General features: G+C 70.5%; 110 protein-coding genes, 1 tRNA gene and 2 pseudogenes (1 of these 113 only partly in view). 75 read left to right on the top strand and 38 right to left on the bottom strand.

Annotated features, from left to right (window positions below; translation table 11 throughout):
• From SM418_RS22050 to SM418_RS22035, 4 genes are all read left to right on the top strand, one after another.
• Positions 1-266, top strand: the 3' portion of a protein-coding gene (locus SM418_RS22050; protein ID WP_371943095.1) for an arsenate reductase ArsC. 154 nt of this gene lie to the left of the window's left edge; 266 of the gene's 420 nt are visible here — the last part of the coding sequence; its start codon lies beyond the left edge, outside the window; its stop codon occupies positions 264-266.
• Between the two features lie 60 nt (positions 267-326).
• Positions 327-677, top strand: coding sequence for an ArsR/SmtB family transcription factor (locus SM418_RS22045; protein WP_371943096.1), 351 nt, complete (start codon positions 327-329; stop codon positions 675-677).
• The gene (locus tag SM418_RS22040) at positions 677-1,405 is read left to right on the top strand and encodes a GNAT family N-acetyltransferase (protein WP_371943097.1); all 729 of its coding nucleotides are present in this window, start codon (positions 677-679) and stop codon (positions 1,403-1,405) included. Before SM418_RS22045 ends, SM418_RS22040 begins: the two co-directional genes overlap by 1 nt.
• A gap of 95 nt (positions 1,406-1,500) precedes the next feature.
• A complete protein-coding gene (locus tag SM418_RS22035) occupies positions 1,501-2,052 on the top strand; it encodes a YciI family protein (protein WP_371943098.1) in 552 nt (183 codons plus the stop codon).
• 153 nt (positions 2,053-2,205) lie between these two features.
• Here SM418_RS22035 and SM418_RS22030 read toward each other — a convergent pair whose 3' ends face one another.
• Positions 2,206-3,135 carry a Rieske (2Fe-2S) protein gene (locus SM418_RS22030; RefSeq protein ID WP_371943099.1) on the bottom strand — a complete coding sequence of 310 codons (930 nt, stop codon included), beginning with the start codon at positions 3,133-3,135 and terminating at the stop codon, positions 2,206-2,208.
• Positions 3,136-3,295: 160 nt separating this feature from the next.
• Between SM418_RS22030 and SM418_RS22025 the strand changes: the two genes are divergently transcribed.
• The 4 genes from SM418_RS22025 (at position 3,296) to SM418_RS22010 (ending at position 6,516) form a co-directional block, all read left to right on the top strand.
• Entirely contained in the window at positions 3,296-3,874 is a 579-nt protein-coding gene (locus tag SM418_RS22025) for a PadR family transcriptional regulator (protein WP_371943100.1), read from the top strand.
• Between the two features lie 3 nt (positions 3,875-3,877).
• A complete protein-coding gene (locus tag SM418_RS22020; RefSeq protein ID WP_371943101.1) occupies positions 3,878-4,948 on the top strand; it encodes a hypothetical protein in 1,071 nt (356 codons plus the stop codon).
• Positions 4,923-5,885: a threonine ammonia-lyase gene (locus tag SM418_RS22015; protein ID WP_371943102.1), complete on the top strand. Its 963-nt coding sequence runs from the start codon at positions 4,923-4,925 to the stop codon at positions 5,883-5,885. The genes SM418_RS22020 and SM418_RS22015 overlap by 26 nt, the downstream gene beginning before the upstream one ends.
• A 79-nt stretch (positions 5,886-5,964) precedes the next feature.
• Positions 5,965-6,516 (top strand): hypothetical protein, encoded by a 552-nt coding sequence (locus SM418_RS22010; protein ID WP_371943104.1) that lies wholly within the window; start codon positions 5,965-5,967, stop codon positions 6,514-6,516.
• Here the strand turns inward: SM418_RS22010 and SM418_RS22005 are convergent.
• From SM418_RS22005 to SM418_RS21970, 8 genes are all read right to left on the bottom strand, one after another.
• Positions 6,509-7,057 carry a 2'-5' RNA ligase family protein gene (locus tag SM418_RS22005; RefSeq protein WP_371943105.1) on the bottom strand — a complete coding sequence of 183 codons (549 nt, stop codon included), beginning with the start codon at positions 7,055-7,057 and terminating at the stop codon, positions 6,509-6,511. The two genes, SM418_RS22010 and SM418_RS22005, sit on opposite strands and share 8 nt — an antisense overlap.
• A 736-nt stretch (positions 7,058-7,793) precedes the next feature.
• A complete protein-coding gene (locus SM418_RS22000) occupies positions 7,794-10,100 on the bottom strand; it encodes a thiamine pyrophosphate-binding protein (protein ID WP_371943106.1) in 2,307 nt (768 codons plus the stop codon).
• Between the two features lie 16 nt (positions 10,101-10,116).
• Entirely contained in the window at positions 10,117-11,574 is a 1,458-nt protein-coding gene (locus tag SM418_RS21995) for an aldehyde dehydrogenase family protein (RefSeq protein ID WP_371943107.1), read from the bottom strand.
• Entirely contained in the window at positions 11,567-12,661 is a 1,095-nt protein-coding gene (locus SM418_RS21990; protein WP_371943108.1) for an ABC transporter ATP-binding protein, read from the bottom strand. The genes SM418_RS21995 and SM418_RS21990 overlap by 8 nt, the downstream gene beginning before the upstream one ends.
• Positions 12,662-12,664: 3 nt before the next feature.
• A complete protein-coding gene (locus SM418_RS21985; RefSeq protein WP_371943109.1) occupies positions 12,665-13,549 on the bottom strand; it encodes a carbohydrate ABC transporter permease in 885 nt (294 codons plus the stop codon).
• Positions 13,549-14,418, bottom strand: coding sequence for a carbohydrate ABC transporter permease (locus SM418_RS21980; RefSeq protein WP_371943110.1), 870 nt, complete (start codon positions 14,416-14,418; stop codon positions 13,549-13,551). Before SM418_RS21980 ends, SM418_RS21985 begins: the two co-directional genes overlap by 1 nt.
• A 210-nt stretch (positions 14,419-14,628) precedes the next feature.
• Positions 14,629-15,978 (bottom strand): ABC transporter substrate-binding protein, encoded by a 1,350-nt coding sequence (locus SM418_RS21975; RefSeq protein ID WP_371943111.1) that lies wholly within the window; start codon positions 15,976-15,978, stop codon positions 14,629-14,631.
• Between the two features lie 35 nt (positions 15,979-16,013).
• Positions 16,014-17,588 (bottom strand): N-acyl-D-amino-acid deacylase family protein, encoded by a 1,575-nt coding sequence (locus SM418_RS21970; RefSeq protein WP_371943112.1) that lies wholly within the window; start codon positions 17,586-17,588, stop codon positions 16,014-16,016.
• 107 nt (positions 17,589-17,695) lie between these two features.
• Here SM418_RS21970 and SM418_RS21965 point away from each other — a divergent pair, with 107 nt between their 5' ends.
• The 11 genes from SM418_RS21965 to SM418_RS21915 all read left to right on the top strand — a co-directional run bounded on the left by SM418_RS21965 (position 17,696) and on the right by SM418_RS21915 (position 28,102).
• Positions 17,696-18,442: an IclR family transcriptional regulator gene (locus SM418_RS21965; protein ID WP_371943113.1), complete on the top strand. Its 747-nt coding sequence runs from the start codon at positions 17,696-17,698 to the stop codon at positions 18,440-18,442.
• A complete protein-coding gene (locus tag SM418_RS21960) occupies positions 18,439-19,539 on the top strand; it encodes an alanine racemase (protein WP_371943114.1) in 1,101 nt (366 codons plus the stop codon). The genes SM418_RS21965 and SM418_RS21960 overlap by 4 nt, the downstream gene beginning before the upstream one ends.
• 33 nt (positions 19,540-19,572) lie before the next feature.
• The gene (locus SM418_RS21955; RefSeq protein WP_371943115.1) at positions 19,573-20,502 is read left to right on the top strand and encodes a succinylglutamate desuccinylase/aspartoacylase family protein; all 930 of its coding nucleotides are present in this window, start codon (positions 19,573-19,575) and stop codon (positions 20,500-20,502) included.
• On the top strand, positions 20,492-21,217 hold the full coding sequence (locus SM418_RS21950) for an MBL fold metallo-hydrolase (RefSeq protein ID WP_371943116.1): 726 nt from the start codon (positions 20,492-20,494) through the stop codon (positions 21,215-21,217). The genes SM418_RS21955 and SM418_RS21950 overlap by 11 nt, the downstream gene beginning before the upstream one ends.
• Positions 21,218-21,229: 12 nt before the next feature.
• On the top strand, positions 21,230-21,979 hold the full coding sequence (locus SM418_RS21945; RefSeq protein ID WP_371943117.1) for an SDR family NAD(P)-dependent oxidoreductase: 750 nt from the start codon (positions 21,230-21,232) through the stop codon (positions 21,977-21,979).
• A gap of 9 nt (positions 21,980-21,988) precedes the next feature.
• The gene (locus SM418_RS21940) at positions 21,989-23,023 is read left to right on the top strand and encodes a threonine aldolase family protein (protein ID WP_371943118.1); all 1,035 of its coding nucleotides are present in this window, start codon (positions 21,989-21,991) and stop codon (positions 23,021-23,023) included.
• A gap of 292 nt (positions 23,024-23,315) precedes the next feature.
• Entirely contained in the window at positions 23,316-23,909 is a 594-nt protein-coding gene (locus SM418_RS21935; RefSeq protein WP_371943119.1) for a hypothetical protein, read from the top strand.
• A gap of 96 nt (positions 23,910-24,005) precedes the next feature.
• Positions 24,006-24,458, top strand: coding sequence for a GNAT family N-acetyltransferase (locus SM418_RS21930; protein WP_371943121.1), 453 nt, complete (start codon positions 24,006-24,008; stop codon positions 24,456-24,458).
• A gap of 418 nt (positions 24,459-24,876) precedes the next feature.
• Positions 24,877-25,401 (top strand): hypothetical protein, encoded by a 525-nt coding sequence (locus SM418_RS21925; RefSeq protein ID WP_371943122.1) that lies wholly within the window; start codon positions 24,877-24,879, stop codon positions 25,399-25,401.
• Positions 25,402-25,955: 554 nt separating this feature from the next.
• Positions 25,956-27,380 carry a rifampin monooxygenase gene (gene rox, locus SM418_RS21920; protein WP_371943276.1) on the top strand — a complete coding sequence of 475 codons (1,425 nt, stop codon included), beginning with the start codon at positions 25,956-25,958 and terminating at the stop codon, positions 27,378-27,380.
• A 257-nt stretch (positions 27,381-27,637) separates the two neighbouring features.
• Complete coding sequence (locus SM418_RS21915) at positions 27,638-28,102, top strand: NUDIX hydrolase (RefSeq protein ID WP_371943124.1); 465 nt, start codon at positions 27,638-27,640, stop codon at positions 28,100-28,102.
• A 114-nt stretch (positions 28,103-28,216) separates the two neighbouring features.
• On the opposite strand, the gene SM418_RS21910 is transcribed toward SM418_RS21915, so the two are convergent.
• The 3 genes from SM418_RS21910 to SM418_RS21900 form a co-directional block, all read right to left on the bottom strand.
• Positions 28,217-28,900: a pentapeptide repeat-containing protein gene (locus SM418_RS21910; RefSeq protein ID WP_371943125.1), complete on the bottom strand. Its 684-nt coding sequence runs from the start codon at positions 28,898-28,900 to the stop codon at positions 28,217-28,219.
• 789 nt (positions 28,901-29,689) lie between these two features.
• Entirely contained in the window at positions 29,690-30,319 is a 630-nt protein-coding gene (locus SM418_RS21905; protein ID WP_371943127.1) for a TetR/AcrR family transcriptional regulator, read from the bottom strand.
• Positions 30,320-30,707: 388 nt separating this feature from the next.
• Complete coding sequence (locus SM418_RS21900; RefSeq protein ID WP_371943129.1) at positions 30,708-31,625, bottom strand: NADP-dependent oxidoreductase; 918 nt, start codon at positions 31,623-31,625, stop codon at positions 30,708-30,710.
• A gap of 563 nt (positions 31,626-32,188) precedes the next feature.
• Between SM418_RS21900 and msrB the strand changes: the two genes are divergently transcribed.
• The 4 genes from msrB (at position 32,189) to SM418_RS21880 (ending at position 34,856) form a co-directional block, all read left to right on the top strand.
• The gene (gene msrB, locus SM418_RS21895) at positions 32,189-32,656 is read left to right on the top strand and encodes a peptide-methionine (R)-S-oxide reductase MsrB (protein WP_371943131.1); all 468 of its coding nucleotides are present in this window, start codon (positions 32,189-32,191) and stop codon (positions 32,654-32,656) included.
• A gap of 9 nt (positions 32,657-32,665) precedes the next feature.
• A complete protein-coding gene (msrA, locus tag SM418_RS21890) occupies positions 32,666-33,172 on the top strand; it encodes a peptide-methionine (S)-S-oxide reductase MsrA (RefSeq protein ID WP_371943132.1) in 507 nt (168 codons plus the stop codon).
• 375 nt (positions 33,173-33,547) lie between these two features.
• The gene (locus SM418_RS21885; protein ID WP_371943133.1) at positions 33,548-33,883 is read left to right on the top strand and encodes a hypothetical protein; all 336 of its coding nucleotides are present in this window, start codon (positions 33,548-33,550) and stop codon (positions 33,881-33,883) included.
• A 409-nt stretch (positions 33,884-34,292) separates the two neighbouring features.
• Positions 34,293-34,856 carry a dihydrofolate reductase family protein gene (locus tag SM418_RS21880; RefSeq protein WP_371943134.1) on the top strand — a complete coding sequence of 188 codons (564 nt, stop codon included), beginning with the start codon at positions 34,293-34,295 and terminating at the stop codon, positions 34,854-34,856.
• A gap of 293 nt (positions 34,857-35,149) precedes the next feature.
• Here the strand turns inward: SM418_RS21880 and SM418_RS21875 are convergent, their stop codons facing one another.
• The gene (locus SM418_RS21875) at positions 35,150-36,157 is read right to left on the bottom strand and encodes an RNA polymerase subunit sigma-70 (RefSeq protein ID WP_371943135.1); all 1,008 of its coding nucleotides are present in this window, start codon (positions 36,155-36,157) and stop codon (positions 35,150-35,152) included.
• 801 nt (positions 36,158-36,958) lie between these two features.
• Between SM418_RS21875 and SM418_RS38030 the strand changes: the two are divergent.
• Positions 36,959-37,472: pseudogene (locus tag SM418_RS38030) on the top strand (tyrosine-type recombinase/integrase); the annotation flags it as partial.
• 73 nt (positions 37,473-37,545) lie between these two features.
• Here SM418_RS38030 and SM418_RS21860 read toward each other — a convergent pair.
• Positions 37,546-37,616: transfer RNA gene (locus SM418_RS21860), tRNA-Gly, on the bottom strand.
• 79 nt (positions 37,617-37,695) lie between these two features.
• Here SM418_RS21860 and dcd point away from each other — a divergent pair.
• From dcd to SM418_RS21840, 4 genes and pseudogenes are all read left to right on the top strand, one after another.
• The gene (gene dcd / locus SM418_RS21855) at positions 37,696-38,271 is read left to right on the top strand and encodes a dCTP deaminase (RefSeq protein ID WP_371943139.1); all 576 of its coding nucleotides are present in this window, start codon (positions 37,696-37,698) and stop codon (positions 38,269-38,271) included.
• A 173-nt stretch (positions 38,272-38,444) separates the two neighbouring features.
• Entirely contained in the window at positions 38,445-39,695 is a 1,251-nt protein-coding gene (locus tag SM418_RS21850) for a quaternary amine ABC transporter ATP-binding protein (protein ID WP_371943140.1), read from the top strand.
• Between the two features lie 133 nt (positions 39,696-39,828).
• A pseudogene (locus SM418_RS21845) lies at positions 39,829-40,536 on the top strand (ABC transporter permease); the annotation flags it as partial.
• Between the two features lie 165 nt (positions 40,537-40,701).
• Positions 40,702-41,589 carry a glycine betaine ABC transporter substrate-binding protein gene (locus SM418_RS21840; RefSeq protein ID WP_371943142.1) on the top strand — a complete coding sequence of 296 codons (888 nt, stop codon included), beginning with the start codon at positions 40,702-40,704 and terminating at the stop codon, positions 41,587-41,589.
• A 79-nt stretch (positions 41,590-41,668) separates the two neighbouring features.
• On the opposite strand, the gene SM418_RS21835 is transcribed toward SM418_RS21840, so the two are convergent.
• Complete coding sequence (locus SM418_RS21835) at positions 41,669-42,430, bottom strand: ZIP family metal transporter (RefSeq protein ID WP_371943144.1); 762 nt, start codon at positions 42,428-42,430, stop codon at positions 41,669-41,671.
• Between the two features lie 144 nt (positions 42,431-42,574).
• Positions 42,575-43,336 (bottom strand): hypothetical protein, encoded by a 762-nt coding sequence (locus SM418_RS21830; RefSeq protein WP_371943145.1) that lies wholly within the window; start codon positions 43,334-43,336, stop codon positions 42,575-42,577.
• A 154-nt stretch (positions 43,337-43,490) separates the two neighbouring features.
• Between SM418_RS21830 and SM418_RS21825 the strand changes: the two genes are divergently transcribed.
• On the top strand, positions 43,491-45,293 hold the full coding sequence (locus SM418_RS21825) for a BTAD domain-containing putative transcriptional regulator (protein WP_371943147.1): 1,803 nt from the start codon (positions 43,491-43,493) through the stop codon (positions 45,291-45,293).
• A 115-nt stretch (positions 45,294-45,408) separates the two neighbouring features.
• On the opposite strand, the gene SM418_RS21820 is transcribed toward SM418_RS21825, so the two are convergent.
• Positions 45,409-47,556 (bottom strand): (Fe-S)-binding protein, encoded by a 2,148-nt coding sequence (locus SM418_RS21820; RefSeq protein ID WP_371943149.1) that lies wholly within the window; start codon positions 47,554-47,556, stop codon positions 45,409-45,411.
• A 294-nt stretch (positions 47,557-47,850) separates the two neighbouring features.
• Here SM418_RS21820 and SM418_RS21815 point away from each other — a divergent pair, with 294 nt between their 5' ends.
• A complete protein-coding gene (locus SM418_RS21815) occupies positions 47,851-48,450 on the top strand; it encodes a TIGR03086 family metal-binding protein (RefSeq protein WP_371943150.1) in 600 nt (199 codons plus the stop codon).
• Positions 48,451-48,481: 31 nt separating this feature from the next.
• On the opposite strand, the gene SM418_RS21810 is transcribed toward SM418_RS21815, so the two are convergent.
• Complete coding sequence (locus SM418_RS21810; protein ID WP_371943152.1) at positions 48,482-49,690, bottom strand: acetyl-CoA C-acetyltransferase; 1,209 nt, start codon at positions 49,688-49,690, stop codon at positions 48,482-48,484.
• A 93-nt stretch (positions 49,691-49,783) separates the two neighbouring features.
• Between SM418_RS21810 and SM418_RS21805 the strand changes: the two genes are divergently transcribed.
• Positions 49,784-51,349, top strand: coding sequence for a 3-hydroxyacyl-CoA dehydrogenase (locus SM418_RS21805; protein ID WP_371943154.1), 1,566 nt, complete (start codon positions 49,784-49,786; stop codon positions 51,347-51,349).
• 100 nt (positions 51,350-51,449) lie between these two features.
• On the opposite strand, the gene SM418_RS21800 is transcribed toward SM418_RS21805, so the two are convergent.
• Complete coding sequence (locus SM418_RS21800; protein ID WP_371943156.1) at positions 51,450-52,046, bottom strand: hypothetical protein; 597 nt, start codon at positions 52,044-52,046, stop codon at positions 51,450-51,452.
• 341 nt (positions 52,047-52,387) lie between these two features.
• Here SM418_RS21800 and dnaK point away from each other — a divergent pair, with 341 nt between their 5' ends.
• From dnaK to clpB, 5 genes are all read left to right on the top strand, one after another.
• Positions 52,388-54,247: a molecular chaperone DnaK gene (gene dnaK / locus SM418_RS21795; RefSeq protein ID WP_371943158.1), complete on the top strand. Its 1,860-nt coding sequence runs from the start codon at positions 52,388-52,390 to the stop codon at positions 54,245-54,247.
• A gap of 70 nt (positions 54,248-54,317) precedes the next feature.
• Positions 54,318-54,965, top strand: coding sequence for a nucleotide exchange factor GrpE (gene grpE, locus SM418_RS21790; RefSeq protein WP_371943277.1), 648 nt, complete (start codon positions 54,318-54,320; stop codon positions 54,963-54,965).
• Between the two features lie 86 nt (positions 54,966-55,051).
• Positions 55,052-56,221, top strand: coding sequence for a molecular chaperone DnaJ (gene dnaJ / locus SM418_RS21785; RefSeq protein WP_371943160.1), 1,170 nt, complete (start codon positions 55,052-55,054; stop codon positions 56,219-56,221).
• A gap of 26 nt (positions 56,222-56,247) precedes the next feature.
• Positions 56,248-56,700: a heat shock protein transcriptional repressor HspR gene (locus SM418_RS21780; RefSeq protein WP_371943162.1), complete on the top strand. Its 453-nt coding sequence runs from the start codon at positions 56,248-56,250 to the stop codon at positions 56,698-56,700.
• Positions 56,701-56,809: 109 nt separating this feature from the next.
• Positions 56,810-59,407 carry an ATP-dependent chaperone ClpB gene (gene clpB, locus SM418_RS21775; RefSeq protein WP_371943164.1) on the top strand — a complete coding sequence of 866 codons (2,598 nt, stop codon included), beginning with the start codon at positions 56,810-56,812 and terminating at the stop codon, positions 59,405-59,407.
• A 59-nt stretch (positions 59,408-59,466) separates the two neighbouring features.
• Here clpB and SM418_RS21770 read toward each other — a convergent pair whose 3' ends face one another.
• The 7 genes from SM418_RS21770 to SM418_RS21740 form a co-directional block, all read right to left on the bottom strand.
• Positions 59,467-60,648: a sensor histidine kinase gene (locus SM418_RS21770; protein WP_371943165.1), complete on the bottom strand. Its 1,182-nt coding sequence runs from the start codon at positions 60,646-60,648 to the stop codon at positions 59,467-59,469.
• On the bottom strand, positions 60,645-61,373 hold the full coding sequence (locus tag SM418_RS21765; RefSeq protein WP_371943167.1) for a response regulator transcription factor: 729 nt from the start codon (positions 61,371-61,373) through the stop codon (positions 60,645-60,647). The genes SM418_RS21770 and SM418_RS21765 overlap by 4 nt, the downstream gene beginning before the upstream one ends.
• Before the next feature lie 4 nt (positions 61,374-61,377).
• Positions 61,378-61,890: a DM13 domain-containing protein gene (locus tag SM418_RS21760; protein ID WP_371943168.1), complete on the bottom strand. Its 513-nt coding sequence runs from the start codon at positions 61,888-61,890 to the stop codon at positions 61,378-61,380.
• Positions 61,891-62,128: 238 nt separating this feature from the next.
• On the bottom strand, positions 62,129-62,500 hold the full coding sequence (locus SM418_RS21755) for a hypothetical protein (protein WP_371943169.1): 372 nt from the start codon (positions 62,498-62,500) through the stop codon (positions 62,129-62,131).
• 25 nt (positions 62,501-62,525) lie between these two features.
• The gene (locus SM418_RS21750) at positions 62,526-62,942 is read right to left on the bottom strand and encodes a roadblock/LC7 domain-containing protein (protein ID WP_371943170.1); all 417 of its coding nucleotides are present in this window, start codon (positions 62,940-62,942) and stop codon (positions 62,526-62,528) included.
• A gap of 50 nt (positions 62,943-62,992) precedes the next feature.
• On the bottom strand, positions 62,993-63,643 hold the full coding sequence (locus tag SM418_RS21745; protein ID WP_371943171.1) for a hypothetical protein: 651 nt from the start codon (positions 63,641-63,643) through the stop codon (positions 62,993-62,995).
• Position 63,644: 1 nt separating this feature from the next.
• Complete coding sequence (locus SM418_RS21740; RefSeq protein WP_371943172.1) at positions 63,645-64,022, bottom strand: hypothetical protein; 378 nt, start codon at positions 64,020-64,022, stop codon at positions 63,645-63,647.
• Positions 64,023-64,337: 315 nt separating this feature from the next.
• Between SM418_RS21740 and SM418_RS21735 the strand changes: the two genes are divergently transcribed.
• From SM418_RS21735 to SM418_RS21720, 4 genes are all read left to right on the top strand, one after another.
• Positions 64,338-65,318, top strand: coding sequence for an NAD-dependent epimerase/dehydratase family protein (locus tag SM418_RS21735; RefSeq protein ID WP_371943174.1), 981 nt, complete (start codon positions 64,338-64,340; stop codon positions 65,316-65,318).
• Positions 65,319-65,362: 44 nt separating this feature from the next.
• Positions 65,363-66,985, top strand: coding sequence for an alkaline phosphatase D family protein (locus tag SM418_RS21730; protein ID WP_443098388.1), 1,623 nt, complete (start codon positions 65,363-65,365; stop codon positions 66,983-66,985).
• Positions 66,986-67,366: 381 nt separating this feature from the next.
• Positions 67,367-68,722: an NYN domain-containing protein gene (locus SM418_RS21725; RefSeq protein ID WP_371943177.1), complete on the top strand. Its 1,356-nt coding sequence runs from the start codon at positions 67,367-67,369 to the stop codon at positions 68,720-68,722.
• An 80-nt stretch (positions 68,723-68,802) separates the two neighbouring features.
• A complete protein-coding gene (locus SM418_RS21720; protein WP_371943178.1) occupies positions 68,803-69,450 on the top strand; it encodes a tetratricopeptide repeat protein in 648 nt (215 codons plus the stop codon).
• 16 nt (positions 69,451-69,466) lie between these two features.
• Here the strand turns inward: SM418_RS21720 and SM418_RS21715 are convergent, their stop codons facing one another.
• Positions 69,467-69,991, bottom strand: a complete 525-nt coding sequence (locus SM418_RS21715) for a lipase family protein (protein WP_371943179.1) — start codon at positions 69,989-69,991, stop codon at positions 69,467-69,469.
• A 71-nt stretch (positions 69,992-70,062) separates the two neighbouring features.
• Between SM418_RS21715 and pyrE the strand changes: the two genes are divergently transcribed.
• Complete coding sequence (pyrE, locus tag SM418_RS21710; RefSeq protein WP_371943180.1) at positions 70,063-70,599, top strand: orotate phosphoribosyltransferase; 537 nt, start codon at positions 70,063-70,065, stop codon at positions 70,597-70,599.
• A gap of 4 nt (positions 70,600-70,603) precedes the next feature.
• Here the strand turns inward: pyrE and SM418_RS21705 are convergent, their stop codons facing one another.
• Both SM418_RS21705 and SM418_RS21700 read right to left on the bottom strand, forming a co-directional pair.
• Positions 70,604-71,005, bottom strand: a complete 402-nt coding sequence (locus SM418_RS21705; RefSeq protein ID WP_371943278.1) for a RodZ domain-containing protein — start codon at positions 71,003-71,005, stop codon at positions 70,604-70,606.
• Positions 71,006-71,077: 72 nt separating this feature from the next.
• The gene (locus SM418_RS21700; RefSeq protein ID WP_371943181.1) at positions 71,078-71,803 is read right to left on the bottom strand and encodes a DedA family protein; all 726 of its coding nucleotides are present in this window, start codon (positions 71,801-71,803) and stop codon (positions 71,078-71,080) included.
• Between the two features lie 171 nt (positions 71,804-71,974).
• Between SM418_RS21700 and fbaA the strand changes: the two genes are divergently transcribed.
• The 5 genes from fbaA to SM418_RS21675 all read left to right on the top strand — a co-directional run bounded on the left by fbaA (position 71,975) and on the right by SM418_RS21675 (position 75,716).
• On the top strand, positions 71,975-72,997 hold the full coding sequence (gene fbaA / locus SM418_RS21695) for a class II fructose-bisphosphate aldolase (protein ID WP_371943182.1): 1,023 nt from the start codon (positions 71,975-71,977) through the stop codon (positions 72,995-72,997).
• A gap of 70 nt (positions 72,998-73,067) precedes the next feature.
• Positions 73,068-73,517 carry a winged helix-turn-helix transcriptional regulator gene (locus tag SM418_RS21690; protein WP_371943183.1) on the top strand — a complete coding sequence of 150 codons (450 nt, stop codon included), beginning with the start codon at positions 73,068-73,070 and terminating at the stop codon, positions 73,515-73,517.
• Between the two features lie 46 nt (positions 73,518-73,563).
• Positions 73,564-74,094 (top strand): GNAT family N-acetyltransferase, encoded by a 531-nt coding sequence (locus SM418_RS21685; protein ID WP_371943184.1) that lies wholly within the window; start codon positions 73,564-73,566, stop codon positions 74,092-74,094.
• A 234-nt stretch (positions 74,095-74,328) separates the two neighbouring features.
• Positions 74,329-75,171, top strand: a complete 843-nt coding sequence (locus tag SM418_RS21680; RefSeq protein WP_371943185.1) for a hypothetical protein — start codon at positions 74,329-74,331, stop codon at positions 75,169-75,171.
• Positions 75,172-75,293: 122 nt separating this feature from the next.
• The gene (locus SM418_RS21675) at positions 75,294-75,716 is read left to right on the top strand and encodes a DUF3151 domain-containing protein (RefSeq protein WP_371943186.1); all 423 of its coding nucleotides are present in this window, start codon (positions 75,294-75,296) and stop codon (positions 75,714-75,716) included.
• Here the strand turns inward: SM418_RS21675 and SM418_RS21670 are convergent.
• Positions 75,703-77,124, bottom strand: coding sequence for an FAD/NAD(P)-binding protein (locus SM418_RS21670; protein WP_371943187.1), 1,422 nt, complete (start codon positions 77,122-77,124; stop codon positions 75,703-75,705). The two genes, SM418_RS21675 and SM418_RS21670, sit on opposite strands and share 14 nt — an antisense overlap.
• A gap of 120 nt (positions 77,125-77,244) precedes the next feature.
• On the opposite strand from SM418_RS21670, the gene SM418_RS21665 reads away from it, so the two are divergent.
• From SM418_RS21665 to SM418_RS21655, 3 genes are all read left to right on the top strand, one after another.
• Positions 77,245-78,342: a helix-turn-helix transcriptional regulator gene (locus SM418_RS21665; RefSeq protein WP_371943188.1), complete on the top strand. Its 1,098-nt coding sequence runs from the start codon at positions 77,245-77,247 to the stop codon at positions 78,340-78,342.
• Between the two features lie 118 nt (positions 78,343-78,460).
• Positions 78,461-79,744 (top strand): adenylosuccinate synthase, encoded by a 1,284-nt coding sequence (locus SM418_RS21660; protein WP_371943189.1) that lies wholly within the window; start codon positions 78,461-78,463, stop codon positions 79,742-79,744.
• Positions 79,745-79,788: 44 nt separating this feature from the next.
• Positions 79,789-80,610 carry a glycerophosphodiester phosphodiesterase family protein gene (locus SM418_RS21655; RefSeq protein ID WP_371943190.1) on the top strand — a complete coding sequence of 274 codons (822 nt, stop codon included), beginning with the start codon at positions 79,789-79,791 and terminating at the stop codon, positions 80,608-80,610.
• 15 nt (positions 80,611-80,625) lie between these two features.
• Here the strand turns inward: SM418_RS21655 and SM418_RS21650 are convergent, their stop codons facing one another.
• Positions 80,626-81,711, bottom strand: coding sequence for a magnesium and cobalt transport protein CorA (locus SM418_RS21650; protein WP_371943191.1), 1,086 nt, complete (start codon positions 81,709-81,711; stop codon positions 80,626-80,628).
• A 370-nt stretch (positions 81,712-82,081) separates the two neighbouring features.
• Between SM418_RS21650 and purD the strand changes: the two genes are divergently transcribed.
• The 9 genes from purD to SM418_RS21605 all read left to right on the top strand — a co-directional run bounded on the left by purD (position 82,082) and on the right by SM418_RS21605 (position 92,597).
• Positions 82,082-83,341, top strand: coding sequence for a phosphoribosylamine--glycine ligase (gene purD / locus SM418_RS21645; RefSeq protein ID WP_371943192.1), 1,260 nt, complete (start codon positions 82,082-82,084; stop codon positions 83,339-83,341).
• A 15-nt stretch (positions 83,342-83,356) separates the two neighbouring features.
• Positions 83,357-84,667, top strand: coding sequence for an adenylosuccinate lyase (gene purB / locus SM418_RS21640; protein ID WP_371943193.1), 1,311 nt, complete (start codon positions 83,357-83,359; stop codon positions 84,665-84,667).
• Positions 84,668-84,682: 15 nt separating this feature from the next.
• A complete protein-coding gene (locus tag SM418_RS21635) occupies positions 84,683-85,465 on the top strand; it encodes an MOSC domain-containing protein (protein WP_371943194.1) in 783 nt (260 codons plus the stop codon).
• A 325-nt stretch (positions 85,466-85,790) separates the two neighbouring features.
• Entirely contained in the window at positions 85,791-87,077 is a 1,287-nt protein-coding gene (gene murA, locus SM418_RS21630) for a UDP-N-acetylglucosamine 1-carboxyvinyltransferase (RefSeq protein ID WP_371943279.1), read from the top strand.
• 777 nt (positions 87,078-87,854) lie between these two features.
• Entirely contained in the window at positions 87,855-89,117 is a 1,263-nt protein-coding gene (locus tag SM418_RS21625) for a transcriptional regulator (protein ID WP_371943280.1), read from the top strand.
• Positions 89,118-89,298: 181 nt separating this feature from the next.
• Positions 89,299-89,856, top strand: coding sequence for a toxin-antitoxin system HicB family antitoxin (locus SM418_RS21620; RefSeq protein WP_371943195.1), 558 nt, complete (start codon positions 89,299-89,301; stop codon positions 89,854-89,856).
• A gap of 88 nt (positions 89,857-89,944) precedes the next feature.
• Positions 89,945-90,790: a DUF4097 family beta strand repeat-containing protein gene (locus tag SM418_RS21615; protein ID WP_371943196.1), complete on the top strand. Its 846-nt coding sequence runs from the start codon at positions 89,945-89,947 to the stop codon at positions 90,788-90,790.
• 41 nt (positions 90,791-90,831) lie between these two features.
• Positions 90,832-91,797 carry an ATP-binding cassette domain-containing protein gene (locus SM418_RS21610; protein ID WP_371943197.1) on the top strand — a complete coding sequence of 322 codons (966 nt, stop codon included), beginning with the start codon at positions 90,832-90,834 and terminating at the stop codon, positions 91,795-91,797.
• Positions 91,794-92,597, top strand: coding sequence for an ABC transporter permease (locus SM418_RS21605; protein WP_371943198.1), 804 nt, complete (start codon positions 91,794-91,796; stop codon positions 92,595-92,597). Before SM418_RS21610 ends, SM418_RS21605 begins: the two co-directional genes overlap by 4 nt.
• Before the next feature lie 380 nt (positions 92,598-92,977).
• Here the strand turns inward: SM418_RS21605 and SM418_RS21600 are convergent, their stop codons facing one another.
• Entirely contained in the window at positions 92,978-93,277 is a 300-nt protein-coding gene (locus tag SM418_RS21600) for a hypothetical protein (RefSeq protein ID WP_371943199.1), read from the bottom strand.
• Positions 93,278-94,096: 819 nt separating this feature from the next.
• Positions 94,097-95,059, bottom strand: a complete 963-nt coding sequence (locus tag SM418_RS21595; RefSeq protein ID WP_371943200.1) for a helix-turn-helix domain-containing protein — start codon at positions 95,057-95,059, stop codon at positions 94,097-94,099.
• A gap of 120 nt (positions 95,060-95,179) precedes the next feature.
• On the opposite strand from SM418_RS21595, the gene SM418_RS21590 reads away from it, so the two are divergent.
• From SM418_RS21590 to SM418_RS21560, 7 genes are all read left to right on the top strand, one after another.
• Positions 95,180-95,515: a hypothetical protein gene (locus tag SM418_RS21590; protein ID WP_371943201.1), complete on the top strand. Its 336-nt coding sequence runs from the start codon at positions 95,180-95,182 to the stop codon at positions 95,513-95,515.
• Positions 95,515-96,417: an SAM-dependent methyltransferase gene (locus SM418_RS21585; RefSeq protein ID WP_371943202.1), complete on the top strand. Its 903-nt coding sequence runs from the start codon at positions 95,515-95,517 to the stop codon at positions 96,415-96,417. Before SM418_RS21590 ends, SM418_RS21585 begins: the two co-directional genes overlap by 1 nt.
• On the top strand, positions 96,417-97,280 hold the full coding sequence (locus tag SM418_RS21580; protein ID WP_371943203.1) for an exonuclease/endonuclease/phosphatase family protein: 864 nt from the start codon (positions 96,417-96,419) through the stop codon (positions 97,278-97,280). Before SM418_RS21585 ends, SM418_RS21580 begins: the two co-directional genes overlap by 1 nt.
• Before the next feature lie 165 nt (positions 97,281-97,445).
• On the top strand, positions 97,446-97,814 hold the full coding sequence (locus SM418_RS21575; RefSeq protein WP_371943204.1) for a hypothetical protein: 369 nt from the start codon (positions 97,446-97,448) through the stop codon (positions 97,812-97,814).
• Positions 97,815-97,973: 159 nt separating this feature from the next.
• Positions 97,974-99,011, top strand: coding sequence for an endonuclease/exonuclease/phosphatase family protein (locus SM418_RS21570; RefSeq protein WP_371966107.1), 1,038 nt, complete (start codon positions 97,974-97,976; stop codon positions 99,009-99,011).
• 211 nt (positions 99,012-99,222) lie between these two features.
• Positions 99,223-100,545 (top strand): histidine--tRNA ligase, encoded by a 1,323-nt coding sequence (gene hisS, locus SM418_RS21565; protein ID WP_371943206.1) that lies wholly within the window; start codon positions 99,223-99,225, stop codon positions 100,543-100,545.
• Between the two features lie 26 nt (positions 100,546-100,571).
• Positions 100,572-101,183: a hypothetical protein gene (locus tag SM418_RS21560; RefSeq protein WP_371943207.1), complete on the top strand. Its 612-nt coding sequence runs from the start codon at positions 100,572-100,574 to the stop codon at positions 101,181-101,183.
• Positions 101,184-101,444: 261 nt separating this feature from the next.
• On the opposite strand, the gene SM418_RS21555 is transcribed toward SM418_RS21560, so the two are convergent.
• Positions 101,445-102,278, bottom strand: a complete 834-nt coding sequence (locus SM418_RS21555) for a UTRA domain-containing protein (protein WP_371943208.1) — start codon at positions 102,276-102,278, stop codon at positions 101,445-101,447.
• 243 nt (positions 102,279-102,521) lie between these two features.
• Here SM418_RS21555 and SM418_RS21550 point away from each other — a divergent pair, with 243 nt between their 5' ends.
• The 10 genes from SM418_RS21550 to SM418_RS21505 all read left to right on the top strand — a co-directional run bounded on the left by SM418_RS21550 (position 102,522) and on the right by SM418_RS21505 (position 109,986).
• Positions 102,522-102,917 carry a hypothetical protein gene (locus SM418_RS21550; RefSeq protein WP_371943209.1) on the top strand — a complete coding sequence of 132 codons (396 nt, stop codon included), beginning with the start codon at positions 102,522-102,524 and terminating at the stop codon, positions 102,915-102,917.
• Positions 102,918-102,928: 11 nt separating this feature from the next.
• Positions 102,929-103,675 carry a hypothetical protein gene (locus SM418_RS21545; RefSeq protein ID WP_371966106.1) on the top strand — a complete coding sequence of 249 codons (747 nt, stop codon included), beginning with the start codon at positions 102,929-102,931 and terminating at the stop codon, positions 103,673-103,675.
• Positions 103,676-103,755: 80 nt separating this feature from the next.
• On the top strand, positions 103,756-105,051 hold the full coding sequence (locus SM418_RS21540; protein WP_371943212.1) for an FtsK/SpoIIIE domain-containing protein: 1,296 nt from the start codon (positions 103,756-103,758) through the stop codon (positions 105,049-105,051).
• A 96-nt stretch (positions 105,052-105,147) separates the two neighbouring features.
• Positions 105,148-105,477 (top strand): hypothetical protein, encoded by a 330-nt coding sequence (locus SM418_RS21535; protein ID WP_371943213.1) that lies wholly within the window; start codon positions 105,148-105,150, stop codon positions 105,475-105,477.
• A 140-nt stretch (positions 105,478-105,617) separates the two neighbouring features.
• Positions 105,618-107,060 carry a replication initiator gene (locus tag SM418_RS21530; RefSeq protein WP_371943214.1) on the top strand — a complete coding sequence of 481 codons (1,443 nt, stop codon included), beginning with the start codon at positions 105,618-105,620 and terminating at the stop codon, positions 107,058-107,060.
• A complete protein-coding gene (locus SM418_RS21525) occupies positions 107,050-107,268 on the top strand; it encodes a hypothetical protein (RefSeq protein ID WP_371943215.1) in 219 nt (72 codons plus the stop codon). Before SM418_RS21530 ends, SM418_RS21525 begins: the two co-directional genes overlap by 11 nt.
• Positions 107,265-107,708, top strand: coding sequence for a DUF4282 domain-containing protein (locus SM418_RS21520; protein WP_371943216.1), 444 nt, complete (start codon positions 107,265-107,267; stop codon positions 107,706-107,708). The genes SM418_RS21525 and SM418_RS21520 overlap by 4 nt, the downstream gene beginning before the upstream one ends.
• Positions 107,701-107,982: a hypothetical protein gene (locus SM418_RS21515; RefSeq protein WP_371943218.1), complete on the top strand. Its 282-nt coding sequence runs from the start codon at positions 107,701-107,703 to the stop codon at positions 107,980-107,982. Before SM418_RS21520 ends, SM418_RS21515 begins: the two co-directional genes overlap by 8 nt.
• 355 nt (positions 107,983-108,337) lie before the next feature.
• A complete protein-coding gene (locus tag SM418_RS21510; protein ID WP_371966105.1) occupies positions 108,338-108,538 on the top strand; it encodes a helix-turn-helix transcriptional regulator in 201 nt (66 codons plus the stop codon).
• Positions 108,535-109,986, top strand: coding sequence for a tyrosine-type recombinase/integrase (locus SM418_RS21505; protein ID WP_371943219.1), 1,452 nt, complete (start codon positions 108,535-108,537; stop codon positions 109,984-109,986). Before SM418_RS21510 ends, SM418_RS21505 begins: the two co-directional genes overlap by 4 nt.
• 96 nt (positions 109,987-110,082) lie before the next feature.
• Here the strand turns inward: SM418_RS21505 and hisC are convergent, their stop codons facing one another.
• From hisC to SM418_RS21485, 4 genes are all read right to left on the bottom strand, one after another.
• The gene (gene hisC / locus SM418_RS21500; protein ID WP_371943220.1) at positions 110,083-111,162 is read right to left on the bottom strand and encodes a histidinol-phosphate transaminase; all 1,080 of its coding nucleotides are present in this window, start codon (positions 111,160-111,162) and stop codon (positions 110,083-110,085) included.
• A 126-nt stretch (positions 111,163-111,288) separates the two neighbouring features.
• The gene (locus tag SM418_RS21495; protein ID WP_371943221.1) at positions 111,289-111,561 is read right to left on the bottom strand and encodes a DUF6401 family natural product biosynthesis protein; all 273 of its coding nucleotides are present in this window, start codon (positions 111,559-111,561) and stop codon (positions 111,289-111,291) included.
• A 50-nt stretch (positions 111,562-111,611) separates the two neighbouring features.
• A complete protein-coding gene (locus tag SM418_RS21490; RefSeq protein WP_371943222.1) occupies positions 111,612-112,286 on the bottom strand; it encodes an NUDIX hydrolase in 675 nt (224 codons plus the stop codon).
• Positions 112,287-112,367: 81 nt separating this feature from the next.
• Positions 112,368-113,720 (bottom strand): flotillin family protein, encoded by a 1,353-nt coding sequence (locus tag SM418_RS21485; protein ID WP_371943223.1) that lies wholly within the window; start codon positions 113,718-113,720, stop codon positions 112,368-112,370.
• Positions 113,721-113,996: the final 276 nt, after the last annotated feature.

Here is a 113,996-nt window from a genome sequence, read left to right as displayed (position 1 = left end):
CCGTCGCCGAGGCGATGCACGAACTCGGCCTCGACCTGTCCAGGGAGTTCCCCAAGCCGCTCACCGGCGAGGCGGTCCTGGCCGCCGACGTGGTCGTCACCATGGGATGCGGCGACACCTGCCCCGTCTTCCCCGGCAAGCGCTACCTCGATTGGCGGCTCCCGGATCCCGCCGGCCGGCCCGTGGAGGACGTCCGGCCCATTCGCGACGAGATCGACACCCGGGTCCGAGCCCTGCTCGCCGAGCTCCTGGACGCCGACTCCTGAAGGCTCACCTTGCCTCCGGGTCTTCTCAACGACCCATTCATCGTCTATCGTCGATTAACGATGAATAGGAAGGAAGGGCCGCTCGACCGGCCCACGGCGGCCGAGTACGCGGCCTGGTTCAAGGCGCTGGCCGACCCGACAAGGATCCAGATCGTGTCGCTGCTGGCGCGGCAGGGACGTCCGATGAGCGTCGGCGAGATCGTCGAGGCCGTCCAGGTCGGGCAGTCGACGGTGTCGGCGCACCTGAAGGTGCTGGCCGACGTGCGGTTCGTGCTCGCCGACCGGCACGGCACCTCCCGCTACCACCGGATCAACACCGCGTGCGTGGAGTGCTTCCCCACCGCCGCCGACATCGTCATGGGACGTCCGGCACCGGCCGCGCCGGCCTGCCCGTCCGAAGGAGGCACCTGATGGACGACCCCGACGGCGACCCCGGCGCCGAGGCCCCCGGCGGACGCCTCGGGGTCAGCGACATCATCGCCGGGCCGGAGCCCGGCCCGAGCTCTGCCACCACCGCCGAGCAGTACCGCCGCGACCTGCTCGCCGCCGGGTTCACCACCGCCACCGTCACCGCCGGTCACCAGGCCGCGCCCGGCCCGCGTTCGGCGATCGTTCAGGCCGGCAAGCCCGCATCCCCACCCGGCACCCTCGTCCGCCCCATGCGCGCCGGAGACGCGACCGACGTCCTTGCGATCTACCAGGCCGGGCTCGACACCGGCAACGCCAGCTTCGAGACCTCCGCCCCGAGTTGGGAGAAGTTCGACCGGGTGAAGCTGCCCGGCCACCGGCACGTCGCGGCCGACGCCACGACGGGGACGGTGCTGGGGTGGATCGCCGCCACCGCCGTCTCCGAACGGTGCGTGTACGCCGGCGTCGTCGAGCACAGCCTCTACGTCCACCCCGACCAGCACGGCCGCGGCATCGCCAGGGCCCTGCTGCGCGCCTTCGTCGACTCCACCGAGACCGCCGGTATCTGGACCATCCAGGCCGGTGTCTTCCCAGAGAACACCGCCAGCCTCCGCCTGCACGCCGGGGCGGGCTTCCGCGTCGTCGGCACCCGCGAAAAGCTCGGCCGCCACCACGACCGCTGGCGCGACGTCGTGCTGATCGAACGGCGCAGCCCCGCCGTCGGCGCCTGAACTCCGTCGCGGCCTGAGCACCGCCGCCTCGTGAATGAGGGCGAGCAGGAAAGCGGCGCCCTCGCCCGGTCGCCTGCGGCGAAATACTGGTGGCCATGGAATTCTTCGTCCTCCACCGGGATCGGCCCGGGTCCATGGCGCTGCGCATGGAAGTGCTGGAAGAGCACTGGGCCTACATGGACCGGTACGCGGCGGAGATGATCGCCCGCGGTCCGACCCTCGTGGACGACGGTGAGACGGCCAGCGGCAGCGTCCACATCGTCGACCTGCCGGGCCCGGCCGCGGCCCGCGCGTTCGCCTTCGACGAGCCCGGCTACCAGGCCGGCGTGTACCGCGACGTGCTGATACGCCGGTGGCGCAACCTGCTGGGGCGGACGATGTGGGACTTCCCCGGCGGCCGGACGGGCGGCGACCGGTTCCTCGTCCTGGGCTTCGGATCGGGACCGGGCGCCGACCTCGCCGTGCCGTCCGGACGGGAAGACGACCTGATCGCGTACGGTCCGCTGCTGTCGGACGACGGCACCGCATGGCTGGGGACGGCGGCGCTCGTCCGGGCCGGCAGCGGGGATGCCGCACGCACCGTCCTGACCCCGGAGCGGTACGCCGCCCTTGAGGTCCACGACTGGGAGTTCGGCGGCCGACGCTAGGAACCGCACACGGGACGGCGACGCGGGACGGGGCCACGGGATGGCGACGCGGCCATGCCGTCCCGCCGGCCGTGGAGGGCCACCAGATCTGGCGGCCCTCCCATGGACCTCGACTCGAATTCGTGCACCGCCGGGCCAGGTCGGCCCGAGCCGTCAGGAGGCGGGGATGCGCGCGCGGAGGCGGCGGTGCGTCCGGACGGGATGCTCCTCGACCGGGCCGGCCGTGACGCCCGCCGGAGGCACGCGCACCTCGATGCGCCCGCTCTGGACTCGCGTCTCGTAGGAGGGCTGCGGGGTGGTCGCGGGACCGCGCACGACGCCGCCGTCCGTGAACCGGAAGGTGCTGCCGTGCCACGGACAGGTGACGCAGTCGCGCTCGAACGTCCCGTCGGGCAGCGGGCCGCCCATGTGGCTGCACGTGGCGGCCATGGCGTACACCTTCCCGTGCGTCCGGTGGAGGAGGATCTCCACGCCGTCCGCGTCAGCCGTGCGGTGCTCGCCCTCGACCAGCTGGTTCTCGTCCAGCACGGACGTCCACTCGTCCGGGCCTTCCTGCCATGCGTTGCGGTTGACGTTGAGGCCCCGCACGAACGACAGGTGGCCGCCGAGGTAGGCGCTCATGCCCATCACCGCGAACCCGGCGTACCCCAGGGCCTTGCCCGTCCCCCGGTTGCCGCGGGCACGCTCGATGAGGGACGCCACGTACAGGGACAGCGCCGCGGTGTTGGCCGCCGCGTGGACGAGCCCCACGCGCCTCTCCGCGCCGAGCGTGTCCGCCCAGTCGTTGAGCCCGGTGAGAGCGGTGGGCGCGGCCGCGATCACGCCGGTCGTCATCAGCAGGTCGGCCGCCGGCTCGGACTTCCACCCACCGGCGGCGTCCAGCAGCGAGGCCATGCTCCACGCGCCGATCGTCACGTCGGTGAGCGACGGGTGCAGCGGATGCCCCAGCTTCGTTCCACTGAGCAGGTCGCGGACGAAACGTGGCCGTACCGCCCGCTTGACCGCGTTGCTCGCCGGTCTGGCGGCCTTGTCCAGCTCCTCCGCCTTCTCCAGCCGACGCACCATCTTGTGCGGCATGCTCATCCCGGCCTCCCCCAGGCACGACGTCATTAGTCCGCTCCCTATCCCTCCAGCACCCCCCAAAACACTCGGCGCGGGGTCGGGCGCGGCGGTCGTCCGATATCCGGACGAGTGCCGGACTCCGGCCTTGCGATTAGACGTATACGTCTATAAATTTGGCCGGGTGCCCTTGGACGCGTCACGGAACAGCCTGGTGCTGCCGCTGCTCGGGCTCCTGGTCGAGCAGCCGTCGCACGCCTACGAACTCACCTCCCGCCTGCGCGAGCGGTATCGGCACCTGCCGGTCACGCGCAGCACGGTCACGTCCCTGCTCAAAGCGCTGGAAAGATCCGGCCTGGTCGCTTCCCGCCCGCCCGAGCAGGTCGGCAACCGGCCGCCGCGCACGGCCTACGAACTGACCGAAGCGGGCATGGCGGATTTTCGCCGGAAGGTCGAGGAGGGGCTGCGCGGCGGCCAGGTCGCCTCCATGGACTTCATCATGGCCATCGCCTACGCCGGCGTTCTCCCGGCGAACCACGCCGCGTCCATCCTGGACGCCCGCGCCGACCGACTCGACGGGGAACTGCCCTCGCCCGAAAAGGAACGCCCCGAAGGCGTGCTCGAAGCGCACATGCTCGAAGCCGCCTACTGGCGCACCATCGTCACCGCCGAAACGACCTGGGCCAGGGCCCTCGCATCACGAATCCGATCCCACGACATCGACTGGCCGGACGCGCAACCCACCGAGTCGAAGGAGAACTGAGGCGTGAAGTTCGGCATCTATCCCGGCGGCCGTGCGGGCACCGTCTGCTCGAACCCGCCCGACCCCGCCGCGATCGGCGACCTCGTCGACGACCTCGCGGGCGGCCGCGCCTTCGTGATCCGCGAGTACGTCCATTTCTTCGGCGACACGACACCAGCGGACGTCGTCACCTCGCTCGGCGCCGGCGACGAACTCGCCCGGCTCCCCATGCCCGACCAGTGGTACATCGAGGCGGGCCGCGAGCTTGACCTCGTGGTCAGCTACATCCCCCAGGACGCCGACATCCCCGGATGGCTCGCCTTTCTCGACACCGTCATAGACCGCTACGGCCACCTGACGCGCTCGCTGCAGGTGACGCTCGAACCCAACTTCCCCATTCCGCTCATCGACGGAAACGCCCCGGGCGTCCTCCAAGCACTGACCCTGGGCATATCCCACGCCCGCGCCGCACTGGACGGGCGGAACCGGCATGACGTGCGGGTCGGTTTCTCCGTGGCCGAACCAGCGGAATGGCTGGGCGGCGACGGCGAATTCTGGCAGCACCTGTCCACCGTGCCGCGGCGGGATTTCGCCGACCACGTCGACTACGTGGGCCTGGGTCTGTACCCCGACGCCTTCTCGCCCGTCGCCCCGCGAGGCACGCCGGGAGACACCGCGTCCCTCACCGCGCACGCCCTGCACCATTTGCGAGAGCACTCGCTGCCCCGCGCCCACCTCCCACCCGGGACCCCGATCCACATCGCCGAGAACGGCAGCCCGAGCGGGGCAGGACGCACCGAGCAGGCGCAGTGCGACTCACTGTCCGACATGATCGGCACGATTCTCGACCGCAGCGAATCCCTGAACATCACCCAGTACGAAATGTTCAGCCTTCGGGACGCCGACAGCGGATCCACCGAACCCACCGGGACGTTGGGGATCGTCACCGACACCTACAAGCCGAAACCCGCCTTCTCCCTTTACCGCGACATCGTCCGCAACGGTGGCCGGCCGCCCAGCACCGCCGCCGGTTGTCAGGGCGACGCCGGTGTGGATACGTTGGCGCGTCGTGCTGAAGACACGTCTGGACCTTGACCGGATCCGTACGGCTCGCGGCGTGATCGACCCGGTGTTCCTGAACACTCCGCTGTTCCGGTGCGAGGCCCTGGGACGCGCGCTCGGCTGTGCGGTCGACATCAAGCTGGAAACGGCAAATCCGGTCCGCAGCTTCAAGGCGCGAGGTACCGAACTGGTCGCGAGCCGGCTGGCCGACCAGGGCCGGGCGGCCGTGGTATGCGCCAGCGCCGGCAACCTGGGCTCGGCGCTGGCCTGGTCGGGCCGCCGCCGCGGTCTGGACGTGACGGTCGTGGCATCGCGCCGGGCACCGGCCGCCAAACTCGATCGGATCCGTGCCCTGGGTGCGACGCTGGAGCTGGTCGACGGCGACTTCGAGGCGGCCCGGAAACGGGCGGCCGGTATCGCGCAGCAGCGCGGCATCCGGCTGGTCGAAGACAGCCTGGACATCGAGACCTGCGAGGGCGCGGCGACCATCGGCGTCGAACTGGCGCGACGGGCGTCCTCCTTCGACGTCGTCCTGATCGCTCTGGGAGGCGGCGCCATGGCCACCGGCGTCGGCCATGTCCTGAAAGCGCTGGCGCCTGGAGTCGAGGTGATCTGCGTGCAGCCCCAGGGCGCACCCGCGATGACCCGCTCCTGGCATCAGCGCCGGGTCGTCACCACCGACTCCACCGACACCATCGCCGACGGCGTCGCCGGCCGGTTCCCGATCCCCGCCGTGCTGGACGACCTGTTGCTCGTGGCCGATGACGCCGTCCTGGTCCAGGAGGCGTCCATCGTCGCGGGCATGCGGATGCTCCTGGAGCACGCGGGCCTGGTCGTCGAACCCTCGGCGGCCCTCGGCGTCGCCGCCGTCCTGGAAGACCCCGCCCGCTTCGCCGGCCGCCGCGTGGTCACCATCGTCTGCGGCAGCAACGTCAACCTGGACGACTACCACCGCTGGGTCGGGCCTTAACCGGCAGGCCCCCGCCATCTCCCCTAACGATCACATAAAGCCGACCGCCCCGATGGGATCGGCCCCTAGTGTCCGCGGCATGTCGCGCATACGACGGCTGGTATTGACCGGGGCGGCTCTGGTCCCGGCGTTCACGTTGGTGATGGCGAGCCTGTTGGGCTGGCTCGACCGGTTTCAGGGCGGAAAGTCCGGGATGACCGGGCTTTCTCCCAAGGAGGTCCTGGCCAGGCCAGACGACCTACCGGGCCGGGAGTTCCCGGAAGGTCCCGACTGGAACGCGTCGCTGACCGTCATCGCGGTCACGCTGCTGATCGCGGGCCTCGCCGTGTACTTCGGCTCCATCGGGCTGGACGCGCGGCGCGGTTCCGTGGGCGCGTTCGTGCTGGGCTGGGGCGCGACCGCCCTGAGCGCCTCCGCCGCTGAATGGGTGCTTCGCAAAGCCTCCCCTGACGACCCGCAGGTCCAATTCGGGCTCCTCGCGTACAACCCTCTCCGGAATACGTACTCGTTCGTCGGCGCCTCGGCGGTTTACAGCTACGGCCTGCTCTTCGGCTGGCTCACCGGACTCGTCCTGCTCGCCGCCTTCCTCCGTACCCGGCCCGCCGGCCATGGGGACGGGGAGATCACGTAGCTCCGGTGAGATCGAATTCGTGGAATTGCTTCCACCAGTTGGCCACGGAGTCGAAGCGTTCCATGCGCACAGTCTCGACCACGAACGAGGAATCGGTCGGGACCGCGCGGCGGACGGCTGCGTAGACCTCGTCCCGGCGCTCCAGTGCCTGCGCGGTGAGGCGGAGCAAGGTCACGTGCGGGATCCAGCCGGCTACTTCCAATGGATGCAGCTGGGCGCCAGTGTGCCGGGCTACGGTGTCCACCAGCGTGCGGTGCAACCGTCCCCAGCCGGGTGACTCGACTTGCAAGTGCAACACGCGACCATCACCTGGAAACACGGCAGGGCCACCCAGACGAACCTCGAAAGGCGAGGTCGCCGCCGCGATCTCTCGGATGAGGTCAAGGCAACCAGGCTCCGCGGACAGCCCTGCGCCGCCTTTGATCGATAGATGCGGCCAGGACCGCATGGGCCGACTCGCCCACCCCGCGTACTGCGCACGGAACGCCTTGATCCGCTCGCTGTGACTTTCGGCTACAGGCAAAACCAGCGCGTATTCCATGCGACCAGTATCAACACCCAAGCCGTGGAACAAGAGACGAAGTCGCTCGTGGGAAGAAAGGCCGGCTGGCAGGCCAGTCATCTACGGTGGCTTCGCTGATCAGCATGCGGACAGGATGCCCGCACGTGCGGCGACCGCTCAAAGCGGGAGATCCGCCGCCCCGCCAGATCCTGGCGGAGCGACGGATCCCGCTATGCGCTTCTACCTACCGTGACCGTGACCGTGACCGTGGCCCTGGTCGTGGCCGTGGTGGTGGCCGTGGTGATGGCCATGGTGGTGACCGTGGTGGTGGCCGTGACCATGGTGGTGGTGGTGGCAGTGCCTCCCGTACCGGCACGGGTGGGACTGCACTGCCTGAGAGGCGGTCGCCTGCTCCGCGTTCGCCGCGCCGGCGGGACCGAACGCGGCCAGGCCCGCGGCCATGACCAGGCCGGCAGCGGTTACCGCCGCCGTGCGCAGTGGAGTCGGTATTTTCATGCTTCCTCCAGGGATAAGGGCTCCGAGCCCGTGTTCCCCAGCACACATACCCCTACCGTATGCGATCAACTACAGAATGTAAGTAGATCATTTAGGGGACCCTGCCATGGCCGATCGGCCGTCTTTTCAGCTTCCGATCGCGGCCGGTTCAGAGATCACGCGAGGGCCGTCCCCACATCACGACGATTTTCGCTCAGCTGCGGAACTCGTACATTTTCATGACCGAGAAATTCTGCCTGAATCTGGCCGTTTGTCTCGCTCATCCGGAATGGAGGTCCAGGGCGGTCCGGACGATCGAGTCGGTGTCGATGCCGTGGTGGCGGTAGACGTCGTCGATCGAGCCGGACTGTCCGAAGCCGGTGACGCCGAGGGTGGCGCACGGGACGTTGTTGACCCCGGCGAGGAACGCCAGGGTGTGGGGATGGCCGTCCAGCACGGTGACGAGCGGGGTGGCGCGGGCGGCGGGGAACGCCTGATCCAGGATCCAGTTCGGACCGTCGCCGTGGCCCTGGCGGGAGCGGACGGCTTCGAAGAGCAAGCCGGGGCTGGTCACGCACACCACGTCGGTGCCGACCCCGGCCTGCTCCAGCCGGTCGGCGGCGGCGAGCGCCTCGGGGACCAGAGCACCCATCGCCGCCACCGTGACGGCGGGACGGGCGGAGCGGCGCAGCGGGTAGGCGCCCGCGATCACCTGCCGGCGGCGCCGTTCCCTGGCCGCCGGGTCGACCGGCACCGCCGCGAGCGTCTGGTCCACCGGGCGGGTCGACAGGCGCAGGTAGGCCGAGCCGCCGCCCGGACGGCCGAGGCGGGCCATGCTCGCCAGCAGCGTCCACTCGGTGTCGAGGACGAACGCGGGCTCGTAGGCGACACAGCCCGGCTGCTCGACCCCGATCGACGGGGTGATCACGGATTGGTGCGCGCCGCCCTCGGGCGCCAGCGTGACCCCGGACGGGGTGCCGATCAGGATCGACTGGCCGCCGGCGTAGATGCCGAACGACCACGGTTCGAGGGCGCGGCCGACGAACGGGTCGTACATCACGCCGATCGGGAGCAGGGGACGGTTCCAGCGGCTCCACGTGGCGCCGAGTTCGCCCAGCAGCCCGACGAGGTTGGTCTCGGCGATGCCCAGCTCGATGTGCTGGCCCGCCGGCCCCTCCCGCCAGTGCAGGATCGTCTCGCCGTCGTCGGCGAACCAGTTCCGGCGTTCGGCGGTCGACCAGACGCCGACCTTGTTCACCCAGCCGCCGAGGTTGGTGCTGGAACTGACGTCCGGGCTCACGGTGACGATCCGCGCGGCGGCCTCGGGCGCCTCCCGGGTGAGGTCCAGCAGCAGCCGGCCCAGCGCGGCCTGGGTCGTCGCGGTGCCCTTGGGGGTACGGCCGATGTCGTCGGGCAGCCGGGGCGGGAGCTGCGGCGCGGCGGGCGGGCGGCGCAGCCGCTCGCCGGTCTCGGCGCACAGCCGGGCCGCCGCCGATCCCTCCTCGAAACGGGTCCACGGCGCGTCCGGGTCGACGCCCAGCCGGGCCGCGAGCCCGGCGATCTCGTCGGCGGTCAGCAGCGAGGAGTGGTTCTGCGGGTGCCCCTCGCTGGGCAGGCCGCGCCCCTTGACCGTGTACGCGAAGATCACGGTCGGCCTGGTGTCGTCGATCGCGTCGAACGCGTCGGCCAGGCTGCCGAGGTCGTGACCGCCCAGGTTGCGCAGGGCCGCCAGGAGCGTGGCGTCGTCCAGCGTCGCGACCAGCCGGGCGACGCCCTCGCGGCCGCCGGGCAGCCGGTCGCGGAGTTCGCCCGCGTCGCAGCGCAGCAGCCGCTGGTACTCCGGGTTGGGCATCGCGTCGATGCGGGCGCGGAGCTCTTCCCCGCCGGGGCGCTCGAACAGCTCGGTCAGCAGCCGCCCGTACTTCAGCGTCAGCACCTGCCAGCCGGCGGCGGCGAACATGCCCTTCAGCCGGTGCGCGGCCAGGTACGGCACGACCCGGTCCAGGGACTGCCGGTTGAGATCGACGATCCACACGATCTCGCCCAGCTCGGCCACGCCCGGGTCCAGGATCGCCTCCCAGACCGCGCCCTCGTCCAGCTCGGCGTCGCCGACCAGCGAGTACTGCCGGCCGGCGGGCGTCCCGCCGGCCGTCCGGTCCGCGTACCGGCGGGCGACCGCGCCCCAGATCGGCGCGGTGGCCCCGATCCCCACCGACCCGGTGGAGTAGTCGACCGGGTCGGGGTCCTTGGTCCGGCTCGGGTAGCTCTGCAGGCCGCCGAACTCCCGCAGTGACGTCAGGTACCGCTCGTCCAGCTCACCGAGCAGGTAGTTGATCGCGTGCAGCACCGGGGAGGCGTGCGGCTTGACCGAGACACGGTCGTCCGGCCCCAGGTGGCCGAACCACAGCGCCGTCATGATCGACGCCATCGACGCCGACGACGCCTGATGCCCGCCCACCTTCAGCCCGGACGTGTTGGGACGCACCCGGTTGGCGTGGTGCACGATGGCCGTCGCCAGCCACAGCACCCGCCGCTCGACCTCCTCCAGCACCTCGGACCGCGTGGGCGTCGCCACTGGATCGTTCATCGTCGGCTCCTTTGCCTCAGCGCCAGGGCGGGGTCAGGTCGACGGAGATCGACTGGATCTCCGTGACGGCCTCGGCCATATGGCGGCCGCCCAGCCTGCCCTGGCCGCTGTCGGTGCCCGGGGCACCGCCGAACGGCAGGTGCAGCTCCCAGTAGTTGCTGGTGTCGTTGACGGTGACCTGACCGGCGCGGAGCCGGCCGGCCACCGCCAGGGTACGGTCCAGGTCCCGGCCGAACACCGCCGAGCTCAGCCCGTACCGGCCGCGGTTCGCGGTGGCGACGACCGCCTCGGTGTCGCCCGCGACGCGCAGTACCGGCGCCAGCGGGCCGAACGTCTCCTCGGCCATGACCGCGGCGTCCTCCTCCAGCCCGACCAGGACCGTGGGCCGCCAGTACAGGTCCGTGGGCCGGTCCGGCAGCGGGCCGCCGCCGAACGCCGTCCGGCCGCCGCGGGCCAGACCGTCGGCGACGTGCCGGGCCATCGTGTCGGCGACGCCGCGTGTGTGCACCGGCCCCATCGTGGTGCCCGCGTCGAAGGGCGACCCGACCACCTCGTGCCGGGCCTCCTCGACCAGCCGCTCCTCCAGTTCCGCCGCGATCGACGCGGCCGCGATGATCCGCCCCGCGGCCGAGCAGGACTGGCCGGAGTTGGCGAACGCCGCCGAGGCGATCGCCGGCGCCGCCCGGTCGAGGTCGGCGTCAGGGAGCACCACGATGGGCCCGTTGCCGCCCAGTTCCATCACCTGCGCCTTGCCAGCGGCCAGCCGGGCGATCTCGGCGCCCGCCTTCGAGCTGCCGGTGAACCCCACGCCGTTGACGGCGGGATGGGAGACGAGGCGCTGCGCCGGGCCGAGATCGGGGCCGGTGACCAGGTTGACCAGTCCCGGAGGGACGTCGGCGTCCGCGATGCACTCGTACAGCGCGCCCGCCACCGCCGCCGTGGAGGGCGCCGGACGCCACACCACGGCGTTGCCGCAGGCCAGCAGCGGGCCGAGGTACTCCACCGGGATGTTCACCGGGAAGTTGAAGGGGGTCATCACGGCGAACACGCCGCGCGGCTTGCGGGTGGTCAGCACCAGCTTGGCGCCGTCGCGCGCGGGGACGGTCTCGCCGCCGAGGCGTTTGGCCTCCTCGGCGGCGAGCCGGAAGCCGTCGGCGGCCAGCCGGATCTCGGCCTCGGCCTGGGCCACGGGCTTGCCGTGTTCGAGCGAGAGGAGCCGCGCCATCGTCGCCGCCCGCTCCTCGACCAGCGCGGCGATCCGATGGCACCAGTCCGCGCGGGTGAAGGCGCTCTCCTGACGGTGCGCCTCGAACGCCTCCGCCGCGGCGGCCACCGCCGCGTCGACGTCGGACTCGTCCGCCCGCGCGATGACGGCGAACCGTTCACCGGTCGCCGGGCTCACCGCGGCGTAGACCGCGCCCCCGCGGGCGCCGCGGGACCGGCCCCCGATCCGCAGGGTGACCTCGTCAGACACTCCCGACCTCCTTCGCGACCTTCGGAGCCGGCCACGCGAGCGCGTCGCCGGCCTCGCCGTCGAACAGATGGGCCTTCCCGGGACGGATGCGCATCGCGACCGGGGTGTCGGCGTCCAGTTCGATGTCCGGGTCCGCGCGGGAGATGACGTCGCCGGACGGGAACGAGGCGACCACGATGGCCTCCACCCCGAGCCGTTCGATCAGCCGGACCCGTCCGGGCGCTCCCGGACCGGCCGGCTCCAGGGTGACGTCTTCGGGGCGGACGCCGAGCGTCACGTCGTCCCGGGCGGCTCCGGGCCAGCCGATCGGCACCGTCCAGTCCCCGTGCGCGAACGACCCGCCGCCGTCCAGCGAGCCCGGTACGAAGTTCATGCCCGGCGTCCCGACGAAACCGGCGACGAACCGGTTGGCGGGCCGCCGGTAGAGGTCGAGCGGCGGCGCCTCCTGCTGGACGACGCCGCCGTTCATGACGACGACCTGGTCGGCCATGCTCATGGCCTCCCCCTGGTCGTGCGTGACGTACACGAAGGTGCCGCCGAGCTGCCGTTGCAGCTCGCGCAGGCTGATCCGCATGTCGGCGCGGAGCTTGGCGTCGAGGTTGCTGAGCGGCTCGTCCAGCAGGAAGACGTTCGGACGGCGGACGATCGCCCGCGCCAGCGCGACCCGCTGCTGCTGTCCGCCCGACAGCTGCCGCGGCTTGCGGTCGAGGAGCTTGGCGATGTCGAGCATCTCGGCGACCTCGGCGACCCGCTCGGCGATGTCGGCGGCCGGCAGCTTGCGCAGCTTGAGGGCGAAGGAGATGTTCTCCCGCACGCTGCGGTTCGGGTAGAGCGCGTACGACTGGAACACCATCGCGACGTCGCGCTTGTGGGGCGGGACGTCCTGGACCTCCTTGCCGTCGAACAGGATCTCCCCGGAGGACACCTCCTCAAGCCCGGAGATCATGTTCAGGGTGGTGGTCTTGCCGCACCCGCTCGGGCCGAGCAGCACGGTGAAGCTGCCGTCCTCGATGGTCAGGTCGATCGAGTCGACGATCAGCGTGTCACCGAACCGCTTGGTGACCTGCCGGAGTTCGATACTGGACACGCGTCACACCTTTCCGACGCCTGAGGTCAGGCCGCGTACGAGGAACCGCTGCGAGACGAGGGCGAGCAGCATGGTGGGCAGGGCGGCCAGCAGGGTGCCGGCGGCCATGATGCCGAAGGACTGCTCGCGCACGTTGTAGAGACCGGAGATGGCCGGCTGGATGAGCATCGCGTCCGTCCGCGAGTTCAGGACCAGCGCGAACAGGAAGTCGTTCCACGAGACCATGAACGAGAAGAGCCCGACGCTGATGATCCCGGGACGCGCCAGCGGCAGCACCACCCGGGCGAAGACCTGCCAGCGGGTGCAGCCGTCGATCATGGCGGCCCGGTCCACCTCGACCGGGATCCCGTTGAAGTAGGCCCGCATCATCCACACCGAGAACGGGACCGTGAAGCCCAGGTGCGCGATCACGACGCCCACGCGGGTGTCGGTGAGGTTCATCGAGTGGAGCATCACGTAGAAGGGCACGACGAGCGCGAACACCGGGACGAGCTGGCTGCCGAGCATCAGGCCCGGCACCGCCCGGGAACCGGGGAACCGGAACCGCGCGAACGCGTACCCGGCGGTGCTCGCGATCACGATGTTGAGGACGGCGACGCAGACCGCCACCACGGCGCTGTTCTGCATGCCGGGGACGATCAGGTCGCTGGGATTGCTGGGCGGCGCCGAGCTGAACGCCGACTCGAAGATCTTCTGGAAGCTGCCGAAGTCCATGGCGGGGATCCACCGCGGCGGCGTGCGCAGCGAGTCGGCTCGGGACGTCAGCGCCACCAGCAGCAGGAAGTAGAACGGCAGCAGCACCCAGGCCAGCAGCGCCAGGACGACCCCGGCGCGCAGCGCACGCGCCGCCACCCGCCTCGCCAGGCGTCCGCGGTTTCCGGCGGCCATCACGCGGTCCTCTCTTTGCTTCGCTTGCGGGGTCCCCGGATGAAGAACGCGGTCAGCGCCGCGAGGAGCACCATCGCCAGCGTCATCAGGTAGAAGATCGCCGCGCCCTTGCCGAGGTCGAGATCGCGGAACGCGGTGGTGTACCCCCACCAGGACAGCAGCGTGGTCTCGGTGCCCGGCCCGCCGCCGGTGAGGATGTAGATCAGCGCGAACGCCAGGAACGCGTTGATCAGGGCGAGCACGGACACCACGAGCACGGTGTCGCGGATCCAGGGCAGGGTGACGAAGAAGAACCGCCGGACCGGCCCCGCCCCGTCGATGCGCGCCGCCTTGTGCAGGTCCTCGGGGACGGTCTGCAGCGCGCCCAGGATCAGCAGCGTCGCGAACGGCACCAGGCTCCAGACGAACGCGACCGCCATCACCGTGAGGGCCACCTGCCCGGAGGCGAACCAGGCGACGTACTTGTCGATCACTCCGGTCTGCTTGAGCGCCCCGTTCAGCGGACCGAACGTGGAGTTGAAGATCCAGCCGAAGGTCAGCGCCAGCGTGATCTGGGACAGCGACCACGGCAGGATCAGCACGCCCCGCACCACCGACCGGCCGCGGAAGTCCTGGTTCAGGGCCAGCGCGAACACCGTGCCGAGCAGCAGCGTGCCGAGGACGACGGCGGCGGCGAACAGGACGGTCCGGGTCAGCGACGGCAGGAAGATCGGGTCGCCGAGGACGGCGGTGTAGTTGTCGAACCCGACCCAGCGGGCGGGGGCGCGGCTGCCGAGCGTCTGCTCGTGCAGGCTGACCCAGAACGAGTACACGAGCGGGTAGCCGAGCAGGAGCAGCGTGACGACCAGGGCCGGCATGGCCATGGCCATGCCGAACCTCGCCTCACCCCGTCCGTAGCCCGTCCGGCCCGTGCGCCCGGACCGGCCGGAGCGGCCCTTTCGTCCGGCGCGGCCGGTCGCGGCGGTGGGAGGTGGACGCTTGCTGGAACGTTCCGATCGCCGGCGTGGCTCCGCCGGGCGCCGGTCGGACTCGGTCGTCATGTCCGCGGCGGGCTCGCTTCCTTGGGTCGGGGACATCGGCTACTTCTGCGCGCCCGCGAAGTCGTCCAGCTCCTTGAGCCCCTGGTCGGAGGACTTCTTGCCGAGGACGATCTCCTGCAGCACCGCGCACGCCATGTCGGCGAACTTGGGGTACCAGGTCCTGGTGGTGACGGGCCCGAGGGGCACGGCCTTGGCGAGCTGGCCGGTCAGGGCGTCCACGTCGGCCCACTTCGCCCACGACTCGAGCACGGCCGGGTCGGAGTCCACGCTCTTGTAGCCGCTGGAGAGCCCGAGCGCGGTCGCGACCAGGTTCTTCGGCACGTGGTAGGAGCCGTCCTTGCCCGCGCCGCCGAGGTAGTCGATGACCGTGCCCGCGTTCTTCTCGCCCTCGGTCTCGTACGAGAGCATCCAGTACGCGCCGAAGCTGTGGGTCTGACGGGTCTTGCCGGGCATCAGCACGTTCTTGATGTCCTTGGCCGCCGAGCTCTGCTTTGGATCCTTCCAACCGACGACCTGCGCCTGGTAGCGCATCGAGAAGCTGCTCTTGCCGCCGCCGAAGACGTTCGTCACGCCGCCGTAGTCGGTGGTGAACAGGTCCTTCGGGACCAGCCCCTCGGAGTACAGCGTCCGCCAGCGCTCCAGGGTGGCGCGCGCGACGGGGTTCCCGGCGAGGTTCGCCTTCCCGGACGGGTCGAACAGCGAACCGCCGCCCTCGGAGGCCACCTCGGCGGCGAACTGGTGCCACATCAGGAACGCGTACTTGATCCAGTACGGCGAGTACGGCGTCTGGCTGATCCCCTTGGCCTTCAGCTCCCGGGCCTGCTCCAGGAACTCCTCCCAGGTCGCGGGCGCCGAGGCGTCGATCTTCTTCAGGTGGGCGGTGTTCACCACGAACAGCTCGGCGCCCTGGAAGTAGGGCAGCGCGTAGATGTCGCCGTCCGGTCCCTTGAGCGCCTCGGCGACACCCGGGTTCATGTTCGCGACCAGCTTGTCCAGGCCGGGCAGGTCCTTGAGGGAGCGGACCCACTGGTTCTTCGACCACGACTCCAGGTAGCCCTCGTCCGCGAACAGCACGTCGTAGGACGCGTTGCCGCCGGCGAGCTGCTGGTTGGTCACGGTGAGGTAGTCCTGCGCGACGTAGGACGTGCCGAGCTTGAGCGGGGCGTAGTTGGTGTTGAAGTAGTCCACGTACGGCTTGAACAGCGGGCCGACCGCGGCGTCGTGGTGCATCTGGAGGTCGTTCGGCGAGCCGCCGTCGTCGGCGGACCCGCAGGCCGTCAGCAGGCCGGTGCCGCCGAGCCCGGCGACGGCGCCGAGCGCCATCGTTCCGCGGAGGAAGGAACGCCTTGTGACGTGCGGTGTGGCCGGGGACGCGTTGCTGGGTGCCATGGTCTGCTCCGTTCCAATCGGTGCGTAGGGGACGGTCATGCCGCGCGCAGGACCTTGCCTGGGCGCCGACCGGTGGGGCGGAAGTTCTCGATGGCGGGTTCGCCGTTCACGAAGACCCAGCGCATGAGGTCGGGATAGGCGCTCTCCGATGCCGGGGTCGCGCCCGCCTCCGTCCCCTGGCCGCTCTCGTGGGCGGCGGCGCGTCCGGGGTCGGCGACGGCGATGTCGGCGAACGCGCCGGGACGCAGGGTTCCGCGGCCGTCCAGGCGAAGCCGCCGGGCGGGCGCGGTGGCCAGGTGCCGGATCGCCCGGTCCAGCGGCGTCCGCCCGAGGAGCGCGGGGACCAGCACCTCGAAGGTGCTCGCGAGGTTGCGCGGGTGCTCGTGCCGCGCCTGCGCTGCCGTCATCAGCCAGCCGTCGCTGCCGTGCATGGCGGCGGGGTGCGCCGACACGCGGGCGAGGTCGTCCCGCGAGGCGGCCGGGACGGTCATGGTGAGGCTCTCACCCTCGGCCAGGATCAGCTCCAGCAGCACCTCCACGGGTGCGCGGCCGAGCCCGGCGGCGTAGTCCGGCAGGGCCCGGCCGGACGCGTCCGGCCGGGTCCGCGAGCGGCCGATGATGATCTCATCGGGCCGGAACTGGGCCGCGCCGTCCAGGTGGCGCAGCAGGCGCAGCCGTTCGGCGCCCTCCTCCGCCCGCGTGCGCAGCAGCGGCCAGCCACCGTCCAGCGAACCGGGCGGCAGCAGGCTGGAGACCCCGGTGCTGCCGGAGGTGTAGGGGTAGTAGTCGACGGCGACCTCGATGCCGCCCCTGGCGTTGGCCTCGTCGACCATCGCGAGGGTCTGCTCCGTGCGTCCCCAGTTGGCCTTGCCCAGCGCCTTGTGGTGGGAGATCTGCAGGTCGACCCCGGCCTGCTCGGCCGTCGAGATCGCCTCGGCCACGGACGCGACCAGGCCGTCCCGCTCGTCCCGCAGGTGGGTGGCGTAGAAGCGGCCCGACCCGCGCAACGGCGCGATGACCCGCCGCAGTTCGTCGGCGGCGGCGAACCGTCCGGGCGTGTAGACGAGACCGCTGGAGACGCCGAACGCCCCCTGGCCGAGGCCGTCCTCGACGAGGCCCCGCATCGCGGCGACGGCCTCGTCCGACGGGGGACGGGGGTCGGCGCCCGCGACGTGCTCGCGGACGGCGCCGAGGCCGACGAGGGGGGCGACGTTGACCCCCGTCCCGAGCGACTCCAGGTGAGCGGCGTAGGTGTCGAGGTCCGGGAAGCCGGGGTCCAGCCGGGAGTTGAAGAAGGACCCGAAGCCCCTGCTGGTCCTCGGCAGCGGGAACGGGGAGAAACCGCAGTTCCCGGTGACGTCGGTGGTGATGCCCTGGTGCAGGCGCGCCAGGGCGTCCGGGTCGTGCTGGAGCGTGAAGTCGCTGTGCGTGTGCATGTCCACGAAGCCCGGCAGGACCACCAGGCCGGAGGCGTCGATCACCGTCGCGCCGGCCGGCGGCGCGATGCGCGCCGCCAGCGCCGTCACCCGCTCGCCTTCGATGAGCAGGTCGAGCACCGCGTCGGTCCCGGTGCCCGGGTCGACGACGCGACCCCCTCGGATGATCTTCACCACTGTCCTCTGCGTTCCATTCTGTGGTTTGGCATTCCACGTGATGGGATGTTGTGGCAACCTAATCTCGCTGCCAGTCCCCGGTCAAGGCGTCTCTGGAGGCGTTCGTGGTGCAAGTGGTCGATCGCGTCGGTGCTCTGCTCGCCGCGTTCAGTCAGGAAGAACCCGTCCTCGGCCTCGCCGAATGCGCCGAGCGGTCGGGGCTGAGCAAGAGTTCGGCGCACCGCCTGCTGAGCGGGCTCGCCGAGATCGGCATGGTGGAACGCGACCCCGACGGCAACTGGCAGATCGGGGAACTGCCGCTCCGGCTGGCCGCGATCCGGCTCTCGCACCGCAACATGCGGCGGGACGCCATGGCGGCGCTGGCCCCGCTCGGCCGCCGGTTCGACGCCGCGACCGCGTTCTCCGTCCCGAACGGCGCCGAGATGGTCTACGTCGAGCGCACCGACAGCAGCATCCCGTTCGCCCCGAGCGCCCGGCTCGGCGGCACCGCCCCGATCTGGGAGGGCGCGGCGGGGCGGGCCGTGCTCGCCCGGCTCGACGCCGCGCAGCGGCGGGAACTCTGCACGGGCCCCCACTGGTCGGCCCTGTCGGACGAGGTGCGCACCAGGATCGCCGACGACGTCGAGCAGTCCGCGACGCGCGGCTACTCGGTGGACCGCGGCGAGTTCTTCGACGGCATCGCCGGCGTCGCGTCGGCGCTCGGCCGGCAGGGGGAGCCGGTGGCCGCGCTCAGCCTGATCGTCTCCGTCGAGCGGATGTCGCCCGAACTGGAACGCGAGATGGGACGCGCCGTGGTCGAACTGGCCCGCGAGATCACCGGTAAGGCCACCCTGCCGGGGGTGTCCCGGTGACCGGCGGCGACGGCTGGGCCGCGGCCTGCTCCGGGGACGGGCCGCCGACCCCCTTCCTGGCCCTGCGGCATGACCGGCTCATGGCCAACATCGACGAGATGGCCGAGCGCGTCGCGGGCCACGGCGGGCACTCCACGCCCCATCAGAAGACCCACAAGTCCGTGGAGATCGCGCGGGCCCAGGTCGCGGCGGGGGCGACCCGAGCGACCGTGGCGACCGCCGACGAAGCCGCCCTGGCCTTCGACGCCGGCTTCCCGTCCGTGCTCGTCGCCTACCCGCCCGTCCCCGGTGAGCGCGCCCGCGCACTCGCCGAGCTCACCGGGCGGGGGCCCGTCGCCGTCACCTGCTCGCGTCCCGAGCACGTCGCCGCACTCGCGGCGACCGGCGCGGAATTCGACGTCTACTGGGAGATCGACTCCGGGACGCATCGGCTCGGCACCGCGCCCGGCCGGCGCACCGCCGACGCCGTCACGGCCGCGCCGTTCACCGGACGGGTCCGGCTCCGCGCCCTGATGACGTTCGCCGGGCACGCCTACGCCGCCACCGACGCGGCCGGGCTCGCCGACGTCCGCGATCAGCAGGACGACGCGCTGGAGAGCACGGGCGCGGTGCTGGCCGAACGCGGAGTCGAGGCTCCCGTCCACAGCGTCGGCGTCACCCCCCTGGCCCGCGTGGAATCCGGCCGCGCACACGAGTACCGCTACGGCAACTACGTCTTCTACGACGCCACCCAGGTCGCGCTCGGCGGCCCGGACGCGTCCGAGTGCTCGCTCGCCGTGATCAGCACGGTGGTGGACGTCCCGGCGCCGGACCGGCTCGTCCTGGACGCGGGGTCCAAGAGCCTGCCCGCCGAGCGGATGAGCACGCTGACGCCGGGCTTCGGGCTGGTGGACGGCCACCCGGACGTCGTCATCGAGAAGCTCTACGAGGAGCACGGGCTCGCCCGCTCGGCGACGCCGCACGGGCTGGCGCCGGGCGACCGGGTCGCGGTGGTCCCGAACCACGCCTGCACCGCGGTGAACCTGTTCGCCCAGTACTCCGTGCACGACGGGACCTCCTTCGTGGACACCTGGCCCATCCGGGCACGCCGGCGCTGACGCAACGAAGGGAATGCACGCACGATGACAACGGTGAGCGAGCGACTCGCGGCCGGCCCTGACCTGGACCTGGACATCGTCCGGTTCGGTGATGGCGACGGCCCCGCAGTGAGCATCCTGGGCGGGGTGCACGGCGACGAACTGGAGGGCGTCCTCGCCGCGTACCGCATCGCGGACAGGCTCGCCTCGACGCATGTCCGCGGCACGGTCACCGTGCTGCCCCGCGCCAACCCGCCCGCCCTGGCCGCGGGCACCCGGCACGGCGACGGCGACGCGAACCTCGCGCGGCTCTTCCCCGGCGACCCCGGCGGCGGCCTCAGCGACGGCATCGCCCACGCGATCGCCACCGCGCTGATCGAACCGTGCGACCTGCTGATCGACCTGCACTCCGCCGGGCACCGCTACCGGATGCCGCCGATGTGCGGGTTCGGCGCGGGCGGGACGCTCGGCGGCCGCCCGATGCTGGACGCCGCGCGAACGACGCCGTTCCCCTACCTGTGGGCGCACGCGTCGGTCGCTCCGGGCCGGTCCGTCAGCCACGCCGAAGCCCTCGGCAAGCCCTGGGCCTACTTCGAGAGCGGCGGGGGCGGCGCGCTCCGCGAGGCCGACATCGGCCGCTACGAGCAGGGCGTGCTGCGCCTGCTGGAGATCGTGGGCACGCTCGACCCCGTCTCCTTCGCCGGCCCGCCGCCCGGACGGCAGGTCGTCGTGACGGGCGGGGACGGCAACACCGACACCGGCGTCCTGTTCACCACGGCGGGGGTCTTCGTCTCGTCCGTCAAGGCCGGGGACGCGGTGGCGACCGGGCAGGCCATCGGCGCGGTGTACGACGACGGCGGACGCAAGATCGAGACGGTCCGGGCCTCGTCGTCCGGCCGCGTCATGATGCTGCGCCACCACCTGCGAGTCGCACCCGGCGAGGTCGCCGCGATCGTCGCCGGAGAGGACGGCCGTGCGGCTTGACGCGGCCGTCGACCTGGTCGGCGGCGGACGGCTCGGCCCCGGTCTCAGCAACGCCTACGACAGCAACGTCTACCTGCTGCGCGGCGACCGGGGCGCATGGCTGGTCGACACGGGAAGCGGGCTCGACCAGGCGGTTCTGCTCGCGCGCGTGGAGGAGGCGCTCGGCGGGCTGCCGCTGCGCGGTGCCCTGATCACGCACGCGCACGCCGACCACGCGGGCGGCGCCGCCGGGCTCGCCGCGCGCGGAACCATGATCGTCGCCGGTCCCCGGACGGCCGAACTGGTCCGCGACGCCGACCCGGAACGGCTGGGTCTCACCGCCGCGCTGCGGGCCGGTCTCTACCCGCCCGGCTACCGGTTCCCGTCCTGCCACAATGTGCTGACCCCGGCCGAGGCGGGCTTGGACGCGGGCCCCCTCCAAGCCCTGCCGACCCCGGGACACAGCGCCGACCACACGTCCTACCTGTTCACAGCCGGCGGCACGACCTACGCCTGCACCGGCGACCTTCTCTTCAGCCGGGGCCGGATCGTGCTGCCCGGCGCCCAGGACGCCGACGTCCAGGAACTGCGGCGGTCACTGGAACGGCTCCACGCCGCACGTCCCGACGTCCTGCTGCCCGGCCACGGCACGCCCGTCCTGTCGGACGCGACCTGGCACATCGAGCAGGCCCTCGCCGCCTTCGAACTGGGCAGCCTTCCCGCCCCCTTCCACTGAACCGAGGAAAGCATGAACAGAAGCGTCATCGTCACCGGCGGCGGAGGCGGAATCGGATCCGCCATCACCCGCCGGCTCGCGGCCCCCGGCCGGACCGTCGTCGTCTTCGAGGCCGGGCTCGACGCCGTCGAACGGGCCCGCGCCGAACTGGCGCCCACCGCCGAGGTCCTGGCGGTCGACGCCGGCGACCCGGCCGCGATCAGCGTCGCCGTCGCCGAGGTCACCGCCGCGCACGGGCCACCGGAGATCCTGGTGAACTGCGCGGCCGTGACCGGCGTCCCGGCCAAGGCGCCCCTGCTCGACACATCCGATGAACTGCTGGCGCGCATCCTCGCGGTCAACACCGTCGGACCGTTCGTCTGCGCCCGTGAGTCCGCGCGGCACATGGTCGCCGCGGGCGGCGGCACCATCGTCAACATCGGGTCGATCGCCGCTCACCGCGGCCAGCTCGACGCGTCCGCCTACACCGTCAGCAAATCGGCGATGACCGGGCTGACCCGCGCCCTCGCCATGGAGCTCGGCCCGTCCGGCGTCCGGGTCGTCCAGGTCGACCCGGGCGACATCAGCACTCCGGGCAGCGACCGGCTCGTCGAACTCATCGAGACCGACCAGACGCGCTCGGGCGTCTCGGGCCTGCCGCCGCTCGGCCGGCGCGGCCGCCCCGAGGAGATCGCGGAAGTGGTCGCCTTCCTCTGCTCGCCGGGGGCCTCGTTCGTCTCCGGCACCCAGATCGTCGTCGACGGCGGATACCTCGCCGGATAGGGACCTTTCATGATCGACATTCGCTCCGACGTCATGACGCTGCCCACCGAGGGCATGCTGCACGCGATGACCGCCGCCCCGCTCGGCGACGAACAGGAGCGCGAGGACCCCACCGTCCTCGCGCTGGAGGACGACCTGACCGAGTTGCTCGGCCAGGAGGCGGCGGTGTTCGTCCCCTCCGCGACGATGGCCAACCAGATCGCGATGCTGTGCCAGGTGGAGCGCGGCCAAGAGATCGTCGGGGAACGGCACAGCCACATGTTCCGCTACGAGGCGGGCGGCCCCGCCTTCCTCGCCGGCGCGATCGTCACCGGCCTGACCGGGACGAACGGGGTGTTCACCGGGGACCAGGTCCGCGAGATCGCCCAGATCCGGGACTCCGAGCACCGTCCGAGGACCGCGCTCGCCCTCGTGGAGAACACCCACAACGTCTCCGGCGGCCGGACATGGCCGCTCGCCGCCCTGGACGACCTCTACGACACCTGCGACGAACTGGGCCTCGCCGTCCACATCGACGGGGCCCGCCTCTTCAACGCCGCCGTCGCCCTGGACGTGCCGCCCAGGCGGATCACCGGACGGGCCCAGACCGTCGCCATCTGCTTCTCCAAGGGCCTCGGCTGCCCCGCCGGCGCGGCCCTCGTCGGCCGCTCCGACGTGCTGGCCCCGGCCCGGCGCATCCGCCAGATGCTCGGCGGCTCGCTCCGCCAGGCCGGCGTCCTGGCAGGCGCCGCCCGCTACGCCCTCCGGCACAACATCGCACGGCTGGCCGACGACCACTCCAACGCGCGCACTCTCGCCACCCTGCTCGCCGAAGGCGGCCTTCCCGTCGACCCCGCCGAGGTCGACACCAACTTCGTTTTCCTCGAACTGGCGTCGCTCGGGATCGCCCGCGAGGAAGCCCAGGCCCGTCTGCGCTCACACGGCGTGCTGTGGTCCAACGCGCACCACCCCACCGTCCTACGCGCCGTCACCCATCTCGGCCACTCCAGGGCGGACCTCCACACCGCCGCGGCCCGAACCATCCAAGCCCTGACCAGCGACTGAACCGGAACCGAGCAGCCCGTACGCATAGCTCTCCAACCTTGGCCCACTTGGACGACCTGGGCTGGAACGGGCTTGACCGGGTAGCCGCCTCGGGGCGCGGGTCCACGTTCAGTCACCCGAGTCTGAGGGGACACCGTGACGGGCGTGAAATGATCTCTGCACCGCAGGCAACGGCCGCCCCGGAAGGAGACCTGTGACCGGACGCGCCATTGGCAGCCAAGTCCGGGACCCCTTCGGCACGCTTCGCCGGGTCCTTTGGATCGGCGGCGGACAATGGGCCGGCAAATCCACCGTGGCACGGCTGCTGGCCGACCGGTACGGGCTGACCGCCTACAACTACGACTACCACGACGCCCGCGGCCACGACGACCGCCGGATCGCCCGCAGGATCAAACTCGGCCACTCGCCCGACACCCCGGACCTCGACGCCACCTGGGTGAACACCACCCCGCAGGACATGGCCGCCGAAACGCTCGCCGGCTTCCCGGTCCGCTTCGAATGGGCCCTGGACGACCTGTGCGCCCTCGTCTCCGGACGCCCCATCATCGCCGAAGGGTGGGGACTGCGCCCCGAACTGGTCGCTCCGATCAGCGACTCGCCCCGGCAGATGGTCGTCATGGTGCCCACCCAGGAGTTCCGCGACCGGCAACTGCGCGAACTCACCCGAGCCGCCACCGTCCGGCACGGCGTCAGCGACCCCGCCCGCGCCCAACGCAACCGGCTCGAACGAGACCGCCTCGTCGCCGACGACGCCGTCCGCTCCGCCCGGCGCCTCGGAATCCGCGTGATCGAAGTCGACGGAACCCGCGACGCCGCCTCCGTCGCCGACGACGTCGCCGATCACTTCCGCCCCTATCTCCCGTCCCCAGAAGATCGCAAACCCTGACCGGCGCGGGCATTCGGACGGTTGCGAAACCCTTCTGCGCCGCTGCAGCCCCCGCTCGATGACAAGCGCCCGGGAACCGCGAAGTACGCTGCCCGCATGGCGTTGATCCGTTCCACCGCGCCCGCCGATCTTCCCTGCCTCGTCGCATGGGAGTCCGACGAGGACACTGCGGGCTGGCTGGGCGAGACGGGTCACGCCTGGCACGCCCGCGCCCTGGCCGACCCGGACCAGGACCACGTCGTGACTGAACACGATGGCGTCCTCTCGGGATTCGCCGTCCTGGCGGGCCTGCGGACACCCGATCGCGTCATCGAGCTGCGTCGACTGGTGGTGGCCCCCGACCTGCGCGGCAAAGGTCAGGGACGAGCACTCCTCGAGGCCGTCCTCGCGCACGCCTACGACAATCACTTGGCCAAAGAGATCTGGCTCGATGTGAAGGTGCACAACCAACGCGCGCAGAAGCTCTACCTGTCGGCAGGCTTCGTCATAACCCAATCGGACGGAACCGAACCCGATCTGATCGTGATGCTCCACCATCGGACTTCATGACCCGCTGCCACAGCAGCTGACACGCCAAACTACTCCGGACGCCGCCACATGCTTCATCCACCGTTCTTCTCTTCCCGCCATCCGGACATCTGGGCCCCTGCAACGGCCGGGCGGCAAGACCGACACCACTTGCGCCATCACCACTGCGGGCATCGATCCCACACACCCGCCCGGCAACTGGCGGCAGGCAACCGAACCGCTCCAAGCACGGACCCCCATCTCGGCACGCATCTGAGCAAGTGACGGGAATTGGAAGATTGACCGCCGATAACCGCTCCTAATTGCAGCCAATCACACGGCGCCGTGCCGCTGACCTCGCCAAATCTGCATGTTCGACATACGCCGTGACCTTCCCCACCTCCCGTCTGCGTCCCGCGCCCAGCGCTACCGGAGCGGGGGGCCTTGATATGGTCACGCGATGTCATCGTTCAGCGGCTGGGCCGTTATCGATCTGAAGGACGGGCGGGATCCCGAAGAATTCGCGCTCGCCCTCGCGGCTGCCCATCAGTCAGCCATCGACGTCGCCACCGAAGGGGCGAGGGTTTTCGTTTTCGCCGACTTCGGCGTGACGTTGTCGTCGGCGGTGGGAGAGTTGCTGCCCGAGTGGGGTGTGCGGGCCATCGCGGCCTCCGACTTCGACGAACACGGCGTGATCAACGAGGTTCTCGGCCCGGACGGCGCGGCCGTGCACATCGCCTCGATCGACGAGGAGGGCGCCGGTCTCCCGGATGACGACACGGCGGACAGCCGCCGGGCCGCAGCCGCGCTCTTCGGCGTGGAGCCGTCCGTCCTCGACGAGGTGTCGGAGACCTGGAGCGAAGAGGGCGCTCAGCCGTCGGTGTTGGGCGTGCCCTACTTGCGTTGGTGGACGGCCCTTGGAGCCCCTTGGCCACATCCGTTCGAGTCGGCCACGGTCGAGCCCCAGAAGGCACCCAATTCCTAGGCTGTGTCCAGACGCCCAGGCACATTTCCCCGGGTAACGCAGGGGCGACGGTTTGGTGCAACAGCTGTACCGCGTCCGATGAGACAGGCTGGTGGCCACGAACCTCATCGGGGCGGCGCCTTCGGAAATCCCGTCCGCCCGCAGGGCAGCCGGGACAGACCGTCGACCGTGGCCGGGAGCAGCCTCCTGGCCAGGCCGGATTCATCCTGCAACCGCACGCGCCCGTTCCGAGCCGTGGATCCATGACTGGGAAAGGATTGGACGGGGTGATGTTCGGGCTTGTAGCTTGCCGTTGACCGTGACACCGCCCGAGGAGGTGAGACCCATGAACGCTGTAGCGATGTGGGTGCTCCCCCTTCCCGTCACGGCCGGCGATTGACATAGGTGTCGCCGGGAGCGCCTCGACAACAAGGCACTCCCGAAAGGCAGCACCTATGCACTCCTCGCACTTCACCGCCGAGCCGTCGTCGAACGATACGGGCGAGGCAGACCTCACCGTGGGCGGCGTCCCCGAACTCCGGTCACCGGACTCCGGCGCCGGTCGTGCGCCCCTCATGTTCGACGTGATCATTGCCGGATGCGGGCCGACCGGCGCGATGCTGGCCGCCGAACTGCGGCTGCACGATGTGCGGGTACTCCTCCTGGAGAAGGAAACCGAGCCCGTGTCGTTCGTCCGCATAGTCGGTCTGCATATTCGCAGTATCGAGCTGATGGCCATGCGCGGACTGCTGGATCGCATCCTCGAACATGGAAGGAAGCGTCCGGCCGGCGGATTCTTCGCCGCCATCGCCAAACCCGCGCCCGAGGGCCTGGATTCCGCGCACACCTACCTGCTGGGCATCCCGCAGCCGGTCATCGTCCGCCTCCTCGAAGAACATGCGATCGAACTGGGTGCGCAGGTCCGGCGCGGTCGTGCGGTCGCCGGTTTCGAGCAGGACGACGAGGGTGTGACCGTCGAGCTGGCCAACGGCGAACAGCTGCGTGCGCGCTATCTCGTCGGCTGTGACGGCGCGCGCAGTACGGTGCGCAAACTGCTCGGCGTCGGCTTCCCCGGCGAGCCCTCGCGGACCGAGACGCTGATGGGCGAGATGGAAGTGGGCGTCTCGCAGGAGGAGGTCGCCGCCAAGGTGACCGAAATCAGCGAGACCCATAAGCGATTCTGGCTCAGGCCGTTCGGCAAAGGGGTCTACAGCGTCGTCGTCCCCGCCGCGGGAGTCAGCGATCGCGCGGAACCGCCCACCCTCGAGGATTTCAAACACCAGCTGCGCACCATCGCCGGAACCGATTTCGGCGTGCACTCCCCGCGCTGGTTGTCCCGTTTCGGGGATGCCACCCGGTTGGCCGAACGTTATCGGGTCGGGCGGGTGCTGCTGGCCGGCGATGCGGCACACATCCATCCGCCCATCGGCGGACAGGGCCTCAACCTGGGCGTTCAGGACGCATTCAACCTCGGCTGGAAACTGGCCGCACAGGTCCGCGGCCGGGCGCCGGAAACACTGCTGGACACCTACCAGGCCGAACGACGTCCGGTCGCCGGGGACGTACTGGACAACACCCGCGCCCAGATGGGACTGCTGTCCACCGAACCGGGCCCGCAGGCCGTGCGCAGGCTGCTCACCGAACTGATGGACTTCGACGAGGTGAACCGCCGCCTGATCGAAAAGATCACCGCGATCGGCATCCGCTACGACTTCGGCGAAGGCCCCGACCTGCTCGGCCGCCGACTGCGCGACATCGACGTGGCAAAGGGCAACCTCTACGGTCTGCTGCATCGCGGCCGCGGCCTGCTGCTGGACCGCACCGAACGCCTGACCGTCCGCGGCTGGTCAGACCGAGTCGACCACCTCGCGGATCCCACCGCGGCACTCGATGTTCCGTGCGTCCTGCTCCGCCCTGACGGCCACGTCGCCTGGATCGGCGACGATCAGCAGGACCTGGACGACCACCTCTCCCGCTGGTTCGGCAACCCCACCAACTGATTGCCCCTGAGCAACCGTCCGTCTCGGGTCGAGATCACGGCGCGAACCGGTTCGTATGGTCACCCCCGCATATACGTGGCGAGATGGCGAACAGATCTGCGGCGCTGTCCAGGCCCAAGCGACGCATGCCCGGCTCGCAGAGCCGGGCATGCGTCGCCTCGGCACCCGCTTGCAGGCTCCCTTGAAGATGCGAAGGAGGCTTTATCCGGCTCCGGGCGAGCTTCAGCAGTGGAGGTCGACGGGCGCAGAATGCTCGGGTGACTCGACCCAGAATCCGTGTCGCCGCCTACGTGATCAGGCTCCGCACTGTTCCCGAACTCCTCGTCTTCGACCACGTCGGCATGCCTCAAGCAGGCACCCAGATCCCCGCCGGTGGCGTCCACCCCGACGAGGATCCAGAGCAGGCCGTCTTACGCGAGGTCTTCGAAGAGACCGGACTGCGCACCGCTCTCGTGATCCAGCAACTCGTAGTGGTGAACAAGCCCCACCCCGACACCCGCCAGCCGCGCAGGACCACCTATTTCCACCTTCAAGCGCCCGCGGCCACGGCAGATACGTGGAACCACACGGTATCCGGCGATGGAGACGACACCGGCCTGACCTTCGCCTGCCGTTTCCTGCCGCTCCCACTGGAAGAACCCCTAGCGGACGATCAGGACGCCTGGCTGGCCCACATCGACCCTCTGTGGGCTACCGCGAGTGGTAGTCGTAGGCGTCTCTGACTTCCGCCATAGGCTCGCTTACTGAGAGGTCTCCACGTTGCCTCCGTGGGCCACACCGCACTCGGCGTCCATCCACACGCCAGCCGCCGCGTCACGACCTCACAGGCAGTACACCTAATCCTCGATCGTGATGCCCATTGCCGACGCCAGGGCGAACGCCAAGCCTTGCACATCGGCGGTGGGCACGATTGCGCCCTGGAAGCTCTGGATTCCGTTAACTCCGTAGAGATCGCATCCGGAAAGCCGGGCGCCCTTCATGTTGGCGTTGCTGAACTGCGCCCCGGTCAGCTTGCAGCGCTCGAAACGTACGCCACCAAGGTCGGCTCCCTGGAAATTCGCATCGGTGAGGTTGCAGTCTCGGAACACGACGTTACTGAACCGGGCGAACCGGAAGGACGAGAGGTCCGCACGGCAGTTACTGAACAGGACGTCCCGGAGCCCGCAGTCGGTCATAGAGGTGCCGGTCATGCGACTGCCGTCGATCAAAACGTTGAAGATCCGCGAGTCATAGAGCTTCAAGTTGGCCAGGTCACATGACGTGAACTCGACATCCGCAAAGCTGGCGCGACGGATCGTCGTGCCAGAAAACCGCGTCTCCTGGAAGCGGCAACGCTCAAACTCGACGTCTTCAGCGTCCTGTTCCGAAAGATCAAGGGCACCGTACCGCGTAGACAGGTATATCCCATCGTCGGCCAGCTCGGTCTCTGGAAGCCCCGCTTCTGTCAAGAAAGTTGGTAGCTTGGGAGCTACCGGCTCTTTCGGTCGCCTTGGACGTGCCCGAACGTTGTTGCCTGTCACAGGCTCGACCCTACCCTTCAGATGCAGCCTAACGGTCACCCCGACCACGCGTCCGGATCTCTCCGCCAACGTGCCGTGTGCGAGGTGCCGGAACCGAAGAATCGGCCGAACGTCCCGCTGATCGACCGTTCTCCCACACTGACTTGGGTCTCATCACACACCCCGCTTTGAAGCGGAATCATCCCGTCGTCGACAATCCCGCACATGCGCAGTGCGATCACTGGACGTGCTGACGTGGCGTACTGATCACCTCGGTGGGATGTACACGACGTCTTCCTGAGCGGCCTGGAACGTAAGGCCCATAGCCCGAGAACAGTGCTCTGACGTACAAGACAACGTCGCCGCGGACGGACACAAACCCGCCAACGACCCGCTGGCTGCGTGGGCACTCTGTCACAGCCGACCTGTACGTTGAACCACAATCCGTGGCTACCGAACAGGAGGCGCGATGACGTATCCCCTGAGACCTTCAACCGAAGCGATACTCAATGCCGTCCCGGACCTCGCACCTTTCCGCGAGACGCCGCCGTGCTTCACCCCAAACGGGCGAAGCCAAGTCCAGAAGTCAGTTCGATCGGTGGCCCGCTGCTCTGGCCGAGTGACGAACCGTGGCCAGTATGCTCCTTGCCCGACGAAGTGAACTCCGCCGACCTGCCCGCCACTGCCATGGTGCCGGTCGTCCAGATCTTCGAGCGGGACGTGCCGGGGCCGTGGTGGCCGGCTGATGCCGATCTCTTGCAAACGCAGAGCTCTGTTCGTTTGCGTTCTGCCAGGTGAGCGGTGCACCTATCAGTCCGAGAGATATATCCGGACGTGATCGAGCGCCATGTCGAGTGCGATCTCCATGGGGGCGACGTCATGAGCGGCCTGGGCCAGCAGGTAGCCCCCTTGCAGGGCGGCCATCAGCCCGATCGCGAGCTTGCGGGGGTCGGCGTCGGCGGTGAGCGTCCCGGCGTCCTGCATGCGGCGCAGACCGGCCTCGATGAGGTTCTCCCACTCCTCGAACGTCTCCGCGAGGGCCCTGCGAGCGACCTCGTCCTGGTCGGAGACCTCTCCGGAGATCGAACCGAGGACACAGCCGTACGCGCCGTTCCGCAGTGCGTTGCGCTGGACGATCGCGTTCCTCCAGCGGACCAGGCTGTTGAACGACCTGAGTCGCTCCAGCGCGGCGCGCTCGCGCTCCATGATCTGTTCCGCGCGCATCAGGACCACTTCGCGGACCAGTTGCTCCTTGTCCGCGAAGTGGTTGTAGAGCTGAGACTTGCTCGTGCCGCTCGCGGCGCGGACCTCGTCCAGAGTGGTCGAGCTGACCCCCTTCATGTACATGAGCTCGGCCGCGGCCTCGATGATGCGCCGCCTCGTCACGGCGCCGCGACGTGTCAGCCTCGGCCCCTGTTCGGCACTCTCTGACCTGGTCACGCAGGAAAGGCTACCGACCCGGATGCTCGGTGCCGGTCCAACTGCTGCTCGCCGCCCGCCCAACGGAGGACGGCACGGTCGACGTCGAAGCCACGAAGAAGGCGGGCCTTGCAACTTGCACAGATGGACGGCTGTGGGAGCGACTCGCCGCCACCGGACGCCCTCAGCCGATTCACCCGCTGGCACGGGCCGAGCCGCGCGCCAGGTCGATCGACCGGCCCGCCCGCGCTGCACGACCACCGCCCATGACATCAACGATGGCGCCCGGTCGTCCGGCTCGCCCCGCCCGGGTGGTGGACCGGCCCGGCGATGTCGTCGGGTACGGGCCGGCCACGCGGCTGAAACTGCCCCATGAGGAGGGCAGGACCGCTCGCCGCCTCCGGAGTCCTCAGGGGCGAACGCGGATGATCGTCTTCCCCTTGCGTCGTCCCGTCGGGTTCAGGGCTTCGACGGCGCCGTCGAGGGATGCGATGTCGCCGATGTTCGTGCGCAGGCGCCCGTCACGGATCCGCTGGACGATCTCCGCCAGTTGGGCGCGGTCGGACTCGACGACGAAGTCGATCGCCAGGCCGTCGGCCGGGCGGACCTCGGGCGGCTCGACGACGGTCACCAGTGTTCCGCCCGCGCGGACCATGGCCGCCGACCGGCGCTGGACGTCGCCGCCGATGGCGTCGAACACCAGGTCGACCTCGCCGACGTCTTCGAGGGTGTCGTTGTCGAGGTCGACGAACTCCTGCGCGCCGAAGTCGAGCACCTTCTGGCGGTCGGCGGCGCGGCCGGTGCCGATGACGTAGCCGCCGGCCTCCCGCGCGAGCTGCGTCACCATCGTCCCGACCGCGCCGGCCGCGCCGTGCGCCAGCACGCTCTGCCCTGCTCGGAGGCGGCCGTGGTCGAACAGTCCCTGCCAGGCGGTCAGACCCGAGATCGGCAGGCTCGCGCCCACCGTGAAGTCGACGTCGCCCGGCAGAGGCGCGAGGTTGCGCGCCTCGACGGCCGTGTACTCGGCCAGGGTGCCGTCGCGATGCCAGTCGGTGAGGCCGAACACCCGCTGCCCCACCGAGAGGCCCGTCGAGCCGTAGCCGAGGGCGGTGACCACTCCGGCAAGCTCGTGACCGGGGATCGACGGTGTGCGGTCGCGGCCGCTGCGATCGGCCCAGGTCGCGGGCCACTCCAACTCTGTCGGTACGAAGCCCGACGCATGAACCCGGACGATGACGTCGTTCGTCGCCGCCGACGGCTCGGGCCGCTCCGCGAGCTTCATCCCGGACATTCCCGCAGCCTCGTCCGTCACCACGATCGCCTTCATCAGACGCACCCCTTCGACCTAGTCCTTGCCTGCACGACATCCCGGTTCGCCAGCATCGGTCTCCTCGCGGGCGCGGGGGGCGGACGTCCGCAGCCCCCGCCTGCGGGGTCTGGTTCAGCTTGGACGGTTGGCGCCAACGGACGAACCAGCCGAACGCCCCGAACCTAGCCGCGGCAGAACTGGTCGGTCAAGTCCAGTTCGGATGCCCAAACCCAAGCTTGATACGAACAATCCCCGGCCTTGTGGCACGAAAGCACCCGAGGAGTGCGCCATGCCCCTGCAACACCTTCACGATGAACACGGCACCCACTTCCCGGCTGGAACTGCATGTTTGCTGTCACCTCTCGACGAATCCCGGCCATGTCCGGGCGACGGGGCCGATCCGAGCGGCGTCGGTGACTCCGGCGCACCTCCGTTCGACTTCAGCGCGCATCGAACTTGGTTTGGACTATCTAGTCCAGTTACGTGGAATACATCCAGGCCGCGAAGTGTCTATACGTGTGCGCCCAGGTGCACTTCACCTGGTTCCCCAGCTCAGGCCGCAAGGCCGGGAAGGGAGAGCTGTGCCCCGACAGACCCAGTACCACAAGAACCCTGAAGCCCTCTCGCGGCTCGAGCCGGAGCAGTACCGCGTGACTCAGCGGGATGGCACCGAGCGCCCGTTCGCCAACGCCTACTGGGACAACCACGAGCCCGGTATCTACGTCGACGTCGTGTCCGGCGAACCGCTGTTCGGCTCCGCCGACAAGTTCGACAGCAACACCGGCTGGCCAAGCTTCACCAAGCCGATCGCCGGGGCGAACGTCGTCGAGCGCGAGGACGTCGGCCACGGCATGATCCGGACGGAGGCCCGCTCGCTGCACGGCGACAGCCACCTCGGCCATGTATTCCCCGACGGCCCCGCCGACAAGGGCGGACTACGCTACTGCATCAACTCCGCGTCGCTGCGGTTCATCCACCTCGACGACTTGGAGGAGGCAGGGTACGGCGAGTACCGCACCCTGTTCACCACCGGTACCGACGACACGTAAGGAGACGACGTGACCACCGAGAAGGCGATCCTCGCCGGCGGCTGCTTCTGGGGCATGCAGGAGCTGTTCCGCCACCTGCCCGGCGTCGTGTCCACGCGCGTCGGGTACAGCGGCGGCGACGTCCCGAACGCCACCTACCGCAACCACGGCACCCACGCCGAGTCCATCGAGGTCGTCTACGACCCCGACAAGACCGACTTCCGTGCGTTGCTGGAGTTCTTCTTCCAGATCCACGACCCCTCGACCAAGAACCGCCAGGGCAACGACATCGGCGCCAGTTACCGCTCGGCGATCTTCTACACCAGCGACGTGCAGAAGCGCGTCGCCGAGGAGACGATCGCCGACGTCGACGCCTCGGGTCTGTGGCCCGGCAAGGTCGTCACCGAGGTCGCCCCGGCGGGCGACTTCTGGGAGGCCGAGCCCGAGCACCAGGATTACCTGCAGAGCTACCCCGACGGCTACACCTGCCACTTCCCCCGCCCCGGGTGGAAGCTTCCCAAGCGAGCGACGGCCTGACATCGCCCACCCGCGGACCCTGGGTCCGCGGGTTCGGCGGCGTCCCGCAGTCGCCCGGACCGCTGCCTCCCACAGACGTGAGGCGAGTGACTCCACTTCTAGAAGTGTCCCTGTGAACCTTGCCGCCTGCACTCGGCGCAGCGTTTCCCCTGGCTGTCGTCGATGCCCACCCAGTTCGGCACGCAGGACCTGCATCACCTTCGCCGGACGTACCGACGGATCCGCGATCCTGAGATGTGCCTGGCCATGTTGAGCCATCAGGCGTACCCGTAGGTCCGCTGGAATGTCCTCTCGCCCGCAGACGGCGAAAGCATGCCCACACGCCGAGTAGTTGCCCGGCACCGTCCGGCTGCCGGCCGGGCGCTAGACCGTCCGGTGTTTCTCACCGACCACAAGGCGTGCCCCTCGGTGGCGCTGGTCGACGTCGACCCCCGCACCAGCCGTGCCCGGCTGTCGTACCGGCGGGCAGCGGAGTTGTTCGAACAGCACACCACCGACCTACCGGGCAGGCCGTACAAGCTGCACCATCTGCGCCACTCCGGCCTGACGCACACCGCCGAAGACGGCGCCTCCATGCCGATGATGCTGGCGCTGACCGGGCACACCTCGGTGCGATCACTGGCCAAGTGCGTTCGAGTATCGGCCGAGGCGCTCGGCCGGTGGCAGGCCGAACGCGACCCCGCCAGGCGCAGAGTTGGAGCTCGGCGATGACCGAGTCGCACTACGCGGTGGTCCAGTAGCGGCCCCACACAAGGTACTGGACCCCACTGGCCCCTCAGTAGCCGGCGCTGAAAGCCAACGCTTAGCTGCGTCGGCGCTGGTAGAGGTAGGTGCTCGCGGATCTTGCGGCGCACGTGCCGGCCGCTGGTCGCCGAGCGAGATGCGCAACGTCGGGACTGCTTGGCGATCTCCAGCGCGGTGAGAGCCCGGCGCTGTAGCTATGTGACCAGGCGTTTGCGGGGGTGAGATCGAGATCCGGTCGGTGGTGCTCGAGCCCGCCGAGTACGCCGTGCGGAGTCGGGAACGCGAGGACTACCTGCGAACGCAGATCGCGCACCGATTAGGTTTCCGCGCCGCGCCCGTCTGTACGTGCGAAATCGACTCACAGGAGGCTGGCACGATGCGGAAACTGACCTTCGCCATGAACGTGACCCTGGACGGCTATATCGCCGCGCCTGGCGACGACCTTGGTTGGAGCGTGCCGAGCGACGAGTCCTTCCAGTGGTGGTCCGACCGGGTGGACGCGACGAGCCTGGCGCTGTACGGGCGCAAATTGTGGGAGACGATGAGTTCCCACTGGCCGACCGCCGACCAGCAGCCTGGCGCCACACCGGCGCAGATCGAGTTCGCCCGCCGCTGGCGGGACATGCCGAAGGTGGTGTTCTCCTCCACGATCAGCACGGTCGACTGGAACGCCCGCCTGGTCACCGGCGACGCGGTCACCGAGATCACCCGGCTCAAGGCCGAGGACGGCGGCCCCATGGACATCAGCAGCGGCACACTCGCCGCGGCGGCCATGCGGGCCGGGCTGATCGACGAGTACGCGCTCGTCACCCACCCGGTCCTGGTGGGCGGCGGCACGCCGTTCTTCACAGCCCTGGACAACTGGGTGAAACTGAACCTGGTCGAGACACGGACATTTCCCGGCGGCGTGGTGCTGACCCGATACGAGACGAGGCGATGAGCACGAGCCGAATGCTCGGCTCGTAAGGCCAGGTCGAAACCTTTCCTGGCGTGCTCACCGTGACCCTCGGCTATGAGGGAACCCTTTCCCGGGTCCTTCCTCGCGTTCCAAGTGAGCTGTTGACCGACTCGCTGAAGATGAGGACGACGGCCTCGTTGATCTGACGGTGTTCTTCGGGCACCTGGTGTTCGCGTTGCCGCGTTGGTGTTCAGTTGGTCGGGGTGCTCATTCCGCGGTGACTTCGGCGACGCCTGCCCGTGCGCTGGACTCGTCCACGATGGGGACTTGTCTGATCACAGCGCCGCGGGCAGGCCCAGCCATGGTTTGTCGGTGGCGTCGAATCCGGTGAGCTCGGCGATCTTCCCGTCGACGATGTGCAGGATCGCGATGTTGAACAAACGGTATTCCGGGTTGTCGGGGGTGCGGAGGTACAGCACGGCGGCAGGCATGCGGTTGACCGTCGTGGCGATGCAGCGCCAGTCGTCGTGGCCACGCTGGAACAGCCCACCGGAGACCCAGCCGTCCACTGCGTCCCTGGCCGTGACGATCAAGGTGCCCGGGTCGGGCAGCATCGCGAAGCGCAGGTCGTCGCGCAGCAGGGCCATCAGCCCGTCGAGGTCGTTGCGCTCATGGGCGTCCATATACGACCTCACCACGCCGCGCTCGTCATCCGACAGCTCGTGCGTGGCGGGGCTCCGCCAGTCGAGGCGGCGGGCGGGCAACTGCTCGCGCATCGTCACGCGCGCCCGCTGCAGTGCGCTGGTCACCGATGCGACGGTCAGCTCGAGGGCGTCGGCGGCCTTCGAGGCCGGCCAGCCGAGGACGTCGCGCAGGATGAACACGGCCCGCTGCCGCGGCGGCAGGTGCTGGACGGCGACGATGAACGCCAGCTCGATCGTCTCCCGCGCCACGACCGATTCCTGCGGGTCCTCCGGGAGCATCCGGTCCGGGTAGGGCTGCAGGTAGCGCACTTCCGAGCCCGCGTCCGGCAGCTCGGCAGGCACGGGTGTGCGGTCGTTGCGCTTCTCCAGGAAGTCGAGGCAGGCGTTCGTCGCGATCCGGTACAGCCAGGTCCGCAGCGCAGCGTGCCCCTTGAACGACTCCCGCTTGTTCCACACCCGCAGGAACGTCTCCTGCGTCATGTCCTGGGCGTCCTCGTAGTTCGCGAGCATCCGGTAGCAGTGCACCCGCAGCTCACGCCGGTAGCGCTCCGTGATGAGCGCGAACTGTGCTGCGTCGTTTGAGCGGGCCGCCGCGATGAACGCGGCCTCGTCGTCGCCTAGCAGTCTGGCGTCGGTCATGGTCGTCAATCCTTCCGCAGGTGGCGAGGGGCTACCAGAACTGACGACGTGGCGGAGGATTTCTGAGCGGTGAAGCCGCTGACACCGGGCTGAGGTGCCCCGGATGGGGCGGGCCGATCCAGGGGACGTGTTCGGGTCGGGCACACCCTCGATGTCGACGTGGGGGTCCCTCATAGTACTGGGGAAAGATCTTGCGGATATGGCTGGTCCGGTTGATCGCCCAGTGCAGCGGCCGATCCCCGGTCGGCCAGCGGCATGCCTCCGTCGTCCCGCGCTCCGCGCTGCCGGGCCAGGGCCAGGGGGTGAAGGTGGAGCGCCCCACTGGACGAACGACCTTCGCCCCTGGCCCGGGTCTGGTAGATCTCCGATCGGGACGACGGCAGACGGGAAGCTCAGGCTTCCTACCCCAACCTTCGGCGACCGTCACGGACACGCCCTGTGCTTCCCGGAGTCGGAGTGCCTCCGCCGGAGGCGTGTTTGAAGCTCTTGCGGGATGTAGGCTCGCGCTGTCCCGACAACAGGCGCTCCGGGGTGCCCGAGGTCCTTGTGGCCGAACCGGTGGGAGTAAGAGGCGGCTCACGGGGTGGCCGTACGCGTGACGTGCGATCGACGTTCCTGGGTAGTCCCCACCGGACCCGGCCTGTAGGCGGCGGCGCGGCCCCCGTGACCGCCGGCGCGTGGCGGACTGGGCGGCAGTGGCAGGATGCGCGGCCCGGCGCGGCCGTCCGGTGACCGGCGCCCACGCCGCACGCTCCGGGCGTCCTGGCGCGGGGCCGCGCAGCGGCCTGAGCGCCGCCGCCCCTTGATCTCGACGCCGGGACGGTCCGGTGGAGGAAACCGTCTATGAGCTGGGGCCGCTGGTCAAGGGAACGCCAAGTCGAAAGAAAGCCAGCCGGCGCAAGGTCGTCTTTCCCGACCTGATCCTCCCTGACCTGCGCAAGCCCTGGACGAGTACGCCCAGCCCTGCCCCACGGGCTTCGTGTTCGTCGGCGTCCGGGGCGGGCAGCTTCGGCGGGGCAACTTCTCCAAGGTCTGGGCGCGGGCGCTGGAGAAGGCAGAGTTGGAGGTCGGTGCGATCCACGTCCATGACCTTCGGCACACGGGCAACACCTAAGCGGCCGAGTCGGGGGCGTCGCTGGCTGAGCTGATGAGCCGGATGGGGCACTCCTCCACGCGGGCCGCGCAGGTCTACCTGCACGCGCGACGGGAGCGTGACCGGGAGATCGCCTCGTCGCTCGGCAAGATGGCCGCGCGAGAACTCAAGAAGAGCAAGAAGGGCCAGAAGCGGAGCAAGCCCAAGGGATCGGGCACGTAGCGGGCACGGTGGCTGATGAACAGAAGAGGCCCAGAGTCAGCGATGAGTCACTGGCCTGGGCCTTCACCTTGGGAGCGGGTGACGGGAATCGAACCCGCGCTGTCAGCTTGGGAAGCTGAAGTTCTACCATTGAACTACACCCGCGTGGGGCCTTGCGGCGCTCCATGCTGTGCATACTGTACCGGATCGTCGGTGGGGGTGTGGGGTGGGATAGCGTTTCGGGGTGCTGCTCTCCGATCGTGACATCAGGGCCGAACTCGAGTCTGGGCGGGTGAAGATCGACCCGTACGAGTCCGGCATGGTTCAGCCGTCCAGTGTGGACGTGAGGCTGGACCGGTACTTCCGGGTGTTCGAGAACCACAAGTATCCGCACATCGATCCGGCCGTTGAGCAGGCGGATCTGACGCGGCTGGTGGAGGTCGAGGCCGAGGAGGCGTTCGTCCTGCATCCTGGGGAGTTCGTGCTCGCGTCCACGTATGAGGTGTTCGGGTTGCCCGAGGACCTCGCGGCGCGGTTGGAGGGGAAGTCCAGCCTGGGGCGGCTGGGGCTGCTCACGCACTCGACGGCGGGGTGGATCGATCCCGGGTTCAGCGGTCATGTCACGTTGGAGCTGTCGAATGTGGCGACGCTGCCGATCAAGTTGTGGCCAGGGATGAAGATCGGGCAGATGTGCCTGTTCCGGACGAGTTCGCCGGCGGAGTACCCGTACGGGTCGGCGAAGTACGGGTCGCGGTACCAGGACCAGCGGGGGCCGACGCCGTCGCGGTCGTACCTGAACTTCCACCGGACGAAAGTGTAGCCCGTTCGCAACCTGAACGTTATACAAAACCCCGAAAGATGAAACATCTTCTCCGGACGGGTAGTTTCGGGTGACGCACAACGTTGACGTCCGGTTTACCTTCTCTTTGCGTGAGACGTCGGCGCTCAGGGCGACCGTTTCCGCGCATCGACGCGGGGACCCGGAAGGAGAACGTGTCAGTACTCCGCGCGGAAGGCGTCACCAAGCTCTTCGGTCGTAAGGCGGCAGAGGCACAGCGGAAGCTCGACGCGGGCGCCGATCTGAAGGCGGTCCGCGACCTCGGGGTCACACCGGCCGTGGTGGACGCCTCGTTCGAGGTCCGGCAGGGCGAGATCTTCGTGGTCATGGGGCTGTCGGGGTCGGGGAAGTCGACCCTGATCCGGACGTTGAACGGGCTGCTGGGGGTGACCTCCGGGAGCGTCGAGATCGACGGTCACGACATCGCGAAGATGTCGCCGAAGGCGCTCCGGGCACTCCGGCAGCACAAGATCAGTATGGTCTTCCAGCACTTCGCGCTGTTCCCGCACAGGACGGTGCTGGCCAACGCGGCGTACGGGCTCGAGGTCCGTGGCGTCGCGAAGGCGGAACGGGAGAAGAAGGCCCGGGAGTTCCTGGCGCTGGTGGGGCTCGAAGGCTGGGAGGACAAGGTTCCCGGCCAGTTGTCGGGCGGTATGCAGCAGCGCGTCGGGCTCGCCCGCGCGCTCGCGTCGGGCACCGACATCATCTTGATGGACGAGGCGTTCAGCGCCCTGGACCCGCTCATCCGGCGGGAGGTCCAGGATCTGCTGCTGGACCTGCAAGGGCGCTTCGGGAAGACCATCGTCTTCATCACGCACGACCTCAACGAGGCCATGCGCATCGGCGACCGGATCGCGGTGATGCGGGAGGGCCGGATCGTGCAGATCGGCACGGCCGAGGAGATCCTGACCGATCCGGCGAACGACTACGTGGCCCAGTTCGTCGCGGACGTGGACCGTACCAGGGTGCTGACGGCGTCGTCCGTCATGGAGAAGCCGCTGGTCACGGTGCTGGCGTCGACGGGCCCGCGGACGGCGCTCAGGACGATGCGCGAGCACCAGACGTCGGCGGCGTTCGTGATCGGACGTGACCGCAAGCTGATCGGGCGGGTGCGCGGCCCGGTGGTCGCCGAAGCGGTGCAGGAGAACGTCCAGACGCTGGAGGGCCTCATCGACCCGGACGATCTGGAGCCCGTGGCGCCGGACACCCCCGTCGCGGACCTGTTCGCCCGGTGCGCCGAGAGCGCCCTGCCGGTACCGGTCGCGGACGAGGACGGGACGCTCGTCGGGGTGATCCCGAGGGTGACGCTGCTGGCCGCGCTCGGTGCGATCAACTCGCAGGTGGACGAGGTCGTCGACGACGAACCGGAACTCGCGCTGGCGAAGGAGGGCGGCGACGGTGATTGACGCGATCGAGCTGCCCCGGGCGCCTGTCGGCGAGTGGTTCGACAACCTGGTGAGCTGGTGCACCGACCACCTGTCGTGGCTGTTCGACGGGATCGGGACGGCGATCGAGGCGTCGGTCGACGGGCTGACGGACGTCCTGACGCTCGCGCCGCCGCTGGTGCTGACCCTGGTGCTCGCCGTCATCGCGCTGGCGATCAGCGGCTGGAAGCTGGGCGTGTTCACGATCCTCGGCTTCGCGCTGATCGACAGCATGGAGTTGTGGGACGACTCGATGGACTCCCTCGCCCTGGTGCTCGTTTCGGCGCTGGTGTCCACGGTCCTGTCGATACCGATCGGCATCGCGGCGGCGCGCAGCGACGTGGTGAGCCGGATCGTCCGGCCCGTCCTCGACTTCATGCAGACGATGCCGGCGTTCGTCTACCTGATCCCGGCGATCTTCTTCTTCAGCATCGGCTCCGTGCCCGGAGTGGTCGCGACGGTCATCTTCGCGATGCCGCCGGGGGTGCGGCTGACCGAACTCGGCATCCGCGGCGTCGACCCGGAGATGGTGGAGGCGGGCGAGGCGTTCGGCACGCCGCCGAACCGGATCCTGACCCGGATCCAGATCCCGCTCGCGATGCCGTCCATCATGGCGGGCGTCAACCAGCTGATCATGCTGTCGCTGTCGATGGTCGTCATCGCCGGCATGGTCGGCGCGGGCGGCCTCGGCGGCGTGGTGCTGGAGGGCATCAACCGGGTGGACGTGGCGAAGGGCTTCGAGGGCGGCATCGCCGTCGTCATCCTGGCCATCTACCTGGACCGCATCACCGGCGCCCTTGGCGAGGGCACGAGCATGTTCCGCGCACTGTTCGCGCGCGGTAAGGCCACCCGCGGAGCGGCCCCCCGCGACGTGGCCGCGCCCTCGGCCGACCTCGTCGGCTGAATCCACGGCAGAGCCCGCCCGCCGGAGCCGGCGGAGAGTTCCGCTCCCCTACCTCCACTGATGCAAGCCAACGAAGGGATGGGCATGCGTTTCAAGTTCAAGGGTCTGACGGTCGCGGCGTTGACGCTGACGCTCGGCCTGAGCGCCGCCGCGTGCGGCGACTCTGACTCGGGCGGGGGTGAGAACGACAAGAACATCACCATCGGCATGGTCTCCGGCTGGGCCGAGGGCGAGGCGGCGACGGCGCTCTGGAAGCGGCTGCTGACCGACAAGGGCTACAAGGTCGAGGTCAAGACACTCGACACCGGCCCGCTCTACGCCGGCATGTCGAAGGGGGACGTCGACCTCTTCCTGGACTCCTGGCTGCCGGGCACCCACGAGGACTACTGGAAGCAGTACGGCGACAAGCTGGAGAAGGTCGGTACCTGGTACGACTCGGCGCCGCTGACGATCGCGGTGCCGGAGTACTCGCCGCTGCAGTCGCTCGACGACCTCAAGGGCAAGGGCGGCGCCTACGACGGCAAGATCGTCGGCATCGAGAAGAGCTCCGGCCTGTACCGGGTGTCGCAGGAGAAGATGCTCCCCGCGTACGGCCTCCAGGACGAGTACAAGGTGACGACGTCCTCGACGGCCGCGATGCTGACCGAGCTGAAGAAGGCCGTCGACGCCAAGAAGGACATCGTCGTCACGCTGTGGCGTCCCCATTGGGCGTACTCGAAGCTCCCCATCCGCGACCTGAAGGACCCGAAGGGCGCCATGGGCAAGCCGGACGGCGTCTACACGGTCGCTCGTGAGGGCTTCGGCAAGGACCAGCCCGAGGTCGCCGGCTGGCTGAAGAAGTTCAGGATGGACGACAAGCAGCTGGGGGACCTTGAGGACCTCATGGAGAACAAGTACAAGGGCAAGCCCGACCAGGCCGTGGACGAGTGGTTGAAGGCCAACCAGAGCTACGCCACGTCCACGACGGGCTGATCGTCCGGGAACGTTCCGAGCAGCAGAGGAAGGGCCGTCCGGCGATGCCGGGCGGCCCTTCGCCGCGGGAAGAGCGAGGTCAGCGTGCGAGGCTCACGCTGAACAGGATGGCGACAAGGCCGACACCGGTCGCGCAGAGCGTCATGACGCGTGGGTGGACGCTGTGCGCCTCGGGCAGGATCTCGGCGGCGGCCAGGTACAGCAGGACGCCGGCGAACGTCCCGAGGTAGGGCCCGAGAACGGCCTCCGGGACGGTCGCCAGCGTGCCGAGCGCGGCCCCTGCGACGGGGGCGACGGCGTCCGCGAACAGGAGCAGGACGGCGGGACGGCGGTCGGCGCGGTTCAGCGAGGCGGCGGTGAAGGTGTTGAATCCGTCGGCGAAGTCGTGTGTGATCACGGCCAGCGCCACGAAGGCGCCGACGTCCGTCCCGGACTGGAAGCCGAGGCCGATGCTGAGGCCGTCCACCAGGCTGTGCAGGACGAGCGCGGACGCCGCGACCAGCCCGCCCGAGCCCTCGCCGGCGCCCGCACCGGCGGACGCGCCGTGCATGTGGACGTGCGGAGCGTACTCGTCCTCGTGGGCGCGGTGGATCGCGACGGCCTGCTCGACGACGTGCAGCAGGACGAACCCGGCAGCGAAGCCGATCATCGGTGCGGGCACGCCGAATGGGCGGTGCCGCGTCATGTCCAGCGACTCGGGGATCAGGTCGAACGCGACGACGCCGAGCATCAGCCCGCCAGCCAGCCCGAGGACGAGGTGCCGCCGGTCGCGCACCCGCATCGCCGCGAGTCCGCCGGCGAGCGTCATCGCGAACGCGAGGACGGACACGAGCACGGCCATCCCCGTGTCTTACCAGGGAGCCCCCGTTCGGAACCTCGGGGGCGGCGCTGCATCCGCCGTGGGGAGGCGCCGTCCGCCCGGCGGGCACCCGCGGCCCCGGGTGCCGCCGGGCGGACGGCCGATCAGTTGCCGGTCGATCGGCGGTCAGCCGAAGGCGTTCTCGTCGACCACGCTGCCGGCGGGCGGACGCTTAACGTCCACCGGCTCCCCGTACGCGAGATACTCGATGCGGTTCCCTGGACCGCCGTCCAGGAGCAGCACGTACGGCTCTCCCTTTGTCGCCACCTGGATCTTTTCGTTGGCCGCACCGGTGAGGCTCAAGGCGGGCGTTGTCCCGACCGTCCCGGTCTCGCCCTTCTTCCATGTGTCCACGGACTTCACGGCCTCGTTGAAGATGCCCGTGCGGTCGGTGAACACCGCGATGTCCTTGAAGTCGGCGGAGCGGGTGGTCGTCTTGAGGTGCTTGCCGGAGAACACCTGCACCGCGCCCTTACCGCCGATCGACTTCCAGAACGCGTCGTTGCCCTTGAGGTAGATGTCCTTGCCGATCCGGGTGATCTCGACCCGCTGGTTGCCCTGCTGGAACCATCCGGTCAACTTGGTCTTCCCCGAGTAGCGGAAGTCGAGCGCGTACTTTTCGCCGCCGTCCTCGACGTTCCCTCGCATGCGCAGCGACTTCGCCGCGGCCGTCGCCTTGCGCGCCCGGGACAGGATGTCGGCGGCCCGCAGTTTCTCCACCCCGTTGGACGCCGCGGCGGCGGGACTGGTCGCCGAGCCCTTGGCGGGCACGGACGTCTTCTTCGATGTCGTCTCAGCCTTCTCCGCCGGGCCGCAGGCCGTCCCGAAGGCGATAACAAGGACGAGCGCGGCCGATGCTCGGCCGGCCCGCAGTCGGTGATGAGGCACCCGAGGTCCCCTCTCTCTTGCTACATAGGACATCGCCCCCGATGTCCAGAATGAGCCTGTTATAGGCGGGTGCCGGATCACTGTCGTTATGCTGCGGTCACTGCGTCCACGCTGCCGAACGGCTGCCAGGATGCTCGGGGGACAGTGAGCGGAGGTGGTCGCGCTGCCAGACGAAAGGCCTTCACTGCGCTTCGAGATCCTGGGCCGGACGGCCGCGTGGCGGGACGGACGGGAGCTCGACCTGGGGCCGGGCAAGCAGCGCGCGGTCCTCGCCGTCCTGCTGCTGACGCCCAACCGGCCGGTGTCGACGACGTCGATCGTGCGGGCGGTGTGGGGGGACGAGCCTCCCGACAACGGCGCGAACGTCGTCCAGAAGTACGTGGCCGGACTGCGCCGCGCGCTGGAGCCCGACCGTTCGCCGCGCGCTCCGGGACGGCTGCTCACGCTGACCGGTGCCGGATACGCGCTGAACGTCCCGGACGGGGGTCTGGACGCCGAGGTCTTCCAGGACCGGGTGCGCGCTGCCCAGGCCGTGCTCGCGGGCGGCGACGGGGCGCACGCGGAGGCGATGCTGCGCGAGGCGCTCGCGATGTGGCGTGGCCAGGCGCTGGCGGGCCTGAACGGCTCGTTCTTCGACGCCGCGCGGGACCGTCTTGAGGAGACGCGCGCGGCCGGGCTGGAAGCGTGCGCCGAAGCGGGGCTGGAATCGGGGGAGCACGCGCGGCTCGTCCCCGAACTGCTCCGGCTGGTCGCCGAGTTCCCGCTCCGGGAAGGCTTCCGCTACCTGCTGATGCTGGCGCTCTACCGGTGCGGCCGGCAGGCGGAGGCCCTCGCGGCCTACCGGGACGCACGCGACTTCTTCGCCGACGAGTTCGGCGTCGAGCCCGGCGAGCGCCTGCAGAACCTGCACCTCGGCATCCTGCGCTCCGACCCGTCGCTGGCCGCGCCGACCGCATCCGAACCGCCCGAGCCGGTCGAAGCGGCGGTCGAGGCAGGCGAGGCAGGCGACGATCCGCACGTGCCCTCCCCCGGCTTCGTCCCGCCCGATCCGCCGCTCGTTCCCCGTCCGGCACCCGCGCCCTCGGCGGACGTGATCCCGTCCGTCCCGATGGCCGCCCCCGCTCCCCCGGCTTCCGGCCCCCTTTACGGCGCGCCCGCCGTGGGCGCCGTCGCGGGCCATCACTTCGCCGGAAAGCACGCGGCCTGGCCGACGCAGTTCCAGGCGGGGCCGGCCGGGCGACGGATGGCGGGGCCGCTGCGCGCCGGGCTGCTCGTCCTCCCGATGATCAGCTTCGGGGTGGTGACCTGGGCGCTGATCGCCTACTACGCGGGACGGCGGCGGAGCCGGCGGCTCGCCGTGTCCGCCGCCGGCTACCTCGTGCTCTGGATCGGCTTCTTCGTCGGCGCCACGAGCAGCGACCCGGAACAGAGCACCGTCTGGGACGGGCCGATCCTCACGGCGCTGCTGGTCACCATGTTCGGCGGCGCCGTCCACCTCGCGATCCTCACCGCCGACGCGCACCCGGCCGCCGCACACGGAGCCGCCGCACACGGAGCCGCCGCACACGGAGGCGGCGGCGTGCCCGCCCTCGACGTCCAGCTGATCGAGCGGCGGGCCCGCCGGGAGCAGGCCCGGTCGCTGGCGGCGCACCATCCGTCGATCGCCCGCCGGCTCGGCATCGGACGTCCCGATCTGCCCCGCACGTTCGACGACGGCGGACTGGTCGACGTCAACTCGGCGCCCGAGCATCTGCTCGCCTCGCTGCCGGGCGTGGACCCCTACCACGCGAAGCTGATCGTGCTTGCCCGGACGGCCCACGGCCCGCTCGTCTCCGTGGACGACCTCGCGACCCGGGAGATCCTGCCCTACCAGGCGCTGTACGCCGTGCGCGACATGCTGATCGCGGTGCCGCCGGCCACCGACGCCGAACCCGTGGAACCGGCGTCGGGCACCTGAAACCCCGGCCGGGACGACCCCGGACAGGCGAGGACCCCCGGACAGGCGAAGAGGGGCCCCGAGCCGTAAAGCTCGGGGCCCCTTCTGCCTGCTACGTCCGGGGACGTCCACCGCCCTATTCGGCGGCGACGGCCTCCTTCTCGGGCGCGCGGCCCTCGCCCTTGATGGAGCGGATCAGGAGCTGGGAGACGTCCACGACCTCCAGCGACTCCTTGGCCGCGCCCTCGTTCTTCTTCTCGTTGATGGCGTCGCCCAGCATCACCAGGCAGAACGGGCAGGCGGTGGAGACGGTGTCGGGGTTGGTCTCCAGCGCCTCGTCCACGCGCTCGGTGTTGATGCGCTTGCCGATGCGCTCTTCCATCCACATCCGCGCGCCGCCGGCGCCGCAGCAGAAGCCGCGGTCCTTGTGCCGGTGCATCTCCTGGGTCTTGACGCCGGGGACGGTCGCCATGATGTCGCGCGGCTGCTTGTAGACCTTGTTGTGCCGGCCGAGGAAGCAGGGGTCGTGGTAGGTGATGTTCTCCTCGATCGGCGTGACCGGGGTGAGCTTGCCGCTCTCCACGAGGTGCGCGAGCAGCTGGGTGTGGTGGACGACCTCGTAGTTCCCGCCGATCTGCGGGTACTCGTTGGCCAGGGTGTTGAAGCAGTGCGGGCAGGTCGCCACGATCTTCTTCACGCCCGCGTCGTTCAGCGTCTCGACGTTCTGCTGGCCGAGCATCTGGAACACGAACTCCATGCCCAGGCGGCGGGCCGGGTCACCGGTGCACGCCTCCATCGGGCCGAGGACGGCGAACTTGACGCCCGCGATGTGCAGCAGCTCGGCGACGGCCTTGGTGGTCTTCTTGGCCCGGTCCTCCAGGGCGCCGGCGCAGCCGACCCAGAACAGGTACTCGGTGTCCTCGGAGACCTTGTCGTCGACGACCTCGACCTCGAAGTCCAGCTCCTCGATCCATTCGAGGCGCTTCATCTCGGACATGCCCCACGGGTTGCCCTTGTTCTCCAGGTTCTTCAGCATGACGCCGGCCTCGGACGGGAAGCTCGACTCGATCATGACCTGGAAGCGGCGCATGTCCAGGATGTGGTCGATGTGCTCGATGTCGACCGGGCACTGCTCCACGCAGGCGCCGCAGTTGGTGCACGACCACAGCACGTCGGGGTGGATGACCCCGTCCTCGCCGACCAGCTCCTTGTCCACCTGCATGGCGAGCTTCTGCTCGTCGGTGAACTGGCCGCGCGCCTCCTCCGAGGCGAGCATGTACGGCGCCTTGGCCAGCGCGTGGTCGCGCAGCTCCAGCACCAGCATCTTCGGCGACAGCGGCTTGCCGGTGTTCCAGGCCGGGCACTGCGACTGGCAGCGACCGCACTCGGTGCAGGTCGCCATGTCGAGGAAGCCCTTCCAGGTGAAGTCCTCGATCTTGCCGCGGCCGAAGACGTCCTCGTCGGGGTCGGCCTCCTCGAAGTCCAGCGGCTTGCCGCCCGACATCATCGGCTGCGCGGCGCCGAGGCCGTCCGGACGGCGCTTGAACATCACGTTCAGCGGCGCCAGGAAGATGTGCAGGTGCTTGGAGTGGACGACGAACACCAGGAAGACCAGCGCGACGCCGATGTGCAGCAGCAGCCCGACCGACTCCAGCACCTCCAGGGTGCCGTCGCCGATCCCGTCGAACAGGTTGCCGGTCAGGTGCGAGAAGTAGGCCGCCCCGCCGTAGCCGAAGTTGTCGCGGGCGACCTCCACGCCCCGGAAGAAGAACATCGTCCAGATCACGTTGAAGATCATGAACAGTGTGATCCAGGCGCCCGACAGGTGCGAGCCCTTGAACCGCGACTTGCGCCCGATCCGCTTCGGCGAGTTCTTCACCCGGATGGAGGTGAACACGATCAGGCCCACGAAGCACGCCAGGGCGATGGTGTCCTGGACGAACCCGATCGGCCCCCACGTCTGCAGGCCCGGGATGTGCGCCTCGAGCCCGAACAGCAGCTGGACGCCCGCCTCCAGGTAGACGGTCGCCAGCAGGAAGAACGCCCACATGACGGCGAAGTGCGCCGCGCCCGCCAGGGTCCACTTCAGCAGTTTGCGCTGCCCCAGGACTTCGACGGCCTGGCCCTCGACGGCCTTCTTGGGGTCACGCTTGACCTGGAGCGTCCGCTCGGGGTCGGGTTGCCCGCTCTTGGCGATGCCGTACAGGAACAGCACCCGCCGGGCGGCGAGCGCCAGAGCGACCGCCGTTGCGGCGAGCCCAATGACCAACGTGATCCAGAACACTGTTCCGTCCTCCTGGGGTACGGGTGCTGGCAGTCAGCGTAGGGCTCGCGAAAGACTGCTCTTCACCCGGGGCCCGAATACTACTCGGCAGTAGCTTATGCGTCACACGCCCTGGTCAACACATTCCAAGCCCCCTTCGGGGTCGTGGAGCCATCGGCCGGAGGCCGTGCCGCCCGTCATACCTTAGAGATTCGCGGTGCCGATGAGTATCGGCGGGTTCCCGAGTCCATATCACAGGACGCCGCCCGTCCAGGGCGATCCCGTCCACCGGTATGCCGAACGGAGGCTCCTGCAATGAACCCGACGCCAGATCTGGAACCCGCAGCCCAGCGCATGGCCACCCTGCTCGCCAACATCCCCGACCATCTGCTCGCCAACCCGACGCCTTGCGCCGACACCGCCCTGGGCGCGCTGATCGACCACGTGAACGGGCTGACCCTCGCCTTCACGTGGGCCGCCGCGAAGAAATCCCCGGACGGCGGGTCGCAGCCGCCGTCCGCCGACGCGTCCCGCCTCCCGCCGGACTGGCGCACCCTCGTCCCCGAGCGGCTCGACGCGCTCACCGCCGCCTGGCGCTCCCCGGACGCGTGGTCCGGCATGACGGCGGCCGGCGGCATCGACCTGCCCGGCGAGCAGGCCGGGAGGGTCGCGATGAACGAGCTGGTCGTGCACGGCTGGGACATCGCCCGCGCCACCGGCCAGCCCTACGAGGTCGGCGCCGACGAGATCGAGTCGTGCCTCGCCTTCGTCAGCCCGACGGTCGAGCAGAGCGACGGTAAAGGCGTCCCCGGCCTCTTCGGCCCCGCCGTGTCGATCCCCGATGACGCCCCGGCCCTGGACCGCCTGATCGCCCTGACCGGCCGCGACCCCTCCTGGACCCAAGACCAACCCTGACCGGCTCACCGCGCGGCAGGGCCTGCGGCCGTCAGACGCGCTCGAAGATGGCGGCGAGGCCCTGACCGCCGCCTATGCACATCGTTTCGAGGCCATAGCGGGCTTCGCGGCGGTGCATCTCGCGGGCGAGGGTGGCGAGGATGCGGGCGCCGGTCGCGCCGACAGGGTGGCCTAGGGAGATACCGGAGCCGTGGACGTTGACGCGATCCCAGTCGGCGTCCTTGAGGCCCCACTCGCGGGTGACCGCGAGGACCTGCGCGGCGAAAGCCTCGTTCAGCTCGATGAGGTCGATGTCGGCGAGGGTGAGTCCAGCGGCGTCCAGGGCCTTGGCGGTGGCGGGGACCGGGCCGATGCCCATCGTCTTGGGCGGCACCCCGGCGCGGCCCCACGAGACGAGCCGGACGAGGGGGCGCAGGCCCAGTTCGGCGGCACGCTCTGGCGTCGTGACGACGCAGACGGCGGCGGCGTCGTTCTGGCCGCTGGCGTTGCCGGCGGTCACCGTGGCCTGGTCGTCCTTCCTGCCGAGGACGGGACGCAGCTTCGCCAGGCTCTCGACGGTGGTGTCCGGGCGGGGGTGCTCGTCGGTGTCGACGACCGTGTCCCCCTTCCGCGACTTCACGGTCACCGGGACGATCTCTTCCGCGAACACGCCCGACCGCTGCGCGGCGACGGCGCGCTGATGGGAGCGGACGGCCAGCTCGTCCTGCTCCTGCCGCCCGATGCCGTACTCGCGGCGCAGGTTCTCGGCGGTCTCCAGCATGCCGCCGGGCACCGGGTGGTTGACGCCGCCAGCGGTGACGCGGCCCTGCGCGAGCGCGTCGTGCAGTTCGAGGGACGGCCCGCTGACGCCCCAGCGGGCCCGCGTCGTGTAGAACGGCGCGCCGCTCATGCTCTCCGCGCCGCCCGCAATGATCACGTCGCTGACGCCGGTCTGGATCTGCATGGCCGCGTCCAGGACCGCCTGCAGCCCGGACCCGCAGCGCCGGTCGAGCTGCGTGCCGCCGACGGAGACGGGCAGCCCGGCGTCCAGCGCGGCGACGCGTCCGATCGCGGGGGCGTCGGACGTCGGGTAGCAGTGGCCGAGGACCACCTCGTCGATCGCGTCGCCGGGCAGGCCGGTGCGCTCGACCAGCGCGCGGATGGCGGTGGCGGCGAGCTCGACGGGCGGGACGGTCTTCAGCGTCCCGCCGAACCGGCCGATCGGGGTACGCAGCGGCTCGCAGATCACCGCGTCGCGCATGATGGGCTCCTCATGCTCTGGTATCGGGCACTTCGCAGGCTACGACCCCGGTTCGGGAGGGCGGCCCCGGGGCTCGCAGTGCCGGAGGGTTGAATGCACGGAGCGGACGACGGCGAGGAGGCGACGGTGGAGCAGTGGGCGCGGCAGGTGACGACGATCCGGGTGATCGGCACCGGGGCGATGGGGCGCGGGATCGCGCAACTCGCCGCGGCGGGCGGGCTGAGCGTCGAGCTGGCCGACATCCGGATGGAGGCCGTGGTCAGCGCGGCCGAGCACATCGGCGGCATGTTCGACAAGCTCGTGAGCAAGGGACGGATGACCGCCGAGGAGGCGGCGGCCGCCAAGGGACGGTTGCAGCCGGTCGGGGAGCCGCTCACCCCCTTCCAGAACTGCGACCTCGTGGTCGAGGCCGTCCGGGAGGACATGGACACGAAGCGGAAGCTGTTCGCGTCCCTGGAAAAGGTGTGCCCGAAGCACACGATCCTGGTGACCAACACCAGTTCGCTGCCTGTGACGGCCATCGCGGCCGCTCTGGAGGATCCGTCCAGGGTGGCGGGGCTGCACTTCTTCAATCCGGTGCCGCTGATGCGCCTTGTAGAGGTGATTCCGGGAGCGCGCACGGCGGAGTGGATCCCGGCCGCGCTCGCCGACCTCGTCCGGCGTCTCGGGCACGAACCGGTGCTCGCGCCGGACGCACCCGGGTTCCTCGTCAACCACGCTGGGCGCGGCCTCGGGACGGAGGCCCTGCAGATCCTGTCCGAAGGGGTCGCCGAGCCAGTCGACATTGACCGCATCGCGCGGGACGTCCTCGGCCTCAAGATGGGCCCCTGCGAGCTGCTCGACCTCACCGGGATGGACGTCTCGCACCCCGTCATGGAGTCCATCTGGACGGGGTTCTACGGGGAGCCGCGGTTCCGTCCGTCCAGGATCGGGCAGGCGCGCATGGATGCTGGTCTGCACGGACGCAAGACGGGCGAGGGCTTCTACAAGTACGTGGACGGTGCCAAGCAGGAGCCACCGGAGGTCACGGTCGCGGCGGTGGAGCCGCGCCCAGTGTGGGTGCACGGGGACGTCCGTGAAGGGCTTGGTGCGCTGCTTTCCACCTCGGGGGTGGAGGTCGAATCCGGGGACGAGCCGTCCGATCGGGCCGTCGTGCTCGTCGCGCCACTCGGGCAGAGCACGGTCGGCGCCGCCCAGGGGCTTCCGGTGGAGCGCACCTTGGGCGTTGATCCGCTCGGTGATTTCTTCACCCGCCTGACCGTGATGGTGCATCCGAACCTCGACAAGGATGCGGGCCGCGCCGGTCTCGCCGCCCTCGCGGCGACGGGACGTTCGGTGACCGTCGTCCGCGATGCGCCCGCCCCCGTGGCTCAGCGGCTCCTCGCCTCGATCGTGAACGTGGGCTGCGGCATCGCCGAGCAGCGGCTCGCCGGTCCGCAGGACATCGACACCGCCGTCCGGCTCGGTCTCGGCTACCCGCGCGGCCCGCTGGAGTGGGGCGACCACGAGGGCGCCGACCGCGTCCTGCGGATCCTGCGTGGGCTGCACGAGACCACCGGCGACCCCCGCTACCGCCCGAGTACCTGGCTGGCCGAACGCGCCGCGCTCGGTCTCCCCCTCACCGAGACCGGCACGGCCCCGTCCGACCTCCTCCGTTGAGTTGTGGCGTGTCGCCTCCGTACAGCCACACACATGAGGGCGACACGCCACGAGTCAACGCTTGCGGGGCACGGTCAGGTCGGCGTCCGTCCGCCGTTCGTCAGAGTTTCCAGCCAGGGCCGCCGTCGGCCGGCCGGCCGGTGTCGTTCTGCGGGGTGTACCCCACCCGCAGTGGTCGTTCGGTCTTCGGTACCTCGAAGGGGATCCAGTCTCGGACGCACTTGCCCGCCTTCACGTACCTGTTGGACGGGTAAAGCCGCACTGTGAACCAGTCCTGGCCCACGGTCTCCATCGGCGAGATGGCCGTGGAGCCGCGGTAGACGAGCTTCCACTCCTTCCAGCCCAGTGTTTCGACGCTGGGAGTGCGGTCGACGCAGATCCTGACGTCCAGCCCGGCGTACACGCGTCCTGGGCCGGGTGGGACGCCCCGGCCCGGGCGAGGCCGCAAAGGCTGGCGGTACGCGAGCACGGTGACCCTGGTCTGACTCTGCGGGCCGTTCGTGGCCGTCACCGTCTCTCCCAGCCGCACCGGCTCCCGCGGGGACGGCGCCGGGGTGGTGCTCGTGGAGCGAGGCGACGACGACCGGTCCGCAGGGCGGGGCTCGGCGGAGGACCGGCAGGCGGCGAAGGTGGCGGCACCCACCACGAGCAGGGCCGTCCAGACGAAGAGCCGCGGCCTCGGGAAGCTGTCGTTCACCGGGTCAGCATGCCCGCCCGCGACGTCCCTGGCCGACCGATTTGCCGGTTCCGGCCTTTCGCGGCGGCCTCGCCGCCACCCGTCCCCGCCCTCCTCCGTGCGGCGGATGTCCCGTCCTCCGCCCGGACGGTCTCTTCCCGGCGGGCGCGCCTGCGGGAACCGGAATAGGTTGCTCAATCGTCCTGTTGTAGAGGTCGTCAGCAAAGTTGAGTGAGGTCCGCTCAAGTCATTTGACAAGCGAGCGGGATCCGGGCAACCTTGCCGACAGAGAAGACGAACCGGCCGCGCCCTGGGGGCGACCGGGGCTGCGATAGCGACGAAGAACGACGGAGGACGAGAACATGGCACGTGCGGTCGGCATCGACCTCGGGACGACCAACTCGGTCGTCGCGATTCTGGAGGGCGGCGAGCCCACCGTCATCGCGAACGCGGAGGGGTCGCGGACCACGCCGTCCGTCGTCGCCTTCGCCAAGAACGGCGAGGTTCTGGTCGGCGAGGTCGCCAAGCGCCAGGCGGTCACCAACGTCGACCGGACCATCCGGTCGGTCAAGCGCGAGATGGGCACCGACTGGAAGACCAAGATCGACGACAAGGACTTCAACCCGCAGCAGGTCAGCGCGTTCGTGCTGCAGAAGCTGAAGCGGGACGCCGAGTCCTACCTGGGCGAGACCATCACCGACGCGGTGATCACGGTTCCCGCCTACTTCTCCGACCACCAGCGGCAGGCCACCAAGGAGGCCGGCCAGATCGCGGGCCTGAACGTCCTGCGCATCATCAACGAGCCGACCTCGGCGGCGCTCGCCTACCACCTGGAGAAGGAGAACGAGGCCACCATCCTGGTCTTCGACCTCGGCGGCGGCACGTTCGACGTCTCCCTGCTGGAGGTCGGCGACGGGGTGGTCGAGGTCAAGGCCACCAGCGGCGACAACCACCTGGGCGGCGACGACTGGGACAACAAGATCGTCGACTGGCTGGTCGAGAAGTTCAAGAACGCCAACGGCGTCGACCTGTCCAAGGACAAGATGGCGCTGCAGCGGCTGCGCGAGGCCGCGGAGAAGGCGAAGATCGAGCTGTCCGGTTCGTCCGAGACGCAGATCAACCTGCCGTACATCACGGCGTCCAGCGAGGGCCCGCTGCACCTGGACGAGAAGCTCACCCGCGGCGAGTTCCAGCGGATGACCTCCGACCTGCTCGACCGGACCAAGGCGCCGTTCCAGTCGGTGCTGAAGGACGCCGGCATCACCGTCGACAAGATCGACCAGGTCGTCCTGGTCGGTGGTTCGACCCGGATGCCCGCGGTGTCCGAGCTGGTCAAGGAGCTGACCGGCGGCAAGGAGCCGAACAAGGGCGTCAACCCCGACGAGGTCGTCGCGATCGGCGCCAGCCTCCAGGCCGGCGTGCTCAAGGGCGAGGTCAAGGACGTCCTGCTGCTGGACGTGACCCCGCTGAGCCTCGGCATCGAGACCAAGGGCGGCATCTTCACCAAGATCATCGAGCGGAACACCACGATCCCGACCAAGCGGTCGGAGACGTTCACCACCGCCGACGACAACCAGCCGTCCGTGGAGATCCAGGTCTACCAGGGCGAGCGCGAGATCGCCGCGTACAACAAGAAGCTCGGCACCTTCCAGCTCACCGGTCTGCCGCCGGCGCCGCGCGGCGTCCCGCAGATCGAGGTCACCTTCGACATCGACGCGAACGGCATCGTGAACGTCAGCGCGAAGGACCAGGGCACCGGCCGCGAGCAGTCGATGGTCATCACCGGAGGCAGCGCGCTGCCGAAGGAGGACATCGAGAAGATGATGCGCGACGCCGAGGACTACGCCGAGGAGGACCGCAAGCGCAAGGAGGAGGCCGACGTCCGCAACCAGGCCGACACCCTCGCGTACTCGACCGAGAAGTTCCTGCGGGAGAACGACGAGAAGGTCCCCGCGGAGCTGAAGACCGAGGTGAACGACGCGGTCGCCGAGGTGAAGAAGGCCCTGGACGGCACCGACGTCGACGCCATCAAGGGCAGCGCCGAGAAGCTCGCGCAGATCAGCCAGAAGATGGGCGCGGCGATGTACGCGCAGAACCCCGAGGGCGCCCAGGCCGGTGCCGAGGACCACGGTCCGACGGCCGACGCGCAGGGGCCGCAGGACGACGAGGTCGTCGACGCGGAGATCGTGGACGAGGACAAGCCGAAGGAGGAGGGCCGATGACCGCAGCGAAGCGAGGATCGTCGGCACTCCCCTCCGGGGGTCTGGGGGTCGCCCCCCGGATAGGTGGTGCATCGTGACGTCCGCCCCTGACGAGGGCGAGGAGAAGGAGGGCCCGGTGATCCGCGACAAGCGGCGCATCGATCCCGAGACGGGGGAAGTCCGGGCGCCGGCGGCGGAGTCGCCGGCACCGGAGGCCCCGGCCGGGGGCGCCGACAAGGCGGGCGCGGCCTCCGACGAGGAGGTCTCCTCGCTCAAGACCCAGCTGACGGAACGTCTCGCCGACCTCCAGCGGCTGAAGGCGGAGTACGACAACTACCGCAAGCGCGTCGAGCGCGACCGGGTCGCGGTCCGTGAGCAGGCCCTCGGGCAGGTGCTGTCCGAGCTGCTCCCGGTGCTGGACGACATCGGCCGTGCCCGTGACCACGACGAGCTCACCGGCGGGTTCAAGTCCGTCGCGGAGAGCCTGGAGGCGGTCACCGGCAAGCTCGGCCTGGAGCGGTACGGCGAGAAGGGCGAGCCCTTCGACCCGACCGTGCACGAGGCGCTCATGCACACCCACTCGGCGGACGTGACCGAGACGAGTGTCGTGGACGTCCTCCAGCCCGGCTACCGGATCGGCGAGCGCGTCCTGCGGGCCGCGCGCGTCGCGGTGGCCGACCCCGACCCGGACGCCGCCGCCGGCGAGGCCGACGGCGAGCCGGGCGACGACGGCGAATGAGCCCTTCGGGGCCCGCCCCGCGGGGCGGGCCCCGAAGGGGGGCATGAAGACATGTGGCAAGTGGCGATAGCAGAAGGCGGGGCGCCGTGAGCACCAAGGACTACCTGGAGAAGGACTACTACAAGGTCCTCGGTGTCGCCAAGACGGCCTCGCAGGAGGAGATCAAGAAGTCCTACCGGAAGCTGGCGCGCAAGTACCACCCGGACGCGAACAAGGGCGACAGCGACGCCGAGGACCGCTTCAAGGAGGTCTCCGAGGCCTACGACGTCCTGTCGGACGAGAAGCGCCGCAAGGAGTACGACACCGTCCGGTCGATGCCGGGCGGGTTCCGCGGCCAGCAGGGCGGCGGGTTCGGCTTCGACCTCGGCGACCTGTTCGGCCAGGGCGGCACCGGGACGCAGACGGGCGGCGCGGGAGAGCGCATCGGCGACCTGTTCGGCGGCCTGTTCGGCCGGGGCGGCGCGGGCACCCGCACGACCGGCACGCGGCGCGCGCGGCGCGGCTCGGACGTCGAGACCGAGGTGACGCTGTCGTTCGGCCGCGCGATGAACGGCGTGACCGTCCCGCTCAAGCTGACCAGCGAGGCGGCGTGCGACAGCTGCCGCGGGACGGGCGCGAAGGCCGGCACCGTGCCGCGGGTGTGCCCGAACTGCGAGGGCACCGGGCACGAGACCCGCAACCTCGGCAACTTCGGCTTCCAGGAGCCGTGCAAGGAGTGCCGCGGCCGGGGCCTCGTCGTGGACGACCCGTGCCCGATCTGCCACGGCAGCGGCCGCGCGACCGGCACCCGGACGATCCAGGCCCGCATCCCGGCGGGCGTCGCGAACGGGCAGAAGATCAGGCTGAAGGGCAAGGGCGCCCCCGGCGAGAACGGCGGCCCGGCCGGCGACCTGTACGTGAACATCAAGGTGCTTCCGCACCCGGTGTTCGGGCGCAGCGGCGACAACCTCACGCTGACCGTCCCGGTGACGTTCCCCGAGGCGGCGCTCGGCGCCGAGATCCGGGTGCCGACGTTCCAGGGGCAGCCCGTCACGCTGAAGCTGCCGGAGGGCACGCCCAACGGCCGCAAGTTCCGCGTGAAGGGCCGCGGCGCGACGCGGCGCGACGGCACGAAGGGCGACATGCTCGTCACCGTCGACGTCCACGTCCCGCAGAAGCTCGACGAGCAGACGCGCGAGGCCCTCGCGAAGCTCCGCGCGGCGGGCGGCGGCGAGGAACTGCGCGCCGACGTCCTCCAGCAGGCCAGGCAGGACTGAGGCCATGAGCGGGCGGGGAGTGAGCCATGAGCACTGATCCCTTCGGCGACGACACTCCGGTCTACGTGATCTCGGTGGCGGCGCAGCTGTCCGGGCTGCATCCGCAGACGCTGCGGACCTACGACCGGCTGGGCCTCGTGTCCCCCGGCCGGACGGCGGGCCGGGGCCGCCGCTACTCGATGCGCGACATCCTGATGCTCCGCGAGATCCAGCGGCTCTCGCAGGACGAGGGCATCAACCTGTCCGGCATCAAGCACATCCTGGAGCTGCAGCGCGACAACGTGCGGCTCCGCGAGGAGCTCGGCAAGGCGCACGCCGCGCTGGAGGAGCTCGCCAAGGAACTCGAATCGACCCGGTCCGTCGCGGCGCGGCTGGCGCAGCATAGGCGGCACGGCGAGTCGACCGGCACTCCCGGCAACGATCTCGTGCCGATCAGGCACACGAGCGTCGTCGTCTGGCGCGAACGCAACTCCGACTGAACACGGCACAACTCCGACCGAACACAGCGCAACCCCGACTCCACACCGGCAACTCCGACTCACCACATCGCGACACAGATCGAGCACAGCACTTTCACGGGGACGGAACATGGACTACAAGCTGACGCAGAAGAGCCAGGAGGCGGTGTCGGTCGCGGTCCGCAGGGCGGCGGCCGAGGGACACCCCGAGGTCGAGCCGGAGCACCTGCTGGTGTCGCTGATCGCGCTGCCGGACGGGACGGCGGTGCCGCTGCTGGAAGCGGTCGGCGCCGACTGGCAGACGATCCGGCGCCGGGCCGAGGAGCAGCTCGCCGCCAAGCCCAGGGCGCAGGGGTCGACGGTGTCGTCCCCGCGGCTGGCGGCCCAGCTCCAGCGGTCGATCAACACGGCGGCGAACCGGGCGCAGCAGCTGGAGGACGAGTACGTCTCGACCGAGCACCTGCTGGTCGGGCTCGCGGCCGACGGCGGCCCCGCGGCGGGCCTGCTGAAGGAGTTCGGCGCGACGCCGCAGGCGCTGCTGGACGCGTTCGAGAAGGTGCGCGGCCACGCCCGCGTCACCAGCGAGAACCCGGAGGGCACCTACCAGTCGCTGGAGAAGTACGGCGTCGACCTGACGGCGGCGGCCCGCGACGGCCGGCTCGACCCCGTCATCGGCCGCGACGCGGAGATCCGCCGGGTCGTCCAGGTGCTGTCGCGCCGGACGAAGAACAACCCGGTGCTCATCGGTGAGCCCGGCGTCGGGAAGACGGCCGTCGTGGAGGGCCTGGCGCAGCGCATCATCGCGGGCGACGTGCCGGAGTCGCTGCGCGGCAAGAAGCTCGTCTCGCTGGACCTCGGCGCGATGGTCGCGGGCGCGAAGTACCGCGGCGAGTTCGAGGAGCGGCTGAAGGCCGTCCTGAACGAGATCAAGCAGAGCGAAGGGCAGATCGTCACGTTCATCGACGAGCTGCACACCGTCGTCGGGGCGGGCGCGGCCGAGGGCGCGATGGACGCCGGCAACATGCTGAAGCCGATGCTGGCGCGCGGCGAGCTGCGCATGATCGGCGCGACGACGCTGGACGAGTACCGCGAGCGCATCGAGAAGGACCCGGCCCTGGAGCGCCGGTTCCAGCAGATCTTCGTCGGCGAGCCCACGGTCGAGGACTCGATCGCGATCCTGCGCGGGCTGAAGGGCCGCTACGAGGCGCACCACAAGGTGCAGATCAACGACTCGGCGCTGGTCGCGGCGGCGACGCTGTCGGACCGCTACATCACCTCCCGGTACCTGCCGGACAAGGCGATCGACCTGGTGGACGAGGCCGCGTCCCGGCTGCGCATGGAGATCGACTCCCGTCCGGTGGAGATCGACGAGCTGCAGCGCTCGGTGGACCGGCTGAAGATGGAGGAGCTGAACCTCGCCAAGGAGACCGACGAGGCGTCCCGGCAGCGGCTCGACCGGCTGCGCAAGGACCTCGCCGACAAGCAGGAGCACCTCACCGGCCTCGTCGCCCGCTGGGACAAGGAGAAGGCGAGCCTGAACCGGGTCGGCGAGATCAAGGAGACGATCGACCAGCTGCGCGGCGAGGCGGAGCGCGCCCAGCGCGACGGCGACCTGGAGACGTCCGCGCGGCTCACCTACGGCGAGATCCCGGCGCTGGAGAAGCAGCTGGAGGAGGCGTCGGAGGCGGCCGAGAACCGCGACGCGATGGTCAAGGAGGAGGTCGGCCCGGACGACGTCGCCGACGTGGTCGCGTCCTGGACGGGCATCCCGGCGGGACGCCTCCTGGAGGGCGAGACGGCGAAGCTGCTCCGCATGGAGGAGGAGCTCGGCCACCGCCTGATCGGGCAGGAGGCCGCCGTCCGCACCGTGTCGGACGCGGTGCGCCGCGCCCGCGCGGGCATCTCCGACCCGGACCGTCCGACCGGCTCGTTCCTGTTCCTCGGCCCGACCGGAGTCGGCAAGACCGAGCTGGCGAAGGCGCTCGCGGAGTTCCTGTTCGACGACGAGCGGGCGATGACCCGCATCGACATGAGCGAGTACTCCGAGAAGCACAGCGTCGCGCGGCTGGTCGGCGCGCCGCCCGGATACGTCGGCTACGAGGAGGGCGGGCAGCTCACCGAGGCCGTCCGGCGCCGCCCGTACTCGGCGGTCCTGCTGGACGAGGTGGAGAAGGCGCATCCCGAGGTCTTCGACATCCTCCTCCAGGTGCTGGACGACGGCCGCCTGACCGACGGCCAGGGCCGCACGGTCGACTTCCGCAACACGATCCTGATCCTGACGTCCAACATCGGGTCGCAGTTCCTCGTCGACCCGACGCTGGAGAACGGGGCCAAGAAGGAAGCGGTGTGGGGCGCCGTCCGGGACTCGTTCAAGCCGGAGTTCCTGAACCGCCTCGACGACGTGATCCTCTTCGACGCGCTGTCCACGAGCGAGCTGACCCGCATCGTCGACCTCCAGGTCGACAAGCTGGCCGAGCGGCTCGCCGACCGGCAGCTGACGCTGACCGTCACGCCGGGCGCCCGCGAGTGGCTGGCGCTGACCGGCTACGACCCGCTGTACGGGGCACGGCCGCTGCGCCGCCTCGTCCAGACGGCGATCGGCGACCAGCTCGCCCGCGAGCTGCTGTCCGGCGATGTCCGCGACGGCGACGAGGTCGTGGTCGACCTGGACGAGGCCGCCGACAAACTGACCGTCCAGCCGAAGAGCGGCCTGACGCTCACGAAGTGATGCGTTCGACGTGATTCGACGGGCCGGCGCGTCGCGCCGGCCCGTCGTTTCGCGGTTGCTCAGGGGATGGAGGTCGCGGTGTCGGCCGCTGGGAGGGTCAGCTCGAAGCGGCATCCCACGGTGGTGTTGCGGACCGAGACGTGCCCGGTGTGGGCTTCGGTGATGCCGCGTACGATCGCCAGCCCCAGTCCCGCGCCGGTGTCGCCGAGGCGGCCTTGCCGCGCGGCGGTGCCGCCATCGGGGGCCGGAGCGGCGAGCGGGGTGCGGGCCTGGCCGCCGCGCCAGCCGGTGTCGAACACGCGGGACAGGTCCGGTTCAGGGATGCCGCCGCAGGCGTCCTCGACCGCGAGCACGACCAGTTCGCCGTCGCGGTGCGCGCTCACCGTGACGGTGCCGTCGGCCGGTGTCGCGCGGATGGCGTTGACCAGCAGGTTCCCCAGCGCCCGAGTGATGCCTTGCCCGTCGGCCCGGACCGGCAGGGGCGCGATGCCCCCGTCGCGCAGCCGTACCCGGTGCTGTTCGGCGAGCGGCCGGGCGGTGGCGATGGCGTCGTCCACCAGGTCGTAGATCGAGACCCGGGCCAGGGCCAGTTCCAGGGACCCGGCCTGGATCCGGGATAGTTCGAACAGGTCGTCGACCATGCCCGACAGCCGTTCCGCCTCGGCGCGGATGCGGGCGTGGTAGCGGCCGGGTTCGGTGGCGATGCCGTCCTCCAGAGCCTCGGCCATCGCACGCAGCCCCGCCAGCGGCGTGCGCAGATCGTGGGAGATCCACGCGATCAGGTCCCGGCGAGAGGCGTCCAGCGCCCGCTCGCGCTCCTGCGCCGCCTTCAGCCGGGCGCCGGCCTCCTCCAGGGCGGCGGCGAGCGCGGCGAGTTCGGCGATGGGCGGATCGCCCGGGGGCACGAACCCCGCCTCGCTGCCCACGGCCCGCGCCGCGACCGCCAGGTCCCTGCTGCCCGCGGCGATCCGTCCCCCGAACAGTAGCGCGGCGCCCAGGGAGAACGAGCCCGACACCGCGACCACGATCAGGACCACCTGGAAGTCGTGCCCGGACAGGAACATCTCCAGCGCCACCGCGATCGTGCCCGCCGCCATCGCGACCACGGCGAGCGCCGCGACGGCGAACATCGACAACACCACCGAACGACGGCGCAGCAGGGGGACGGCGGGAGCCGCGAGCACCCCGGTGAACAGGGCGCCCAGCGCCGCCAGCCGCACGATGAGCAGGACCTCGGTCATGAGCCGGGCGCCCCGTCGGCGGGCGGGTCGAAACGGTAGCCCGCACTCCACACCGTGCAGATGAGCTTGGGTGCCGCCGGGTCGTCCTCGACCTTCTCCCGCAGCCGCCGCACGTGGACGGTGACGGTCGAGGCGTCACCGAAATCCCATCCCCACACCTGCCGCAGCAGTTCTTCGCGCGAGAACACCCGGCCCGGATGGCGCAGCAGGAAGACCAGCAGGTCGAACTCGCGCGCCGTCAGCGCCAGCCGCCGACCGCCGCGCACGGCGTGCCGCGCCGCGGGATCGACGACCAGGTCGCCGGCCCGTAGCGGTGCCGGTGCGGCCGCGGGGGGTGGAGCTTCGGCGCGGCGCAGCACCGAGGCCACCCGCAGAACCAGTTCGCGGGGACTGAACGGCTTGGACACGTAGTCGTCGGCGCCCAGTTCGAGCCCCAGGATCCGATCGGCCTCCTCATTGCGCGCGGTGAGCATCACCACCGGCACCGGCGGGCCGTCCTGGGCCCGCAGCCAGCGGCACACCTCCAGGCCGTCCAGGCCGGGCAGCATCAGGTCCAGGACGACCAGCCGGGGCCGCAGCGCCGCGGCCGCGTCCAGGGCGGCGAGGCCGTCGGCGGCATGCGCGACCTGGTACCCGGCGCGGGTGAGGTATCCGGTGACGACCTCGGCGACGGTCGGGTCGTCCTCCACGACCAGGACGTGGCCGGCGGTGGGACGGGGGTTCAAGGGATCAGCTCTTCACGGGGGAGAGATCGGCGGCTCCGAAGGAGACCGAGAAACGTTTGCACCAGATCACGGCGCTACGGAACCCGGAGGTATCAGTATCGGCCGGGACGGCGTAGTTCTGGTCGCCGAGGTTGCCCTTGAGCTTGCCCAGTTCGACCGCGCCCTTCCCGAGTCCCTGCCGCACCGCCCCGGCGGACCTGGTCGACAGGTAGACCCGCACGTCCGGTCCTTCGGAGGTGCGCAGGTCCTCCAGGCGCAGGACCTGGCCGCCGCCTGCGAGCCGAATCGTGCGGGCCGTGCCGCTGGTGTCGTGGTCGTGGCTGACGAAACGGCCCTTGGCGAGATCGCCGGGCGGGACCGCTTCCCGCTCCGGGGCCGTCGCATCCCCAGAGGCGCTCGGCAGGGCCTCGGCCACCGTGGTGTCAGTGAACGCCTTCCAGGGCTGGAACAGGTAGAGCCCGGCGCCGGCGGCGACCACCAGCACCATCACCACGACGGCAACGGCAGAACGAGACATCGGTTCTCCAGACAGTGACGTGCGGGGCACCGCTATCGGCCGCCCCCGGTCACGTTCCAGCCAACACGGCGTCCCCTCCGCCGGCGTACCGCTGGCGCGTTTCGTAAGAAACCGGTAAGGGACGACGGCGTCATCGTCGGCACGGCCTCACCTCGCGCCTACCTGCTCAATACCCCACGACTGACGGCGCGGCCCGTCCACCGCCTGCACGACGGTGGACGGGCCGCTCACCGCGCCCTCACACCTCCAGGTTCTCCTCGATGTCGCGTAGGCGGTGCCGGGCCAGGGCCAGGTTGGCGCGGGACCGGTCGAGGGCCATGTAGAGGAAGAGCCCCTTGCCCTTGCGGCCGGTCACCGGCCGGATGACGTGGTACTGGCCGGAGAGGGTGATGAGGATGTCCTCGATCTCCTCCTTGAGGCCGAGCTGCTCCATCGTGCGGAGTTTCGCCCGCACCACCTCGGTGTTGCCCGCCGCGGCGACCTGCAGGTCGAGGGCCTTGGAGCTGCCGAGGTGCCCGAGGGCCATGCCGCTGTTGAAGTCGACGACGGCGGCGCCGACGGCCCCGTCGATCGACATCATGTCCTTCAGCGAGAGGTCGAGGTTGGACATGCGTGTTCCCCTTCCGATTCGTGATCTACGTACGGCGCGTGCCTGAGAGATGCGCGGCGATCGCGCGGGCGGCAGGACGCGACTCCAGGTGGAGCCGGCCCACGTTGACGGTCGGTCCTGTGAGGACGGTGAGGGACGCGGTCGGGCCGGCGGCGTAGATGACCACGTAGCCGTCCACCCCGCGGATCACCACCTCGTGGAAGGCGCCGCCGTGCGCGGTCTGCGCGATCCGGTGCGCGAGGGACAGGCCCGTCGCCGTCACCGCCGCCATCCCGGACGGTTCGACCGATTCGGGCAGGTCCCGCGCGATGAGCAGCCCGTCCGCCGACGCGACCAGGCTGCCGGTGAGCTGCGGGACGCGTGCCCGCAGTCCGCGCAGCTCCGCCACCACCTCGGTCTCGGGGACCCGCGCCGCCGTCCCCGCCCCCGCTCGTTTCGCCACCTTCGTCAGCCTTTCGATCAAACGCTTCGGCCCCGCGGTCGTCGGCACGGTCAGCCGAGCTCCACCAGCGCCGTCCGGAGCCGGTCGAGCAGGTCGTGGTCGGGCGGCGCCCACTCCACCGGGATCTCGCTCCGGCTCGGGCGGACGCCGGGGACGTGCGGCGGGTCGGTCCGCACCAGCGAGGCCGCGGCGAGCCCGCGGACCGCGAGCAGGCAGCCGAACGCCGTCCGGCCGAGGTCGCGGGCCAGCCGCGCGGGTGTGCGCCGGTCGTCGGCGTTGAGCAGGATCTCCGCCTGGACGCCGGTCAGGATGACGCGCTGCCGCCGGACGCGCCGGACCGGCACGACGGGCGCGACGTCCACGCCGCCGTCCGGCCAGGCCGCGTCCAGGCGGGCGCGGCGCCGGCGCTGCTCGTGCACGAGCGTCGCCACGGTGATGCGCCGGGGGCGGCCGCTCGGCGGCCCCTCGGTGAACACCGGCTCGGCCGCCGAGCCGAGGAGGAAGTAGGCGGCGTCGAACATCGCGAGCAGCGCCGGCAGTTCGGTGTCGGGCCCGCCGGGCCCGGGCACGTGCCGGCTCTCGGCGTGGGCGACGGCGCCGCGCTCGACCTGGAACGCCCCGTCGTCGCCGACGCGGAGCACGCCGGTACGCCTTTCCCGCTCCAACTCGGCGAGGATTCCGGGAATGTCGCGGCCCGTCATGTCAGCCGTCCGCCATTTCTCGGACGAGGCCCTCCATGCGCAGGCGTGCGAGCGCGAGATTGCCATTTTCCCGGTCGAGCAACAAATGCACGACGAGATGCCCGTCGAGGTCGGCTCCCGACAGGACCAGCAGGTGATATCCGTCCGTTCCGCAAACGATGATCTCCTCGACGTCGTCGCCCGCCGCGGTGGCGCTGAGCGCCGGTGATGCGAGCACCGCGCGGACCACGTCGGTCGCGCCGGCCGCGTCCTCGTGCTGGTCGACCAGGTCCTCCCGGCCCGCCGCGGCCACGGCGAGCCCGCTGGCGCAGTCGATCAGGGTCACCCGCTGCGCCCCCGGGATCGTCATCATCCGCGCAAGGCGGTCGTCAATCCGCACCCATCCCCCCACCGAATGAGAGTTGCAGTAACTCGACCATAGCCAGAATTTTGCGCCTTGCACCACGAAAGAGTTAAACCCCCACGAGATCGTCCGAGTGGGGTATGAATACCACCGAGTATGCGGACCGGTCAGCGCCCTTATAGCGCTAAGGGCCGCGGAATCGGGCCGCCCTGCCCAGCCCATTCCGGCGCACCCACAACCTCCGCCCGTCCGCCATGACCACGGCGGCGGGGGGCGGCGGGCGGCCCAGCCGGTTACGCCGTGAGCGTGCGGACGTTCCGTATAGAACGTACAGAAGGCAGAGTTCTACGCATGAGGCTTCTGATGCTGGGCGGGACGGAGTTCGTCGGACGGGCCATCACCGAGGACGCCCTGGCGCGCGGGTGGGACGTGACGGTTTTCCACAGGGGACGCCACGCGCCGCCCGAAGGCGTCCGGTCCTTGCACGGCGACCGCACTGCCGAGGGCGGCCTCAAAGCGCTCCAAGGCGGGAAATGGGACGCGGTCGTCGACACCTGGTCGGGAGCACCGTCCGCCGTCCGCGACGCCGCCCGGCTGTTGGGCGAGGCGGGGCGGTACGTCTACATCTCCAGCCGTTCGGTCTACCGGTTTCCCACGCCGCTCGGGCTCGCGGAAGACGCCGAGGTGGTGGACGGCTCCCCAGACGACGGCGACGTCGACTACGCGGCGGCCAAGCGCGGCGGAGAACTGGCAGCGCTCGACGTATTCGGGGACAAGGCGCTGCTGATGCGAGCCGGTCTCATTCTGGGCCCCTACGAGAACATCGGAAGGCTCCCATGGTGGCTGACGCGCATCGCTCAAGGCGGTCGGGTTCTGGCACCGGGCCCACGCGACGGCGGCTTGCAGTACATCGACGTCAGGGACCTCGCCACGTGGACTCTGAATGCGGTCGAACAAGAACTTGCCGGCCCCTACAACCTGGTCAGCCCGCCCGGCCACACAACGATGAGCGAACTGCTCAACGCGTGCATCCAGGTGACGGGCTCGGACGCCGAACTCGTGTGGACGGCCCCGGAGACGATTCTTGAAGCGGGCATCGAGCCGTGGATGGACCTCCCCATCTGGATTCCTCCTGGCGAGGCCTACGACACCATGCACTGCGCCAATGTCGACAAGGCTGTTTCCGCAGGGCTGCATTGCAGGCCCGTCCGGGAAACGGTCGAGGACACCTGGGCCTGGCTTCGATCAATTGGCGGCCCAGCACCACGACGTCCCGACCGTCCGGCCGTGGGGCTGAGCCCCGAGACCGAGGCGCGAGTGCTGGACGCCTGAGACGGGTGGACGAGGCGGGGTCCGGTCCGCTAGAGAGGCGTCTTATGAGCGCATTGGTACTCGGGCCCCATCTCCGGCATGTGAGTCACCGCACCGCGACGATCTGGGTGGAGACCGAACGGCCCTGCGAGGTGCGGGTCGTCAACGAGGAGCACGGTGTCGACGCGTCGGCCCGGACGTTCACCGCGCACGGCCACCACTACGCGCTCGTCGAGATCGAGGGGCTCGCGCCTGGCTCGCGCGTCCCGTACGAGGTGCTGACCGACGGCGAGGCCGTCTGGCCCGAGGACGACGGGTTCCCGCCGTCCCAGATCAGGACGCTCGGCGACGACGGGAAGCTGCGGATCTCGTTCGGCTCCTGCCGCCGTTCGCCCGGCACCGTGGAGGAGTTCGGGTACGACGCGCTCGCCGCGTTCGCCGAGCGGCTGCGGGCGGGCGGCGACGCGGTCGCCTGGCCGGACGTCCTGCTCATGGTCGGCGACCAGGTCTACGCCGACGAGCTGAGCGACGAGATGCGCGCGTTCATCGGCGGACGGCGCGGGCCGGACGAGCCGCCCGCCGACGAGGCCGCCGACTTCGAGGACTACACGCACCTCTACAAGCTCGCCTGGCACGGCGATCCGGCGGTCCGGTGGCTGCTGTCGACCGTCCCCACCTTCACGATCTTCGACGACCACGACATCCGGGACGACTGGAACACCTCCTACGCGTGGCGCACGGAGATGTGGTCCCAGCCCTGGTGGAAGGACCGCATCACCGGCGGGATCGGCTCGTACTGGATCTACCAGCACCTCGGGAACATGTCGCCGCAGGAACGCGCGTCCGACCCCGTCTTCGAGGCGCTGCGCAAGGCGTCCGACACGACGGGCGACGCCGGCGCCGTCCTGGACGAGTTCGCCGAGAAGGCCGACAAGGAACCTGCCAGTACGCGCTGGAGCTATGCCCACGACTGGGGCGGCATCCGCCTGATCGTGGTCGACAGCCGATGCTCCAGGCTCCTCACGGCGGACCGGCGCGGAATGCTCGACGACGAGGAGTTCGAGTGGCTGAACGGTCAATGCCAAGGCGGCATGGACCATCTGCTCATCGCGAGCTCTCTGCCCTACCTGCTTCCCAAGGCGATCCACCATGCCGAGTCCTGGAACGAGGCCGTCGCCGGCGGCGCCTGGGGCAAGCGCGGTGCGGGCATCGGAGAGAAGATCCGGCAGGCCGCCGACCTGGAGCACTGGGCGGCGTTCGAAAAGTCCTTCCGCGACGTCGCAGCTGACGTCGTCGCCGTCGGACGCGGTGAGCGCGGTACGGCGCCGGCGAGCATCTCGTTCCTGTCCGGCGACATCCATTACTCCTACCTGGCGCGGGTCACCGAGCCCGGCACGCAGTCGAAAGTGGCCCAGATCGTCTGCTCACCGCTGCGGAACCCGCTGCAGGGCAGGTTCAAGTGGGCGAACCGCATCGCGTACTCGCGGGCGGCGGGCGGCCCGTTCCGCCTGCTGGCGAAGCTCGCGAAAGTGCCCGTTCCGCCCATCCGGTGGCGCATGACCGACGGCCCCTGGTTCCACAACGCCATCGCGACCGTCGAACTGGCGGGACGGGATTGCAACGTGCGCTGGGAGACTCCGTACCGCGGGGGCGAGCTCACCGAGATGGGCCGCGCGAGCATCACCTGAGAGGAAGCGCTGCCATGACGCAGCGCGCGAAAAGGAAACGCGGCCGAAATGCATGACGGTCAGTGGTCAAGCCACCACAATGAGCGAGACCTCGAAAGGTTTCCAGTTTTCCGGAGATCCTGGAAGTGAACTCGTGACCTGCTGCTTCCCGTAAAGATCATGCGGAAGCGCGGGGCGGGGCCGAAACGGCTGGTAGCGTCCGCCGCGGCTTGCAATTCGTGGTTACCGGGGAGTCGCCAACGGGCGGGTCGTCATGAAAGAGTGGCGAATCGCCGTATTGGCCTACTGGGCTGCAGCGCTTCACTACGCTATAAGCGCCCGGGGTCGCTACGTCTTGTCGGGCACGCTGTGAGCTCCCGTGTTGAGGAAGGACGGTGCCGCATGGATCGCTGCGCGCTGTTCGTCGACGCCGGCTACCTGCTGGCGGACGGCGGCATGGCCGTGCACGGCACGCGCCACCGAGAGACCGTCTCATGGGACTTCGGCGGGCTCCTGCAACTGCTCGGCAACCTCGCCAGGGAACGCACCGGCCTGCCGCTGATGCGCTGCTACTGGTACGAGGCGACGATCGAAGGACGCCGCTCGCCCGAGCACGACGCGCTCGCCGACCTGCCCGGCCTCAAGCTGCGGCTCGGCCGGGTCCGTCCCGGCCGCCGCGAGGGCGTCGACACCGAGATCCACCGCGACCTGATGACCCTGGCCCGCAACGGCGCGCTCGCCGACGCCGTCCTGGTCAGCGGCGACGAGGACCTCGCGCAGATCGTCGCCGACGCGCAGGACCTCGGCGTCCGCGTCACCGTCGTGCACGTCGCCGTCGACGGCAACTGGACGATCTCCCGGGTGCTGCGGCAGGAATGCGACGACCTCATCGAGATCGGCTCCGGCCACCTGCGCCCCTACGTCAACCTGCTCGCCGGCGTGGACGGGGCGTCCGGCACCTCCCCCGGGACGAGCCCGCTCTCCAACGGGCACGGCGGCGCCAACGGCCACGGCAGCTCGCTCGGTCCCCTCGCCACGACCTCGCACAACGGCCCGCCGCCCGCGTCCCCGGTCAGCGGGCCGCCGGTCCCCTCCGCCCCGTCCGTCCGCGACCTCGGCCCGGCGATGACCGGCGGGCTGAACAGCGACGCGAGCGGCGGCCCCGGCGCGGGCACCGGCCCGATGCCGCTGCCCGGCGGGACCGGCGGCGGCCTCGCCGGATCGTCCTACGGCCTCGGCGGCGGAGGCCAGCCGGCCCCGCTCCAGCCCGCCTCCACGTCCGGGCCGTCGCCGCTCCCCGGACAGTCCTCCGCCCAGGCCCCCTCGGCGCCGCCCATCCCGGCGCAGCCGCCGAGCCCCGGCCCGCAGTACAACTCGTCGCCCATCCCGGCTCCCTCCCCGCCGCCGCCCCCGCAGTCGATGCCCCCGCAGTCGATGCCCCCGCAGCAGGGCGGCCAGCACGGCCCCTACACCGGGCCGCAGCAGATGTCCCCCGTCCCCGTGCAGAGCACCCCGACCCTCTCGGACGCGGTCAAGGCCGCCCACCAGGAGGGCCAGGACTTCGGCGAATCCGTCGCCCGGGACGCGCCCGCGCTGTGGCTGGAGGCCGTCCTCGCCCGCAAGCCGCGCATGCCGTCCGATCTGGAGGCGCGGCTCCTGCAAGGCTCCTCGCTGCCGATCGACTTCCTGCTGCACGACGAGGTACGGCACGCGCTCCGCCGCGGATTCTGGGACGCGCTAGAACGTTCTCGCAGGTGAGCTGACAAATAAGCGGCGGTATTCGACGATCATCGTCGATTCGCCCGCTTCGGCCGGGCGCCGCCGGGTAGCGTTGAAGCGTGACGCATGTGACGGAAGACGATCTCGACGACCTGGAGTTCGACACCCTGCGCACCGGCGATCACATCTCGGCGGCCCGCCGGCTGTCCGAGCTGGCCGAGTCGGTCTCCGGTGGGGTGTCACGCGCCAACGTCCTGCTGCGCGCCGGCGAGCAATGGCAGCATGCCGGCGACCACGGCCGAGCCGCCGAGCTGTACCGCAGCGCCCTGGAAGACGGCGGCGAGACCTACGGCGACCCGCGCGCCTACCTCGCCGACGCGCTCTTCGAACTCGACCGGGCCGGCGAAGCCCGCACCCTCCTCGACCAGATCCGCGCCGACAGCCCCCGCGACCCCGAGGTGTACCGCGCCGTGGCGGAAGTCCTCTACGCCCAAGGCGACGCGACCGGCGCCCACGAATGGGCCACCAGCGGCGCAGACGTCGTCCTCGCCCTCCGCGACCGCGCCGTCGGCACCGGCATGGGCGGCGGCCCCGACGAGGCTCCCACCCCCGACGCCGACTCCCTCACCCCCGGCCCGGACGACGCGGCCATCGCCGAAGACAGCCTCGAAGCCCTGCTACGCCTCCGCTACCGCGCCCGCGTAGACCTCGGCCGAAGCGAAGACGACTACGACGCCCTCCTGGACGACCTACTGAAGAACGCGTGATCTATTGCGGGCTGGGCTACATCGCTGTTATCAGTTCGGTCAGGGATTGGGCGACGGTTGTCGGGGGGTCGTGGTCGGTTACGGCCCAGCCGCGTAGGCGCGCCTCTCTGACGGCCTCCTCGTGGTCGGACGAGGCGGATCGGTCCGCATGGGTGCGTAGGTAGCCGCAGGGCGCCTCGGGCCAATCTGGGGCCATGGGGAGGTCGTTCTCGGGGGCGCCGTGGTCGTGCTGGCCGCGGTGGGGCAGGTCGGCGTCGACGAACGCGAAGCCGGCGATGGGGCGGTGGGCCGCGCGCTGGGCGAGCGCGATGCCGGGCAGGAGGGGGCCGGCGGCGCCGTGCGCGACGAGGACGAGCGGCACCGCCGGGTCCGTCGCGGTGATGATCAGCGAGACGCGGGCGATGTAGCGGGGGCCGGTCTCGTCCGGGACGTCCGGGGCCACCACGTCAAAGCCGTACGAACGGAGCATCTCGGGCAGATCGCCCCAGGAGGCCGCGGTGGCGTTCGGGGCGTGCAGCAGGACGACGGTGCCGGGTGTCACCCGCCGAACCTACACGCGCCGAACCGCATGGCCGCGGCCTGACACGTGAGCGGGGTCAATAGGCTCTGAGGGTGAGCGATCGTGACGAACTGCTGCAGAAGATCAAGGACCAGGCCGTCGTGCACGGCGACTTCGTGCTGTCGTCGGGCAAGCGGGCGTCCTGGTACGTGGACCTGCGCCGGGTGACGCTGGACGGCGCCGCGGCGCCGCTCGTGGGGCGGGTCATGCTGGACGAGACCGCCGACCTCGGTTACGACGCCGTCGGGGGGCTCACGCTCGGGGCCGACCCGGTCGCGACCGCGATGCTGCACGCGGCGGCCGCGCGCGGGCGGACGCTGGACGCGTTCGTCGTCCGCAAGGCGGGCAAGGCGCACGGGCTGCAGCGGCGCATCGAGGGGCCGGACGTGAAGGGCCGCCGCGTCCTCGCCGTCGAGGACACCTCGACGACGGGCGGGTCCGTCCTGACGGCGGTGGAGGCGCTGCGGGAGGCGGGCGCGGAGGTCGTCGCGGTCGCGACGATCCTGGAGCGAGGCGCGGCCGGGCGGATCGCGGAGGAGGGGCTCACTTACCGCCACCCCTACGACGTGGCGGATCTGGGCTTGGACTAGGGGGTCAGCTCTGGGCCCTCACGAACCACTGGCCGCGCTGGCCCGCGGGTTTCTGCGGCTGCACCTTGCCGTAGATGACGACCTTCAGAGAGCCGCCGTTGGCGGCGACCACCTGAAGGGGCGCCTGGTCGAACTTCAGCGTGTCCCCGGTTTGGAGCGTGCCGTTGGTGAGCACCTCGCCCTGGGCGTCGGCGACGCGCACGATCACGGTCGTGGGCTGGCCGGTCACGCTGATCACGAGCGGCACCTCGGCCGCCGGTGTCGTCTTGCTCTTGCCGGTCGGGGTCGTCTTGGCCTTGTCGCTGGACGGCGAGGCAGGCGTCGATGGCCCCTTCTGGTCCGGTTCGCCCGATACCGCGTTGACCAGGGCCACGCCGCCCACGACGAGCAGGGCCAAAGCGGCCACCACGGCCAAAGCCGCGATCAGTATGCGCGCGAGACCCCTAGGGTCCGACCGATGACGTCCCACATGGGGAGGTTAGCGATAACTGTCACCGCTGAGCGACGGACGTGAGTCTTCGGGGCCATTCTTATTCGGACCATGGTCCGATTTACGCCCCTTCAGGACCTCTCGGATGATCGGGATGACCGACAGGACCAGGATGATCGCGACCCCGGGCAGGATGTAGCGCTCGACGTCGGGGACCTCGGAGCCGAGGAAGTGGCCCAGCAGGAACAGCGCGTCCGTCCAGAGGATGCCGCCGATGGCGTTCCAGACGAAGAACTTCTTGGCGTCCATGCCGAGCATCCCGGCGAGTGGGTTCAGGAACGTCCGCACGATCGGGATGAACCGGGCCAGCACCACGGCCTTCGCGGGGCCGAAGCGGTTGAAGTAGTACTCGGCCTTCTCCACCCACTCCTGCTTGAAGATGCGCGAGTCCGGCCGGTCGAACAGCTTCCGGCCGTATCTGGCGCCGAGCCAGTGCCCGAGCTGGGCGCCGGCGATCGCCGCGATCGGGCCGCCGATGAGCAGCCAGGGCAGCGAAAGCGGCTGGAACTCCTGCCCGTTGACGGTCGAGACCGCCGTCAGGATCCCCGCCGTGAACAGCAGCGAGTCGCCCGGAAGGATGCAGCCGAACAGCAGTCCGGTCTCCGCGAAGATGATGGCGAGCACGCCGATCGTCGCGAACGTGCCGAAGAGCTGCAGCCAGGCGGTCGGGTGCAGCCACTCGGTGATGCTTAGGGGAAGGCTCGTGAGATCCACACCGCGAGCGTACCTTTCAACCCACTCCGCAGAGGCGGGATACTGAGGGTGGACGGCATGCTCGACCCGGACGACGTGTGACCTGGGCCCTTACCTGGGTACTCGGACGTCCGGGTGCTACCGCCCGGCGGGACGGCCCGGCGGCACGCTGCGTATGAAAGGACGCTGACAATGCCCATCGCAACGCCCGAGGTCTACGCGGAGATGCTCGACCGTGCGAAGCACGACGGCTTCGCCTTCCCCGCGATCAACGTGACGTCCAGCCAGACGCTGAACGCCGCGCTGCGCGGTTTCGCCGAGGCCGAGAGCGACGGGATCGTGCAGGTGTCCACCGGCGGAGCGGAGTACCTGTCCGGCTCCACCGTGAAGGACATGGTCGTCGGCGCGACCGCGCTCGCCGAGTACGCCCGTGTCGTGGCCGACAAGTACCCGGTGAACATCGCCCTGCACACCGACCACTGCCCGAAGGACAAGCTGGACGGCTTCATGCGTCCGCTGATCAAGATCTCCCAGGAGCGGGTGGCGCGCGGCGAGGAACCGCTGTTCCAGTCGCACATGTGGGACGGGTCGGCCGTCGAGCTGCACGAGAACCTGCAGATCGCCGCCGAGCTGCTGGAGGAGTGCGCCAAGGCCCGGATCATCATGGAGATGGAGATCGGCGTCGTCGGCGGCGAGGAGGACGGCGTCGCCAACGAGATCAACGAGAAGCTGTACACGACGCCGGGCGACGCGCTCGCGACCGCCGAGGCCGTCGGCGTGGGCGAGAAGGGCCGCTACATCCTCGCCGCGACGTTCGGCAACGTGCACGGCGTCTACAAGCCGGGCTCGGTCAAGCTGCGTCCCGAGGTGCTCAAGGAGATCCAGGACGCGGTCGGCGCCAAGTACGGCAAGGACAAGCCGTTCGACCTGGTGTTCCACGGCGGCTCCGGCTCGTCGCTGGAGGAGATCCGCGAGGCCGTCTCCTACGGCGTGATCAAGATGAACATCGACACCGACACGCAGTACGCGTTCACGCGTCCGGTCGCGGAGCACATGTTCCGCAACTACGACGGCGTCCTGAAGGTCGACGGCGAGGTCGGCAACAAGAAGCAGTACGACCCGCGCTCGTGGGGCAAGGCCGCCGAGACCGCGATGGCCGCCCGCATCGTCGAGGCCGCCGAGAACCTCCAGTCCGCCGGCAAGAAGCTGAAGTAGCGCGCCGGTGGCCGGGGGCCGCGCCCCCGGCCACCGCGTTGTTTGACGAAACTCAAGTAGGGTCGTAGCCGTGGCACTGCCCCGCACGTACGAGTCACAGAACTGTTCGGTCGCCCGCTCGCTCGAGGTCGTCGGCGACCGGTGGACGCTGCTGGTCATCCGCAGCGCCTTCCAGGGCGTGCGGCGCTTCGACGACTTCCAGGACGTCCTCGGCGTGGCGCGCAACGTCCTCACGGACCGGCTGAACCGGCTGTGCGACGAGGGCATCATGCGCCGCGTCCCGTACCAGCAGCGTCCGGAGCGCTACGAGTACCGCCTCACCCGCAAGGGCGTCGAGCTGTGGCCGGCGGTCATCACCCTGCTGATGTGGGGCGACCGCCACTACGCGCCCGCCGGCCCGCCGCTGATCATCAGCCACCGGGGCTGCGGCGGCACGCTGACCCCGCAGTTCACCTGCGACTCCTGCGGCGCGCACCTCGGCCCGTCCGACGTGGCGCCCCGTCCGGGTCCGGCCGCCTGATCCCATAGGGTTGCTTCACGCAACTTTCTGCGGTCCAATGAGTTGCATGACACAACTCGATGTGCGCGCCGCCGCCTGCGTTGACGCGACGCTGGACGACGTGCGGATCCGCCCGTACGGCGTCACCGACACGCCCCGCGTGCGCCGCATGTCGGACCGGCTCTCCGCCGCCAGCCTCTACACGCGGTTCTTCTCGGGGACGCCTCGGATCCCCGACCACTACGTGGCCCTGCTCGAACGCCTCGACCACTGGGACCGCGAGGCCCTGGTCGGCCTGGACGGCGACGAGATCGCCGGCATCGCCGAGTACGTCCGCGATCCGGACCGGCCCTGGCGCGCGGACGTCGCCGTCCTCGTCACCGACCAGTGGCAGCGCCGCGGCCTCGGCAGCGTCCTGGTCGCCTGCCTGTCCCAACTCGCCGCCCGTCGCGGCGTCACCGAGTTCGACGCGGACGTCGTCCTCGTCAACCGGCAGGCGCTCCTCTTCGTCCGGCACGGCTGGCCGTCCGCGCCCTCCACCCTCGACGGCGGCTCGGCGCACTTCACCCTGCCCCTCCCTGGCGCGACCATCCGCTGAGCCACGTTGAACATTCTCCTGCGTCGGCAGACCCGTCCCGTGATGGCCGTCGCGTGCAGAGGCGAGTTCCAGATGCGTTCCGCGGCATCGATACGCGGCATCGGGCCAAAGATCTTGAAATAGGGGGAAGTGGATCTTTACAGTTCGGACTGGTTTGGAACGTTTTCACGCGCTGCGATCGCGCGTCCGCCAGGAAGGCACCACCCCATGAAGCTCTCCCCCTCCCGTGCCCGCATGCGGCCCCTGCGAAGGTCCGCCCGGCTGCTGTCCGCCCTCGCGCTGGCCGTCCCGGCCCTCGTCGCTCTCGGCGCCGCGCCCGCGGCCGCCGCGCCCGGTGAGAACGCGCCCGTCGAGTTCGACTTCGGCGACTGCCCCGACCAGCTGCCCGTCGGCGCCGACCCCGCCAACTGGCAGTGCGCGGTCATCGTCCTCGGCGGCGGCACCATGAAGCTCGGCTCGATGACGCAGCAGATCACCGAGCCGATCTCGATCACCTTGCAGGGCGGCTTCGACCCTGCGACGAACGAGCCGATCAACATCTTCGTGAGCATGCGGTCGAAGTCGATGACGGTTCCGGACGGCGCGCTCGGCATCCCCGGGACGGGGTCTCTCCCGCTGCTCGGCCTCAAGGTCAAGACCAAGTACGTCGGCAATTTCAGGCTCTACACCACCGACCAGGGCCAGTACGCCTCCGCGATCGACATGAGGATCAAGCTCAAGAACGATCTGCTCGGCGACGGCTGCTACATCGGCTCCAAGAAGGCACCGGTCTCGCTCAACCTCGCCGGCGAAGACGGCTCGGTCGAGTGGTTCGACAACGCCATCGCCATGAAGATGAACGACACGACCTTCTCCGTGCCCGCCTCCACCGGATGCGGGGCCCTCGGCTGGCTCGTCGACTTCCGCGCCGGACTGCCGTCGGCGTCCGGGAACAACTCCGCGAACTTCCAGGCGTACCTGACGAGCAAGAGCTACACCGAGCTGTTCCCGGCCATGCGGACCCAGGTCAAGACGGCCGGCTCGACGGCACCGAAGCTGACGGACCTGGTCGCGTCCCTGTTCGGATCCGCCAAGTAGCACTTCAGCCGCGGGGGCGCGTCCCGGTCACGGGGTGCGTCCGCGGCCAGGTGGGGCGCGGGCACGCCGGGAGCCGGCGGGCCCGCGCCCGGGTTGCCGGGCGCCCGTCGGTGCTGCCTACGATGGCTCGCATGACCCAGAACCTGCTCGGCGGCCCTTCTCCGACCGAACTGCCGGACAACCCCGAAGCCCGGACGGCCCTGGAGAACGGCGTCGACCCGTTCGAGGTCGCCGCGCGCCACCCCGACTACACGGGTGCGTGGGCGGAGCTGGCCGACCGCGCCTTCGCCAACGGGTCGGTCATCGACTCCTACGCGTTCGCCCGGACCGGCTACCACCGCGGCCTCGACCAGCTGCGCCGGGCGGGTTGGAAGGGCCACGGGCCCGTGCCGTGGGAGCACGAGCCCAACCGCGGTTTCCTGCGCGCCCTGCACGCCCTGGGGCGCGCAGCCGCAGCCATCGGCGAGGACGACGAGGCGGAGCGCTGCAAGGCGTTCCTGCGCGACAGCAGCACCACCGCCGCCGACGCGCTCAGCGGCTCCTGAACGAGCGGGCCGCCCGGTGCGCCTGGGCGGCCACGCCCGGGATGCCCGACACGAGGAACGGCCCGCCGCCGGCCAGGTCACCGACCACGTGCAGGCGCGGGTCGGGCCGGTCCCCGACGACGACCCGGCCCGTGCCGAAATCGATCGCGAGGCCGCCGTCCGGGTCCTGCGCCGCACCCTGCGCCAGGAGGGACGAGGCGAGCGCCTCGGCCGTCCGAGGGATCGCGTGCGGCGGCGGATTGACCGCGTTGATCACGACGTCGGCGGTGCGGACGCCCGCCGCGTGCGTGATCCGGAACCGGGCGCCGGCCTCGACCTTCTCGATCCCGGACAGCGCCTCCAGCGTCCCGGCCTCGAACAGGTCCAGGAGCACGGCGGCGTTGCAGGGCACCATCGGCGAGGCCAGGCTCGTGACCGTCCGGAAGTGGCGGGCGCGGAGCCGCTCCCGGTCGCCCGCCGGAAGCAGCCGCCACGCGAGCGGACCGGCGGTGTGCGCGGCCTCCTGCACGATCCGGCGGGCGAGCTGCGGGGCGTCCACCATGGCCAGCTGCTCGCGCAGGTTCGCGGCCGGGTCGCGCCGCATCGCCGCGTCGATCCAGGCGGCGAGCTCGTCCCAGCTCTCGCCGCGTTCCGCCAGCTCCGCGCGGATCAGGTCGGCGAACCCGTCCAGGGTGACCGGGCCGTCCAGGGACAGCAGCCGCTCGGGCGTCAGGTGCCGGATGCCCGTGCGGGCCGGACGCTGCCAGACGAACGGGAGCGTGCCGCTCCGCGACACCAGGCTGATCCGGCCGGTGTGCCCGCGCGCGGCCAGCGACACGACGATGTCGACCGCGGTCAGGCCGGCGCCGATGACGGCCACGTCCCGTCCGGACGGGACGTCGGCGAGGGTCCGCGCCAGCGGGTAGGGGTCGGCGGCGAAGCCGGGCGCGCCCGCCAGCCCGTAGAGGTCGTGGGGCGCGCCGCCTCCGACGCACAGGACGACCCGGTCGGCGGTGCGGGTCCGGCCGTCCGCCGTCCGGACGGTCGGGCGGCCGTCGAGGGACACACCGGTCACGACCGACGGGACCACTTCTGACTTGGCGAAACGGGCGAGCGCGGCCTCGGCGGTGTCCTCCAGGTACCGCCCGTAGAAGGCGCGCGGCGGGACCGGGGCGCCGAGGCGCTCGTCGATGTGGACCCCCGCCTGCCCGTCCAGCCAGCGGGCGTAGTGCTCCCGATCCCCGAACCGGATCGACATGATCTGCGGCGGGACGTTGACGAGGACGGAGTCCAGGTCGGGCCGGTAGGGACGGCCCCGCCACGGCGATTCCGACGGGTCGAACACGGTGACGGACCGCACGTCCGAGGGGTCGAGGGCGTCCAGCAGCGCGACGGCCGCCGCGCCCGCCCCGATGATCGCGATATCCATGCCGCCGAGCCTCGCCGCCCGGCCGCGGCCGCCCCATCCCGCGAGCCGGGGGATCCGCCCGCGCCCGGATCCCCCGTCTGAGGGGGTGCCGCCGCGCGGCGCGGCGGGCAGACTGCAACCATGATCGACCAGCGGGAACGGCGGGCCCTCCTGGACGCGGCCGCGCGCGCGGGCGACGCGGCGGGCCTGTTCGCCGCCGCCTCGGCGCGGCTCGGCCGGCTGGTCGGCTTCCAGGCGGCGGCCTGGTCGGCCACCGACCCGGAGACCGGGCTCGTCACCGCGCCGATGCTGGTGGAGAACCTCGGGCGCGGCGAGGAGTGCTTCACCTACTGGGAGTGCGCGCTCCTGGAGGAGACCGTGCTGCCGTTCCGCGAGCTGGCCCGCGCCGCCGTCCCGGCCGCCGGGCTGGCGGCGGGCACGGGCGGGCTGCCCGCGCGCAGCGCCCAGTTCCGCAAGCTCCTCGACCGGCGGGGCGTCGGGGACGAGCTCCGCGCCGTGCTGCGGACCGGCGGCCGGCCGTGGGGCGTCGTCAGCCTGTTCCGCGAGAAGGGCCGGGAGCCGTTCGGCCCGGCGGAGATCTCCCTGGTCGCCGGGCTCTCCGCGCCGCTGGCCGATCGCCTGCGGGAACTGGCCCGGCCCGTCCGGGCGGCGGAGCCCGCCGCGGAGCAGGACCCCGGGCTCATCCTGTTCGACGCGGCCGGGACGCCCATCTCGATCAACGCCGAGGCGCGCCACCACCTCGACCGCATCCCGGACGGCCCCACCGTCCCGTCCCCGCTCGGCCCGCCCCTGCCGGTCTGGCTCGCCGGGACGGCCGCGCAGGCCCGCGCCGTCGCCGCCGGGCACGACCGCGGAGCGGCCCGCATCCGGATCCGCACCCGCGACGGCCAGTGGCTCGTCGTCCACGCCTCATGCATGGACGGCGCCCCCGGCGACGAGCCCGGCCCCACCGCCGTGGTCGTCCAGCCGGCCACCGGCTCGGACATGGCGCCGGTCATCGCCGAGGCGTACGGGCTGTCCGCCCGCGAGCTGGAGATCACGCAGCTGGTCGCGCGCGGGCTGACGACCGGCGGCATCGCCGCCGAGCTGGTCATCTCCCCGCACACCGTCCGCGACCACGTCAAGGCGGTCTTCGCCAAGACGGGCGTCTCCACCCGCGGGGAGCTGGTCGCGAAACTGTTCGCGGACAACTACTGGCCGCAGCGCACCCGGCCGTGACCAGCGGGTGGATCCGGCTCCGGTTTCCTTGCGGCCCGGGTGCGGGTACGCTTTGATCGCAAGAGGCCCCTTCGCGCTTGCGGCGACCGGGGCCTTCGTCGTGGGAAGGAAAAGTGGCATGCCTGCCATCGTTCTTGTCGGTGCCCAGTGGGGAGATGAGGGCAAGGGCAAGGCAACAGACTTGCTCGGCGGGGACGTCGACTACGTCGTCCGCTACCAGGGCGGCAACAACGCGGGCCACACGGTGGTCATCGGCGACAAGAGCTACGCGCTGCACCTGCTGCCGTCCGGGGTCCTGTCGCCCGAGGTCGTCCCGGTCATCGGCAACGGCGTGGTGATCGACCCGGCCGTCCTGCTGCAGGAGATCGACGGGCTGCGGGAGCGCGGGATCTCCTGCGAGCGGCTGCTGATCTCGGCGAACGCGCACCTGATCATGCCGCACCACCGGGCCCTCGACAAGGTCACCGAGCGGTACCTCGGCAAGGCCCGGATCGGCACCACCGGGCGCGGCATCGGCCCCACCTACGCCGACAAGATCAACCGGATGGGCATCCGCGTCCAGGACCTGTTCGACCCGAACATCCTCACGCAGAAGCTCGACCTGGCGCTGCGCGAGAAGAACCAGGTCCTGACGAAGGTCTACAACCGGCGCCGCATCGACACGGGCCCGATCGTCCAGGAGTACCTGGCCTACGGCGAGCGCCTGAAGCCGTTCGTCGCCGACACCACGCTGGTGCTCAACAAGGCGCTGGACGAGGGCAAGGTCGTCCTGCTGGAGGGCGCCCAGGGCACGCTGCTCGACATCGACCACGGCACGTACCCGTTCGTGACGTCGTCCAGCCCCACCGCCGGCGGTGCGTGCGCGGGCTCCGGCGTCGGCCCCACGAAGATCACCCGCGTGATCGGCATCCTGAAGGCGTACACGACCCGCGTGGGCTCCGGGCCGTTCCCCACCGAGCTGCTGGACGAGCAGGGCGAGTACCTGCGCACGACCGGCGGCGAGTACGGCGTCACCACGGGCCGCGACCGCCGTTGCGGCTGGTTCGACGCCGTCATCGCCCGGTACGCGACCCGGGTCAACGGCATCACGGACTACTTCCTCACCAAGCTGGACGTCCTGTCCGGTCTCGAACGCGTCCCCGTGTGCCTGGCCTACGAGGTCGACGGCGTGCGCGTGGACGAACTGCCCACGACCCAGACCGAGTTCCACCACGCCAAGCCGATCCTGGAGTACCTGGACGGCTGGCAGGAGGACATCACCGGCGCCAAGAGCTTCGAGGACCTGCCGCCCAACGCCAAGGCGTACGTCCGGGCGCTGGAGGAGATGTCCGGCGCGCAGATCTCCGCCATCGGCGTCGGCCCCGGCCGCGACCAGACGCTCTCGCTCCGCCCGCTTGTCTGACGTTGTTCACCACGCGTTCGGTCACGGACGGTAACGTGCATGCGGTGATCTCTACCGTCGAGGTGCACGGACACCGGGGGGCGCGCGGCCTCCGTCCGGAGAACACCCTCCCCGGCTTCGTGCACGCCCTCGACCTGGGCGTCGACGCGGTCGAGCTCGACGTGGGCCTCACCGCCGACGGCGTGGCCGTCCTGAACCACGACCAGGTCCTCTCGCCGAAGAACCTGGCGGACACCGGCCCCGTCCAGCCCGACGACCCGGACTTCCCCTACGTGGGCAAGCCGATCCGGGAGCTGACGCTCGCCCAGATCCGCACGGTGGACGCGGGCGGCGCGCTGCTGCCCGGCACCGGCGTCCCGACGCTGGACGAGGCATGCACCCTCCTCGCCCCGGCGGACCTGGGCCTCTCCGTAGAACTCAAAACCGACCCCACCTGGACGGACGAGGAGGTAGAACTCTTCACCGCAACCGTGGTGGACGTTCTGAGGTCGCACGCGCTGACTCACCTAGCCCGCATCCTCGCCTTCGACTGGCGCGTCCTGGCCGAGGCCCGCCGCCACTACCCGGAAGTGAGCCGCGTCGCCCTGCTGGAACGCAAGACCCTCATGCCGGACACCCGCTGGCTGGCGGGCCTCTCCCCGGCCGACCCGGTCGCCGCCGCCCTGGCGGTCGGCGCGACCGCCGTCTCCCCCGAACACGCCATGACCACGCCCGGCCTGGTGGAGGAGGCCCACGCCCTGGGGCTCCCGGTCATCGTCTGGACGGTCAACGACCACGAGGACATGAGCCGCTTCGTCAAGTACGGCGTGGACGCGATAGTCACCGACTACCCCGACCGCCTCCAGCGCGTCCTGGCCGCGGTCTGACCAGAGCCAGCCGAGTCAGAGCCAGCCGTTGCGGCGGAAGCCTCGGTAGAGGGACATGCAGGCCATGGCGATGACGCCGAGGATCAGCGGGTAGCCGTACTCCCACTGGGTCTCGGGCATGAACTTGAAGTTCATCCCGTACACCCCCGCTATGGCGGTGGGGACCATGAAGATGGCGCCCCACGCGGAGATCTTGCGCATGTCCTTGTTGTCGGCGACGGTGACCTGGGTCATGTGCGCCTGGAGGATCGGGTTGAGGAGTTCGTCGTAGGACTCGACCTGCTCGCGGACGCGGGTGAGGTGGTCCTCGACGTCCCGCAGGTACTCCTTGATCTCGGCGGGGACGAAGCGGCGGCCGGAGAGGTTGCGCAGCGGGCCGGCGAGCGGGCCGACGGCGCGCTTGAGCTGGATGACCTCGCGCTTGAGGCGGTAGATGCGGCGCGACTCGTCGGTGCGCTCGGGGGAGAAGACGGCCTCCTCGACCTCGTCGACGTCCTCCATGACGGCGTTCGCGACGCCGACGTAGCCGTCCACGACGCGGTCGGCGACGGCGTGCAGCACGGCGGCGGGGCCGAGGGCGAGGCGGGCCGGGTCGTGCTCCAGGTCGCGGCGGACGGCGCCGAGCGCGCCGTGGGCGCCGTGCCGGACGGTGACGACGAAGTCGGGCCCGCAGAAGAGCATGATCTCGCCGGTGACGACCACCTCGGGGCCGCCGGGCTCGCTCGGGACGTAGCCGACGGTCTTCATGACGAAGAAGTGCACGTCGTCGTAGCGCTCCAGCTTGGGCCGCTGGTGGGCGTGGATCGCGTCCTCGACGGCGAGCGGGTGGAGCCCGAAGACCTCGGCGATGTCGGCCAGTTCGGTCGAGGACGGCTCGTGGAGGCCGACCCACACGAAGCCCGCGCTGTCGCCCTCGGGAGTGAGACGTCCGTCACGGATGAGGCGGACGGCGTCCGCGACGGTGTCGGTGCAGACGCGGTGACCGTCGATGTAGGCGGCCCAGTCGATGACGGCGGAATCGCGGTTCGGAGCCTGCACGCCACTTGGGCGGCCCCGCGTCTTGAACAGCGCGCGACCGGGGCGGACTCGTGTCATGGCCATGAGGTGCTCCTAACCCGCCGGCCACGCACGCAGCACGCGCGCTCCACCCAGGCTGGTCAGCGAAGGGAGCGCGCGAGGGCGGTGGCCGGACGCCAGATGGAGGCGGACGGAGGAACAGTCCTGTCCGGACTGTGAGGGTTTTCCGGCGAACTGCAAGGATCACCAGGACTCATCCCGACCACCTCCTTCCACACACCTCGACATAGGGCGGTCAAGCCCGTGGCAGCTTACCAGCCGGCATTCAAGACGCCGCCCGTAACGGGGAGGTTCACCCGTCCCGCTGTGACGGCGGACTCACTCCTCCCGATGCCCGGCGCAGCGGGGGTTATGCCCGTCCTCCCCGGTGGCCCGACCAGTAAGCTCGCGTGACGTGCGAGTACTCGTCCTTGGATCGGGTGGCCGCGAGCATGCGCTCGCCCGCGCCCTGCATCGCGACCCTGCCGTCACCGCCCTCCACTGCGCCCCGGGCAACCCGGGCACGGCCGAGATCGCGGACAACCACCAGCTCGACCCGTGCGATCCGACGGCGGTGACGGAGCTGGCCGGGCGGCTGCGCGTCGATCTCGTCGTCATCGGCCCGGAGGCGGTGCTGGTCGCGGGCGTCGGCGACGCCCTGCGCAAGGCCGGCGTCCCCTGCTTCGGCCCGGACCGCGCCGCCGCCCGGATCGAGGCGTCCAAGGCGTTCGCGAAGGAGATCATGGCGGCCGCCGGGGTGCCGACCGCCGAGGCGCGGGTCTGCGACACGACCAGGCAGGTCGAGGACGCCCTGGACGCGTTCGGCCCGCCCTACGTGGTGAAGGACGACGGCCTGGCCGCCGGCAAGGGCGTCGTCGTCACCGAGGACCGCGCCATCGCGTCCCGGCACGCCGCCGACTGCGAGCGCGTCGTGATCGAGGAGTTCCTGGACGGCCCCGAGGTCTCCCTGTTCGCGCTGTGCGACGGCCAGCACGCCGTCCCACTCCTCCCCGCCCAGGACTTCAAGCGTGCCTACGACGGCGACGAGGGCCCCAACACGGGCGGGATGGGCGCCTACACGCCGCTCCCCTGGATCTCCCCAGACCTGGTGGACGAGGTCATGTCCACGGTCGTCCAGCCCGCAGTGGACGAGTTGCGCCGCCGTGAGATCCCCTACGTGGGCGTCCTGTACGCGGGCCTGGCACTGACGTCCAGGGGCGTTCGCGTCGTGGAGTTCAACGCGCGCTTCGGCGACCCCGAGACCCAGGTCGTCCTGGACCGGCTGGCCACCCCGATCGCCAAACTCCTCCAAGCCTGCGCGATCGGTGGGCTCGACCCCGAGTTCCGCCCCGAATGGCGCCCGGGCGCGGCCGTGACGGTCGTCGTCGCAGCCGAGGGCTACCCGGCCGCCCCCGTGAAGGGCGACGAGATCACCGGCCTGGACGAGGCGGCCCAGGTCGACGGCGCGTACATCCTGCACGCGGGCACGAAGGTAGGCGGCGAGGGCCGTCTCATCGCGAACGGCGGACGCGTCCTGAACGTGATAGGCACCGGCCCCGACCTGACCACCGCCCGCGCCACCGCCTACGAAGCCGTCTCCAGGATCGGCCTGCGGGGTTCCCACCACCGCACCGACATCGCCGAGAAGGCCGCGAGCGCCGTCCGCCCTGGGTAATGGGACAATGAGCCGGTGATCGAGCGTTACACACTTCCGGAGATGGGCCGCGTCTGGAGCGACGCGCACAAGTACGAGCTGTGGTGCCAGGTGGAGGTCCTCGTCGTCGAGGCCCACGCCGAGGCCGGCACGATCCCGCCGGAGGTGGTCGAGCCGGTGCGCAAGGCGCCGCCGCCGACGCCGGAGGCGGTGCACGCGATCGAGGCGGTCACGCAGCACGACGTGATCGCCTTCCTGTCGGCGTGGGCGGACAACACCGAGCCCCGCGAGGCCGCGCGGTACGTGCACTTCGGGATGACGTCGTCCGACCTGCTGGACACGGCGCTCGCGCTGCAACTCGCCGAGGCGACCGACATCCTGCTGGACAAGGCAGACACGCTCGTCGCGACGCTTCGCGACCATGCCCTGGCGCACATGGCGACGCTGCGGGTCGGGCGGACGCACGGCATCCACGGCGAGCCCGACGTCTGGGGGCACCGGGTCGCCGACTTCGCGTTCGCCATGGCGCGGTCGCGGGATCGGCTGCGGCGGGCCCGGGAGGCCGTCGGCGTCATGGCGATCTCGGGCGCGGTCGGGACGTACTCCAACATCGATCCCGCCGTCGAGCTGCACGTGGCGCGGAAGCTCGGGCTGAAGCCGGCCGACGTGTCGACGCAGGTCGTGATGCGGGACGGCATCAGCGAGTGGGTGTCCTCGCTGGCGATCATGGCGACGGTGTGCGAGGCGATCGCGCTGGAGGTGCGGCACGGGCAGCGCACCGAGGTCCGCGAGCTGTGGGAGCCGTTCGGGAAGGGCCAGAAGGGCTCGTCGGCGATGCCGCACAAGAAGAACCCGATCATCTCCGAGCGGCTCGCCGGGATGGCGCGGATCGTGCGGGCGCAGATCGTCCCGGTGCTGGAGGGCATCCCGCTGTGGCACGAGCGCGACATCTCGCACTCGTCCACCGAGCGGATCGCGCTGCCGGACGCGTCCATCGCGCTCGACTACATGCTGAACCTGACGAACCGCCTCATGTCCGGGCTCGTGGTGGACGAGGCGCGGATGAAGGCCAACCTGGAGTCGACGGGCGGCCTCATCTACACCTCGACCGTGCTGCTGGAACTGGTCGAGGCGGGTATGTCACGCGACGATGAGGCGTACCCGCTCGTCCAGAAGGCCGCGATGGAGACCTGGGAGACCGGGACGCCGTTCCGCGAGACGCTACGCCGGCACGCGGCGGAGGCGGGGCTCACGCTGGACGAGAAGCGCCTGGACGAGGTCTGCCGTCCGGAGCGTTTCGTCGAACGGCTCGGCCCGGTCTTCGACCGGCTCGCCGCACTTAGCTGAGACCAAGGAGGGGCCTTGTCGGGGACCCTGACCGAGCTGAACGCCTACCCGCTCAAGAGCGGCGGCGGTACCGCGCTGCCCAGGGCCGAGCTGACGGCCAGGGGCCTGCCGTTCGACCGTGAGTTCATGCTGGTCACTCCCGAGGGCCGTTTCCTGTCCCAGCGGGACCTCGCGCAGATGGCGCTCTTGCGTCCGTCCTACGACGGCGTGGTCCTCACAGTGGACGCTCCCTGGTCCTCACCGCTCGTCCACAAGGCCGTGGACGAGGGTGAGGTGCTGGAGGTGACCGTCCAGCGGAAGGAGTGCCAGGGCGTCGACCAGGGCGACGAGGCGGCGGCCTGGTTCTCCGAGTTGCTCGACACCGACTGCCGTCTGGTGCGCTTCACCGGTCATCGGCCGACGTCCAGGGGCGGCGGTGAGGTGATGTTCGCCGACGGGTACCCGCTGCTGGTCATCTCGGCCGAGTCCCTGGCCGACCTCAACACGCGCCTGGACGAACCCCTCCCGATGAACCGTTTCCGTCCGAGTCTCGTGATCGAGGGCCTCGGCCCCTATGCCGAGGACGACGTGCGCCTCCTGCGCGTCGGCGCGGCCGTCATCGAGATGATCAAGCCGTGCGCCCGCTGCCTCATCACGACCACCGACCAGGAGACCGCTGAGCGCGGCCGTGAGCCGCTCCGGACGCTCGCCGCCTACCGGACCCGCGACCGCGCCATCCAGTTCGGCTACAACGCCGTCCCGCGCCTCCTGGGCACACTCACCGTCGGCGACGACGTCGAGGTCCTGGAGCCGCGCTGACAGGTCCTGGAGCCGCGCTGACACAGCCCTTCCAGCCGCGCGATTCATCCATGAATGATCACGATTGCGGCCACCCGGGAAGGCGCCGCCCCTAGGCTCACCTTGGGAATTTCCCGGGGGAGTGCGAACTTTTTGCGCGCAGCGAAGGTCTCACCGAGCAGACTGGCGCCAGCGTGGCGCGGGCCGGACGGCACACGTCCGGTCCGGTGGTTTACTGGGGTCGCGTTGGCGCAGAGGGGGACATCGTTCGGCGCGCTCAGCCCTCGTGCTCCCACTTGATGGCAGGCATCTACCCGCACCCGAGAAGGAGTTAGGCGGCATGAGCATGGGCCACGAGGTTCGCTACCGCGTGCGCGGCGGCAGGCAACTGCACGGCACGGTATTCATCCAGGGCGCGAAGAACGCCGTTCTGCCGATGATCGGCGCCTCGCTTATGGCCGCCAAGGGGCGGACCGTCCTGCGCAACGTCCCGATCATCGAGGACGTACGGCGGGCGGTGGAGCTCGCGCGGGCCATCGGGGCCAAGGCCGAGCTGCACGAGACCGAGCGCACGCTGGTGATCGACGCGTCCTCGCTGAGCAGCCCCGTGCTGCCCGCCGACATCGCGTCCCGGTTCCGCGGCTCGTTCCTGTTCGTCCCGGCCCTGCTGCACCGGCTCGGCGAGGCGGTCATCGAGGGCGTCGGCGGCTGCAATCTCGGCAGCCGCAACCTCGACTTCCACTACAACGGCTTCAAGCGGATGGGCGCCACGGTCACCGAGCACGTGGCCGACAACGGCGACGGCATCATCCACATCAAGGCGGGCGACCTGCGCGGCGGGACGCTCTACTGCGACACCCCCTCGCACACCGGCACCGAGAACCTGATCATGGCGGCGGCCCTGGCGCACGGCACCACGCTGATCAAGAACGCGGCGCTGGAGCCGGAGGTGCTGGACAACATCGCGATCCTGCAGGCGATGGGCGCCAGGATCAGCGGTGGCGGCACCGGCTTCATCACCGTCGAGGGCGTGGACGAGCTGACCGCCGTCGAGCACACCGTGATGCCCGACCGGATCGACGCCGGCGTGTTCGTGATGGCCGCCGCGATCACCGGCGGCGACCTCAACCTCGTCGGCGCGACGCTGGAGCACCTCGGCGTCGCCGCCGACAAGCTGGAGCAGATGGGCGTCGAGTTCCACCAGCAGGGCGCCGTCCTCCAGGTGCGCCGCGACCGGACGCTCCGCCCGATCAACGTCATCACCGACGAGTACCCGGGCTTCGCCACCGACCTGCAGTCGCCGATCATGGCGCTGTCCTGCCTCGCCGAGGGCCCGTCCTACATCTACGAGCGGATCTTCGACGGCCGGTTCAAGCTGGCCGACGAGCTGGGCAAGATGGGCGCCGACATCGAGGTGGACGGCAACCGCGCGAAGGTGAACGGTCCGCGCGGGCTGCGCGGCGCCGAGGTGGAGGCGCACGACCTGCGCTGCGGCAGCGCCCTCGTCCTCGCGGGCCTCGCCGCCGAGGGCGAGACGACGATCACCTCGGCCTACTACCTCGACCGCGGGCACGCGCACACCGCCGAGCGGCTGTCGCAACTGGGCGCCGAGATCGTCCGCGAGGCCGGCTAGCCCCGAACGCGGCGGCGCCGGGCTGTAATCGGCCGATTGTGGCCCCACCCTGACCAACTTTCGGCTCGTACCTGACGGGGCATGTAACGCAAAGGCGGGAAATTTTCGAGCCAAGAGTTACCGGCCGACTACGCATAGCTGCGGCGACCGCCCGGGTGAACCGCCGATCCGACCCGCTGACCTGGGAAGAATCCCATGCCACGCGCTCGGATCGGCCGGTCCGGAACCCGGTAAACAATCACGATTGCCGATCATCCGGCTCCGCCGGACGGATCGTTCGTCTTTACGGTGCGGTCGGCATCGACACGTCCGAATTTCAGCCCTCAGGTAAACCAAACCGGTACCGCAGGGGTCCCTCCTGTACATGAGAGTGTCAGTAAGGGCCCCTCGCCGCGTTTTCGGGCCTTGCCTTTCAACTTCGGACGTCCGAAGATGCTGGATCAAGGCTGCCCGAATGGTGACAAATTACTGACCAGGGGGTCGCCTAGGTTACTTTTTCGCCGCACTCTTGATTCGATTTCGCGTCTGGGCGTCACATCTCGTCGCCCTGACGCGATCTGCCAAGCGGAAGGGCTCGGATCGCTGAACTGCGGTGCGGGTCAGAAGGCAGGGGCGACGAGCCATGAGTCGAACGTTGGGCGAGACGTGCGCGAACAGGTGGCCGGGGCGGCGCCCCCGCCGAGAGGACGGACCGGAAGCGAGCGATCATCGATGACGGCGGCACGGACGGGTTCTGTCACGCCCGATCTCACGATCGGCGTCGTGGGCCCACACGACCTGGTGGAACGGGTCATGCTGATGGGCCACGGCCCCACCCCGGTACCGAGCCGGCTGGTGGCCGCCGCGTACCGGGACGAGCAGGAGGCGGCCGACAAGGTCGTGCGGCTGGGGTCGGGCGTGGACGTCTGCCTGTTCGCCAGCCCCGTCCCCTACGACTTCGCGCGCAAGGCCGGCGTGCTCACCATGCCCGCCACGTACGTCCCGCTGAACGGCGCGGCCCTGCAGGGCGCGCTGCTGCGGGCGTCCCTCGACGAGCGCTTCGACCCGTCCCGGGTCAGCATCGACGTGCTCGGCCGCGCCGAGGTCGAGGAGGCCTACTCCGAGATCAGCCTCGGCACCGAGCAGGTGCACCTGCGCGAGGAGGCCGCCGGCCCCGGGACGCTCGCCGCCTTCCACGAGCGCCTGTGGCGGCGCGGCGCGACCACCGTCGCGATGACCTGCGTGCACGCGACCGCCGAACGCATGGAGATGGCGGGCGTCCCCACGATCCGCGTCCGCCCTACCGGCGCCGCGATCCGCAGCTCCCTCCAGACCGCCGCGCTCCTCGGCGCCCACCACCGGCTTGAGGAATCACAGCTCGTCGTCGTCCTCGTGGATGTCCCGACCCTCCGCGAGACTCCCCGCCGCGTGACTCCCCGCTACTGGCGGGACGAGCTGAAACTCGCGCTGCACCGCGTCCTGCTCCAAGAGGCGCACCGCATGAACGCCTCCGTGTGGCCCTTGGACGACCACAGCTACCTGGTCATCGCAACGCGCGGCTCCGTGACGGCGTCCACCGAGGGCTTCCGCACCCCGCCGTTCGTCGAACGCGTCCGTGAAGAACTGGGCCTGGCCATCGAAGTGGGCATCGGCATGGGCCGCACCGCCCACGAAGCGGAGAACCACGCCCGCGCCGCCCTGGCCCGCTCCCAAAGCTCCCAGCGCGCCCAGGGCTTCGCCCTGGACCGCGACGGCCGCGCCCTCGTCCCGGCCCCTCGCACACCCCCGCGCACCCAGCCGCAGACCAAGCCGAAGGGCCTGGAGATCCTCGCCCGCCTGGCCGACAAGCTGGGCGACCAGGAACAACCCCTCATCGTGGACGCGGAGAACGCGGGCAAGATGCTGGGCGTGACGCCCCGCACGGCCCGACGTCTCCTCCGCACCCTCGTGGAAGAGGGCCTGGCCTGGCCCCTCCCTCCCAACCGCACCCCGCAACCAGGCCGCCCCCGCCAGCTCTACCGCCTGATCGTGGAGAAGCTGGGCCCCGCCAAGACCACCTGACTCCGAGGACGTGTCCGGCCGCACAGCACGCATCTGCGGCCGGGCACACTCCCCTGGACGCCACGACTTCTCAGCCCCGGCGCGCGAGTCCGCCCTGCCCAGACACCGCCTGACGTCACGATGACACCATGACGTCATAGTGCCGGTTGACATGACGTCACTGTGACGTCATAGTTGGGGCATGGACCTGATGCCGTACGTCGAGAGCCTCCGCCGGGAGCTCGCCGTCGCCGCCGAGGCGGGCGGCCCGGACGCCCGCGCGCTCGCCGAGCGCCTCACCGGCGCTCTTGAATCGGCCGCCAGACTCACCCTGCTGGAGGCGTTGTCGGCCGCGGCCGACGAGATCACCCGCGATCTGGCGCCCGGCTCGGTCGACGTGCGGCTGCGCGGCGGCGACCCGGCCTTCGTGGTGACGCCGCCGCAGCAGGGGCCGTCTTCGGAGGGCGCGTCCGGCGGCGGGGCGGAGGCCGTACCGCAGCCCCCGCCGCCCACCGCGCCCCCGACCGCCCCCGCCGCGGCACCGTCCGCCGAGGAGGGCGGCACCGCGCGGATGACCCTGCGGCTTCCCGAGCATCTCAAGCTGCGCGTCGAGGAGGCGGCCGGCCGGCAGGGGATCTCGGTCAACGCCTGGCTGGTCCGCGCCATCTCCGCCGCGTTCGAGCCGGGCGCCGAGACCCGTCCCGCCGACCGGCCGCAGCCGCCCCGGAGCGGGCGCAGCTACACCGGCTGGGTGCGCTAGCCGCCCCACCGGCCCCACCACTCGTCAACGACACGTCGCCCGGCCCCGAGGCCGGGAGTTCCACCGGACCCATGAGGAGGGCTCCGCCATGCCTGCTTTCGACACCCCCGAACCGATCACCGCCGACATCGACGTCTACATCGGCCGGGTCCTGGTCCACGCGAGCGACCGCGCCGACACCGTGGTGGAGGTGCGCCCGAGCGACCCGGCCGCCGACGCGAGCGTGCAGGCCGCCGAACGGACCGTCGTCGAGTTCTCCGGCGGACGGCTGCTGGTCAAGGGCCCTAGGCCCAAAGGCCTGGCGTACATGCGCGCCTGGCGCGGCTCCATCGAGGTGGTCGTCGAACTGCCGGCCGGGTCCCGCGTCGAGACCAAGGGCTCCGCGGACTTCATCGCCACCGGCCGGCTCGGCGAGGCCGTCCTGCGCGGCTCCGTCGGGGACCTGCGCGTCGAGGAGGCGGATTCGCTGGAGGCCAGGACGTCCGTCGGCGACATCACCGTGGACCAGGTGACCGGTCCGGTCGAGGCGACCACCTCCACCGGGACGGTCCGGATCGGAACCCTCGACGGCCCCGGCATGGTGAAGTCCTCCACCGGCAGCATCACCCTCGGCGAGGCGACCGGCGACCTGGAGCTGAAGACCGCCACCGGTGACGTCAGCGTCGGCCGCGCACTGGCCGACCTCACCGCCAAGAGCGCGCACGGACGGATCCGGATCGGCGCTGCGGTGAGCGGCACCGTCCATCTGGAGAACGGCTCCGGCAAGGTCGGCGTCGGGATCGCCGAGGGCACGGCCGCCTGGCTTGACCTGCACTCCAAGAACGGCGTGGTGCGCAACGCCCTGACCTCCACCGACGCCCCCGAGTCCACCGACGCCGTCGTCAAGGTGCACGTGCACACCAACTACGGCGACATCGACGTCCACCGGTCCTGACCCCCACCCGAGCAAGGCCAACGCCAGCAAGGAGCCCCCCGATGAGCGACGCGATCATCGCCGAAGGACTGGTCAAGAGATACGGCGAGGTCACCGCCCTCGACGACCTGAGCTTCACCGTCCCGGAGGGGACGGTCCTCACCCTGCTCGGCCCGAACGGCGCGGGCAAGACCACGGCGGTGCGGGTCCTGACCACGCTGCTGCGGCCCGACTCCGGCAGCGCCACCGTCGCCGGATGCGACATCGGCCGCGACACCCGGCGGCTGCGGTCCCGGATCGGGCTGTCCGGCCAGTACGCCGCCGTCGACGAGCACCTCACCGGCGCCGAGAACCTCGAGATGGTCGGGCGCCTGTACCACCTGGGCGCCAAGCGCAGCAAGGCCCGCGCCCGCGAGCTGCTGGAACGCTTCGACCTCACCGAGGCCGCGGACCGTCCGGTGAAGGGCTACTCCGGCGGCATGCGCCGCCGCATCGACCTCGCCGGCGCCCTGGTCGCCGACCCGCCGGTGCTGTTCCTGGACGAACCCACGACGGGCCTCGACCCCCGCGCCCGCACCGCGCTGTGGGACGCCATCTCCGAACTCGTCGCGGGCGGCAGCACGCTGATGCTGACCACCCAGTACATGGAGGAGGCCGACCGCCTCGCCGACCGGATCCTGGTGATCGACCGCGGCCGCGCCATCGCCGGCGGCACCCCCGACGAGCTCAAGGACCAGGTCGGCGGCAACCGCATCGAGCTGACCGTGAGCGACGCCGCCGAACTCGAGACCGCCCGGGAGGCGCTGACCGGCGTCGCCGTCGGCGACATGCGGACCGCGCCGGAGTCGCTCCAGATCACCGTCCCGGTCACCGACGGCCCCGAGGCGCTCCGCGAGGTCCTCGGCCGGCTGGCCGGGACGGGGGTCCGGGTGCGGGACGCCGGGCTGCGGCGCCCCACCCTGGACGACGTCTACCTCACCCTGACCGGACGGCAGGCGTCCGGCGCCGAGCAGGAGGCCACCCGATGAACGCCGTCACCATGACCATCGCCGACAGCTGGACCATCGCCAAGCGCGACGCCCTGAAGATCCGGCGGTCGCCGGACCTGCTCGGCGGCGTCATCATGCTCCCGGTCGTGCTCGTGCTGCTGTTCGCCTACGTCTTCGGCAGCGTCATCGACATCCCGGGGATGTCGTACAAGGAGTTCCTGCTCCCCGGCATCTTCGTCCAGGCCGTGATCGTCGGCGCGCAACTCACCGGCTACACGCTGACCCTGGACCTGCAGAAGGGCATCTTCGACCGCTTCCGCTCGCTGCCGATGTCCTCGTCCGCGGTCCTGGTCGGCCAGACGGTCAGCGACCTGCTGATGAACTTCTGCGGGCTGGTCGTCATGGGAGCGGTGGGGCTGATCGTGGGCTGGCGGGTGCACACCTCGCCCTACGAGGCCGTCCTCGGCTTCGGCCTGCTCCTGCTGTTCGCCTACGCGTTCTCCTGGTTCACCGCGACCGTCGCGCTCGCCCTGCGCACGCCGGAAAGCTTCAACGGCATCGCCAACATGGTCTCGCTCCCGCTGGTGTTCGTCTCCAACGCCTTCATCGACGCCTCCGAACTTCCCACGCCGCTGCGCGTCGTCGCCGAGTGGAACCCCGTCTCCACCTTCACCCAGGCATCACGCGACCTCTTCGGCAACACCAGCGCCGCGATGGAGACGTCGGACGCCTGGCCCCTCCAGCACGCCGTCCTGGCGTCCCTGCTCTGGATCGCCGTCATCCTGATCGTGTTCGTCCCGCTGGCGACCCGCCTCTACAAGAAGGCGGTCAGCAGCTGACACCTCCCCCGCACGTGATGCGCGCGACACAAGACGGGCCCCGGAACACCACCGGGCCCGTACGTCGTCCCATGATGGGCGGCGGGTCGCTAGTGCGGTGTCCACCAAGGTTCACCGGTGCGTCGACTTGCGGCGTGTTGTTGGTATGAGCGCGTCGGAGGCAACGACACGCCGCAAGTGAATCGATGCTCTGGCGGGGCGGTATCCGAGAGATCGGGTGCCGTCCCGTTGACGTGCGGGGATGTGGGTTGACCTGCGGTTTCGGGTGTTCGGGGCCTGGTGCTGGTGTTGATCTTGTCTCACTGGTGCGCGCTGGTTGCCGCTGGTGCTCGCTGTTCGCGGGCCATGCGCGGGCCATGGCCCGGAACGGTTGCCGCTGGTTACGGGCCGTCTAGGGCGCGGTCTATGGCCTTGTTGGCTCGGGTCTCGCTGAGCTGGCGTTCTAGGGGGTTGGTGCCCCAGTCGGTGACGGCGATGAGGACCGTGCCGCACTGGTCGGCGTCGCAGCGTGGATGCCGTGCGGCGGTGTCGAACGTCCGGACGGGGCGGTTCAACTGGCGTCCGGCTCGGCGTCCGGCGGCGCGTAGCCGGTCGCGCTCGTCGGGTGAGTGGTAGACGGTACTGGTCTGCCCGGATCGTCTTAGCTGCTCGGCGATGACGGCGGCCAAGTCTTGGCTCATCGGGTCTCGTCCCTCCTGGCGCTGGTGTCCAGGATGGCGCGGTGCGGGTGCGGGTGCCAAGTGATCGCGGTGGGGAGCGTGCCGGCGGCCGTCTCGCGCGCGGTGCGGTGGGTGTGCGGGGTGGTGGCGGCTGCCGGTCCAGCGGCACGGGCACGGGTGGGTGCCTGTGCGGCTCTTTGCGTGTGCTGGCGTGCGCTGTTGTGGGGAGTCGGGTGCGGGCTTGGGCGGGGCGGCGGGCTGCTAGCCTCGCGCGGCTCCGGGCTGCCTCTCGGCTGCCCACATCAGGCCGGGGGCGGCCCGCCGGAGGGGTCCCCGTCCAAGCCCGTGCCCGGCGACCCTTCGCCGACCTTGGCCCCGTGGGGGTCTGCGCATGTGTCCACTGTGCTCGGTCTGCGCGACGGCGGCTTAGCGCGCGGACCGTGCCGCACGCGCTCTTATGGGTAGAGCCCTACGCCGGAGGCGGGTCGTTGTAAGGGGTGGGGGCCGGGGTTGGTTGGGAACCGAGGTAGCCGAACCTTGCGCGCCTGCTGGGGCGTTGAGCGGCGTCAGGTGTTGGTGGCGGGTGCTCGCGGCGGTGGGCAGGGCGGTGGGGAGCTGGCAAGGCGTCGGCGGGCCGAGCCAAGACGGCCGAAGGTCGTCTTGGTCTCGTGCCCGCCCGTACGTTCATTGACGACGGTCCCGCCCGAACCTGTTCCGTCCGGTCGGCGTCACCCGAGCCACCATGCGCGAAGGCGCGCGGCGATGCGCCGCGCGCCTTGACCTACGTAGGGAAAATGCTCACACGGGAGGAATCCCGGTCCTGCGTGCATGTACGAACCGCTACCAGAGATCGAAGGGGCGGACCTGGACTCCCTTGGTTCGCCAAGGTTCAGGTGAGGTGCCCGAGGAGAGACGTTCAAGCCATCGGAGCTGCTCAACGAAATAGGCGTGTGCCGATGTGCCCTCCTTGAAGACGATGATGGGGCCATGGGTTCCCCGCCGACCATGGCCGTACATCATCACGCGCACGACTTGGTCAACCTCCTCCATCGCGAAGGAACATGGGAAGTTGAACAGGTAGAGCCTGAGACGGGGTGCTGCGTCGGACGCGGCGCTGAGCGGACGGAGTATCTCCCGCACGTAGCGCTCGGGGTCCTCCATGGCCGCGTCTGCTGGCTCGATCCTGTACCTGTCCTTGCGGGACTCGCAGTAGGGGTCCATGACGTAGATGTTGATATCCATCGTCCGGGCCTTCTCCTGGAGAACCGCTAGGACGGCGTCGCTAGCGTAGAAGGAGCGCGTCAGGCCAAAGAGGGTGATCCGCTCGCGAGCCTGCGACACACGGTCCACAAGGTCCTGCTCGGATTCATCACTTGTGAACGGGAACGCGTCAATGATCCCGGCGCGCTGAAGATGGCTCACGTCTCCAAGGCTGTGGTCGGTCCCGAAGCCGAGGCGATCCGGCCTGGTTCGGTAGAGACGGCAGAAGTAGTCAATTCGCTCGTCGCTCGGACGACGGTCCCCCAACTCCCAGCGGCAGAGAACGGCGGCGTCTATATGAGGGGGTTGCAGTCCATCGGCCTCGTACAGCGCATCGAGGCGGGCTGAGACTTCGGCGCGGTCATAGCCGTGGGCGAGCCGCCATGCTTCCAGCGGAGTGATATCCGGAATCTTCCGAACGATCTTCTCCGCTACGGCCTCGGTCGTCAGTCCGCGTCGGAAGCCTTCCAACCGGATGTCGGCAGCTTGGCGTTCGTTCTTGCGGCGGCGTTGTACGTTCGCCCTGCTCGCAGCCATGGTCACCTCACCATTGTCGTTCGACGGCAATTCAATTGCCGCGTAGACCCATTGGACTCATTGTCGCTAAGCGGCAACCTTGTATCGAGTCTAAGCGGTCACGACGACAGAGAGAAGGAGTAGATCGTGCTGCAAGAACGTGACGGGCGACTGCGCGGGGCGGTGGGTGAGCGTCGGTTGCACCTGGCCGCGTTGAACGCGGCGGTGGCGGACTGGGATGGGCCGCTGGCGTGCGCGCTGGTGAACCGGGACGGTGCGCTAGTGCTGAACGTGGTGAACAGAACGGACGAGTTCAGGTCGCTGGACGTGGGCTGTGAACGGGTCGGCGGGGTCTGGTGGTTCGTGCGAACGGACACCGGTGAGGGGCTGGTGCCGGTTCTGGAGGTCGCGGACGCTCCGGCGCTGCTGGCGCGAGTGATCGAGCGGGCGGCGGGCGACGCGGCCGGTTCGGGGGGCCGGTGATGACACGGCGGTTCGATGAGGATGACGCGGTGTTCACCGCTGGGTCGATCAGGGAGCCGGTGGAGCAGATGCTGGCCGGTGAACCGGCGGGGCCGATCTCAAACCAGGATGGGGAGTGGCACCCGGAGGTGCCGTCTCCGGCGCGGATGTACGACTACTTCCTGGGCGGTAAGGATTACAGCCTGGTGGATAGGGAGGCGGCTGAGCGGGTGATCGCGGCGGCGCCGTGCATTCCGGTGGTGGCGCGGGCGAACCGGGCGTTCATGCACCGGGGGGTGGCGTGGGCGGCGCGGCACGGTATCGGCCAGTTCGTGGACGTGGGGACCGGTATCCCGACTGCGCCGAACCCGTATCAGATCGCGCGTGAGCACCGGGACGACGCGGTGGTGGTGGGGGTGGACAACGATCTGGTCGTGCTGACGCATAACCGGGCGCTGCTGGATGGGATGCCGATCGTGCGCGGGGACGTACGCGCGGTCGATGAGCTGATCGCCGATCTCGATGAGTGGATCGACTGGGACAAGCCGGTCGCGGTGCTGCTGGTGGCGGTGCTGCACTTCGTCACCGACGCACAGAACCCGGCGGGGATCGTGGCCGCGTTCACCGGGCGGATGGTGCCGGGGTCGGTGGTGGTGCTGTCGCACGTGTCGTCCACGGGCGCGGACCCGAGGGCGGTCGCGCAGGTGCAGAAGGTGTACGAGGGGGCGGCAGCGCCGGGGGTGGCGCGTTCGCACGAGGAGATCACGAACCTGTTCGGGCGGCTGGAGCTGGTGCCGCCGGGGGTGGTGCCGGTGCAGCACTGGCCGGTTCAGGCGGGGCCGCTGACGCCGATCCCGATCCTGGGCGGGGTCGGGATGGTGCCCGATGGCCGCGAGGGCCGCCAGCAGGACGGGCGGGTGTGATGGCCGGGCCGTGGACGGTGATGAGTGTCAACACTCAGTACGGCGGCCGGTTCGACAGTGACGGGCGTCCGGTGGATCGCTGGGGGCCGATCGCGGACGCGATTGCGAGCGTGGAGCCTCACATCCTGCTCGCGCAGGAGCTGACGGGCTGGGGGCATGACCCCCGGCTGCACGCGGCGGCGGAGCGGTCATTGCAGCGCCGGGGCTGGCCGCTGCGGTTCCTGGTCGCTCCGTCTGCAACGGGCTTCCACACCGCCGTCGCCTATCAGCCCGAGGTGCTGTGCTGGCGGCAGTATGAGACCAAATACGCGCACCTGACCGACAACGGTTACGGGGTGGCGGTGCTGGCCGATGTCGACGCCGATGAGGATGAGCCGGGGCTGACGGTGATCTCGGCGCACCTGTCGGCGTACTCGACGCAGGCCGCCGCGCAGGAGGCGCAACGGATGGCGGTCCGGCTGCACCGGTACGGGGGCCGGGGGATCCTGGGCGGAGACATCAACAACATGCCGCTGGGTGACCGGGAACCGGACTGGGCGGCGGTCCCGCCCTACAACCGCAGTGCCCGGTGTCTGCCGCGCACAGGCCCGGATGAGCCCTGGCGGGGCAACCGGGCCGTTGGTGAGGTGCTGGCCAACGCGGGGCTGGTGGATGTGGCCGCGCACCTGGCCGACACGCAGCACCGGCCGGAGCTGCGGGCCGCGACCGGTCGCGGCAGGGTGCGGGTCGACCAGTATCACGTGACGGAGCCCCTGCGGGATGCGCTGCTGGACTACGAGCGGCTGCCAGGGCTCAGCGACCACGACGCGATCGTGATGCGGCTGGACTCCGCGCGGCTGGGCGCGGCTCGGGTGTGGGACTGAGACACCACAAGCAGGGAGCGCGGTGGCTCGCGTGGGGAAGCCGTGGGGCCGCCGCGCTCTCGCCACACGGACGCGGCCGGGTTCTGGCAGAACCGCTTAGGGACCGGGGCCGGGCCTACGACGAATGAGTTGAGTTGGAATGCGGCTAGATCGGAGAGTGCGCAGATGACGGAGACGGTGATGGTGACGGGCCGGATGCAACACGCGCTTGATGTGCTGGTGGAGCGGGCCGGGAACGCCTCGCGGGTGACAAGCGGTGAGGCGGCTGGGCTGACCCTGGCGCAGATCGGGACGGCGCTGGATTCGACCCTGGAGGTGTGGGACCTGGTCGGGCAGGTGCTGGGGCCGGTGATGGACCGGGTGGAGGAGATCAGCGAGCGTGAGCTGCCCGAGCGGTCGGGCGGGTCGGGCCGTGAGGTTCTGGAGGACGCGGTGATGCACTTGAGGTACGGGCGTGACGGGCTGGGGGCCGCTCGGGCACTGGTGGCGGTGGGGCTCGCGGAAGTGCTGAGGGTGGAACAGGGCGAGACGTGAGGTAGTGCGGAGCGGGGCCGCAACGGTGAAGGGCCGCGGCCCCGTGTCCGTGGTGACAGGGTCCGGGCCGGTCGAATGGCCGAAGGCCACCCCGGAGGGGCGACCGCTAGGGAGTTCAGCCGGCGCGGCTGCGCAATTCCAGTCTAGGCGGTGTTGGTCGTGGGGGCCGCTGCCCGGCTCGGGCCTGTAGACGCGAGTGACTACGAGATTTCGGTGAGGAAACGGGCCGCCACGAGCGGCGGGCGTGAAGGGATGGGCTGCACGATGACGCAGCTTCGGATGAGCTATGTCAATGTCGAGCACGGCGGGCGGACGGAGGCGGGGTATTCGGCTTACTCCGGCGACGGTGGCCCGTACGACTTCGGCCGGGTTACCGGGATGCTGCACGATGGGGATTGGCCTGACGTCCTGGTCGTGGGCGAGGCCGACCGGTATGAGCTGAACGGGATGGAAGGCGCGCACGAGGCCGCCGCCGCCCTGCGGGAAGCCGGTGGCCCCGCCTACGTGCCGTACCCGTGCTCGCTGCCGCGTGAGGGCGGGATGTTCGCACCGGTCATCTACATCGACCCGCAAAAGGTCGTGGTGCGGCGGTTCTACGGCCACCGGCTGCCGGATTTCGCCTCCCGCAACCGCAACTTGCTGGTGTTCACACTGCCTGGCCGGACCGACTCGATCAGGCTCATGGCCTGGCACGGCGACATATATTCCGGTGATGACCGGCTCGCCGATGCCCGCAGGTTCGACCGGTTGGCGGACCCGGCATTCCCGTGTGTGCTTCTCGGTGACTGGAACACCGTCCCTAGTGGCGGCTTCGAGCCGGAGGACCTGAACAAGCCCGGCGTGCACAACCCGCGTCAGATCAACTACCGCGTCCAGTGGGAAGGCGGCCCCCGCCAGGGAGGCCCGCACGTCTACGACACCCGAGCCATGGACTTTCTGTGCGGGTGGTACAACCCCAGGACGGGCAAGCGGGTGGGCGGGGTCGGCTTCCACCACACCGCCGAGATGGCCAGGGACTACACCCCGACCCAGATCGAGCGGCCCAATGGCCGCCAGTGCCTGGCGATTGACGCGATCCTCCTCAACGAGCCGCTCGCACGGGCGATGGTGCCCGGTTCCTACCGCGTGCACGACTTCCGGGACGCGAATGCCCCCGACTCTGACCACAAGCGCATCTCGGTCACGGTCGACATCTGACCCCAGGCCAGCACGCCGGAGTGATGGCGGGTGCGATTGTGGTTGGCATGTCCTTGTGGAGTGGGGTGTGTGAGTGCTGCCGATAGCATCGAGGCGGATCCGAGCGTGTTGCTGGCTTGTAGGAGTGCAAGCCTTGGGCGGTATGTCCTAGGGCGGTCAATTTCGCGTCGGGTCGGGTCGTTTCTCTCGGTTTAGGGAAGGAAGTCACATCATGGCGTCTCAGCGGTTTGAGCCCGCTTCCGGTACGCGGGATTTCCTCGCGGATGATCTACGGGTCCGCAATCACGTATTTGACGTGATCCGGGGTGTATTCGAGCGTTACGGATTCGAGCCGTTGCAAACGCCTGCGTTCGAGCGGATTGAAACGCTGACGGGCAAGTACGGCGACGAGGGCGACAAGCTGATCTTCAAGATTTTGCGGCGTGGGGAGCATGAGGCGAGTGGGGAGGCTGATCTAGCGCTGCGGTACGACATGACTGTTCCACTGGCGCGGGTGGTAGCGGCGTACGGATCTCAACTTCCGGCACCGTACAAGCGGTATGCGATGGGGCCGGTATGGCGCGCGGACCGGCCGGGGAAAGGGCGTTTCCGGGAGTTCGCACAATGCGATGTCGATGTGGTCGGCTCGGCGTCGCCGCTGGCTGATGCGGAAGTGGTGAGCGCGGTGGCAACTGCGCTGGACGCGTTGGGAGTCAGCGACTTTCGTGTCCTGGTCAACTCCCGGCGCGCGCTGTCGGGGCTGCTGGAGGTCTACGGGGTCCCGGCCGAGGTGGGCGGGGGTGTGCTGATCACCTTGGACAAGCTGGACAAGCTGTCCCCCGAAGCGGTGGCGCGGGAGCTGATCGACGTGCGCCAGTTGGAGGCGGCGACCGCTGAGAGGCTCGTCGCGGACGTGGTGGCAGACGATTCGGTGGACCGTATGCGGGCCAGCCTGAAAGACAGCGAGGAGGGCCGGGCGGGTCTCACCGAAATCGACCGGCTTGTCACGCTGGCGGGTCCGAGTGTGGGCACGGAGCGAATCACATTCACACCGAGCCTGGTGCGTGGCCTGGACTATTACACGGGCGTGATTTTCGAGGTGGTCGCGGCCGGGATGCCGGGGTCTATCGCCAGTGGCGGCCGTTATGATCATCTCATTTCGGCGCTGGGAGGGCCGGACGTTCCGGCGTGCGGCGGCTCGCTGGGAGTGGAGCGGATCATCGGGCTGATGGAAAGTGGCGCAGCTGCGGTTAAGTCGCTGGACGTGGCGATAGCCGCAATGGCAGAAGAGTCAGACACAAGTGTGATGGAGTTCGCGAACCAATTGCGGGGCATCGGGTTGCGGACCGAAATCTATCTGGGGGCGAGTCGCAAGCTTGCCAGGCAGCTTAAATGGGCGGCAGACAGGCGCGCGCGATTCGCGCTGATCTACGGGGAGCGGGAACAGGAAAGCGGAACTGTCACGGTGCGGGACATGGAATCGGGGGAACAACACGCTGTCCCGGCCGGGGAGCTTGCGGCACGCCTACAAGGGTGGTGCGCCGCACCACGGTAGATCGACCAAAGGAGGTCGCGTCACAGATGGGTACGCAAGGCGATCGGATTTTTGCAGCGATCAAGGAAAGGGGTTTCCCCGACCCCTGGGCGACATTCGGGGAATGCATGTCGTGGGAAGCGGCCTACGCGGTTCAGCTCAAGCAGGCGATCGACACGGCCCGCAAGGAGCAGGACGAGCAGGCATACGCGGCGGTCGCAGGGCTGTTCACGGTCAAGAAAGGCAACCTCGCCAAGGCGCGCCGGTTACTGGATGACGTCCTGGCCGACTACGACCACAGCGGCAAGTGGGCCGAACTCGACGGCAAGGCCCGTCAACTCGACATCGACGACGTGTCCGAGCGGTGGGCGCGGGGCCTGGTGGAACACCCGTTCCCCATCGCGCTGCGGTCCCTGCAATTCAACTGGCAGTACATGAAAGAGCACGGCGTTCGGGCGTTCTACGAAATGACCGCTCGCTACGTCGATGATCTGCGGTCCAACTCTCAGCGCTGGCGCGATGCCTGGGCCGAAGAGGCGGATACGGGCGTGATCGACCGTGTCACCACGGTGGAATGCGACCTGGCCTCCGAAGAGGCGCCCATGCACTGTGACATCTGCAAGAAGACCATCACAGCGCTTCTCTACCTGACCGAGTAAGAGCACTCGTCCGGGGTGGCCCTCGGTTCCCTTCCGGAGCTGGGGGCCTTCGGCCGTCGCCGACCGTCACCGGTAGGGCCGCGGCTCCCTTTTCGTGGCGGCGTCCGGGCCGGTCGAATGGCCGTTAGGCCACCCCGGAGGGGCGAACGGTAGAGAGTTCAGCCGGCGCGGCCCGCGCAATTCCAGCTTAGGCGGTGTCGGCGTGGGGGCCGCTGCCCGGCTCGCGGCGGGCTGCGCGTGTGCTGCGGGTGTGGTGCGGGGTCACGTGACCGGGTGGCGGTCGGCGTGGATGGTGGTGGTCTCGGGCCACACCGAGACGGTGTGATCGATGGGGGTTCCGGTTGCGGTGTGGGTGGTGGTGGCGCGGGTGAGGACGTAGGAGCCGGGGGGCAGGTGGAGGGCGGGGGCCTCGTACTGGGTGGCGGGCCGCGTGTGGATGTGGCTGGTGCCGGTGGCGGGCCGGTGCCCGGTGTGGGTGGCGAGGTTCTCGGTCCAGGTGCCCGGTAGGACGTCGGGCTGGGCTAGGGGGCTGTCGGCGGGCACGCCGGGTGTGTAGCTGGTGCGCAGCTCCAGGGGGATGTTTCCGGTTGGGTCGGTGATGAGTCGGCGGCGGGCCATGACGGGGTGTCCGGGGCCGTCGATGTTCAGGGCGTGGGCGACGTCGGGCGGGGCGGGTTCGTAGGCGACGCTGACGATGCGGACGGCTGAGAGCTGGTCGGGGATGGCCCCGCCGATGGCGACGGTGTGCACGGGGCGCGGCATCGGCTGGGGTGCGGGGGCTTGAGGGAACGCGGGGGGCTGATCGGGGAGGGTGGTGTCTCCAAGCGGGGCGCGGGTGTCGGTGGCGGGGGCGTAGGTCTCGGTGTGAGGGTGGGCGGTGCCGGGAGGGAAAGCGCCGGTCGGGCCTCCGGTGGAGGTGTAGCCGCGTGTGCCTTCGGAGATGGCCCACCCCTCTTGTGTGAGCTGGGCGAGGACTCTGCGGCTGGTGCGGGCCGAGACCTTCCAAGCCTGCTGAATCTCGGGGTTGGTGGGGAGGCGTGCGCCGCGCGGGTACTGGCCTTCGAGGATGGCGCGGACGATGGCGTCGCGGATCACGGTGACCAGTTGGGGTGAACTGCCGGTCTGGCCGGATGCGCCGTTAAACGTTTCCCTGTGTCCCATTGTGGCCATGCCTTACCCGTTGTGATCAGCGGCTTTGTGTCGCTGTGCGGCTCCGATGACAACCCTAACGTACCGAGTTCGGTCCGCCTAGGTTTACGAACGTGCCCACATCGGGACACTCTTGGCATGACTCGTACCGAACTCGGTACGAAAGGCGAGAGTTGCGGAGGTGGGCGCGTGCAGTTCCAGATCGGTATGGAGAAGCTGGCGTTCTTGGTGGCGGACGCCCCGGAACAGCGCAAGGAGTTCGAGTCCGGCGCACTGCGCACGGACGCCGAGGGGCGGCCCCTGTTCCAGGTGCGGCTGCTGGCGATGGACGGCGAGCAGAGTGCGCCGATCAAGGTCGGGCTGGTGGGTGACCCTGGCGTGATGCAAGGCCAGTTCGTGACGCCGGTCGGTCTCACCCTGAATGTGGTGGACAGGCGCGGGGACTCGGTGACGTGGTGGACGGCTGAGCGTCTGGAGCCTGCGGGAGCGCCGGGCGGTGCTGCGGCGGGCGGGCCGCGCGGTGCGGGCGGCGGCAAGGCGGCGGGGGCCTCCTCGGCTGCGGCGGGTAGGGGCGTGGGCGAGTGAGCGGGCAGGGCGTGAGCGGTGCGGGGGCTGGTGGCGGGGGCGTGTTCGGGCGGCTGCTGGGCGGTCCGGCGATTCCGGCGGGCGTGGTGGCTGCGGTGGGCGGCCGGGAGAGCGGCTGGCCGTATGGGGAGTGCGCGTACGTGGTGATGGTCGGGGCTTCGGGTCCGGCGCGGCTGCATTACGCGCTGACCGACCCGGCGGGGCCGACGTGGCTGCGGCTGGCGGAGGCGGGCGAGCGTCGGCGGCGGCGGGCGCTGGCGGGTGTGCTGCGCTCGGGTGTGCTGGAGAGTGCGGGGCCGCGTGGCGCGCGTGCCGGGCTCGGTACGGGCAACGGTGCGGGGGCCGGTGCCGGGGTCGGTACGGGCGGGTGGCTGCATGTGGCGGCCGGGTACCGGTCGGTGTGGACCGATTTGCCCGCTGATGGGCGGGTCGGCGGGGTGGCGGTGCGTGATCTGGTGGTGGGGCTGGTGCCGGGTCGGGTGTGGGAGGAGTTGCACGCGCGGCGGGATGAGGCGTGGCGGGCGTGGGCGCGGCGGTCGGGAGCGGTGCCGATGCCGGGCCTGGGGGGAACCGTCCCCGGCTCCAGCGGCTGCGGGGACTCCGGCGGCGGGGGCGGGTTCGACCCGGATGCGACCCGGCATGAGCCGGTGGAGCAAGGGCCGTGGGATACGCCGGTCGCCGGGCGGCGCGCGGAGCGGGGGCCTGATGAGGGCTGGCCCGGTATCCGGCACGGCGGCGGGATGGGCGGTGCGTGGTGACCCGCTCGCAGCGGTTCGCAGGGGTATCGGCGCGGGGCCGGGTGGGGTTGCCGCCGGTCCTCCAGCGGCCGGAACTCCCGGTGCGGGCGCGGCTGACGTTCGGGTCGGCGCTGCTGCTGTGGGTGGTGCGTCCTAGCTGGCTGTGGCGGCGTGAGCTGGCCGCGCTGGGCGTGCTCGCGCTGGTGGCGGCGGCGGGATGGCAGGGGCGGGGCTGGGTTGGCGCGGTCGTGGCTCCGGCCGAGGTGGCGGTGATCGTGGGAGTGGTGCCGTGGTCGCGTCGGCGGGCGGCGGCTGCGTGGCGGCGGGCGCGGCTGCGGCGGCAGTGGGACCGCTCGTGCCGTTTCGCGGGCCTGACGACGCCCAATGATCGGATTCCGCGTATCCGGCGGGATCGGCGGGTGCCTGCCGGTGATCGGCTGGTGGTGCGCGTGCCGCGTGGCGCGACGGTGGATGACCTGGCGGGGGAGGCTGAGCGGGTGGCGGCCGTTCTGCGGGTGCGTGAGGTCCGTGTGGGCCGGGACGTGGAGTGCGCGCCCGTGGCGCACGTGGACATCGTCCGGCGGGACCCGTGGGCCGGGGCGGGGCCGTTGCGGTGGCCGTGGGTCGAGGCGGCGCGGCGCTCGGTGGCCGATCCGGTGCCGTTGTGTGTGGATGACATGGGTGAGCCGGTGGCGGTACGGCTGCCGGGCAAGCACTTCCTGATCGGGGGTGAGCCGGAGTCGGGCAAGTCGGCGGCTTTGAGCCTGATCTTGGCGGCGGCTGCCCTCGACCCCTTCGCGCAGATCTGGGGGTGGGACGCCAAGATCGTTGAGCTGGGGCTGTGGCGGCCGGTCATGACCCGGCTGGCAGGCAACGACATGGACGTGGCCATCGCGCAGCAAGAGGACCTCATTCAAGAGATGGACCGGCGGTATGAGGTGTTGGAGGCGGCGGGGCGGCGGGAGCTGCGGCCCGGTGAGGCTCCGCTGATCCTGGCCGTCACGGATGAACTGCGGTTCTACTCGGCGAACAGCGACAGCAAGGCGGCCAAGCGCTACAACTCCCTCGGTGAGGATGTGGCGGCGCGGGGCCGGGCGGCGCTGATTGCGCAGGTGTCGGCGACGCAGAAACCGGCCGGGACCGTGGTGCCTACGACGTGGCGTGACCTGATGGCGCTGCGCTTGGCGATGCGGTGCACCACGCGGGACGCCTCCGACACGATCCTTGGCGCGGGGATGGCGAGCGCCGGTTACGACGCCTCTGAGATCGACATCGCGACGCGCGGTGTGGGGTGGCTGTACGCCGAGGGCGGGTTTCCGCGCCGGGTGCGGTCGTACTACCTGGACGACAACGACATCCGGTCGATCGTGGCGCGGGGCGCGGCGCTGCGGGCCTGACCGGGTTCCCTTCTCTCCTTCTCTTCTTCTCAACCTGGGGCCTCGCGCGGCGGGGTCGGCGGCAGCGTGCCCGCCGCGCGAGGTCCCCTCCTCCTGATGGGAGCGAACACGATGGCGTACGTGTCAACAGAGTTGGCGGCGCGGGTGTGTCCGTGCGCGGCGGCGGTGGCGGGCCGGGTGTACCCGGTGGAGCGTCCGGCGGGGCCGGTGGACGACCGGTTCTCGGCGGCGGTGGTACGTGAAGTAGGTGACGTACTGGGCTCCTTCGGGTTCCCGGTGATCGAGGACGACTCGGCGGACTGGTACGCCCTGTCGTGGTGTCTGTGGCGGTTCGTGTACGGCTACAGCGGGCGCGGCCGTCACGGCGGTGACCCGGCGGGCGACTCGGCGGGCTCGGACGGTGCGGCGGGTGGTGTGCGGTGGTGAGCGGTAGCCGGCGGGATGGCCGCAGGTCACCCCGGAGGGGCGGAGTCCTGCCGGCCACCGCGCCCGGTGCGCGCATGGGGCGAGTGGCGGGGGTTTCGGGGTCGGCTTCGGGTGTGGTGCGGGGTGGGGTGCTGGCGGGGATGCTGGCGCGCGTCGCCGATGGTGACCAGTGGGGGGCGTGGTCGCGTCAGGTGGCCCACACCGGGCATTGCTCCCGGCCGGTGCGGGTGCGTGGGGGCGCGACGGTGGTGGACACGCGCACGGGTGAGGTGCGGGCGGAGTGGTCCAGCGGCGGTGAGCCGGATGGGGTGTTGTTGCTGGCGTGCGGGGATCGGCGGGCGGCGGTGTGCCGGTCGTGTGCGGAGATCTACCGGCGGGATACCTGGCAGTTGATCGCGGCGGGCCTGCGGGGGCGTGCGCCGCGTCTGGCGGGGCGGGTGGATGCGGTTCCGGCGTCGGTGGCGGGGCATCCGGCGGTGCTGGCGACGTTCACCGCGCCTTCGTTCGGGGCGGTGCATCGCGCGTCGTCGGAGGGGCCGTGCCGGGAGCGGCGGGGGCCGCTGGTGTGCCGTCACGCGGTGCGGGCGTGGTGCGACGCGCGGCACGGGCCGGATGATCCGGTGGTCGGTCGTCCGCTGTGCTGGGACTGCTACTCCTACACCGCTCACGTGCTGTGGCACGCGGCGGTGCCGGAGCTATGGCGACGCACGGTGATCTACCTCTACCGGGCGCTGGCGCGGATCGCCTCCGAGCGCACGGGGGTCGCGGTGAGCGTCCGGCAGGTCCGCACGCTGGTGCGGGTGAGCTACGTCAAGGTGGCCGAATACCAGCGGCGTGGGGCGGTGCATCTGCACGCGGTGATCCGCCTGGACGGGGTGGACGGCGGGGAGCGGTCGGCGGTGGTGGCTCCTCCGGACTGGGCGGACGGCAGCGCGCTTGCGGCGGCCATCGGGGACGCGGCTGGGCGGGTCGGCGTGCGGCTCCCGGACATCGGGGCGCATGTGGGCGGGGTCGCGCGGTGGGGTTCGCAACTCGAGGTGTCGCCGGTCTCGGATCCGGGGCGGGCGGCTGGCTACTTGGCGAAGTACGCCACGAAGACGGCGGCGGACACGTTCGCGGGGCTGCCCGCGCGGCGGTTCTCCGCTCGGGCGGCGGGCCGGGTGCTGCGGCGGGTCAACAACCCGCACGTCTCGCTGCTGGTGTCGGCGTGCCTGCGGCTGGCGGAGCGTCCGGAGTGTGCGGGGTGGCGGCTGGCCGAACACGTTCACAGCCTGGGGTTCGCCGGGCATTTCGCGACCAAGAGCCGGTGGTATTCGGTGACGCGGGCCACGCTGGCGGCGGTGCGGCGGGCCTGGCGAACTGAGCGGGCACGCGAGCAAGCCGGGCGGGCGGGGCCTGACCCGTGGGCGGAAGCGGCCAGCGACGGCGGCGCGGTGATGGTGCGCGACTGGCGCTTTGTCGGGTCGGGCTGGGCGCGGCTGGGTGACAGTGATCTCGCCAGGACGCTCGCGCGCGATCACGCGGCGGCGCGGGCGTTCGCGGATATCGCGACCACGGCGCGGAGGGGGGCCGATGATGGCTGACGCTGTGGTGGTGCTGGTGGCCTTGGCGGCGCTGCCCATCGTGATCCGGCTCGGGTTCGGCGGGGGCGGGGGCCGGGTGGTGCTGCGGTTCCGGGTTCCGCTGCGGCACCGCTACCCGCGCTTGTGGTGGTCGGGAGTGTGGATCGGGTTGCTGGTGGTGCTGCCGGTGGGGTGGCTGGGGTCGTCGTGCGGGTGGTGGGGGCCGTGACCGGCGGTCCTGAGCGTGCGCCCGGCGTGCTGCGCGGGCTGGCCGATGTGGGGTTCACGACGATGGTCACTCCGCGGCTGGTGGGCTGCCTGTATGTGGCGGCGGCCGGGGTCATCGCCTGCGGGTCGCTGGTCGGGCTGCTGCTGGTGTGGTCGGTGGCGGGCTGGGCGGGCGGCGGGTTCTGGTGGCTCGCGCCGCTGGTGGTCGCGGCCGGGGTCGCCGGGGTCCTGGCCGCGCGCATCGGGTGTGAGTGGGTGCTGATGGCCTTCACACGCGGCCGGGCCATCGAGCCGCACCCGCGTCCGGTTCAGCCAGAGCAGGCGGCGCAACAGCGGCGGCCGGTGCCACCGGTTTCGCGGTCGCGGCCACCGTTCCCCCCGCCTGCGGCACGTCCGATGAACTCCCCTCAGCAATGGCCAGGAGGTAGCGGCGATGAGTGAACAAAGGATGCAGCCGGAACAGGCGCGGCCGGTAGGGACGGCGGTGCTGGTGCGGGCGGTGCTGGCGGCGGTGGCTGTGGCGGCGGCCGGGGCGCTGCTGGCGGGCGGCCTGCGGCTGGGGCGGCTGGCGCTGCGCGTGACGGTCCGTGCGTTGCGGGCGGTGTGGGCGCACTGGTTGCGGGTGTGCGGGGCGGTGCTGGTCGCGGCGTCGGTGGCGGGCCTGGTGGCGACGGTGGTGGTTCCGGCGCTGATCGCGGTCACGGGCGCATGGTGAACGGGTGCGGCCCTGCCTGTGTTACGGGGTCCTGCCTGCGGGGCGGCGGCCGGTGGGCGCAGGCAGGGTCGCACGGCAAGGACGCGCCGCGTAGCGGCTCGATAGGTGTAGGAGCGAGCCTCAAGCGGCGCAACACGGCGGGTGCGCGCGATGGCCGACCCCGAGGTGATCGGTCGGGGTGGCGGGTGGCCGCCGGCCGCAACCCCATGCATTCCAGCGACTTTAAGTCAAGGGCTGCATGCGGCAATTCTGGGGCATGAATTGGCCGTTACCGGTCGTTGATCACCTTTCCCGTGTTCTGTATTTCTGTTGGCCCGTCGCTGGCCCGTGTCGGCAATTTCCGGGGTGATTGGTAATGGTCTCCGTCGATGTCATGTCGGTCCGTGATGTGGCCTGTGAGCTGCATGTAGCGCGTTCTACGGTGTATCGGTGGCTCGCTACAGGGCGCGGCCCGAAAGCGTTCCGCCTGCCGAACAATGAGCTGAGAATTGTGCGCGCAGATTTCATAGAATGGCTTCACAAGCTCGGAACGGACGGAACGGAGTTGCTTCGATGATCAAAGCGCAGGACGTTCAATTCTGGCAGATCCGCAAGCGTGCGAACAGGCGCAAGCCGTGGGAAGTGCGGTGGCGCGTGGATGCCGCGCAGTTCTCCCGCTCCTTCCTGACCAAGGCACTCGGCGAGACCTACCGGGCGGGCCTGGTGGCGGCGGCACGCAACGGTGAGCTGTTCAGCCTGGCGACGGGTGAACCCGTCTCCTGGGAGCGCACGAGCGAAACCTTCTACTCCCTGGCGCGCTCCTACGCGGCGATGCGGTGGGCGGACTCTCCAGCCAACTCCCGCAAGTGCACCGCTGATCAGCTCGTCCCGGTCACGCTGGCGCTGCTGGACCCGCGCAAGGCCAAGCGGAACCGTCCCGCTGATGCGCTGCTGCGGCGGGCGCTGCGCTCGCACGCGTTCATCCCTCCCACCTGGGAGCGGCCCGTGCCCGATGACATCGCCTCGGCGCTGGCGTGGCTGGCGGACGCCTCCCGCCCGGTGGCGGACCTGACCGATGCGGAAGTGATCCGGGATGCGCTGTCGGCGCTGGCGCTCAACATCGACGGCACCCGCGCGGCGGCCAAGACACTGGCGCGGCGGCGGGGCGTCTGGCACACCTGCATGCAGTACGCGGTAGAGCGCAAGCTCCTGGCGGTCAACCCGGTGACCGGGGTCAAGGGCGCGCGTGCCCGGATCACCGACGCGGTCGACCCGCGCGCGGTACCCAACCTGGAACAGGCGCGGCGGCTGGTGGCGGGCTTGGCGGGCCTGACCAACGGCAAAGGGCGCGGACCGCACATGGCAGGCTTCTTCGCCACGCTGTACTACGCGGGGCTCCGTCCCGCTGAGGCGCGGCACCTGCGCGGCGATGACCTCACCCTGCCCGCGTCCGGCTGGGGCACCGCCACCCTGTCGGGCAGCACTCCCGACGTGGGCGACAAGTGGACCGATGACGGCGGCCAGTACGACCAGCGCGCGCTCAAGCACCGCCCGGCCGGTGCCGTGCGCATCGTCCCGCTTCCCCCGGTCCTGGCCGCGCTGCTGCGCGCACACCTGGACCGCTGGGGGACGGCTCCGGACGGGCGGGTCTTCTTCGACACGGCGGCCGGTGCCGACTACGCACCGATCACCAACGTCATGTACGGGCAGTTGTGGCGGCGAGCGCGGGCCATCGCACTGACCGACTCCGAGCAAGCGGCGGACCTGGCCAAACGGCCCTACGACCTGCGGCACGGCTGCGCGTCACTGCTGCTCAACTCCGGCGTTCCCGCAACCGAGGTCGCGCGGCGGCTGGGACACTCCCTCACGGTCCTGATGTCCACATACGCGCACTGGTTCACCGGCATGGAGCAAGAGGCCAACCGGCTCATCGACGCTGCTCTAAGCGGCCTTCAGCCCTCCGGGGACGGTCCCATCGGTGACGGGCTCCCCACGGGCCAAACTCCCAGAAATGCGAACGCGTAGCCTCGTCTCCGCAGGTCAGCGACCTAAAGAGACGAGACCACGCATTCGCCGCAAGTCAACGAGGTAGCGACCCGGTCGACGTTCGTGGACACCGCACTAGTTGCGGTGGGGGAAGGACTTGGCCACTGCCAGGAAGGCGTCGTTCTCCTCGGGGGAGCCGATGGAGACCCGGGCGCCCTCGCCTTCGAAGGGGCGGACGCTCACACCCTGCGCGTCGCAGGCGGCGGAAAATTCCATGGTGCGTTCGCCGAGGCGCAGCCAGACGAAGTTCGCCTCGCTGGGCGGAACCGTCCAGCCGTCGGCGAGGAGGGTGTCGCGGACGCGGTCGCGTTCCTTCACCGTGCCTTCGACGCGCTCCAGCAGTTCGTCGGCGGCCTTCAGGGACGCGATGCCGGCGGCCTGCGCCACCGAGTTCACGCTGAACGGGAGGAAGGTCTTGCGGATCGCGCCCGCCACGAGCGGGTGTCCTACCAGGAAGCCGATGCGGAGGCCCGCGAGGCCGTAGGCCTTGGAGAACGTGCGGAGGATCGCGAGGTTCGGGCGGTCGCCGTAGAGGGTGAGGCCGTCCGGAACCTCGTCGTCGCGGATGTACTCGCGGTACGCCTCGTCCAGCACGACCAGGCAGTCGGCGGGGACGCGGTCCAGGAACGCCTCGATCTCGGCCCGCCGGACGATCGTGCCCGTCGGGTTGTTCGGGTTGCAGATGAAGATCAGCCGGGTCCGCTCGGTGATCGCGTCCGCCATCGCGGGCAGGTCGTGCGTCTCGTCCTTCAGCGCCACCTGGACGCCCGCCGCCCCCGACAGCGACACGAGCAGCGGGTACGCCTCGAACGACCGCCACGCGTACACCACCTCGGCGCCCGGCTCGGCGACGGCCTCCAGCAGCATCTGCGTCATGCCGACCGAGCCGCAGCCCACCGCGACATGGTCGGCGGGGACGCCGCAGAACGACGCGATCGCCTCGGTCAGCGCGGTCGCGTTGTTGTCGGGGTAGCGGTTGACGTTCCGCGCGGCCTCGCCGATCGCGTCCACGACCGACGGCAGCGGGCCGTCCGGCGACTCGTTGGACGACAGCTTGAACGAGCGGCCCTCGGGCGACACCACGACCTTGCCGGGCTTGTAAGCCACGAACCGGTCGAGGACGGAGCGGAAGCGCGGAGTGGTTGCCTCGGACACCGTTGTCCTCCAGATCGCACAGAAATGACGGTCCCCAGCCTAGCCGGGGCATTCCGGGCGGTCAGGAGGCCGGGCGGCGACCCGACCCGTCACGCTGCCGCGCACGACCACCGTCCGCGAGGCGGGTCACCGGGCGCCGATCATCCAGCAGACGGCGACGATCCGGACGAACTCCCAGTCGTGCGGGTCGTCCGGCCACCAGCCGCGCCTGAAGGCGTCCTCGGCGAAGCCGTGCAGGTAGTCCATCAGCTCGTCGGCGCCGGGCGAGCCGAGTTCGTCCCGCAGGGTCGCCACGTGCTGGTCGACGGCCGCCGCGAGCCCGGGGGAGCCGGCCATCTCCGCGATGCCGGCGGCGCCGATGTCGCGGACGAGCAGGCCGAGCGCTTCGTCACCGTTCATAAGGGCCGAAAATAGCAACCGGGCCGCGATGCGCACGCCATCGCCCGAGGTCAGGGGCGCGGACGCAGCATCGGGGGGCGCAGCTGCTCGGCGTCGCCGCGCCGGTACAGCCGGGCCGGACGGCCGCCGTCGCGCGTCGTCGTCCGGTCGGTCGGGATGAGGAACCGGTCGGCGCCGGTGACCTTCCGGTGGAAGTTGCGCGGGTCGAGGCTGGTGCCCCACACGATCTCGTAGACCCGGCGCAGCTCCGCGACGGTGAACTCGGGTGGGCAGAACGCGGCGGCGAGGGAGGTGTACTCCAGCTTCGCCCGCGCCCGCTCCATGCCGTCGCACAGGATCCGCCGGTGGTCGAACGCGGCCCGGTCATGGTGGACGAGTTCGTCCACGGCCGTCCACAGCACCTGCGCGCGGCTGGACGCGGGCAGGTCCGGCGCGAGCCCCAGGTAGGCGACGCTCACCACCCGCTGCCGGGGGTCACGGTCGGGGTAGCCGTAGGTGGCGAGCTGCTCCAGGTGGATCCGGACGTCCGCGAGCCCGGCCCGCTCGGCCATCAGGCGGGACGCCGCGACCGGCAGGTCCTCGTCGAGCTGGATGAACCCGCCCGGCAGCGACCACGCCCCGTCATAGGGCGCCCTGTCCCGCCGCCACATCAGTGCGCAGAGGCGCTGCTGCCGCACGGTGAGCACGACAAGGTCGACGGAAACGGCAAGCCGCGGCACGGACATGAGAACGAACTTAGCGGGAGTGACCGTCCCCTAACGCCAAGAAGGCCCGGCCGGGGCCGGGCCTTCCCACCATGATGCGGGTCAGTCCTCCTTCGGGACCTCCACCACGGGGACCTCCACGGCGGGCGCGGCCGGGGCGTGGCCGTTGTGCCCGTTGACCGCGGGCTGGCCGTTCAGGTTGGCGAGGAGCTGGCGGGCGACGCCGAGCCCGGTGCCGCCGAGCGTCAGCGCCTTGGCGAGCATGTCCTCGATGCCTTCGGCGCCGTTGAGCACGACCATGTTGTCGACGTTGCCGAACACGCCCGCGCCGGCCTCGACGATCTGCGGCCACTGCTCGGCGAGCTGCTGCGCGATGACGGCGTCGGTGTTCTTCGCCAGCGCCTCCGCGCGGGCCTTGATCGCCTCGGCCTCGGCGAGACCCTTCTGCCGGGTCGCGTCGGCCTCGGCCTCACCGAGCAGCCGGATGGCCTCCGACTCCCGCTGCGCCTTCAGCTGGACCTCGGTCGCCGCGGCCTGGGCGTAGGAGATGCGCTCCTCGCGCTCGGCCTCGGCCAGCTTCACCTGCTCGTACGCGCGGGCGTCGGCGGGCTTGCGGATCTCGCTCTCCAGCCGCTTCTCGGTCCGCTCGGCCTCCAGCTCGGCGTTGCGGGTCTCCTTGAGGATGACCTCCTGCCGGGCCTGCTGCGCGGCCTGCTGCACCTGGCCCTCGTACTCGGCCTTCTTGATCTCGGTGTCCCGGATGACGGCCGCGTTCTGCCGCTCGGTCTCCTGCTCGCGCTCGGTGGCCTCCTGGTTGCGCTCGGCCTCGGCGATGCGGGCGGCGGCGGCGACCTTGGCGGCGTGCGGGCGGCCCAGGTTGGTGATGTAACCGGCCTCGTCGTGGATCTCCTGTATCTGCAGGGAGTCCACGACCAGGCCGAGCTTGCTCATCTCGTCGGCGGCCGAACCGCGGGTCTCGGACGTGAGGCGCTCGCGGTTGAGGATCAGATCCTCGACGGTGAGGTTGCCGATGATGGAGCGCAGGTGGCCGGTGAACAGCTCGTGGATCGCCCCGTCCATCGACTTCTGCTGCTCCAGGAAGCGGCGCGCCGCGTTGGCGATCGACACGAAGTCGTCCCCGACCTTGTAGATGACCACGCCGCGCACCTTGACCGGGATGCCCTGCTGGGTCACGCAGTTCACTTCGAGGTTGGCCGCGCGGCTGTCGAGCCGCAGCCGGCGGGAGGTCTGGAATCCGGGCAGGACGGCGGTCCCCTTGCCGGTCACGATCTTGAATCCGAGGCTGTCCACGCCGTCGATCGGCTTGGACCTGGCACCGAGTCCGGAAATGATCAGAGCCTCGTTCGGCTCGGCGACCCGCCAGACCATCTTGAACAAGATGATCAACACGATGAGGGCGACGACGACGGCGATCGCCAGGGCGAGCACGGGCATGCGGCCTCCTCTTCATTTGTAGGTGCGGCCGGCTCACGTCCCCGCCCGCGTCTGCACCTCAGACGCGCGAGCCGCACGGCCGGTTCTCCCGGCGGATGGCCTCTTTGTGCCACCGTCCCGAGCGACCCTCGCGGGGGACCGTCACGGGGGACCGTCACGGGGGCACGGTCACGGGGGCACGGTCACGGGGGCACGGTCACGGGGGCACGGTCACGGGGGCACGGTCACGGGGGCACGGTCACGGGGGCACGGTCACGGGGGCACGGTCACGGGGGC

The sequence above is a fragment of the Actinomadura chokoriensis genome, assembly GCF_041463665.1.
In the GTDB taxonomy this organism is placed as follows: domain Bacteria; phylum Actinomycetota; class Actinomycetes; order Streptosporangiales; family Streptosporangiaceae; genus Spirillospora; species Spirillospora chokoriensis_A.
The sequence above is the reverse complement of the archived record's forward strand: the minus strand, read 5'-3'. Positions and strand labels throughout refer to the sequence as shown.

Excerpts from the sequence above, each read along its gene's own strand:
- SM418_RS22010 (WP_371943104.1), top strand. The coding sequence starts at position 5,965 with ATGTCGCGCATACGACGGCTGGTATTGACCGGGGCGGCTCTGGTCCCG.
- SM418_RS22035 (WP_371943098.1), top strand. The coding sequence starts at position 1,501 with ATGGAATTCTTCGTCCTCCACCGGGATCGGCCCGGGTCCATGGCGCTG.
- SM418_RS21505 (WP_371943219.1), top strand. The coding sequence starts at position 108,535 with ATGATCAAAGCGCAGGACGTTCAATTCTGGCAGATCCGCAAGCGTGCG.
- SM418_RS21880 (WP_371943134.1), top strand. The coding sequence starts at position 34,293 with ATGCGGAAACTGACCTTCGCCATGAACGTGACCCTGGACGGCTATATC.
- SM418_RS21605 (WP_371943198.1), top strand. The coding sequence starts at position 91,794 with ATGAACGCCGTCACCATGACCATCGCCGACAGCTGGACCATCGCCAAG.
- SM418_RS21940 (WP_371943118.1), top strand. The coding sequence starts at position 21,989 with ATGATCGACATTCGCTCCGACGTCATGACGCTGCCCACCGAGGGCATG.
- SM418_RS22005 (WP_371943105.1), bottom strand. The coding sequence starts at position 7,057 with ATGGAATACGCGCTGGTTTTGCCTGTAGCCGAAAGTCACAGCGAGCGG.
- SM418_RS21725 (WP_371943177.1), top strand. The coding sequence starts at position 67,367 with ATGGATCGCTGCGCGCTGTTCGTCGACGCCGGCTACCTGCTGGCGGAC.
- SM418_RS22030 (WP_371943099.1), bottom strand. The coding sequence starts at position 3,135 with ATGAGCATGCCGCACAAGATGGTGCGTCGGCTGGAGAAGGCGGAGGAG.
- SM418_RS21925 (WP_371943122.1), top strand. The coding sequence starts at position 24,877 with ATGTCATCGTTCAGCGGCTGGGCCGTTATCGATCTGAAGGACGGGCGG.
- SM418_RS21670 (WP_371943187.1), bottom strand. The coding sequence starts at position 77,124 with ATGGATATCGCGATCATCGGGGCGGGCGCGGCGGCCGTCGCGCTGCTG.
- SM418_RS21975 (WP_371943111.1), bottom strand. The coding sequence starts at position 15,978 with ATGGCACCCAGCAACGCGTCCCCGGCCACACCGCACGTCACAAGGCGT.
- SM418_RS21730 (WP_443098388.1), top strand. The coding sequence starts at position 65,363 with ATGAGCGCATTGGTACTCGGGCCCCATCTCCGGCATGTGAGTCACCGC.
- SM418_RS22000 (WP_371943106.1), bottom strand. The coding sequence starts at position 10,100 with ATGAACGATCCAGTGGCGACGCCCACGCGGTCCGAGGTGCTGGAGGAG.
- SM418_RS21685 (WP_371943184.1), top strand. The coding sequence starts at position 73,564 with ATGACACAACTCGATGTGCGCGCCGCCGCCTGCGTTGACGCGACGCTG.
- SM418_RS21580 (WP_371943203.1), top strand. The coding sequence starts at position 96,417 with ATGGCCGGGCCGTGGACGGTGATGAGTGTCAACACTCAGTACGGCGGC.
- SM418_RS21835 (WP_371943144.1), bottom strand. The coding sequence starts at position 42,430 with ATGGCCGTGCTCGTGTCCGTCCTCGCGTTCGCGATGACGCTCGCCGGC.
- SM418_RS21675 (WP_371943186.1), top strand. The coding sequence starts at position 75,294 with ATGGCTCGCATGACCCAGAACCTGCTCGGCGGCCCTTCTCCGACCGAA.
- SM418_RS21875 (WP_371943135.1), bottom strand. The coding sequence starts at position 36,157 with ATGACCGACGCCAGACTGCTAGGCGACGACGAGGCCGCGTTCATCGCG.
- SM418_RS21735 (WP_371943174.1), top strand. The coding sequence starts at position 64,338 with ATGAGGCTTCTGATGCTGGGCGGGACGGAGTTCGTCGGACGGGCCATC.
- SM418_RS21530 (WP_371943214.1), top strand. The coding sequence starts at position 105,618 with ATGCTGGCGCGCGTCGCCGATGGTGACCAGTGGGGGGCGTGGTCGCGT.
- murA (WP_371943279.1), top strand. The coding sequence starts at position 85,791 with ATGGGCCACGAGGTTCGCTACCGCGTGCGCGGCGGCAGGCAACTGCAC.
- SM418_RS21610 (WP_371943197.1), top strand. The coding sequence starts at position 90,832 with ATGAGCGACGCGATCATCGCCGAAGGACTGGTCAAGAGATACGGCGAG.
- hisS (WP_371943206.1), top strand. The coding sequence starts at position 99,223 with ATGGCGTCTCAGCGGTTTGAGCCCGCTTCCGGTACGCGGGATTTCCTC.
- rox (WP_371943276.1), top strand. The coding sequence starts at position 25,956 with ATGTTCGACGTGATCATTGCCGGATGCGGGCCGACCGGCGCGATGCTG.
- SM418_RS21485 (WP_371943223.1), bottom strand. The coding sequence starts at position 113,720 with ATGCCCGTGCTCGCCCTGGCGATCGCCGTCGTCGTCGCCCTCATCGTG.
- SM418_RS21585 (WP_371943202.1), top strand. The coding sequence starts at position 95,515 with ATGACACGGCGGTTCGATGAGGATGACGCGGTGTTCACCGCTGGGTCG.
- SM418_RS21745 (WP_371943171.1), bottom strand. The coding sequence starts at position 63,643 with ATGACGGGCCGCGACATTCCCGGAATCCTCGCCGAGTTGGAGCGGGAA.
- SM418_RS21760 (WP_371943168.1), bottom strand. The coding sequence starts at position 61,890 with ATGTCTCGTTCTGCCGTTGCCGTCGTGGTGATGGTGCTGGTGGTCGCC.
- SM418_RS21770 (WP_371943165.1), bottom strand. The coding sequence starts at position 60,648 with ATGACCGAGGTCCTGCTCATCGTGCGGCTGGCGGCGCTGGGCGCCCTG.
- SM418_RS21680 (WP_371943185.1), top strand. The coding sequence starts at position 74,329 with ATGCGGCCCCTGCGAAGGTCCGCCCGGCTGCTGTCCGCCCTCGCGCTG.
- SM418_RS21575 (WP_371943204.1), top strand. The coding sequence starts at position 97,446 with ATGACGGAGACGGTGATGGTGACGGGCCGGATGCAACACGCGCTTGAT.
- SM418_RS21945 (WP_371943117.1), top strand. The coding sequence starts at position 21,230 with ATGAACAGAAGCGTCATCGTCACCGGCGGCGGAGGCGGAATCGGATCC.
- SM418_RS21805 (WP_371943154.1), top strand. The coding sequence starts at position 49,784 with ATGCACGGAGCGGACGACGGCGAGGAGGCGACGGTGGAGCAGTGGGCG.
- SM418_RS21490 (WP_371943222.1), bottom strand. The coding sequence starts at position 112,286 with ATGTCCGTGCCGCGGCTTGCCGTTTCCGTCGACCTTGTCGTGCTCACC.
- SM418_RS21810 (WP_371943152.1), bottom strand. The coding sequence starts at position 49,690 with ATGCGCGACGCGGTGATCTGCGAGCCGCTGCGTACCCCGATCGGCCGG.
- SM418_RS21495 (WP_371943221.1), bottom strand. The coding sequence starts at position 111,561 with ATGAACGGTGACGAAGCGCTCGGCCTGCTCGTCCGCGACATCGGCGCC.
- SM418_RS21840 (WP_371943142.1), top strand. The coding sequence starts at position 40,702 with ATGCGTTTCAAGTTCAAGGGTCTGACGGTCGCGGCGTTGACGCTGACG.
- SM418_RS21900 (WP_371943129.1), bottom strand. The coding sequence starts at position 31,625 with ATGAAGGCGATCGTGGTGACGGACGAGGCTGCGGGAATGTCCGGGATG.
- fbaA (WP_371943182.1), top strand. The coding sequence starts at position 71,975 with ATGCCCATCGCAACGCCCGAGGTCTACGCGGAGATGCTCGACCGTGCG.
- SM418_RS21660 (WP_371943189.1), top strand. The coding sequence starts at position 78,461 with ATGCCTGCCATCGTTCTTGTCGGTGCCCAGTGGGGAGATGAGGGCAAG.
- SM418_RS21985 (WP_371943109.1), bottom strand. The coding sequence starts at position 13,549 with ATGGCCGCCGGAAACCGCGGACGCCTGGCGAGGCGGGTGGCGGCGCGT.
- SM418_RS21615 (WP_371943196.1), top strand. The coding sequence starts at position 89,945 with ATGCCTGCTTTCGACACCCCCGAACCGATCACCGCCGACATCGACGTC.
- SM418_RS21815 (WP_371943150.1), top strand. The coding sequence starts at position 47,851 with ATGAACCCGACGCCAGATCTGGAACCCGCAGCCCAGCGCATGGCCACC.
- SM418_RS21510 (WP_371966105.1), top strand. The coding sequence starts at position 108,338 with ATGGTCTCCGTCGATGTCATGTCGGTCCGTGATGTGGCCTGTGAGCTG.
- SM418_RS21560 (WP_371943207.1), top strand. The coding sequence starts at position 100,572 with ATGGGTACGCAAGGCGATCGGATTTTTGCAGCGATCAAGGAAAGGGGT.
- SM418_RS21755 (WP_371943169.1), bottom strand. The coding sequence starts at position 62,500 with ATGTCCAACCTCGACCTCTCGCTGAAGGACATGATGTCGATCGACGGG.
- SM418_RS21525 (WP_371943215.1), top strand. The coding sequence starts at position 107,050 with ATGATGGCTGACGCTGTGGTGGTGCTGGTGGCCTTGGCGGCGCTGCCC.
- SM418_RS21780 (WP_371943162.1), top strand. The coding sequence starts at position 56,248 with ATGAGCACTGATCCCTTCGGCGACGACACTCCGGTCTACGTGATCTCG.
- SM418_RS21535 (WP_371943213.1), top strand. The coding sequence starts at position 105,148 with ATGGGAGCGAACACGATGGCGTACGTGTCAACAGAGTTGGCGGCGCGG.
- SM418_RS21515 (WP_371943218.1), top strand. The coding sequence starts at position 107,701 with ATGAGTGAACAAAGGATGCAGCCGGAACAGGCGCGGCCGGTAGGGACG.
- dnaK (WP_371943158.1), top strand. The coding sequence starts at position 52,388 with ATGGCACGTGCGGTCGGCATCGACCTCGGGACGACCAACTCGGTCGTC.
- SM418_RS21930 (WP_371943121.1), top strand. The coding sequence starts at position 24,006 with ATGGCGTTGATCCGTTCCACCGCGCCCGCCGATCTTCCCTGCCTCGTC.
- clpB (WP_371943164.1), top strand. The coding sequence starts at position 56,810 with ATGGACTACAAGCTGACGCAGAAGAGCCAGGAGGCGGTGTCGGTCGCG.
- SM418_RS21650 (WP_371943191.1), bottom strand. The coding sequence starts at position 81,711 with ATGGCCATGACACGAGTCCGCCCCGGTCGCGCGCTGTTCAAGACGCGG.
- SM418_RS21665 (WP_371943188.1), top strand. The coding sequence starts at position 77,245 with ATGATCGACCAGCGGGAACGGCGGGCCCTCCTGGACGCGGCCGCGCGC.
- SM418_RS22040 (WP_371943097.1), top strand. The coding sequence starts at position 677 with ATGGACGACCCCGACGGCGACCCCGGCGCCGAGGCCCCCGGCGGACGC.
- SM418_RS21600 (WP_371943199.1), bottom strand. The coding sequence starts at position 93,277 with ATGAGCCAAGACTTGGCCGCCGTCATCGCCGAGCAGCTAAGACGATCC.
- SM418_RS21980 (WP_371943110.1), bottom strand. The coding sequence starts at position 14,418 with ATGGCCATGGCCATGCCGGCCCTGGTCGTCACGCTGCTCCTGCTCGGC.
- SM418_RS22045 (WP_371943096.1), top strand. The coding sequence starts at position 327 with ATGAATAGGAAGGAAGGGCCGCTCGACCGGCCCACGGCGGCCGAGTAC.
- SM418_RS21620 (WP_371943195.1), top strand. The coding sequence starts at position 89,299 with ATGGACCTGATGCCGTACGTCGAGAGCCTCCGCCGGGAGCTCGCCGTC.